Source organism: Olsenella profusa DSM 13989 (genome assembly GCF_030811115.1).
Lineage (GTDB): Bacteria > Actinomycetota > Coriobacteriia > Coriobacteriales > Atopobiaceae > Olsenella_F > Olsenella_F profusa.
Map to the genome: position 1 here is coordinate 2,348,727 of NZ_JAUSQK010000001.1, position 115,343 is coordinate 2,464,069.

Consider the following 115,343-nt stretch of genomic DNA (forward strand, 5'->3'; position numbering starts at 1 on the left):
ACATCCTCCATGAGGGCGTCCTGCCAGCCGCAGTCGTCGCAGTAGAACACGGGGATGCGGTGGCCCCACCACAGCTGGCGACTGATACACCAGTCCTTGAGGTTGTCCATCCAGGTGAGGTAGGTGTCCGTCCAGCGCGTGGGGTGGAACGTGACCTCCCCCGAGCGCACGACCTCGGTGGCGCGGCCCTTGAGCCTGTCCACGGCAACGAACCACTGCTCGGAGAGCCAGGGCTCCAGCGCCGTGCCGCAGCGGTAGCAGTGCATGACGGAGTGGTCGAGCTCCTCGACCCTCTCCAGGAGGCCATGCTCGTCGAACCAGACGACGATGGCGTCACGCGCCTCGTCGCGATCCATGCCGCTGAACGCGCCATAGCCTTCGACTACGTGGGCGGTTGCATCGAAGACGTTGATCTGCGGCAGGTCATGCGCCTGGCCCATGGCATAGTCGTTGGGGTCGTGCGCGGGCGTGACCTTCACGAAACCGGTGCCAAAGCCCACGTCCACATGCCAGTCGGAGAAGATTGGAATCTCCCTGTTCACGATGGGAAGCATCACGGTCTTGCCCACGAGCTTGGCCTTCTCCGGATCCTCCGGCGAGACGGCGATGCCCGTGTCGCCGAGCATGGTCTCGGGTCGCGTGGTGGCCACCGTGATGTGATCGATGCCGTCAACGGGCTCGGTCAAGGGGTAGCGCAGGTACCAGAGGTGACCCTTCTCGCCCCGGTACTCGGCCTCGTCGTCGCTGATGGCCGTCTTGCAGCTGGGACACCAGTTGACGATGCGCCTGCCGCGGTAGATGAGGCCATCATGGTACCAGTCGCAGAACACCTTGCGCACGGCCCGGGCGTACTCGGGACTCATCGTGAACTTCTCGTCGTCGAAGTCGATGGAGCAGCCCATGCGCCTGATCTGGTTGACGATGGTGCCTCCGTATTCGCGGCGCCAGTCCCAACAGGCCTCGAGGAACCTCTCGCGCCCCATCTGAAGACGAGAGATACCCTCCTCCTTGAGCTTCTTGTCCACCTTGGTCTGCGTGGCGATGCCGGCGTGGTCGGTACCCAGGATCCAACGGGTGGAGCGGCCGCGCATGCGGCTGTAGCGCACGTAGGTGTCCTGGATGGTGTCATCCATGGCGTGGCCCATGTGGAGGATGCCGGTGACGTTGGGGGGCGGTATGGTGACAGTACAGTCGCCTGTGCCCTTGGAGCGCTGATAGCACCCGGCGTTCATCCATGCTTCGATGAGCTCGGGCTCGACGGCACCCGGGTCGTAGGTCTTTGGCATCTCTTCCACGATGGCCCCTTCATAGCTGTGAGCCGTACGGCCTTGGGTCGTACGGCTCATGTATCGACAGGTGGATTAACAGGATAGCACGTCCACCGCTGCTGGCCGCAGCACCCCTGCCAAGGACGCGAGCCAGACAGGTGCGATCCATGCACGGACGCTACTGCTCCTTGACGGCGATGACCTCGACCTCTGCAAGGGCGCCTTTGGGAATCTGCCTCACTGCCACACAGGAACGCGCGGGAAGGCTGACAAAGTAGCCGGCGTAGACCTCGTTGAACTTTGCGAAGTCATTCATGTCGGAGAGGAAGCAGGTGGCTTTCACCACATCTTGGAAGCCAAAGCCGGCCTCCCGCAGCACTGAGCCGATGTTCTTCATAATCTGCTCGGCCTGCGCCTCTATGGTGGTGCCGGCGAACGCTCCCGTCTCCGGGTCGATCGGCATCATCCCCGAGACGTAGAGGGTCTTGCCGACCTTGATCGCCTGCGAATAGGGTCCGATAGCCGCCGGGGCGCCGTCCGTTGCGATTCTCTTGGCCATGATGTGAGATCCTCCTCGTAGAAGTGACGTGACGGGCCCGCGCGCGGACCCCCTGGATGAAGCATGTCGATTGCTCCGGTCCCTCATCTCCCTTCTTGCAACCTGGGTCCCGGGCCCTGCCGTGGGCAGGCCCCAGCCCTGCTTACTGTACGGTCGACCTTCTCGTTGCAAGTGCGTGACGCACGTCGTGTACGATCATGAAGGCAATGAGGATGAACCCCAGGTAGCCGTTCAGGCCGTACAGGACATTGACCAGGTCCTTGTAAGGAAGGAACGATGACACCAGACAGCCGATCGCGCCTCCAATGACCGTGAGCAGCTTGTAGCGTGGCGTGCCCTCCTTGGAGATGGCACTGATGCCCGTCCACAGCAGCGGGACCGCAGTGGTGTAGATGCCGCAGAAGATGATGATGGCCAATGCCTGGGCGAGCAGGGGGTTGATCCTGTCCGCAAGCATCAGCGTGGGAATGTCCGCGGTCGCCGTGATGTCGATGTGCGCGACGAGCGCGATGCAGCAGATGGCAGCAGTCGCAAAGATGAAGAGGGTCGAAAGCAACACGCCCCTGTTGACCTCCTTCACGTTATTCTTGGCGCCTACCTCGGATAGGAAGGTGGAGAACCAGATGATGACGAACCCTCCATACGACGCGCCGGATGCGAAGGGGTTGTTGCCGCCCACCTGCTTCAGGTCGAAGACACCGCTGTCGACCTTCTGCAGGTTCGCGGCATAGTCCGGCATGCCCGTGACTACCGAGATGATAGCAACGACCAGCAAGCAGACGATGATGACGGGGCCTATCTTGCCCAAGGCATTCAGGATGCCATCGAGCCCGAAGACGGCAGTCGCGACGACGGCCACGGTGAGAATCACCGCACCCACCCCGTTGGGAAGGCCCCACTGCTGCATGGCGGTGGAGTTTGCGCCACCGCACATGACGATGAAGCACATGTAGCAGAAGATGGTGGCGAACCACTTGTAGAATGCACCGATGTATCTGCCGCAGTACAGCGTGAAGACGTCGGAACCGGTGGTCAGCCGATGCTTGCTGCCGTTTGTCGTGAAGGACAGGTTGGTGTACACGTAGATTGCGGCTGCCACCGCGATGACCACCATGAAGAGGGAACCATACGATGCCTCGTACTGCATGACCTCCTGCATCGTGGCAAACCCAGCGCCGATGTAGAAGGCTATGCAGGATCCACAGAACGCGATGATCCTTAGGAAGCTCGAGTCTTTCATGTCATTCCCATCACGAATCAGAATCGTTGAACATATGGCCAGGGGCTGACCACCCGTACCAGGATCACGCCCATGACGAGCATCCCCGGGCAACCAGGACTGTCAGAGCGGCCAGCCGCCATGGCCTCCCAGGAGCGTTTGGCCGCGATCTCAGACCGCGACGTCACTCGAACTGCGTCGGCCCGTCGACAGCCGTCGTCAGGGCCCTCAGGGCCTGCTCCACCAACGCGCGACGGACGGAATGCTCGTCCTGTGGCGTCAGCGTGGGGTTGCCCACGGGATAGGGAATCGCGACGGTCGGAACGATCCGGTTTGCCCCCACGGATTCGGAGATCGTGGTGATAGTGGCCATGTGGACGATAGGGATGCCGTAGCGCTCGATCTCTTTTACCATCGTTGCACCGCAACGAGTGCAGGTGCCTCAAGTGCTGGTAAGGAGCACGCCGTCCACACCGGCCTCCTTGAGCTCCCTGCCTATCTCCCGCCCGAACCTAAGGCCGTTGGCCACCGACGTACCGGTGCCGGTCGTCGTGTAGAAGTACTGATAGATGTCACCGATGACCCCCTGATCCTTCAGTTCGCTCAGGACGTTCAGTGGGATGACGCGGTTCGCGTCGTCGTTGGCATAGACTGGGTCGAAGCCTCCATGTATCGTGCAGTAGCCGCCCTTGAGCGTCTTCTGACCCGTGATGTCGTACTTGTTCCACTGTTGTGCCGACGCCGACTGGAGGTGGTCGGGGTTACCGTTCGGAACGATGCCACCGGAGGTGACCAGGGCGATGGTCGCATGGGACAGGTCGGCTATGGGCGCAGCGGGATCCACGCTGTCGAACGTAGGCATGGGGAGCTCGGTCTTGTAGGGCTCGTCGTGAAGTCGTGCCAACAGCATCTCCACGGCCCTGACGGACCCGCGCTTGTCCGAGAACACCGTATCACGAATTCCCTGCGCAAAGTAGCCGTCCTCATCGGGACGGATGGCCTCTCCCCTGCAGATCTTCCGCACGACCTGCGCCATCTTCGGCAGGGCCCTGCGCATGTCCGCGGCAGAGCCACCGGTCTTGACGATGATGGCATCCCCCCTGCCCAGGTCGACGCCGGGGTTCTCCTCGTGCATGCCCGTAACGACGGGAACCCCCAGCTCGCCCTTGGCTGCCTTGCACACGCCGATGCACGCCATGCCATAGCGACCGGCCAGAAACGCCGGCCCCGCCACCACGACGTCGGGCTTCTGCTCCCGCAGGACGTTCAGGATGAAGGCCAGGGCATCGTCGTTCTTCTCGTTGAAGTAGTTGTCGCCGCAGATGATGGTGCCAACCACATCCGCCTCGTCCTTGAGCAGCCCCTGGAAGCCTGCCGCGGGCCCGACGGCCTCCTCCCGGTACTCGGGGCCGAGATCGGCCTTCTCCTCGCCACCGAGCTGGCCAAAGAACTGGTTTACGTAATAGACTATCCGCTTATTGCTCATGGCACGTCCTCCTAAAGCAGCTCGACGGTGCAGTTGTGATACCCGATCTCGGAGGTGGAGCCGATAACGGCGTTCAGTTCGGCCTTGATGTTGCCCGCCTCGTCGATGCAGCCCTGCCAGCCACCCGCGAGGGTTTGAACCGCCTCCGCGTTGCCCAGCACCTTGTCAGCCACGCCCAGTTCCACGACCTTGCTGACGTTACCGGTGGATACGACCGCGACAGCCTCCCGTGCGGTGTCGGCCAAGGGCTGGCTCTTGCCGTCCCAACCGGAGCACTCGTCAGTGACGAGCGTCGTCTTGATGCCCCTCCTCTCGAGCCGTTGGCTGATCATGACCAGGTCGGAGTCAGGGTTGCCATAGCCCTCCTCAGAGACGATGACGCCATCCGCACCAAGCAGCTCGCAAAGCTTGGCCGTGTAGTCACAGGTCCTGAACTTTCCATCCAGCGTCGTCAACTCGGGCGAGACGATGTTGCCGACGTAGTTGATGGTCTTGCCATGCTGGGCATACAGATCCTCGATCAGTGAGTTGTTCTGATGCTGGTAGGTCGTGATCTTGTCACAGGCAGCCACACAGTTGCCCGAGACCACCGCGCCATCCAGCTCCTCGTTGGGATGCAGCCACGTCGGTATGAGTTGCTTCGCATCACAGCCGTACAGGTACACGTCGTGCAGCAGCCCCTGCGAGATGGTCATCTCGACATAGGCGACCTTGGGAAGGTCGGGATACCTGGCCGCCTCCTCGTCGAGGGAACCTAGCTCGAAGACCTTGGTCTCGTCGGGGGTGACGTTCCTTGCCGCCGCACCGACGTACTCCGCCGCCGTCAGGCCTGCGGTCCGCATGACGGTCTCGCGCTCGTGTGGCTCCAGGCCATCGACCGCGGAGACATCCACGACGATGTTGAGGGTCTTCGAAAACGGCGTCCACTTGGCGCCCTCGCCCCACATGTCAATGACGCCCTCCTGGAAGCCGACGATGTCACCGATGGTGACGATGGCGGCACCCTTGAGGACGTTCACCTTCCCGTTGCCGCACTGCACGTACTTCGACGTCGCTCCAGGGAAGCCGTTGCCATCACGATCCACCTGGTAGCGTGGCTCGATGACGTCCTTGACGGGTATGATGCGAACCCTCTCGCCTGGCCGGGCGAAGTCAACGGAGACGCTCGCCACCTTCGAGTCCCGCATGACCAACTGCCTCAGCTCGTCGACATTGACCGTCAGTATGCCATCCCTCACTTCCGTCCTGTCACCGGCACCCACGTCTTTGATGTGAATCAAACCCTCTTCTAGTCTCATAGGTCAGCATCTCCTTCTGTGACCTCGTGTCATCCGGTGCGCATGGCTCCCGGACACTGTAAGGCGAGGCGCGTGCCTCGCCATACCCGCAAGGCTATCGCCCAAGCCCCTCGCATACCTCACGTCCCCGAAGCGCCGTCCCGCACTCCTCACAGGCAGATCTGTAGAGCTCAAGGTCCATCCGTGCGTAGTCCTCGTCATTGCGCCCGACGTGCTGACGTTCCTGCGTCGCATGGTCATAGGAGATAATCGAGTCCTCTACGACACGTGCGTGCTCGGCAGAGGGCGTATCTTTGCGCTCGCTCAGGATGACTGTGCGATAGGGAGAGAACATCATGCCCAAGGACGCGAACAGCGGGTGGCTGACAAGCTCGTGTCCGACATAGACCAAATCCCTGACCTTGATGAGGACATCCCTGAAGCTACCGTCCACGAACTGCACGTTTGCCGCTCCCCGCAGATGGGGGTTGTTGGTTATGACCGTCATTTCCACCTCCTCCTCAGCGTCATGAGACTGGCATGGGCAAAAGCAGAGGCACCAACGAAATTAGATAATCAAATTGCGATTATGTCTTTCTATCTCATGTAAGAATCTAGGCCAAGAAGGCAACCGCACAATTGCGACAATTTCAAGATGATGTGAGACAGGCTCATAACAGGTCGCAATGCCACAGCATAAGGGCCCCATCTTGGGGCTTTGGCTTAGCTGGCGTTTCGGTCAAAGGTAAGGTTCTTACTTTGAACGGGTCCGACGTGATTCGACATGCGACAGGAGATGCAAAAATCAAGGCAGCTCGGGCACGATCTTGCTCGCATGTTCCACGAAGCGGCGCACGGCAGGCGTGCGCTCACTCTCCTCTGGGATGGCAACACCCAGATCAATTGACCGCGGTGGGTCAAAGGGCAACAGCTTGATGCGTGTGGCCAGCCCCTCGGTGATCAATCGGTTCGTGATCACGATGCCCAGGCCCTCCTCCACCATGCTGAAGGCCGAGTAATTGTAAAGCGTCGAGATCTGGTAGTCAGCCTTGATGTCGGTGCCCTCGATCAGGTGGAGCACGTCTACGTCCGATCCGTAGGCCGGAAAGATGAGACGCTCGTCGACCAGCTCCTCAAGACGCACGAAGGATCGTTCAGCAAGACGATGGTTGGGAGGAACGGCGACCACCATGGGGTCTTTCTTCAAAAAGACCCACCGATATGGAATGGTGGGAAAGTAACTGTAAAAGCCGATGTCCGCCTTCTGGTTGGACAGGTAGCTCGCAACCTCTTGCCACACCCCCTCGAACAGATCGATTCTGATCTGCGGGTAGTCCCTATGGAACGAGGCGATGACCTTGGGAAGCCATCTGCTTGCCATGCTGGCATAGGCGGCGATTCTCAACGTTCCCGTGGCAAGGCCCCTTACCTCGGAGATCGCTTGGGAGAGCTGCTCATCCTTGTTGCAGGCATCCCGCATGAGGGGAATGAGCCTCTCTGCGTTCGGCGTGGGTGCCACGCCCTTCCTCGTACGAACCAGAAGGGAGAAGCCCACCTCGCTCTCCAGCGCATCCATCATATGGCTGACGCCGGAGGGCGTGTATCCGTAATGCCTGGCAGCCTGGGAGAGGCTTCCAGAGCTGATTGCCTCCAGGAATATGCGTGCCCTCAACATGTCCATGATGTCTCACCCTCCCAAACGTGAGCGCAAGGAACAGGCCACCGAGCGGGGCGACCCACCCATTCCCGTAGTCCCACGCATCAACGCGGCATGCTCAGGTCGAACCCACACGCTGCTCAACAACGTGTGTCGCGGACGCACGTTCGGGTTCGATTGTAGCGCCATGATGAGGCCGCTCGTGGCCGGCAAGTCGATGGAAGTGATCGTGACGTGTCCGGCGAGGCCTGCGCCGCATGGCCGCCGCGGCTCTTGGCTGCCGTACAGCCGGACGATCTTCGTTGAAGGCGATGCCAAGGACGCAGGTCAGGCGCTGGCACCAGACCAGTGCGGATGCCTTCCGCCTTTCGCGGCGAGGTGATTGCAAGTGAATTAGATGCTTCTATGGCCTTGCAAGCAGAGGGAAGAGGCTGGGCATCGCTGCTTAGCCTGTCCGAGAAATCGTCCGGGCCCTCGAGACGACGGAAACGCGCACTTTTAGGCGACCATCCGAGTAGCGGTGGCTCCGCGGGGCTGTCCGCATGCTGACTTGCCGATACTAAAAGGGTGACATCTTCGAAGCGACCGAACTGGTTCTATTGGATGTGGATAAAACACCATATACAGCCATTCATCACTATGGCAAGAGATTGCACGACAACGATGGGGCATATCAAGAGGAGTGCTCCTGCGGAGTCGTCTGTCATCGTTCGGTCATCGTTTTACCCCTAAGCGTTCTGGAGGACCAGACAAGGCGTATGCAGCATTTGGTCGATGACCTGATTGGGGAAATGAATGTGGCCCAATCATCACAGATACCATCCATAACCTAATGAACGAAAAGGCACAAATGGCTATTTGGCGGCGTAGACTGCCTGCTGGCATCACTGTATTTGACGCAACTCATGTAAGGCAATAATATATAGACGTCTTACATTGGAGGTACTTATGGCGTCAGTGACAGTGCGTGTGGACGATGAGACAAAGGCAGAGGCAACAGCGATTGTGGAGGATTTCGGCTTTGACCTCTCGTCGGTCACGAGGGCTTTCTACCGGCAGATCGTTCGGGAGAACAGAATCCCCCTGAACCTCTCGTACGGCGAGCCCAACGAGGAGAGCCTGCAAAGCGCAAAGGATGCCGAGGAGATCCTGGCAAAGGGCGGGCATGGGTACCACAGCGCCCGCGAGATGCTCGACGCGGCACTGAAAGACTAGTGGTATGGGCAAGCTTGAGCCGGATTACACGCCGGCGTTCTCCCGCGACGTGAAAAGGCTCGCCAAGCGGCACGTGGACCTCGACCCGCTGGAGACCATCGTCGAGCTTGTGTGCCAGAACGACTCCGAGGCGCTTGACGAGCTCAAGCGCAGGCACAACATGCACACGCTCAAGGGCGGCTGGGCGGGCAGCCACGAGTGCCACGTAGCTAACGCAGACGACTGGCTGCTCATCTGGCGCTCGAGTGACAAGGTGGCAGCCTTCCAGAGAACCGGCACCCACGACGAGCTGTTCCGCTAGTCAGGCGGCTCCACCTTCGAGATGTCGATCTCGCCGGACATTTCTCCAAGTCATCCCATCGCCAGACATGCCCCACTACCTGACGCAGCTCAGGGTCGTTGCGCAGATACCACGCCGTTACGCGTTCCCATAGGTCGCCCTTGTCATGCGTGATACGTTCATGGGAAGCGAGATAGCTAAGCACGTCATCGAACGTGACGATACGAATCTGGTCAGTGGGCATGGATCCCCCAATTCAGTGTAGGAACAGCCATGCCATTATCTTCCCATGAGAGACGGATGGCAAAGCCCTTGAATGCGCTTCACGACGAGTCGTTCGCACTTTTGCCCGGAGGTCATGCGAGTCGTATGCATTCCTGTGTCGTGAGGGAATGACGGGCACTTGCAGCTCACCTCATATACCTGCGGTTCCTCTCGCCATGGTGTCTCGTGATGGAGAATGTCTCCGACAAACAGCCGTCAGAATTGCATACGACTCGGAACGACACGCGAGCGGATTGCATACGACTCCGAAAGACAGGCTGCGAAAGGCGGGTGCGGGTCGTACGGGAGGCGCAACCGCGCGTACCCTCCCTACTCCCCTCTTTGATACACCCTGCTCCCGCTCACGTAGGTCTCCTCTACCGTGAGGTCGCGGTCGAGCACCACGAAGTCCGCGTCCAGGCCGGGACGCAGGGAGCCGCACACGTCGGCAAGGCCGCTCGACCGTGCGGGAACCTCGCTCGCCATGCGCAGGGCCTGCTCCGCCGTCGCGACGTTCCAGTCCACCACGTTGCGCACGGCCTGGTCGAGCGTGAGGGTGGAGCCCGCCAGGTTGCCACCGTCCCTGAGGTGCGCCACGCCATCCCGCACCACGATGGGAAACTCGCCCAGGTAGTAGTCGCCGTCGGGCATGCCGCCGCAGCGCAGGCAGTCCGTCACCAGCACCGTGTGGTCGGTGCCATTGGCCCGCACGAGCGCTTCCGCGGCCGTCGGGCTCACGTGCAGGCCGTCACAGATGACCTCGGCATAGGTGCCACGGGAGGTCATGGCCGCGCCCACCATGCCCGGCTCGCGGTGATGGAGCGGGCTCATGCCGTTGTAGGTGTGCACGAAGACGTCCGCGCCCGCGTCCACGGCCGCCATGGCCTGCTCGTAGCTGGCGTCGCTGTGTGCCAGTGCCACGTGCACGCCCTGTGCGGTGAGAGCCTCGGTAAACGCCATGGACCCTGCGCGCTCGGGTGCGATGGCGATCTTCCTCACGAGCCCCCGGGCACGCCTTTGCCAGCCGTCGAACACTTCCACCGAGGGATCCTGAAAGTACCTGGGGTTCTGTGCGCCCTTGTGCCGCTCCGTGAAGAAGGGCCCCTCCAGGAAGATGCCCCGCACGTGGGCACCACCCACATCATCGGCTGCGGCCACCGAGGCACAGGCATCGCCCATCTGCCCCACGCTTGCCGTGAGGACCGTGGGAAGCCAGGACGTCACGCCGTGCGCAGTGAGACCGCGCGCGACCCTGCCCACGCCCTCGGGGTCAGCGTCCAGCACGTCATAGCCCAGAAAGCCGTGGATGTGGGTGTCCACCAGACCGGGCGCGACCCACCTGCCCGTGTGGTCAACGACCCTGCAGTCCGGTCGCTGCCGCGTGAAGCGACCACACCTGCCATTCTCCACCGTGAGATAGCCCGCCCCACTCACCCTGCCCGGCAGGAAGAACCGATCCGCCTTGACCGCATATGCCTCCATGGATGCCTCCTCATGGCTTCGTCCACGGGCTCGTGCCCGCACCGGAGCGCTCGCCTCTAGACCCTGCTGTGCACCACGTGATACTTGAACTTGTCCGCCCGTGCGACGCTCTGTGTGTACTCGATGACATCCCCGGCGACGTTGCGGGTGACGCGCGCGATCTCCAGCATGGGGGCGCCGGCGGGGATGCCCAGCTGCTCCGCGTCGGAGGGACGGGTGCATCCCGCGCGAATCTCCTCCTCCGCCGTCGCAATCTGCTGGTGGTACTCGTGCTCCAGGATGTCGTATAGGGGACGCTCCGAGGCGATCTTCTGGCTGAGGCCGGGGAACGGCCGCATGGGCAGGTAGGTGTGACCCGCCAGCATGGGCACGCCATCGGCCAGGCGCAGACGGTACAGGTCGTAGACGTGCGTACCCAGGTGCAGGCCAAGCGCGGAGCTCACGGCCTTGTTGGCCTCCTTTTCGGCGAAGCCCAGGATGCGCGTGGACGGCACCCTTCCCAGCGCGCGCATCTCATCGGTGAAGCTGTAGCACAGGGAGAGGTCCGCTGCGGAGTGCCTTGCGTCGGCCACGAAGGTTCCCTTGCCATGCCGGCGGTGGATGAGCCCCCGACTCTCCAGTCTCTCGAGGGCGAGCCGTACGGTCGTACGTGAGAGGCCATACCGCTCGGAGAGCTGCCGCTCCGAGGGCAGGAGGTCACCGGGCGACATGTCACTTTGGATCCCGTCCCGCAGGACATCGAATAGCTGGCTGTACAGGGGCTGCTTCCCTGATAGCTTGGTCATGGCCCACCCCTTGGATAGTCTCTGACTTTACTGGTTACTACCACATACCAACTGTAGCCCTTCTTCGGGCCGACTGGGAACGGCACGGGAAACGCTCACGCCCGGTGTACCGCTCGCCGAACGCAGGGGAACGGTCAGGGTGTATGTGCAGCTAAGACTATATCGAATCGGACGAAAAGCGAAGATGTGACATAGGGACGATAGGCTCCCCTCACCTCCTACCCTTCGTTCCACATACCAGGCGCACAGATGTTCCACACCAACTGGTATCAAGATAATATGCATGTTTTCGGTATCGCAATGGAGTACCGTCATCAGGGAGCATAGATGCGAGAGCACCGGGAGGACGCCATGAGGATCATCCGCACCACCGACTACGACGACATGAGCCGCAAGGCCGCCAACGTCATCTCCGCCCAGGTGATCCTCAAGCCCACGAGCGTGCTGGGCCTGGCCACCGGCACCACACCCCTGGGGGCCTATAGGCAGCTGGCCCGGTGGTGCGAGCGCGGCGACGTGGACTTCTCACAGGTATCCACCTACAACCTGGACGAGTATCGCGGCCTCTCCCATGAGGATGTCCAGAGCTATCACCATTTCATGCGCGTCAACTTCTTCGACCACGTCAACATCGACCTGGCCAACACCCACGTGCCCGATGGCTCCAACCCCAACGTCAGGGCCGCCTGTGAGGCGTACGACCACATGGTGGCCGCAGCAGGCTACCCCGACCTCCAGCTTTTGGGCATCGGCCGCAATGGGCACATCGGCTTCAACGAGCCCGACTCCGTCTTTTCCAAGGGCACCCACCTGGTGAACCTCACCGAGAGCACCATCAAGGCCAACAGCCGCCTGTTCGACAGTCCCGACAACGTGCCGCGCCAAGCCTACACCATGGGCGTGCAGGCCATCATGTACGCCCGCGGCGTGCTGGTGATTGCCAGCGGGAGGGACAAGGCCAAGGCCGTGCGCGGCATGTGCCTGGGCCCTGTTGACCCGCAGTGCCCCGCCTCCATACTGCAGCTGCACACCAACTGCGTGGTCATCGCCGACGAGGCGGCGCTCTCGCTGTGCCCCCAGTAGCGCCCTACCGAGCGTGCAATCCACGTACAGATTGCACGCACCATGCTTGCCAACTGGGCAGACGTAGCCCAAGCTCACAAACGGACGAAGGATTGTGGGCTCGCGTCACATGCCTTCGACGTATGCCTCCCCTACAATGAGGATATGCACCGTATGCGAGTGGAGGCACATGGATACCGAGGAGACCGCGCTCGACCGGCTGCGGCTGGTAATGGGCAGCGAGGCGCTTGCGCGTGTGCAGGCCGCGCGCGTGATGGTCATCGGCTTGGGTGGCGTGGGATCAAACTGTGCCGAGGCGCTGGCACGTGGTGGCGTGGGGTCGCTCGTCCTCCTCGACCGCGACGTGGTGGCACCAAGCAACGTCAACCGCCAGGCAGTGGCCTACCAGAGCACCATCGGCCAGGAGAAGGCCGAGGTCATGGCCCGCATCGTGGCAGACGTCAATCCCACATGCGACGTCATCGCCCAGCGGGTCTTCCTCTCGAGGGAGGGGCTCCCCACCACGCTTGCCACACTCCCCCGTCCAGACTACGTGGTGGACGCCATCGACACCGTCAGCCAGAAGCTCGTGCTTGCCCAGTGGTGCCAGGATCGGGACATCCCCCTCATCAGCTCCATGGGTGGGGGCAACAAGCTCGACCCCACGCGACTGCGCTTCGCACGCATCGAGCGCACCTCGGGAGACCCCCTGGCGCGTACCGTCCGCAAGGAGTGCCGCAGGCGCGGCGTCAGGGGACTCGAGGTGCTCTACTCCGACGAACGACCCCGTGAGCCTGAGGGGAAGGTACAGGCCATCGACGAGGCAGGCCTCGTGCGCGAGGGTGCCTCCATCCTCGGTACCATGAGCTACATGCCACCCATCATGGGCCAGATGATCGCGGGACGCGTCATCTGCCGCCTTGCCGATCTCACCTGGGAGAACGCCTAGCCATGAGACTCGTTGACGCCCACGTGCACCTGGACTTCATGTCCAATGCCGCAGAGGTGGCCGCAGATGCCGCCCGAGACGGGCTCGGCCTCTATGCCGCCACGGTGACGCCCGCGGGCTATGACGCGGCCCATCCGGAGCTGGACGACGTCCCCAACGTGTGCCTTGCCCTCGGTCTCCATCCCTGGTGGGTCGCGGACGGGCGCTGCAAAGAGCGGGATGTCCGCCACTTCGAGGAGCTCGCTGGCCACACGCGCTGGTTGGGCGAGGTGGGCCTCGACTTCTCCGACACCCACACGGCACCCGACTCCCACGGACGCCAGGCAGCGGCCTTCGCGCGCGTCTGTGCAGCCGCTGCCCGGACGTCCTCCTCGGTGCTCTCCATCCATTCCGTGCGCGCGGCGGACACATGCCTCGACATCCTTGCCGACACGGGCTGCCTCGAGCGCTGCCACTGCGTGTTCCACTGGTTCAGCGATAGCTCGGACGAGCTGCATCGCGCCGTGACCTCAGGATGCTGGTTCTCCGTCAACGAGATGATGCTCGCCACCCGGCGTGGCCGCGAGTACGCCCGCCAGGTGCCGTTGGGGCGTCTGCTCACCGAGACGGACCTCCCTCCCCATGGGAGAGCACCCTTCTCCGCGCGGAAGATAGAGGCCTCGCTCGAGCGCAGCATCGCCACCATGGCACAGCTGCGCCACCTCGACCTCGATGACCTCCGGGACAAGGTGGCACGGAATGCGGAACGGCTCGTGCGGCAAGGCTCGTGGAGCTAGCTGGCACGCCCCTCGACGACGCCCCTCTCGCTGCGCTCCAACAGCGGTGAAGCACCGCCGCCCACGCTCTCGGGCGTGACCGTGACCCTATAGATGTCCAGGTCGCTCGGTAGGTCGAACATCGTTTGCTCCAGGGTGGACTCGCAGATGGCCCTGAGGCCGCGCGCGCCGGTACCGCGCGCGATGGCCTGGCGCGCCATCTCGCGCAGCGCCTCGTCGGTGAACTCAAGCTCCACGCCCTCGATCTGGAACATGCGCCTGTACTGCTTGACGATGGCGTTCTTGGGCGTGGTGAGAATCTCCACGAGATCGTCCTCAGTGAGCTCCCTGGTGGAGGTGATCACGGGAATGCGGCCGACGAACTCGGGAATCATGCCAAAGCTGTGCAGGTCCTGCGGCATGACCTGGCTCATGAGCTCGTCTTGGTTGTCCTCCACCTTGCGGGCAAGCGCGCCACTGAAGCCGATGCCCTTCCTGCCGATGCGATCGGCGACGATCTTGTCCAGGCCCACGAAGGCACCACCGCAGATGAACAGGATGTTCTTGGTGTTGATGTGAATGAGCTCCTGCTGGGGATGCTTGCGGCCGCCCTGGGGTGGGATGCTGGCGTCGGTACCCTCGAGGATCTTGAGCAGCGCCTGCTGCACGCCCTCGCCCGAGACGTCGCGCGTGATGGAGAGGTTCTCCGCCTTGCGAGCGATCTTGTCGATCTCGTCGATGTAGACGATGCCCACCTGGGCGCGCGCGATGTCGCCATCTGCGGCCGTGATGAGCTTGAGCAGGATGTTCTCCACGTCCTCACCCACGTAGCCGGCCTCGGTGAGGGTGGTGGCATCCGCAATGCAGAACGGCACCTCCAGAAAGCGCGCGAGCGTCTGCGCGAGCAGCGTCTTGCCCGTGCCCGTGGGCCCCAGAAGCAGGATGTTGCTCTTGGCAAGCTCCACGCGCTCGGTCGCGCCCTTGGCCTCCTCCTCAAGCGTCTCATCGTCACCCGTGAGGACGCGCCGGTAGTGGTTGTACACGGCCACGCTCATGGCGCGCTTGGCATCCTCCTGGCCCATCACGTACTGGGACAGTTCGTCATAGATCTCGTGCGGGGTGGGCAGGCTCCCGATGGGAGGGCGCCTCTCGACCTCGAAGCCCTCGACAGACAGATCACCATCCTCTGCCAGCATCTGCGAGCATTCGGACACGCACTCGTCGCAGATGAAGACCCCGTTGGGACTCTGAATGAGCCTGCGCACCTGACTGCGCGGCTTCCCGCAGAAGGAGCAGTGTATCTCTGGCGGCATGCCCCTGTTGTCATCCTGTGCCATCAGCATCCTCTCGATAGCAGCGGCTGTGTCTCGATCCTACCACTGGTATCCCACCGCAGGCCGCCCGAGGCTGCCACGCGGCCCCGGGCGGCAGACCCGCATGCGAGGGAAGCCTATTCGCCCTGCTCCATGCGCGAGGTGATCACGCGATCGACCAGGCCGTAGTCGGCGGCAGCCTGGGCACGCAGATAGTTGTCGCGTTCGGTGTCGGCGTGAACCTTCTCCACCGTCTGGCCCGTGTACTGCGCGAGCAGCTCGTCCATGTGGGTGCGGAGCCACTTGGTCTCCTTGGCGGCAATCTCTATCTCGGTCTGTTGACCCTGGGCGCCACTGGAGGGCTGGTGGATGAGGACCATGGCGTTGGGCAGCGCCAGGCGCTTGCCCCTGGTGCCCGCAGCCAACAGCACGGAGGCCATGGAGGCGGCCATGCCCACGCAGATGGTGGAGACGTCGGGCTTGATGAAGTTCATGGTGTCCAGAATGCCGAGGCCGGCGTATACCTCCCCACCAGGAGAGTCGATGTAGAGCGAGATGTCCTTGTCGGGGTCCTGGCTCTCGAGGTGCAGGAGCTGGGCGATCACGAGGTTCGCCGTGTCGCGGGTAATCTCCTCGCCCAGAAAGACGATGCGGTCGTTGAGCAGACGCGAGTAGATGTCGTAGCTGCGCTCGCCGCGTGGGGTCTGCTCGATGACATACGGGATGAGGGGCGTTGCTGTGGGACTGACCATGTGTTCTCCTTCTTTGGTAAGAGACGCTCCGGGGTACTGTACCCCCGGGGCGTCCGATTGATTCATGCGGCGACGGGGACGGGTTACTCCGCGTCCTGCCTCTCCTCGGCCTCGGCACGGCGCTCGGCGATCTCATCGACCACGGTGACGGTGGCGTTCTCGACGAGCCACCTGACGGCCTTCGTGCGGCGGATGGACTCGCGGATGGCGGGCATCTGGCCACCCTCGGTGAACTCCTTCATGGACTTGCTCACGTCCTTCACACCGGCATTCTCGAACTCGCCCTTGATGTCGTCCTCGGTGGCCTCGATGTCGAGATGGCGTGCAAGGGCATCCAGGGCGAGGGACTGACGGGCACGCTCGTCAGCCTGCTTGCGAAGGTCGTCGATGAACTCGTCGCTCTTGATCTGGCGCGCGGCGAGGTACATGTCGAGCGACATGCCCTGGCGCTGCAGCCGGGAGAGCACCTCGTTGGCAAGCTCGTTGAAGACCTGGTTGCCGTAGGCCTCGGGGACCTCCTCGAGCTGCAGGTGCTCACCGATGGCCTCGACGACACGGTCCTCCTTGAGGTGGGGCAGGGTGTTGACCTTGTCCTCGCCAATCTCCTCCTTGACGGCATCCTTGAAGGCGTCCACGGTGTCGAAGCCGAAGTTCTTCTTGGCGAAGTCATCCGTGAGCTCGGGCTCGACGGCCTTCTTCAGGCCCTTGAGGGTGACGGCGACGGCGATCCTGTGCTCGTGGTCGCCATGGCTGCGCGTCCACTCGATGTCCTTGGTCTCGCCTGGCCTCATGCCCACGATGCCCTCGACGTACTCCTTGGGGAGATAGTTGGTGTCGAGGGTAAGCTGACGATCGGTGCCCGCAAGGCTGTCCGCGCCCTCCTTGTCCACGGCGTCGACCACGACGGTGTCACCCTCGGCGCAGGCGCGGTCGGTGTCATCGTCCTCATAGGTCACGTGGTAGCTCAGGAGCTGCTCCACCTGCTGCTCCACCTCGGCATCGGTGGGCTCGTCAGGCGGCATGTTGATGGCGGGAGCGTCATAGGAGTCAAGCTCGCAGGTAGGCGGCACAGAGATCGTGGCAGTGACGCTGAAGTCCTCATGCTCCACGACGGCCACGGAATCCTCACCGTAGTCGGGACGACCGATGGGGACGATGTCAAGCTCGTTGAACATCTCGGGTTGGACGTCGTTCATGAGGTCCTCGGTAGCCTGCGCCAGCACGGCCGCACGGCCGACAATGCCATCGATGACGGGGCGCGGGGCGCGGCCACGGCGGAAGCCCTGGAAGGCATACTTGCGGGCGATGTCCCGGTACGCCTTGGCGACGGCCTTGTCCACCTCGGCGGCGGGGACGGTGAGCTTGGCGACCACCTGGTCGTTCTCAGGCCTCTCGGCAGTGACGGTGATGTTCAACGTTCCTCCAGTTAGTTTCTCGTGCGGGACGATGGGGCCGTCCCGCGAAGTTCCTCGTAGGTGCCGGTGGTGCGGGCGAAAGGACTCGAACCTTCACGGAGTCTCCCCCACTGGAACCTAAATCCAGCGCGTCTACCAGTTCCGCCACGCCCGCATCGTGACGCATAGCTTTCACATGATAGCAAAATCGAAATGACGCGCTTATAGCATGCGTGCATTTCACATCACGAGCCGAGGCGCCGGGCCTAGGGTGTCGGGCGCCCCTCCATGAAATCGATGACAACCTTGGAGGCCGAAGGGTGCCTGAGACACTCTTCGAGAGCTGTGACATCTTGAGCGTCGACAATCCTCAGGGGAAACGCCCTTGAGAGCTCACCAAAGCACCGTTCCATCTGCTGAACCGCCTCAGAGAAATCGCTGCGAAGAAACGACCTGACGCCATAGATCCTATATTCATGCTCAAAGAGTGGACGTAGCCGCAAGGGTGTTTCATAGGTCTCTGGATATACCCCAAGAAACAGGAGCGTTGCTCCTGGGCGAGCGCATCTCAGACTTGCCTGAAGAGTCTTTGCCTGAGAAAAACCGACGCACTCAAAGAGCAAGTCATATTGCCCCACAGCCACCGAGGCAAGATCCTCGTACGACCCCATCGCCCGAGCCTGCAGGAGGTCAAGATAGGGCCACTCGCCACTACGTGTAAGAACGTCCGGCACCAAGCCCTGCCTATTCAGCTCGAATACCAACAAACGAGCGATGTTTCCATCACCCATCACAAGCGGTTGCAGGTCTTCCTCAGAGTCACAGGCAAGCTCATAGGACATGTGCCTGGCCACCAGCGAGAGGCAAGTAAGCATGTACTCGGATGTTGATTGCCTTCGCGGGCAAAGGATGTCAGAACTGAATCCAAGCGCCGTTATGAAGTGTGAATATCTCTCCGCAAGCTCCTGCGTCTTTGACCAAGTGATATTCCTGCCCGTGTAGGCATCTATGTCACCCAAGACCAACTGAACCCGATACCCCGCCTCCTGAAGCATCTTGGCTTTGGCTATCTGCGAGACGGTTCCCATGTGAGGGCATCCGGACATGCCGACTCCCGTCGAGAAGAGAGTCTGGCCATCTGGGTCCAAAACAGCTTCCACATTGTAAGAGCAGCACCAAAGAGCTTGCTCATCAGCTCGATTCGCCAAGGCTGGCATCATCGGTACGGATGAAAACCCAACGGGATCATAGCCATACTCTCGAATGATGCTCGCATAGTATTTTGAGTCAAAGCTCAGCACATCTCCCATGGCGTACTATCCCTCCCCTCGACGCCCACAGCCAGCACAAGGGCAAGTAGGCTCGATGCACAGATACCCCCAAAGGCCGCATACCAAAAGGCCTCAGGCGCGACGATGAGCCTGTTGAAGACCAGGGTCCCCAGTGGCATGAGAAGCGTGGCTATCACGAAAACGCAGCTGAACGTCCTTCCCAAGTACGCTTCATCGACACTGGCCTGCAGGACGCTGAAGAACTGGATGTTGTAGAAGGTGAGCAGGACAGCAAACACAAGTATGCAGGCAAGCACGGCAGCAAATGCCTGCCACAGGTGAAGGAACGCGGGCAACAGGGCAAGGCTGAGGCCGCATCCGAATAGCGCAGCGAAGAGCGTGACCCTGGGGCCACCAAGCCGGTCGCCAAGAAGGCGGGTGAGGATGGCGCCAAGCACTCCACCCACCGATGACGATGTCAAGGGCTCGGCGTAAGCTGCGTCGCCTGCACCAAAGCTCATCTGCACGAATGGGGTCATGAGGTTGTATCCCGCGAGGAAGAAGTTGACCAGCGAGCTCATGAGCAGGAGATAGCGAACTGCCGAGGACCCACCAATGAACCTCAGACCCTCAACGAAGTCGCTGACGAACTGGCGAGGTGACGTGCGGCCCGCAGCTGGTACCTCAGCATGGGGTGCTGTCCTGAGCATGGAGTTCAGCAGTTCAGATGCGCCAAACGACATCGCATTGACGAGCAGGGCACCTTGCTCATGGCACAGGGTCAGTAACGCGGCGCTCAGCATGGGTGCCACCACACTCAGTACTTGTGTGCGGCAAGCTCAAGATGAGAGTTAGCGTTCGATATCTGTGACTTCCGAACGAGAAGGGGAAGTACCGAGTGATACGCGGGCAGGTAAAACCCACTGGCAGCACTGAGGAGCACATTTGCTGAGATGAGCGCGTAGACAAAGACAGGTGTGACAAAAAAATGCAGCGGCCACCAGGCAAACGAAGGCCGAGAGCATATCTGCGACCACCAAGATGCGCTTGCGATCGAAGCGATCGGCAACAACTCCACCCACGGGATCAATGACGAGCGAGCAGACAGACTGACCAATCTGATAGATCCCCAGAAGGAACTGGCCAACGGCACCCTGGCTGGCGAACCAGAGGCTGTTCGCATAGTCGAAGAATATGTCGCCAAAGCCACCGAGACCCTCCCGCAGATGAGAAAGGCCTGGTTGGCCATCTCGCGTCTAGGGCGAGCATCACCCCCTGAACGCTTCGTCATACAACCACAACCAAATCACTGCTGCTCAACAAGGGCGGAGGATTGACCCGTAAAATCAAGGGTAATATAAGGTGTCGATGGACGATTTAACTCTGAGAGAAATAGTTTTAAAAAGCATCATTGCTTTTTCAACAGACAATCAATTCCTGCGACAAAAAAGGCACATAGCTTCTCAATATAAAAACGTGCCTCCCTGCGGTTCATGTCGTGGCGGAGAGGTTCAAACATAGACGCATAAAAGGAATTGGTCAGCATATGCAGCACTTTCATCATCAATTCTTCTTCGTTCCCTGCACCCCCTGCTGATTCTGTCCATTTGGAGATGTAGGAAATGTTCTTGTCAGTCAAATCCTCAATCAGCGCCGTGTGGCATTTGCCATCTAAGGACGTTTGAATCAACAGGAACTCATCTTTATGGTCATAAATATAGTCAATCATGTCAACATAGATTGCAGTATCATCAAAAGAGATGGCGTCTGTTCCATCCACCCCTATGTCCTTCGACCAAAACTGATCCGCATAATTCTGATATAGCTCGATAAGCCCGTCTGAAACGGGCGAAACAATTGCGTCGAAAAGTCCCTCTTTATTGGGAAAGCGCGTATAGATAGCGCGGGCACTGGTTTCTGCTTTTTTGGCAATCTCCCGTATGGAGGCAGCCTGAAACCCCTTATCTAAAAATTCGCTTCTGGCACACGCTAATAAGCGTTCTGATACACCGGCAATTCGTTTCATGTGAATCCTCTCTTTCCGAAAGATTGAAACTCTGTTTTCATCTCATGGGACAGAATGTAGCATGTCAAGAAAGAAACAGCTTGACATGGATCAGTATAAGCTGTATTTTTACATCTGAAACGATGTTTCAAATGTCTCAGGAAAGAAGAATTTTGGCTCTGTAGTTAGCTTTATCTAACTATTATACAAAGTCGAGGGGTTGACGGTATGAAAGAAAAAGGAGTGCTGGGGCGTCTGTTCCGACATATGGGCATGTTTAGGATCACAATGGCCATCTCCATTGTATTATCTGCTGTCTCGTCGGTCATCAACCTATATGCCTTTGTGTGCGTGTATAACGTGGCAAAGGAGATCGTTCAGTCTCTTGGTAATATCCATTCGCTGGATCAGACCTATATGGTCGATATGGGCTGGCGCGCTGTATCCTTGATCATTATGTCATTTGGAATATACGGGATGGCATTGCTGTTTTCCCACATCACCGCTTTCAATACGGTCGCAAAACTGCGGATTCAGATTGTCCGACACATTGGGAATCTGCCTTTGGGGTATCACACGACAAATCCCAGCGGGAAACAACGAAAAATCATTGAAAAGAACTCGGACAATCTGGAAACGCTGATCGCACACCAGATTCCAGACTTTGCAGGAGCTGTTGCGTTGCCGATTGCTTTTCTTGTATTCATGTTTATGTATGACTGGCGTCTGTCTTTAATCTGCCTGATCCCGATCCTGGTCGGCTTTGTTATTCTTTATCATATGCTGAAGGATGAGAGCGAAGGCTTTGCTAAGCAATATCAAAAGTCTGCCGAGGACATCAGCAATTCCGTCACGGAATATGTCAGGGGCATTGCTGTTGTAAAGGTGTTTGGGCAAACCGCCAATTCTTTCCAACGCTATAAGGCTGCGGTAAAAGAGTACGGTGATTATTTGCTGAAATACGCGCTCTCCATGCAAAATGCAGACAGTGCCTACCATGCCGCAATTAACGGCATCTTCTTTTTCCTGATTCCCGGCGGTATAATCCTGTTCAACACAGGCAGCAATCCTGAAAAAATGGTGTTGAGTTTTCTGTTCTTTTCGGTTCTTATTCCTACCGTCGTGACATTCTTAGCGCGTATTATGAACAGCTCATCCAATCTGATGCTCTCCAAGGCGTCGTTGGACGCAATCGATCAGATGTTGAAGGAAAAGCCACTTCCAGAAACGAAAAGACCGCAATCTCCGATGGGCTATGACATATCCCTTGACCATGTTTCATTTTCTTATGGGGAGACTGCCGGAAAAGCTCTGGACGATGTTTCTTTAGATGTGCCGGAGGGGACGATCACCGCACTGGTCGGGGAATCTGGTGGTGGGAAAAGCACTATTGCGAATCTGATTGCGAGATTTTGGGACGTCGATGAGGGAGCTATCCGGGTCGGCGGAGTGGATGTACGGGAAATGGACTACAAGCATTGGATGGAGCAGGTCAGTATTGTATTTCAGGACACGAATTTATTTAAGATGTCTATCAAAGAAAATGTCGCTGTTTTCAATCCGGACGCTTCACGCGAGGATGTTTTCCAAGCACTCCATCTGGCACAGTGCGACGATATTTTGGAAAAGCTGCCACAGGGCGCAGACACGGCGATCGGGACAAATGGAATCTATCTTTCCGGTGGTGAAATGCAACGGATCGCCCTTGCCCGCGCAATCCTGAAAAACGCCCCTGTGGTACTGCTGGATGAAGCAACCGCATTTGCTGATGCGGAAAATGAATACCTGATACAGAAGGCTCTGGACGAACTGCTGCGAGGGAAGACCGTCATTATGATTGCCCACCGACTTTCCACCATTATACACGCTGATCAAATCTGTGTTTTGGAGCGGGGGAATATTGTCGAGAAGGGAACCCACCGTGAACTAATGGATATGCACGGTGTATATGCCAGAATGCATGAAGAATACCAGAGCAGTATTTCATGGAGGATTGGAGAGTAACAAATATGCTTAAAAGAGTATATCGCATTAGCGACGAGGGAAGTTGGAACATCCTGAAGTCCGGTTTGTATATGTGTCTGTTCAATCTTGCTACGCTGTTGCCTGTCCTCCTGCTTGCAATGGTTGCAAATGAAATGATGAGTCGATACTTTGGCATAACGCACGGAAGTATACCTCTGTGGGGATATTGGGGAACTGCCCTTTTGCTGCTATTCGCAATCTATTTTGCATACCGCATGACATACCGAAAGAAGTACCTGACTTCCACACAAGAAGATATGCGGCTTCGCATGGAGATCGCAGACAAAATCCGGAGGCTTCCACTCTCTTATATCGGGAGGCGCGACTTGAGCGATTTAGCCTCTACGGTCATGGATGATGTCGCGACTGTGGAGTTGGCACTTTCCACGAGCGTAGCAGAGTTTATAGGAGGATTTCTGTCGGGCTTGACGACCATTGTCATCCTTGCATTTTACAACTGGAAACTGGCTGGCAGTCTGGCGATTTGCCTCCCATTAGTCGTGATCGCAATGTCCCTGTGCCGGATCATCTCTGAGGGGACGAATAAAAGAAATAGGCAGAAGAAGCTGGACATCAGCGACGGTGTACAGGAGTATCTGGAAAACATAAAGGTGCTGCGCTCCTCAGAAACGATGAAAGGCTACCAGAACCGTCTGTCAGCCACGATCAAGCGCATTTTGAGGGGACTTGTACTGTACGAATTTCTGTCCGGCTTTATGATTGCCCTGTCTCATAACATTATGCGGATCGGTTTAGGGCTTGTCATCGTAACCGGTTCCACACTCCTGATTTCGGGAGAAATTAGTTTGTTTACATTCCTCTTGTTTCTCCTCGTTGCAGTCAGGATTTATGAGCCTCTGACCAAGGCGTGTGAATCGCTGGGCGTAATGATTTCTTCTTTGGTCAGCGCAGGACGGATTCGGAACCTGATGGATTATCCGGAACAGCAGGGAGACGCGGCTCTACAACCAGAGTCTTTTGATATTTCCTTTGATCATATATCGTTTGCTTACAACAAAGAGGATGTGCTGCACGATGTCTCTTTTACAGCGAAGCAGGGGCAAATCACTGCGTTGGTGGGTCCATCAGGCTGCGGCAAAAGTACGCTTTGCCGGCTTGCCGCCCGTTTCTGGGACGTAAACAGAGGGGGCGTGTATCTGGGGGGCATCAACATTAATAAAATCGCTCCAGACACGCTGTTGAGGAATTACTCCTTTGTTTTTCAGGACGTGGTGCTGTTCAATGATACGATCTATAACAACATCAAGATCGGGAAAGAGAATGCAACCCATGAGGAAGTCTTGACCGCAGCAAAGCTTGCCTGCTGCGACGAGTTTATAGATCGGCTCCCGCAGGGTTACGACACCGTAATCGGAGAAAACGGAATGACCCTCTCCGGCGGCGAAAGGCAGCGGCTTTCAATTGCCCGCGCATTCCTGAAGGATGCGCCTGTGATCCTGCTGGATGAAAGCACAGCTTCCATTGACCCTGAGAACGAAACAAGAATTCAGAAGGCCATCGGCAGGCTTATTGAGAACAAGACGGTACTGATCATTGCCCATAGACTGCGATCCATAGTGGCGTGCGATAGGATTGTAGTTCTAAACGAAGGGAAACTGATGGAATCCGGCACACACGAAGAACTGATGCAGAGGGGCGGCTTGTACCATCGCCTCTATTCACTGCAAAACGAGAGTCTGGCATGGAAGGTCAAATGAATGAATCATTATTTATAGAAAGGAACACCTAACATGACAAAAGAAACGAACAAGAACCGGTTGAACGGAAAAGACCTGATGAATGTGGGTATCTTTACCGCAATCAATGTCATATGCGGTGTGTTGATTGCTGTGGCGATCGGTTTGACGCCCATTGGCTTTATGCTGATCCCAAGCGTTACGGCAATCATACTTGGCATTCCAATGATGCTCTACTTTACCAAAATCAAAAAATTTGGAATGGTCTTGATTTTTGAGATTATAAATGGAGTTGTCCTTTTACTGACGGGTATGGGACCCGACGCGCTCGTTTGTGGAATTGTTATCAGCCTGATCGTAGAACTTATTATGAAGTCTGGAAACTACCAGAGCGCCAAGCGCGCTGTTCTGGGGTACGCCATTCTGATGGTCACGTCCTGTGCCAATTACATCCATTGGCTGAACGCCAGCGCAGAGTGGCTTGATAAAAACGCGGCAACATATGGACAGGATTTTATGTACACGATTTCCGGCTGGTTCGGCTATTGGTGGATGCTGCCTTTGGTCATCCTTTCCGCCTTTGTTGGAGGCCTGATTGGTGGCCTGCTGGGTAGGGCTGTGCTGAAGAAGCACTTTGTCAGAAGTGGGCTGGTCTGATGGAAACGGTGCTGCGAAACACAAGGCCGACAGCAAAACAGATGTTCCTTGACCCGCGGACAAAGATTCTACTTTGCCTGACGGTTTCCTGCGTTATGATTTCAAGCGACAGCTTCGGAATTATGAACGTTGTACTGCCATGCCTTGCCGTGATTCCATTACTATTCCTCGTTTTGCTCAAGAAACCGCAGATTGCTGCATACTATGCAGTGATGTATGCGGTCACGGCGACGGTTCCCCGCCTGCTGATGCCGCATGCAACACCCCTGTTCAACCTCCTGTTTACCGGCATGATCGCCATGTTCACAAAGCTGATTCCGGGGATGTCCATGTTTTGCCTTCTGGTGTTGACAACCACGGTAAGCGAGTTTGTTGCAGCTATGGACAGGCTGCATATTTCCAAGAAGTTTTCGATCCCTGTATCCGTGATGTTTCGCTTTCTTCCCACGATACGGGAGGAATACAGAGCGATTCGGGATGCCATGCGGCTTCGGGAAGTCGGATCATGGCGCAATCCCATGGAGATGCTGGAGTATCGGATGGTGCCGCTGCTGACCGGTCTTGTCACAATCGGGGATGAACTGTCCACATCCGCCCTTACGAGAGGGCTAGATGCCCCTGTACGACGCACCAATATCTGCCCGATTGGATTTCATTGGCAGGACGGCGCTGCGCTGCTGCTCTGTATCGCGGTCATCATTTGCTTTATCCTCTCAACTTTCTATGGTTGGTAGCAAAAACTGCTTCAAGAAGGAGATTTCCCTTTGATAAGCATCGAGAGCGTGTCTTTTACTTATGAAAATGCCGACAATGGTGCGGCAATCCTCGATAATTCCATACAAATTTCCAAAGGGGAAATCGTCCTGTTGTGCGGGGAATCAGGCAGTGGGAAAACCACGTTCAGTCGATTGGTAAATGGGCTGATCCCAAACTACTATGAAGGTACGCTTACCGGTAAAGTTCAGGTCGAAGACAAGAACCCGGAGGATGTCGAGCTGCACGAGCTGGCACCATATGTTGGCTCCGTGTTCCAGAATCCCAAGGCGCAATTCTATACGTTGATAACAGATACGGAGATTGTATTTGCCTGCGAGAATATGGGTATGGATCGCGGCGAAATCCTACGTCGTTTTGATAGCACCGTGACTGCAATGCACCTGGAGCCGTTGATTGGCAGAAATCTTTTTACGCTGTCCGGTGGTGAAAAACAGAAAATAGCCTGCGCCTCTGTCCATGCCCTACAGCCCGACACATTGGTTTTAGACGAGCCAACTTCAAATCTGGACATAGGAACAATCTATGAATTGGAGAACATTCTGCGCTTGTGGGAGGCGCAGCGAAAAACCGTCATTGTAGCGGAGCATCGGTTGGATTGGCTTCGCCTCCTTGCAGACCGTGTACTGTATTTCAAAGATGGGAAAATTGAACAGGAATTTACCAGAGCTGCCTTCTTTGAAAAACCGTTGGGCGATCTGCATGAAATGGGGCTTAGGGGAACGAGCCACTTTGTTCCGCAATGCGTGAAGAAGGGCAGAGCAAAGGAGGGACTGGAGCTTAGGGATTTTTGCTTTACTGACGAAAAGAAGGATCTTCTCCATGTTGAAAACCTGACGATCCCCAAAGGAGCCGTTGTTGCCGTGCTGGGGAATAATGGTGCGGGCAAAACAACATTGGCCCGGTGTTTATGCGGCCTGGAGAAGAAGATGCGCGGTGCTTTCGCTTTTCTGGGCAAAGAATATAAGCAAAAGCAGCGACTGAAACTCTGCTATATGGTTATGCAGGACGTAAACCATCAGCTCTTTGCCGAAAGCGTGCTTGATGAAGTGACGCTGGGCATCAAGGATATAGCGGAGGAAGAAAAGACAGAGTATGCCCAGAACATCCTGTCCATGTTGGACTTGCTGGCACACAAAGATAAGCACCCCATGTCTCTTTCCGGTGGACAGAAGCAGCGCGTAGCCATAGCAGGGGCAATTGCTTCCCATAAAGAAATCATCGTGTACGACGAGCCTACCAGCGGCCTGGACTATCGACATATGAAGGAGGTCTCTGTGTGTATCCAGAAACTTTCTAAAATGGGCAAAACGCAACTGATAATCACCCACGACCCTGAACTTGTAGCTCATTGCTGCGATTATATCGTGTTTATGGACAACGGAGCTGTGTCCCGTTTTGGAGAATGGACAGATGAGAATGTTGAGTTTGTGTCTTGCTACTTTGAAAACACGAGATAGTCTCTTGCGATTTGCAGGGACGGGTGTTACGGAATGAAACTTCATACTTCCACTGAAGATTATTTGAAAGCAATTTATATACTTCAAAAGACAAAGGTATGGCGCACTCCATAGATGTACCGACACCGTCGAAGCCAAAGCCTGCAAAATGGAGCACACGATCAGTGATGATTCCTTTCGAAAGCTCAAGGGACAGGAACAAAAAAACGTGCCCGTTTGCAGATACCTGTAATCTCAAACCGGGCAAGGAGCGAGGCCCCTGATTTGAAATGGCCAGGCAAAAGAAATGGATGACCTATCCCGTTTGCGGAGGCAAAACCCGAATAAAAATCCGCACGGATACGGTATTGATAAACTTCCTACTTTTCTGTCCTAAGTGCCGGAAAGTATCGACAGTCCGCTTTTACAGGAAAATCTAGCTCTGACTTATATCTGCAAATCGGTATATACGAGCTTAACTACGCCAGCCCCCACGTTCGAGCTCAGATATGAACCGTTGGGAGCAACCGCCTTTCTCCGCCGGGACACGCTGGGAAAGGCGGTTGCTCCTTGTGAGCCAGCCTTGTCGTCCTACCGATGAGCTCGGGACCGATATGGCTTTTCGAATCATGCGAACCCATTCTTGAGTACCGTACGTGATTCACCTCTTACTCTATATCACGTACGGCACTCATCCGCAGCAACCACGAGAATCTATGGAGCTTTCGAAGCGCTACTGGCCCAGGTCCTGCAGGGCGTACACATCGATCGAGGACTTTCTCATGGCGGCGATGGCCTGCACCAGCGCCGTCGCGCCCGAGAGCGCCGTCACGCAGCTGATGCCACGGTTGACGGCCTCGCCGCGCAGGACGGAGCCATCCCCGCGCGAGGTGTGGCCGTGCGGCGTGTTGATGATGAAGGCGATGCTGCCCTGCGCCATCTCGTCCACCACGTTGGGATGACCCTCGCTCACGCGCTTGATGACCTCGCAGTCGATGCCGGCGGCACGCAGTGTCTTGGCCGTCCCGCTCGTGGCGATAAGGTCATAGCCCATGTTCGTCAGTGAGAGGGCCACCGGTGCGATGGCGCGCTTGTCGCGGTCGCACACGCTCACGAACACCTTGCCCGTCGAGGGCTGCTCGTAGTCGATGGCCTCGCGCGTCTTGGCATAGGCGAGGGGAAAGTTGATGTCGATGCCCATGACCTCGCCCGTGGACTTCATCTCGGGCCCCAGCGTGGTGTCGGCCCCCGGGAAGCGCGCCCATGGCATCACGGCCTCCTTGACGGCAAAGCGACCCGTCACGTGCCCCTCGCCCACGAGCGCCCCCTTCACAAGGAGCTGGGCGATGGTCTCCCCCGCCATGATGCGCGCCGCGGCTTTGGCGAGTGCCTGGCCCGTGGCCTTCGAGGAGAAGGGCACCGTGCGGCTGGCACGGGGGTTCATCTCGATGACGAGCACCTGCTCGTCCTTGACGGCGTACTGGATGTTGAGGAGCCCCCGCACGCCCACGGCCAGGGCCAGGGCGCGAGTCGTCTCGCGGATGCGCCCCACGAGGGTGTCGGAGAGCGAGAAGGGCGGGTAGCAGCAGGCGGAGTCACCGGAGTGGATGCCGCACTCTTCGATGTGCTCGAGGATGGAGCCCACGTAACACTGCTCGCCGTCCGCCAGGGCATCGACGTCGAGCTCGACGGCGTCCTCCAGGAAGGCGTCGAGGTAGACGGGGTGGTCGGGTGAGACCTGCGTCGCCTCGGCCATGTAGGTGGCGAGGTCGTCGTCGTTGTAGACGATGGCCATGCCGCGGCCACCCAGCACGTAGCTGGGCCGCACGAGCAGCGGGTAGCCGATGGTGCGGGCGACCCTGCGGGCCTCCTCGAGCGTCTCAGCCGTGGAGCTGGGCGGATAGGCGATCTCCAGGCGGTCGAGCAGGTCGCTGAAACGGTCGCGGTCCTCCGCGAGGTCGATGGCGTCGGGCTGGGTGCCCATGATGGGCACGCCCGCGGCCTTGAGGCGGCTTGCCAGGTTGATGGGGGTCTGGCCGCCCAGCGTCACGATGACGCCCTGGGGCCGCTCTGCCTCGATGACGTCCATGACGTCCTCGAAGGTGAGCGGCTCGAAGTAGAGACGGTCCGAGGTGTCGTAGTCGGTGGAGACGGTCTCGGGGTTGCAGTTGACCATGACCGTCTCGAAGCCCCTTTCGGAGAGCGCCATGGCCGCGTGCACGCAGCAGTAGTCGAACTCGATGCCCTGACCGATGCGGTTGGGGCCGGCGGAGAGGATCACCACGCGGGGGCGCTCGGCACCATGGTGCTCGCTGATGCCGCCCGCCTCATAGGTGAGGTAGTGGTAGTTCGTGCGCGAGGCGAACTCGCCCGCGCAGGTGTCCACCGTCTTGACGACGGGGTGCACGCCCAGCACCGTGCGCAGCGCACGGATGGTATCCTCGCGCTCGCCCGTGAGCTGGGCGATCTGCACGTCGGAGAAGCCCATCTCCTTGGCAGCGAGCAGGCGCTCGGCCGTGAGACCGGCCACGCCGCCCTCGGCGAGGGAGCACTCCGCCACCACTATGTCTTTGATGCGGCACAGGAACCACGGATCGATGTGCGTGAGCTCGTGCACGCGCTCCACCGTCCAGCGGCGGCGTAGCGCCTCGGCCACGTAGAAGACGCGTTCGGGCGTGGGGCGGCTCACGCGGTCCTGGAAGGCGTCCTCGTCCATGGAGGCAAAGTCCTCGCTGCCATCGGCCACAAGGCCCATGTTCCCCTGCTCGAGCGAGCGGCAGGCCTTCTGCAGGGCCTCCTCGAAGGTGGAGCCGATGGCCATGACCTCGCCCACGGCCTTCATGCGCGTGGTGAGCGTCTCGCTCGCGCCCTTGAACTTCTCGAAGGCGAAGCGTGGGATCTTGACCACGCAGTAGTCGATGGAGGGCTCGAAGCAGGCTGGCGTGGCCCCCGTGATGTCATTGGGGATCTCGTCGAGGGTGTAGCCCACCGAGAGCAGGGCCGCCATCTTGGCGATGGGAAAGCCGGTGGCCTTGGAGGCCAGGGCCGAGGAGCGGCTCACGCGAGGGTTCATCTCGATGACGAGTACGCGGCCGTCCTGGGGGTTGACGGCGAACTGCACGTTGGAGCCGCCGCAGGCGACACCCACGCGCTCGAGCACGGCCAGCGAGTAATCCCTCAGGCGCTGCAGCTCGAAGTCGTTGAGCGTCTGGCAGGGCGCCACGGTGATGGAGTCGCCGGTGTGGACGCCCATGGGGTCGAGGTTCTCGATGGAGCACACGACGATGCCGTTGCCGGCGGCGTCGCGCATGACCTCCATCTCGATCTCCTTCCAGCCCTCCACGGACTGCTCCACCAGCACCTCATTGTTGGCGGAGAGCTCCAGACCCTCACGGGCGATGCGCATGAGCTCCGCCTCGTCGTGTGCCATGCCGCCACCGGCACCGCCCAGGGTGAAGGCGGGTCGCACGACCACGGGGTAGCCCAGCTCGTCGGCCACATGGCGGCACTCGTCAAGCGAGCGGGCGATGCCCGAGTGGGCCACCTCGAGACCGATGTCAGCCATGGCCTGGGCAAAGAGCTCGCGGTCCTCGCCCACCTCGATGGAGTCGATGTCGCAACCGATGACCTCCACCCCATAGCGCTCGAGCACACCGGCCTTGGCCAACGCAACGGCACAGTTGAGGGCCGTCTGGCCGCCCATGTTGGGCAGGAGGGCGTCGGGCCGCTCGCGCTCGATGACCTTGGCCACGGCCCTCACCGTGATGGGCTCTATGTAGGTGCGGTCGGCCGTCTCAGGGTCGGTCATGATGGTGGCGGGGTTGGAGTTGACGAGCACCACCTCGAATCCCTCGTTGCGCAGGGCCTTGCAGGCCTGGGTGCCGGAGTAGTCGAACTCGCAGGCCTGGCCGATGACGATGGGACCCGAGCCGATGATCAGGATCTTGTGGATGTCCGTCCTCTTGGGCATTACTGAGCCCTCCCCTCGCGCACGTCGATGGCAAGATAGTCGTCGCGTCCCTCCATGAGGCGACAGAACGCCTCGAAGGCGTAGCTCGCGTCATTGGGGCCGGGCTTGGCCTCGGGGTGGTACTGCATGGAGAAGGCCGGGACGTCCAGGAACTGCAGGCCCTCGGGCGTGCCGTCGTTGAGGTTGACGTGCGTGAGGCGGATGCGTCCGTAGCGCTCGTTCATGACGACGGGGGCGATGTGACGTCGGCTCCAGAGGCGCAGGTCACCAACGTGCTCGGAGATGCCGCCGGAGAGTTCGGGCACGAGCGGGCCCAGCGTGGGGAACACCGGGCCATAGTTGTGGTTCTGCGCCGTGATCTCCACCAGGCCGGTCAGCAGGTTCATCACGGGCTCGTTGCCACCATGGTGGCCATAGGACAGCTTCTCGATGGCGCCACCCGCCGCGATGGTGAGGAGCTGGTTGCCCAGGCAGATGCCAAACACGGGGAGCGTACCCAAGACCTGGCGCACCGCCTCGGCCGTCGTGCCCACCGTCTGCGGGTCGCCCGGGCCGTTGGAGAAGAAGATGCCATCCGGCTTGAGGGCGAGCGCCTCGTCTGCCGGCGTGTCCCAGGGGACGACGGTCACCGCACAGCCCGCGACGGCCAGGCGCTTCGTGATACCGCGCTTCTCGCCACAGTCGAAGGCCACGACGTGACTGCGCTCGCGTCCCGTAGCCGGCAGCCGGTAGCGCTTCGTGGTGGAGACGTCTGCCACGTAGTTGTGGTCGGCGATGGAGGGACTCTCGCGCACACGTGCGACAAGGTGCCCGGGATCGAGGTCTCGCGTGGAGATGGCCGCCCGCATGGCACCACCCTCGCGGATGCGCAGCGTGAGGGCGCGTGTGTCGACGCCCTCGATGGCAACGACACCGTACGCGCTCAGATAGTCCGGGAAGCTCTGGACGCACTGCCAGTTGCTGGGCGCAAAGCACATGTCGTGCACCACGATGCCCCTGAGCGCCAGGGTGTCGGCCTGCATGTCCACCGCATTGACGCCGTAGTTGCCCACCTGCGGATAGGTGAAGGTCACGATCTGCCCCGCATAGCTGGGGTCAGTCGCTATCTCCTGGTAGCCCACCATGGAGGTGTTGAAGACGATCTCACCAAAGGTCTCGCCCTCGGCACCGCAGGACCTTCCCGCAAAGACCGTGCCGTCATCGAGCGCCAACAGCGCCTTCGGAAGACGATCCGCACCGGCCAACAGGTTCATGCGCGCTCCTATCTTCTAGTTGTTCCCTTCCCGTATCAGCAGCCTTCAAAAAAGAGGCCCTCTCCCCTGGAGTGGACGCCTCTTCTCTCGACAGCAAGCTGCCTATGGATTCCCCTTTGGTATCCTGTACCGAAAGGTCATCCCGATTCTATCTGACGCGATGGCCCTGCCCCTGAGGCCGCACGTCCTTTTATGAAATGGACACACCTTCGCAGGGGGATGGGCACGTTATGCTGTCGCATGGTCAGGCTACACTGGACGCAAACGACCAACGACCGAGGAGCGGCCATGCCAACCATCGAGTGCCCGCACTGCCACAAGACCTTCGAGCTGGAAAGCTCCGACTACCAGGACATCCTCGCACAGGTGCGCACCAGCGAGTTCGAGCGCGAGATCCATGAGCGCGGCAGGCTCATGGAGCAGGAGAAGCGCTCGGCGCTGGCCGAGGCCCAGGCAACGGCAGAGGCCAGGCTCTCCCAGGCCCTCTCGGAGCGCGACCTCGAGCTTGAGCGGCTCAAGGCGGAGATCGAGCGTCAGAGGCAGCAGCTCGAGAGCGAGCACGCCCAGGCACAGAGTCGCCAGGACGCAGCCGTCGCCCAAGCCCGTGGCGAGCTGGGCGAGCGCATCGCGCAGCTCGCGGGGGCGGTGGAGGCAGGCAAGAGCGAGCGGGAGCTGGCCGTGGCCCAGGCAACCGATGAGCTCAAGGAGCGGATCGCCCAGCTCACCAGCCAGGTGGACCGCGAGAGGAGCGAGCGCAAGGCGCTTGAAGCCCAATGGAGCGAGCGGCTTGCGGACGCCCGGCATGCCAGCGAGGAGCTCGTGCGCCACAAGGACGAGGAGATCGAGAGTCTCAAGGACTATCGCATCCGCCTCACCACCAAGATGACAGGCGAGTCCCTGGAGCAGCACTGTGCCCAGGAGTTCGACCGGTGGCGCTCGCTCAACCCCCAGGAGCTCCGCAACGTGAGCTTCGAGAAGGACAACGAGGCCGTGGGCGGCACCAAGGGCGACTTCATCTACCGCGAGACCGCAGACGATGGCACGGAGCTGGTCTCCATCATGTTCGAGATGAAGAACGAGGAGCTCTCCTCCACCAACCGCAGGACCAACGAGTCACACCTCGCCAAGCTCGACCAGGACCGCACGAAGAAGCGCTGCGAGTACGCCGTCCTCGTCTCCATGCTGGAGCTGGACAGCGAGACGTACAACCAGGGCATCGTGGACGTGTCGTGGCGCTACCCCAAGATGTACGTCATCCGCCCGCAGTTCTTCCTCGTCATCATCACGCTGCTGCGCAACGCTGCCTACAAGTCGCTAGGCTACAGGCGCCAGATCGAGGAGATGCGCCAGGAGCAGATCGACATCACCAACTTCGAGGAGGCGTTGGGGGACTTCAAGGGCAAGTTCGGCCGCAACGTGGAGCTTGCCAACAGAAGGTTCGTGACTGCCATCGACGAGATCGACAAGGCCATCTCGCATCTGCAGAAGGTCAAGGAGAACCTGCTGAGCTCCCAGAACAACCTGCGCCTGGCCGATGACAAGGCCCAGAAGCTCTCCATCAGGCGCCTCACCAGGAAGAGCCCCCTGCTCGCCGAGCGCTTCAAGGAGCTTGGGGACACGAGCGACACGTAGGCACCGCGCCAGACGGGAAGAAAGCCCCGCCCCCGCGCAAGGCGTCATGCGGGGGCGGGGCTCGTAAGGTATGAGGTCTCGCAGGGGCTGGGGCGGGCTTGGGACGTCAGGCCCAGATCCCGTGAGTGCCCCTGCTAGCAGACGCCCTGGGCCATCATGGCGTCGGCGACCTTGAGGAAGCCGGCGATGTTGGCACCGAAGACGAGGTCACCCTCGTGGCCGTACTCCTTGGCCGCACCGGCAGCCGCGGCATAGATGGCGTCCATGATGCCCTTGAGCTTGTCGTCCACGTCCTCGAAGGTCCAGGAGAGGTGCTCGTGGTTCTGGCTCATCTCGAGGCCCGAGACCGCGACGCCACCGGCGTTGGCAGCCTTGCCCGGCGCGAAGTAGACGCCATTGTCCTTGAGGTACTGCGTGGCATCGAGCGTGGTGGGCATGTTAGCGCCCTCGACCACGTAGCGGCAGCCGCCTGCGACGAGCGCCTTGGCCTCCTCGAGGGGCAGCTCGTTCTGGGTGGCGCAGGGCAGCGCGATGTCGCACGCCTCGCCCCAGGGACGCGCGCCCTCGTGGTAGACGGCGCCCGGGCGCGCCTCCACGTACTCCTTGATGCGGCCGCGCCTCACCTGCTTGATGTCGATGAGGGTGTCGAAGTCGATGCCGTCGGGATCATAGACGTAGCCGTTGGAGTCGGACACGGTGACGACCTTGGCGCCGAGCTGTTCGGCCTTCTGCACGGCGTACTGAGCGACGTTGCCGGAGCCTGAGACCACAACGGTCTTGCCCTCGATGGACTCGCCCTTGTCCTCGAGCATGTCGAGCAGGAAGTAGACCGCACCGTAGCCCGTGGCCTCGGTACGTGCAAGCGAGCCGCCATAGGCGAGTCCCTTGCCGGTGAGCACGGAGGCCCAGGTGTCGGTGAGACGCTTGTACTGGCCAAACAGGTAGCCGATCTCACGGGCACCGGTACCGATGTCACCGGCGGGGACGTCGGTGTCAGGGCCGATGTGGCGCGCAAGCTCGGTCATGAACGACTGGCAGAAGCGCATGACCTCACCGTCCGACTTGCCCTTAGGATCGAAGTCGGAGCCACCCTTGCCGCCGCCCATGGGGAGGGTGGTGAGGGAATTCTTGAAGATCTGCTCGAAGCCTAGGAACTTGAGGATGCCCAGGTTGACAGAGGGATGCAGGCGCAGGCCGCCCTTGTAGGGTCCGATGGCCGAGTTGAACTGCACGCGATAGCCACGGTTGACCTGCACCTTGCCGGCATCATCCACCCAGGGCACACGGAAGATGACGATGCGCTCGGGCTCCACGAGGCGCTCGAGGAGGCCGGCCCTCTCGAACTCGGGGTGGGCGTCCAAGGCGGGCTGCAGGGTGGTGAGCACCTCCTCGGCCGCCTGGATGAACTCGGGCTGATCGGCGTAGCGGTCCTTGAGCCCCGCGATGACCCTCTCGGAATAGTTCATTGGATCTCCTCTCACAATGCCTTTTCCGCGTGACGGCGCACGTCCATCGTGCTGCCCCGTCTACCCTGTAGAGAATAGTGAACCGCCCCCGTTGCCATCCGACTTCCTCGTGCGGGAAACAAACTGTATACGCGCTCGCAAGCCACGCGGAACATGGCCGTGCGCTAGAGCGCGTATTCGTACACCCTCAGCTTCGTGCCGCCGATGTCGTCGTACGGGACGTGGCACGTGCCGGCACAGCGAAAGCCAAAGCTCTCGTACAGCCAGCTTGCAGCCAGGTTATGCGGCATGACGTCAAGATGGATCGCACGCTTGCCCCACCTTTGGGCGATGCGCACCGCCTCGTCGAGCATGCGCCGGGCGATGCCCTGCCGCTGCAGGGAGGGGTCGACCGCCAGCAGGTGCAGGACGCCCACCTCATCGGCAGGGACGTCCCTCTCCCACGTGACGGGCGCGTAGGCCTCGTCATCATGGCGCTCGAGCAGCATGGACGACACGACGCGCCCGTCCAGCGTCCCCACGAAGAGGGTGCCCTCCGAGAGGGCCGCAGCGAAGTCAGCCTCGCTCGGATAGACGCCCATGTGCCACTCGGCGCTGTAGGTACTGGTCCTTTGCGCGTCACAGACTGCGGCATAGAGCTGCCAGATGGCGGCAAGGTCATGGGTGGTTGCCGGACGGACCTCGTCAATCATGGGTGCCTCCTCGGTAGCGCGACGTGGGCGACACATGGGGGCCATGGCCTCGTCAGGCCATGGCCCCCGCAAGCGTCATGGAGCGGCGAACGGGACTCGAACCCGCAACAACCAGCTTGGAAGGCTGGGGCTCTACCAATTGAACTATCGCCGCACGTGGTCGGGGTGACTGGATTCGAACCAGCGACCCTCTGCTCCCAAAGCAGATGCGCTACCAAGCTGCGCTACACCCCGGAGCCGCTCCCAAAGTATAGGGGAGCTCACTGGTGAGGGCAATAACCCTTCGAAAAACGCTCACCGACCGTGTCACTAGAGCCTCTCGCAAGAGGATCGCGTGGAGGGGCGCCCCCGAGGACGTCTGACCTTGGCTTCTGGCATGGACACACGTAATCGGGTCGCGAGCAGATCCCATCGCAAGGCGGTAACCATCGTCGCTCGCAAGCTCTGCCACGCCATATTCGTTGTAATGCGCGACCAAAGGCCATACGACTCAGATCGCGCACGATCGCGGCTTTTCGTCCCCAAGTAATTATGTTGCCTAATTATGTCTCCGTTATAAAGTAATGGCGTTTAGCTCGTTGTAGTGTCCTGGAGCATCATTCAGCTCGCATAGCGTAGTCGAGCGCTGGATGAGTCCCTCTCATCGACCTTGTGCTCCCGGCAGCATCCGAAGCCGCGGGGGCGGTATGCTCGTGCTTAAGTCCAAATTGTGCGCTCATTCCGCCTGTGATATCTCTACAACCATCTATAGAGGCTTGCTCTATCCATGAGGGCTTGTAGTTTGAGGAGGTCACGGAATGGAGAAGGAAAAATACGGCTTGCTCACGAACGAGGAGATTGACGAGATTTCTCTTGGCGGCATAGAGGAGGAGCCCGTCAGCGAGGCCTCCGCCGCGCAGTTTGCTGCGGGCGCCGCTGCAGGGGCCGCCGCGCTTGCGGCATGCGAGCCAGCATATTAGTCATGCATCCGAGCATCCACAGAAATAGGGGGGCCGTCCTCCGCGTCAAAGCGGGGGGCGGCACTATCTGAGATAGCGAGCAAAATGAGCGAAGCAGGCGTGTCCAACAGCTGCGTGTATTACGCCAATGAGGGCGGGGGCTACACTGTATTTGTAAAGAAGACTAAAAAATCGTACATTATTGATAACACGCAGTTTGAGTTCTTGTTGAGGTTTTTCCAACAAGAAGAGGACGTAGGACCTTATTCATCGGAGGAACTTGCATTGCTCAACCAAGCCACTGCTCCTGGAATATTACCTAACTCTAGTCCAGAGGAAATGCCAACAGGTTATAGATTATATGAATGTGATCGCTTCCTAGAGAATAAATTGGCAACAAAAATTATTCGCTTCGCCGTAACATTCCTTAGGATACCATTTCTTGCATTATCATTAGCAAGGGCATGGATATTAGCGCTGATTTCAGATAGAGTATATGTATTAGGCGATACATGGAATTCATTGTCTGCATTTGTACTTTGCTTTCTGATTGGTATATCGATATTCAGTTCTATCCATGAACTATGCCATGCATTAATTGCCCGTTATCATGGAGCACATATTCCGGAAATAAGTGTGCAGGCGTCTAACGGCAGAGCACCCTTTCGCACATATGTTATTGGAATGGCCAGAAAAAGTTTAGGTGCAAAAATAGAATACTACGCTGGTGGTATTAATGCGCATTGCTTGTTGGCAGGAATTAGTCTGCTGCTGTGGTTAATTTCCTTGCAAACCGCTTTTTTATCTTTCTTCTGTGTCAATATATTTCTTGGCTCAGTCAACACAATGGCTGTTTCTCCCCTTACGGATGGATACAAAATAGCAAACTGTATATCCGTGAAAACAAAATCTAAAGTATCAAGTACTCGAAGATGTTTGCATATGCGAATTGCTGTTTCCTGTTGCTCTATTGTCCTATTTGTATTAGGAGTGGGATATGTTTTCAGCTCGGTACGATTCTAGATGCGTCATTATCTTGCAAACATCAGTCGTTCGCTTTCAAACAGGCGTTCGAGGACGAAGATGCCAGCGACAGCATAAACGAAATTACTGATGATACAGGTAATCAGGGTTGCGATGTTGAACTCAAAGGACAGAATACAGATCATCGCCTCGACGCCGTTGTACAGGGGGATAAGATAGTATCCTAGCGCCTGCTGCGGCTCTCCTCCGGCCATGCCGAGTAAGCCGATGCCCATAACCAGAACCATCGCCGGTGCCAGGTACGTCTGCGCCTCTTTGGTGGTTTTCGCAAACGCCGATATGATCATAATCATGACTACGATGAGCACGGTGAGCGACAGCACTACGAGGGCGGTCAGCCCATACTCAGCAGAGCCATACACGCCAAAGTTAGCGCTTCTTTGCATAATAGTAGGGAAGCTGGCGAATATCCCTATCGCACTCGAAATCGCTATGGTCAAACCTATCAAGGAACAGGCGAGCGACTTCCCCCAAGCAATGTGTCTACGTTTGATCGGGGTGGCGAGAAGCGTGGCCAGAGTGCCCCTTTCCTTCTCGCCGGAGATTGCCTCTGTCGTCACGGACATGCATGAGCTGAACACCAGAATGAGAAGCATGAACGGTATGAGAGACACCGACATGAACCCCGTCTTGTCGCGCGGTGTTGCAAGGTCATAGCTGTCCTCGCCAGCGTTCACGTCGAAGCAGTTCACCATAGATGACTCGAACGCATCAAGGAATGTCTTCGTCGCCTCGAATGCCTTGAGGGATTTTGAATCGTCCGAGTTGTAGAACACATTGACCTGCGGAACGCCTCCAGTGGTTTCGTACAGGCGGAAGGAGGATATCTGGTCATCGAAATCATTGGGAAAGACAACCAGCGCGTCGTAATCTCCCTCTTGTATCCGCTTATGCATATCATCACGACTGGGCAGCGAATCCAAAGTTATCAGCGCTATCTGTCTCGGGTTTGCCGCCAACCTGACACTTTCCGGCAGGTTCATAACCGCAAGTTTCACCGGCTCACCGTCATCCTTGGGTTTGTTTATGATGTTACCCATGATCGTCCACATGCTGAAGATCAGGACTCCGGGCAGAACTACAGCGAGGACGGCCGACACTTTGCCGTTGATGAACCGGGCGATCTCCTTCTTGAAAATCAGAAACGTACTTCTCATTGTTGAGCCACCTGCCGCCCATCTCGATGATCGTAGAGCCCGAAAAAGACCGATTCCAGGGACTCCGAGGCCGTCATTTCGGCAAGAGGGCCACATTGCGCCATCTTACCGTCGATGATGATTCCGATTCTGTCACAAACGCGCTCGGCCAGTTCGAATATGTGGGTTGACAGCAATATTGTTTTCCCTCTCTCTTTGAGTTCGAGGAGGAAATCGGTAACCACTCTGGCGGCAATCAAATCAAGCCCATTTGTTGGCTCGTCAAAGATGATGACTTCAGGGTCACTCGCAATCGAGATGACAAGTGACGCTTTCTGCTTCATGCCCGTCGACAAGTCGGCTATCTTCGTCTGCGCGAAGCTCCCAATCCCGAACCTGGAGAACAGCTCCTCCTTGCGCCTGTTCCGGATTACGGAGTCTATGTCATGCAAATCGGAGAAGAAGTCGAAGAGGTAATCAGGGGTAAAGACCTCCTCGAGCCTAAGCTCGCTTGTCAGGAACCCTATCCTCTTTCGCACCTCAACTGGGCTGGCTACCACCGATCTACCACAGACCCGCACATCGCCCGAATCCGGCTTAATGAGGGTCGCCAGTATCCTCAGCGTCGTGGTTTTGCCGGCGCCATTTGGGCCGAGCAGGCCGAATATCTCCCCCCTGTCAACCGAGAAGGAGAGATCCTCGACAGCGATCTTCCTTCTCGACTGCACACCCAGCTCTCTGCGCTGCTTCCTGGAAAGTGGGTAGCTCTTCTTCAGCTCTGACACCTGTATCGGGTCTTGCATACCTCATACCCCTCTCTTGCTCTTCCCATCGGCACAACGGCTGCAGCAAAGTTCAGCAAGTCTCCTCACATGAAACACCTCTTGTACATGTTCTCCGCTTTCACGTCTCTCGGGTTAAAATCAGCCACAATTACTCCTTCGTCGAGGAAGATGACCCTATCGGCAACCTCGTCAATGAAATCGAGGATGTGACTCGAGATCAGGACAGTACATCCCCGCTGCTTCGCGCGCAAAACGTGCTCCTTGAGGGAGATGGTGGTCATTATATCTATGGCGTTGAGAGGCTCGTCAAGGAGGATGAGCCTGGGATTGCCCGCGAAGGCGCATGCTATGGATACGCGTTTGGCCATACCTTGGGAAAGTCTACTAATCTTGGTATCGGCAAAATGGCCACAGCCGAAGCTCTTCAGATGCCCATCTATCTCGCCTGCCGAAAGCCCGAGATCGCGCATCCCGGAGTCAAACGCGCAGAACTCACGCGGGGTAAAGGACGGGAAGCAGAAGGGCTCCTCGGGAAGATATCCGATGGTGCCCCTCTCGATATCCTGGAGGTTCGCGCCGTCCAGTACCCACGACCCTGCATAGTGCTCGACGGTTCCGGCGATGATACCGAACAGAGTAGACTTGCCCGCACCGTTCGGGCCAACAATGCCACAGACCTCACCGTCGGCTGCCCCGAAATCGACAGGCCCTACGCCCATCCCACCTGCATAGTGTTTGACGACCTGTTCCAACTGTATCATCTGTATCTCCAGATGCGTATAGTGACGATAGTTCCGTAGACAAGGGGGATCACTGAGATAGCGGGTAGGAGCCCAAAGAGGAACGTCCACAGCGATGTCACGCGGTGCTGTACGAAAAACTCGCCCATCACAAAGGACCAGACAAAACCGTAAGCAAATGCTCCAAGGCATGCGGCGAGCATGGGAAGAATTTGGGAGGAAGAGGAGAGGGCGCATGACGTTATCGCCACAATGAGCAACAGGACACCGGCCATCAGCGCTTTCACACGAGCTGCCTCCCACGTAGCGACCCTGTAGAATCTCCTTGCCATTCTAAAAGCCCCATCATTTTCTGCCACAGAGAAGTCTGCGAGGAAGAAAGCGCAGATGACCTTGCATGCGGTATAGGTTGCAAAAGGGCTGGCAGAAACGAGCAACATGACAGTTAGAATAGGAACGCAAACAACAAGGGTACCCACGAGATCCGCTTTGCTCGTTTTTTTCAGAATGCCATAGGAAAGTGCCATGGACCTGCCCCTCAACGCAATAGCACGAAAGGGGCCCGACCGCTTCCGACAAGATGCCGATGCGCCTTTCGGGAAAAACAGTATCGACAGGCCCCCTAGGACAATCGCGATAAGGGCCAGCAGGGCGCAAGCGGAAAGCGCCGGATAACGGAGGACATAATTAGGCAACATAATTACTTGGGGACGAAAAGCCGCGATCGTGCGCGATCTGAGTCGTATGGCCTTTGGTCGCGCATTACAACGAATATGGCGTGGCAGAGCTTGCGAGCGACGATGGTTACCGCCTTGCGATGGGATCTGCTCGCGACCCGATTACGTGTGTCCATGCCAGAAGCCAAGGTCAGACGTCCTCGGGGGCGCCCCTCCACGCGATCCTCTTGCGAGAGGCTCTAGTGACACGGTCGGTGAGCGTTTTTCGAAGGGTTATTGCCCCCACCAGCGACCCTCTGCTCCCAAAGCAGATGCGCTACCAAGCTGCGCTACACCCCGGAGCCGCTCCCAGAGTATAAGATATCGAGACTCCGAGCACAACAACGCTCGCCGAGACGCATCAGCCGCCGCATCCCACAGAAGGGTGCACGGCAACCATACCCCCGTACCCCCACCACGTCCTTTCAGCGCATCCGTGTGTGGATGTTGAGTAGGAGCGCCGCAAGGAAGCACGCGAACGCGACCACATGGTCGGCCAGAAGCAGCGGATGACTGCCGAGCACCAGCAAAGTCGCCAGCGCCAGTACCGTGCTGACGCTGGCAAACACCAGGCACAGCACCGTCAGCAGGTGCAGCCTGCGCTCCCTATCCATCTCACTTTGCGGCAGCCTGCAGCGCAGCCTTCACTCCAGCGGCGGTCTTGAGGGCCATGACCTTCTCGGTGAGGGCGTCCGCCTCCTCCTTGGTCCACTGGCTGATGATGCGGCGCGTGCGCAGGATGGACGGCGCGCTCACGGAGAACTCGCCTAGGCCGAAGGACAGCAGCACGGGGATGAGCAGCGGGTCGGCCGCAGCCTCGCCGCACATGCCAACCATGATGCCGGCCTCGTTGCCCTCGGCGATGATGCGCTTGAGCGAGCGCAGGACGGCAGGCTGGTAGACCTCATACAGGTAGGCGACGCGCTCGTTGCCGCGGTCGGCGCACATGGTGTAGCCGATGAGGTCGTTGGTGCCGATGGAGAAGAAGTCGCACTCGGCTGCGAGGTCATCGGCGATGAGGGAGGCGGCGGGCGTCTCGACCATGGTGCCCACCTCTACGTCCTTGTTGTAGGCAACGCCGCGCGCATCGAGGTCGGCTTTGCACTCCTCGACGAGCGCCCGTGCCTGGCGAACCTCGTCGATGGAGGTCACGAGCGGCAGCATGATCTTGATGTCACCGAATGCGGAGGCGCGGAGCAGGGCCGTGAGCTGCACCTTGTACTGTTCGGGATTGTTGAGGCAGTAGCGCACCGCACGGAAGCCCATTAAGGGGTTATCCTCCTTCTGGAGGTTCATGTACGGAATCTCCTTGTCGCCACCCACGTCGAGCGTGCGGATGATGACCGGCTTGCCCTTCATGCGCAGAGCGACCTTCTGGTAGGCAGCAAACTGCTCGTCCTCGCTCGGGAGCTCGGTGGCATCCATGAAGAGGAACTCGGAGCGGAAGAGGCCCACGCCCTCGGCGTCATGCTCGGCGGCGCTGTTGGCATCGTCGGGGTTGCCGATGTTGGCAACCAGGAGCTTGGACTCACCATCGGCCGTCACCGTGGGCTTGCCGCGGTAGGACTCGAGGGCCGCCTTGTCGTCCGCGTAGGCCTTGGCTTTCGCACGATAGGACTCCAGCTCGTCCTTGGTGGGCTTGGCGATGACGTCGCCCGCGCCACCATCCACGATGACCATGTCGCCGGTCTTGATGTTCTTGGTGGCCTCCTCCACGGAGAGCACCGCGGGAATCTCGAGCGCGCGGGCGATGATGGCGGAGTGAGACGTGCGGCCACCGGTCTCGGTGACGATGCCGGCGACGTTCTTCTTGTCGATGTCAGCCGTCATGGAGGGGGTGAGCTCATGCACGACCACGATGGAGTTCTCTGGGAGCGTGGAGAGGTCCACCACCTGCTTGCCGAGGAGGTCGGCCAGAAGGCCGGTCTTGACGTCTGCCACGTCGGCGGCACGCTCGCGGAAGAGGGGGTCATCCATCTGGGAGAACATGGTACAGTACTGGTCGTAGGCCTCGCTCACGGCCTGCTCGGCGCACATGCCGGCGTCGATGGAGCCACTGACCATGTCCTTGATGCCCTCGTCCTCCGCAAACTCTATGTGAGCGCCCATGATGGCGGCGGCCTCCTCGCCGACGCTCTGCGTCATGCGCTCGATCTGGTTGTTGGTCTGGCTCACGAAGAGCTTGAGGGCGGCCTCGTAGCGGGCCTTCTCCTGCTCGGTATCCTCAGGGACGCTGGGGGTAAAGGAGAGGTCGGGAGCAACCGCCACCTGCGCCACACCGATACCGAAGCCGTCAGAAGCATTGACACCCTTGAACATAGAGCCCTCCTCAGAGACGCGCTGCCATTAACAAACCCAAGACGGCCACTCGGCCGCCACAAACACCCCGTCAGCTAGCCCTCGATGATCTTGCAGAGGTCCGCATAGACCTTGTCGATCATGGGACGCTTTGCGATGCCGTCGCTTGCCGCGGTGGCAGTGCCACAGGCGGAGGCAAAGCGCAGGGACGTCTCGTAGTCCGCACCCGCCTGGGTCTTGGCGACGAAGCCGGCAACCATGGAGTCACCGGCACCTGTGGCGTTGACCAGCTGAATCTTTGCCGTGGGAACGACGTGCACCTCTTCGTTCTCGTCATAGAGGAGCGAGCCGTGGCCGCCACAGGAGACGATGACGTTCTGTGCGCCGCGCTCGTGCAGCTCCTTGGCAAAGGGGATGCACTCCTCTGGAGTCTCAGGATGGACATCAAAGATGCGACCCACCTCGTGGTTGTTGGGCTTGATGAGGAAGGGATGGGCAGGCAGTGACTCCAGCAGGAGATTGCCTGGTGCGTCGACCACGAAGCGGGTGCCCCGACCGGCGAGGCGCTTCATGATGACGTCGTACATGTTCTCGGGCAGCGTCTTGGGGATGGAGCCCGTGAGCACGAGCGTATCTCCCTCACCCACGTAGTCGATGCGCTCCAGGAGCTCGTCGACCTTCTCCTGCGGGATATCGGGTCCCATGCCGTTGACCATGGTCATGACAATGCCGTTGAGCTTGATGTTGATGCGCGTGAAGCCCTCGTCCAGCTGGACGAAGTTGGCGGAGACGCCGTTCTGCTGGAGGGTCTTGATGAGATAGTCCCCCGTGAAGCCCGCAACGATGCCGTAGGCGGTGTTTGCGACCTTGAGCTCGTTGAGCAGCGTGGAGACATTGATGCCGTTGCCGCCACAGAAGAGCTGTTCACCCGAAGAGCGGTTGGTGAAGCCCATGTCCAGCGTCAGGGGACGCATGACGTAGTCGATGGCGGGATTCAGGGTGACGGTGTAGATCAACGTAGGCTCCTTTCAAAGCAACACGTAACCTACATTATGCCTTACGCAAGCCACTCAGGGCACCAAAAGCTTCCCGAATGGTGACGATGCTCCGACCACCGCGCCTTTGGACGGGAACAAAAAAGGCCTCCGTGCATGCGGAGGCCCTTTCGGCAGCTGGTGCTCCCTAGGCGACTCGAACGCCTGACCTGCGGTTTAGAAGACCGATGCTCTATCCACTGAGCTAAGGGAGCAGAACGGACATGATAGCACAGCGCACACCCATGCCCTAGGGGACCTCAGGCACCGTGGAGACGATGAGCTCCATCGAACCCGTGAGCGCAAGGTCACCAAAGCCGTGGGGCACCACCAGGTGGTCGCCCTTGCACACGGCCTCCCCTGCCGCCGCACCCTGCCCCTCGACGACGCTTGCGCAGTAGAAGGTCCGAGGGGAGGGCAGGGTGATGGCCTCGTCGCCCACCAGCACATGCCAGACGCGGTAACGGGCGCACTCCTCGAGCAGGGTGACGCCCGGCCCATCGGCCGCATGGGACACGCCGCCAGATGGGGGCACCTGGGAAAAGTCTATGACGTCGAGGCTCTGGGCGCGGTGCAGCGCGCGCTGCGTGCCATCTGCCTGCACGCGATCGTAGTCGTACACCCGATAGGTGACGTCCGATGACTGCTGGGTCTCGAGCACCATCGTGCCCGCCTTGATGGCGTGCACCGTACCCGGCATGATCTGGAAGAAGTCGCCCGTGCGCACGGGCACCTCGTTGAGCAGCCGATCCCAGGCATCCTCCCTCGCCAGGCGGGCGAACTCCTCACGTCCATGCGCGCGCTGTCCCACCACGATAGTCGCATCGGGTTCCGCATGGAGCACATACCAGCATTCCATCTTGCCCAATGACCCGCGCTCGTGTGCCATTGCATAGGCATCGTCGGGATGCACCTGGATGGAGAGATCACCCTCCGCGTCGAGAATCTTGACGAGCAGGGGAAAGCGGTCGAAACCCGTCCTGCCAAAGAGCTCCGGATGCATGTCCCACAGACGTGAGAGCGTCATGCCCCGATACGCGCCACGCGCGATGGGACAGTCACCTGACGGATGGGCCGAGATGGCCCAGCACTCCCCTATGGGGCCCGCGGGGATGTCGTAGCCATACTCGGCCTGCAACCTGCGACCACCCCAGATCTTCTCATGAAAGAGGGGTTGGGTAAAGATGAGCTCATGGGACATGGCAGGCTCCCGGGTCGGTGTCATCGAGGTGCCGGACAGCATAGAGGATAGCAATGATGGTCTTCGAGTCTATGATGAGACCCGCACTGATGGCGCACTCGGCATCGGTGAGCGGCACCCATGCCACGTCAACACGCTCCCCCGCATCGGGATGGGCGACTCCCTGGGAGAGGCCCAGCGCATGGAAGACGTGCGTCGCCTCGTTGGAGAAGCCGGGCGATCCCACCGCCGTCGCGACGGGGACGAGCCGCTCGGCCACAAGGCCCGTCTCCTCCTCCAGCTCGCGGGCGGCACATGCCTCCGGCTCCTCGCCCGCGTCGAGCTTGCCCGCGGGGATCTCCAGCGTCATCCCCTCGAGCGCCACCCGCCACTGCCGCACCAGGCAGATATGGCCCTCCCGCACGGCACAGACACCAGCGCCGCCGTGGTGGGACACCGTCTCCCGGGTGGCGCGCGAACCGTCGGAAAGGCGCACGTCCAACGTCTGGGTCGAGAAGATCCGCCCCTCCCACTGGATATGGGTGGCCATGACCTCCTCGCGCAGGCGATCGTCGGGCGCAAGGTACGTCCGGATCCTGTCGAGGTCATCCTCGCTGTGGTGAGTGTCCATGGCATCACCCTTTCACGCTTCGGCAAGCAGGTCAAGGCGCCTGCGGGCCCCTGGGATGGCAGCCATCCGAGGGGGATACTCGAAACCATCCACCCAAAGTGCACACGCAACGCGTTTTCAGAAACCACATCCTGGGCAGACGCGCACGAAGATGCGTTGCGTGTGCACTTTGGGTGCAGGACGCAAGGTAGCGGCCCCCGAAGGCGCGCAGGGACGTGCTACATCGCGGCAAGCGCCTGGTCGAGGTCGGCCACGATGTCCTCGGCACCCTCCAGGCCGCAGGAGAGGCGCACCATCGCGGGCCCGATGCCTGCCGCGCCAAGCTCTTCGTCCGTCATCTGGCGGTGCGTCGAACTTGCGGGGTGCAGGCAGCAGGTGTGCGAATCGGCCACATGCGTCTCGATGGTGCAGAGCCTGAGCGCGGCCATGAACCTCTCCGCCGCCGCGCGGCCACCCATCACGTCAAAGCTCACGACGCCGCAGGAGCCGCGGGGCAGGTACTTCTGGGCGAGGGCATGGTAGCTGTCGCCGGGAAGCCCAGGATAGACGACGTGCGCCACCTTGGGATGGGTCGCGAGGAACTCGGCCGCGGCCATGCCATTGGCGCAGTGGCGCGGCATGCGCACGTCCATGCTCTCAAGGCCCAGGTTGAGCAGGTAGGCGTTCTGGGGGCTCTGGATGGAGCCGAAGTCGCGCATGAGCTGCGAGGTCGCCTTGGTGATGAAGGCCCCCTCCCGCCCAAACCTCTCGGCATAGACGATGCCGTGATAGGACTCGTCCGGCGTGGTGAGACCCCGGAACCTGTCGGCGTGCGCCATCCAGTCGAACTTCCCCGAGTCCACGATGGCGCCGCCCACGGCCGCACCGTGGCCGTCCATGTACTTGGTGGTGGAATGCGTCACGATGTCGGTACCCCACTCGATGGGGCGGCAGTTGATGGGCGTGGGGAACGTGTTGTCCACGATGAGGGGCACGCCATGGGCATGGGCGGCCTGGGCGAACCGCTCGATGTCGAGCACCGTGAGCGCGGGGTTGGCGATGGTCTCGCCAAAGACGCATGTGGTGGTGGGACGGAAGGCCGCGTCAAGCTCCCCGTCCGTGCAGTCCGGCGAGACGAACGTGGTCTCGATGCCCATCTTGCGCAGCGTGTGGGCCAACAGGTTGAACGTGCCGCCGTAGATGGTCGAGCTTGCCACCACGTGGCCACCGCACTCGGTGATGTTGAAAACCGCAAAGAAGTTGGCCGCCTGGCCCGAACTGGTGAGCATGGCCGCCGTGCCGCCCTCGAGCGCGGCAATCTTTGCCGCGACGGCATCGTTGGTGGGATTCTGCAGGCGCGTATAGAAGTAGCCCGGTGCCTCGAGGTCAAAGAGCCGGCCCATCTGCTCCGAGGTGTCGTACTTGAAGGTGGTCGACTGCACGATGGGCACCTGGCGGGGCTCCCCGTTATCAGGCGTGTAGCCAGCCTGAATGCAGCGTGTTGCAATGCTCGACATGATGCCTCCTCTACGTGGGCAATCACGAGCCCAGGGATACGGCGACGTGGACAGGATCCCATGGTACGCGTTCGGGAACGCGCGGGAACGCCAAGGGAGACATTTTCGTGTTGATTGTCAACGGGATGACGGGTCACCTGGCCCGCCTGGGTATGGCTGTGAGACTTGTCACTCCCACAGTCCCCTACGGACTCCTATCAGACGAGGAACCCATGAACCACCGCTCCCAGACCACCGCTCCCAGCTTTGAGACACTGGGACTCTCTCAGGCCACGCATGTCGCCGTCATTGGCCTGGGCCACGAGACGCCCTCCCCCGTGCAGGCCGCCGCCATCCCCCAGCTGCCCTTTGATGATGCCCTCGCCCACACGAGTCCTCCCGTGCGCGGCCCCGCACGCGTCAGGATCGCAACCCAAGGGTACGATCGCCGAGACCGTGGAGCAGCACGTGCCACCCGTCTCCGCACAGGCAAAGAACAGGCTGATGCCCGCCTCGCTCGAACAGGAGGGCACCAAGCGCGTCATCGTGCTCTGCCGCGGCAGGCACCGCGCCGACAGCCTCTGCCAGCGCCTGCACAAGGAGGGGTTTCCGCGCCCCCATCCATGGCAATCGCAGCGGCGCCGCCTATGGCCCCAACGCCAAGCCACGGGCATCCAAGCGCCGAAGAGCCGCCGTCACCCCGGCGACCGCGGCAGCAGGAGGCGATAGGTCACGGTCGCACGGCGCCTTTCGGCCCGCACTGTGGAGATGTGAAGATAATTGGGAAGGTACTTTGCGATTATTTGCTAGGTACCTTGACATCCATCGTTCCGCGCTCGTATCCTGCCAACGGTTCATCAGGTACGAGTAGGGAGGATGGGCCCCTTGACCAAGGAATCCCTCTCCAGGGAGTGGGGGCTGCTGGAGGGCACGCCCGAGAAGCGCGTGATGCGCAGCTTTGGCTTCTTCGGCCACTATCTGCACGTGCACGCAGGAGGCCGCAGCGGCAAGCAGCACATCCTCACGCAGCTGCTGCACTGTGGCGGGCACCTCACGCAGCGGGAGCTGCAGGACAGCTACTCCATCAGCTCGGCCGCCCTCTCGGAGGTGCTGGCAAAGCTGGAGGCGGAGGGGCTGGTGACGCGCACGCGCTCGGAGCAGGACCGCCGCCAGCTGGAGATCGCCCTCACCCCCACCGGATCCACGGTCGCACGCGAGGAGACCGAGAGGCGCCTCGCCTTCGTGCGGGATTCCCTCGGCGCCCTCACCCCACCAGAACGCGAACAGCTCGCCAGCCTCCTCGAGAGGGTCGAGCAGAGCTGGCAGAAGAAGGAATACGACAGAAGGGAGACACCCTGTGAGCACTAGGAATGCAGACACCACCGCAGCGGCACGGGGCTCACAGACGGAGAGTGACCCCTCCGCCGAGCAGCTCAGCTACGGAAGCATTCTCTCCACGCTCGCCAAGAGCATCCGCGAGTTCCGCAGGGACTCTATCATCACACCCATCCTCGTGATCGGCGAGGTCGCCATCGAGTGCATCATCCCGTTCATCACGGCGCAGCTCATCGATGCGCTGCAGCAGGGAGCGGACATGGCAACCATTGGCCACTACAGCCTCATCCTGGTTGCCCTGGCCGTCATCTCGCTCGCCTGCGGCGCAAGCGCGGGCGTCACCTGCTCCATTGCGGCCACGGGATTCGCGCGCAACCTCCGCCACGACCTCTTCGCGACCATCCAGCGCTTCTCGTTCTCCAACATCGACCGCTTCTCCACGAGCTCGCTCGTGACGCGTCTCACCACCGACACCACGAACGTGCAGCTCGCATACATGATGATCATCCGCACCGCCATCCGCGCCCCGCTCATGATCGTCTTCGCCATCGTGATGGCCTTCATCACGGGCGGCAGCATGGCCGTGGTGTACGTGATCATCTCCGTGCTGCTGAGCGCCGCCATCTTTGGCATCGCCATCAAGGTCATGCCCATGTTCCGCCGCATCTTCCACAAGTACGACGTCCTCAACGACTCCGTCGAGGAGAACGTCAGCGGCATCCGCGTGGTCAAGTCCTTCGTGCGCAGCGGCTATGAGAAGCAGAAGTTCAACGCGGCCTCCGAGGGCCTCTACCATGACTTCGTGCATGTCGAGCGCATCCTCGCCCTCGGCATGCCCCTCATGACGCTCGCCATCGACGTCGTGTACACCTTCGTGCTGTTCTTTGGCTCGCGCGCCACCATCCAGAGCTATGGCACCACCATGAACGTCGGTCAGATGTCCGCCCTCATCACCTATGGCTTCTCGATGCTCATGAGCCTCATGATGTTCTCGATGATCTTCGTCATCGTGACCATGTCCGAGGAGAGCGCACGCCGCCTCTGCGCCGTGCTCATCGAGAAGCCCGACCTCACGAGCCCCGCGAACCCCCGCCACACCGTGGTGGACGGCTCCATCGACTTCGACCACGTGAGCTTCGAGTACTCCCGTCACGCCGAGCGCATGGCACTGCGTGACATCGACCTGCACATCAAGAGCGGCGAGGTCATCGGCATCATTGGCGGCACCGGCTCCTCCAAGTCGACGCTCATCCAGCTCATCAGCCGCCTCTACGACGTCACCACGGGCTCCGTCAAGGTGAGTGGGGTGGACGTGCGCGAATACGACCTCGACACCCTGCGCAACCAGGTGGCCGTCGTCCTGCAGCGCAACGTCCTCTTCTCGGGCACCATCAAGGACAACCTGCGCTGGGGCGACGAGAACGCCACGGACGAGGAGATCGTCGAGGCCTGCAAGCTCGCCCAGGCGGACGAGTTCATCCAGCTCATGCCCCAGAAGTACGACACCTACATCGAGCAGGGCGGCACGAACGTCTCCGGCGGCCAGAAGCAGCGCCTGTGCATCGCACGCGCCCTGCTCAAGAAGCCCAAGGTCCTGATTCTGGATGACTCCACGAGTGCCGTGGACACCAAGACCGACAAGCTCATCCGCCAGGGCTTCAGGAACTTCATTCCCGAGACCACCAAGATAATCATCGCGCAGCGCACGAGTTCCGTCGAGGACGCCGACCGCATCGTGGTCATGGACAATGGCCAGATCAGCGCCATCGGAACGCACGACGAGCTGCTGCGCACGAGCGACATCTACCGCGAGACCTACACCTCCCAGAACAAGCAGTCCCACGATCAGAAGATGGGCTCCATGGAGGACGCCGATGTCGCAGGCGATGCAACCGGCACGAGGAAGGAGGTCGGGGCACATGAGTAGCGAGACCAAAAGGGACCAGCAGGCAACAGGATCCCAGGACGTCCGACACGAGGGTGCGTCCGGTGGCCGTGGCCGCGCCGCACGCAATCCCGGCATCGTGTTCAAGCGCACCATCGGTCTCATCTTCACGTACTACCCCGTGCGCACCACCATCATGATCGTCTGCATCCTTGCGGCAGCCATCCTCACCTCGCTGCCCTCCGTGTTCATGCAGCAGGTGCTGGACGTCGTTGGGGAGCACTTCTCCACTGGCAACTGGGACGCCGCCGCCCAGCAGATCGTCCCCATCATCCTCACGCTCATCGGCACGTACGTCATCGCCATCGCGGCACAGGCCACCCAGACGCAGCTTGCCGCCATCGTGACGCAGGGCACCCTCATGAAGGTTCGCAACCAGATGTTCGACCACATGGAAGACCTGCCCATCCGCTACTTCGACAGCACGAAGCACGGCGACATCATGTCGCACTACACCAATGACGTGGACACACTGCGCCAGCTCATCGGGCAGGCGCTGCCCAACCTGCTCACCATGATGTTGCAGATGGCCTCCACGCTCTTCATCATGCTGTGGTATTCCGTCCCCCTGTCCATCGTGGTGCTGCTGGTCGTCGCCCTCATGACCTGGCTCGTGCGCTTCATGGGCGGCCGCTCGGCACGCTTCTTCCTCAAGCAGCAGGTGGAGCTCGCCAACACCGAGGGCTTTGCAGAGGAGTCCATGAACGGCCAGAAGGTCGTCAAGGTCTTCACGCACGAACGCGAGATGCAGGAGGACTTCGACAGGGTCAACGAGAAGCTCTTCCAGGCGGCCAAGAACGCCAACATCTATGGCAACACCCTCGGTCCCGTCCTCATGAACCTGGGCAACCTCGCCTATGTGCTGGTGGCGCTTTCCGGTGGCCTGTTCCTCACGACGGGCTTCCCCAACCCCTCCATCAGCGGTGGCGCGCTCACGATCGCCATCGTGGTGCCGTTCCTCAACCTCACGAAGCGCTTCGCCGGCTCCATCGGCCAGGTCTCCCAGCAAATCAACTTCGTGGTCATGGGCCTCGCGGGTGCCGAACGCATCTTCGACCTCCTGGACGAGGAGCCTGAGACCGACGATGGCTACGTGACCCTGGTCCGCACCAAGCGCGATGCCACATCGGGCAGGCTCATCGAGACGTCCGGGCACACGGGCACCTGGGCATGGCGGCACCCTCATCAGGAGAGGGGCTTCACCAACTACGTGCCGCTCCAAGGTGAGGTCGTCCTCGACCACGTGGACTTCGGCTACAGCCCCGACCATATCGTGCTGCACAACATCTCGCTGTATGCCCTCCCCGGGCAGAAGGTGGCCTTCGTGGGCGCGACGGGTGCCGGCAAGACGACGATCACCAACCTCATCAACCGCTTCTATGACATCGACGACGGCAAGATCCGCTACGACGGCATCAACATCAACAAGATCAGGAAGGATGACCTGCGTCACTCCCTCGGTATCGTGCTGCAGGACGTGAACCTCTTCACAGGCACCGTCATGGACAACATCCGCTACGGGCGTCTCGAGGCCACGGATGACGAATGCATTGCGGCTGCCAAGCTCGCCGGTGCCGACTCGTTCATCGAGCGCCTTCCCGAGGGTTACGAGACGATGCTCACGGACAATGCGGCGCAGCTCTCGCAGGGCCAGCGCCAGCTGCTCTCCATCGCCCGCGCAGCCGTGGCCGACCCGCCCGTCATGATCATGGACGAGGCGACGTCCTCCATCGACACCCGCACCGAGCAGATTGTCCAGCGCGGTATGGATGCGCTGATGAAGGGGCGCACGACGTTCGTGATCGCGCACCGCCTCTCCACCGTGCGCAACTCAGACGTCATCATCGTGCTGGACCATGGTCGCATCATCGAGCGTGGGGCGCACGATGACCTCATCGCCCAGAGGGGCACGTACTACCAGCTCTACACCGGAGCGTTCGAACTGGAGTAGGAGCTGCTCGCACATCCGCCAGCACAGGGGGGTCATGAGCCGCACGTGACTCACGACCCCCTACTATTCCTTTTTTCTGCATACAAGGGGGAGCTCAGCCAGAACGGCGTCGTCAACGTCATCTCCCATGTGCGTGGCACCATCGGCAGGCCCGCTCGAGCGATGCGGGTTCCGGCAGCTCGCAGTTCTTCATCATGCAGGCGGACAACATGTCGCTCGATGGTCACTATGCGGCGCTTGGCAGGGTCAGCAAAGGGTATGGACGCGGTGGATGCCGTCGCCCGGGACACGCCCGTCCAGGATGGCAGTGGCACGGCAGCGCCCGGCGACCAGTCTCGGATCACATCCGTCACGACGGTGGACCGAGCGTCCGAGGTCGGCCCACGCTAGCGCCTCCGATGACGCTGCTCGTTCATGATCTGGCTGATGATCCAGAGTCCCAGCACCAACGCCACGATGTAGCCGATGATGCCGATGACGGGAATGCCGAACACGATGGGCTGCACGCGCGCGTAGTACAGGATCGACGAACCGATGAACAAGCCCGCGATCACGATGCCCATCGTGAGGCGATCGGCAGCATGCGCAATGTCGCTCATGGGATCCTCGGTACCGGGCAGGTCGAGGTTCATGCGCAGCTGGCCCCTCGTAAGCATGTGCATGGCGAGCGAGGCATCGCCGGCGGCACCTATCAGGCTCTTGCTCGCCCGCATCGAGCTGCGTGCGAGCTCCCCCATCTCGTCCCTGAGGGAATCTAGGGGGTCGAAGTGATTCCTGATGTGCCGGCGGATGATGTCGACCATTGACACGTTGGGCAAGAACAGGTCGGCCACACCCTCGAGCGTCACGAGTGAGCGGGCCAACATGGTCACGGTCCCCGGCAGCTCCACACCATCATGGCGCGCCATCTGGATGAGCGCATTGAGGAAGGCACCCAGATCCAGCTCGGAGAGGTCCGCCATGCCATAGGAGCCGATGATCTGGTCGAGATCCTGGAGCAGCTGCGGATGGTCCACGCCGCTCACGTCACTGACGGCGAAGCGCAGGAGGCCATCCTTCAGGGCTGCGGAGTCATGCTCCGCAACGGCGAGCACCATGTCCCTGATGGCCCCCCTGTCGTGGGCGGAGAGCCTGCCCATAAGCCCGAGGTCGAGATAGACGATCTTCCCCTCCTGCACCACGAGGTTGCCTGGATGCGGGTCGGCATGGAAGAAGCCGTCATCAAGCAGCTGCTGCGTGTAGTTGTCAACCAGCTTCGTGCCGATCTCCTCGAGGTCGTAGCCAGCCTCCCTGAGCTCGTCCAGCTGACCGATGGGGATGCCATCCACATAGTCCATGACCACCACGTGCTCGGTGCAGAGCCGCGGATAGGGCTTGGGGCAGTCCACGAAACGGCAGGATGCGTTGTTGCGCTTGAACTCCTCGAGGCTGCGCGCCTCCACCAGGAAGTCAGTCTCCTCGCAGAACGACTGCCAGAGCTCATCCACCACGCTCTTGAGGTCAAGGAACTGGTCGCTGCCCATCATGCCCGAGGCATGCTTGGCCAGCGAGCGCATGATGGATATGTCCTGCGCCATGATCTCCTGCACGTGCGGTCGTTGCACCTTGATGGCCACGAGCTCACCCGTGACAAGGCGCGCCTTATGCACCTGCGCCACCGACGCCGATCCCAATGGCACGTCGTCGATGGCGTCGAAGATGTCCTCGATCGGCGTCTCGTACTCCGCGCGCAGCGTGGCCAAAAGCAGGTCGCGATCCATGGGCTCAACGTTGGTGCGCAGCTTGGCCAGCTCGTTGCAGAAGCTCTCGGGCAGAATCTCGGAGCGCATGGAGAGGATCTGTCCAGCCTTCACGAAGGTGGGGCCAAGCTCCTCGAGCAGCCGACGGAGCATGATGGGGGTGATGCCATGCAGGATGTCGTAATGGCGCGCGATGGAGAGTATCTCCCTCAGGCGGGCCACCTTCGTGGCACGCGTGATGCCATAGCGCTCCTGAGCCGATCGACCCCCCAACAGGCCAATCGTCTCGTAGAGGTCGCCCCCTGTGGCTGGCTCTTCCTCGGCGGGCGTGGCCACGGGATCCTAGTCCTGCGTCTCGGTGCTGGCAGACCCATCCTCGACGGGGACTTTGGTGGGGGCGGCGTCGATGCCGTCCGCGATGCTCTGCGCGTGGGCGAGCCAGGCGGCGCGCTCTTCGGCCGTCATGCTCCTGAGCTTGGCCCTCAGGAGGGCGTCGGACGCATCGGAGCTGGCCTTGCTGGCATGATGCCTGAGCTCCTCGTTGAGCGCCTTGCCCTCCTCAACGGTGAGCTCGCCCTTCTTGACGAGGTCATTCACAAGCTGCTGGGACTTCTCTGCGCTCAGGGCGACGGCGCCGACACCGGCCAGGAAGATCTTGCGCACACCCTCGCCCAGATCGTCAAAGGCACTCATGAAAACTCCTCTCGTAGACGCAGGCACCACATGCCCGCGGTATGGCAACAGTGTACCCCTGGGATGGCCCTCGTTGCGTTGCGGGGCGCATCACGCCAGGAACGCTACGCACCAAGCAGGACGTCCCCCAGCTCACGCACGGATCCCACCACGCGGACGGCTCCGGCATCCGCGAGCTCGCCGGGCTCTGCCGTATGGCCATACTCCACCCCGATGCATGCCACGTCGTTGTCGCGGGCGGCCTCGACGTCAAAGTGGCGGTCGCCCACCATGACGGCGTCCTCGGCAGGCACCTCCAGGCGCCCCAGCACCTCCGCAAGCGTCTCGGCCTTGGTGCCCCTATCGTCATGCTGCTTGCCCCACACCAGGTCAAAGAGGTCGAACACCCCGTCATCCCTGATGCAGCGCTCCAGGAGCGCCTGGCGTTTCGAGCTCGCCGTGGCCAGAAGACGACCCGAGGCACGGATGGCCCTGAGTAGCTCCCCCACACCGTCGAAGAGGGGCCAAGCCCGGGCGCCCGCCCTCCAGTAGAGGGCACGGTACTCGTTGGTGATGACCCGGGCCTCCTCTGCGGAGTAGCCGAAGACCATGGTGAAGGCCTGGGGGAAGGGCGGCCCTACGAGCTTGCCGACGTCCTTGAGACGCTCCTCGGGAAGCCCATGCTCCATGAGCACCTCCCGGGCGATGGCCACGATGGCGGGCCTCGTGTCGGCGAGGGTACCGTCGAAGTCGAAGACCACGAGGCGCTTGCTGCGAAGTCTCTCTGTCAGGGCTGACTGCACGGTGGGCCTCCAGGGGTCTCGATGGTTCGCCTGTGATGGTAACCAAACGGGAAAATGCCACACGAACGACACGTGTGCATAGTAAGGTAACGTCTATGTCCCTACAACTAGGCAGGAGATGTCGATCCCATGACACGAGTGCATAACTTCTCAGCAGGACCCGCTGCACTACCCGTGCCCGTCCTCGAGCAATGCGCACGCGAGATGCTCGACTACCAGGGCAGTGGCATGTCGGTCATGGAGATGAGCCATCGCTCTGCACTCTATCAGTCCATCTTCGACGACGCGGAGGCGACGCTCAGGCGCGTGATGGGCATCCCCGACGGCTACCGGGTGCTCTTCCTACAGGGGGGTGCCTGGCTGCAGTTTGCCGGCATCCCCCTGAACCTCATGCGCCACCGGAGGGCGGGCTATGTGGTCTCGGGCAACTGGTCGAGGAGCGCCTACGGGGAGGCCTGCCGCTACGGAGAGGCCGAGCTTCTGGCCTCGAGCGAGGACACGGGCTTCGACCGGGTGCCCGCGTTTCCGACCAGCGTGCACCAGGATCTCGACTACGTCTATGTCTGCCAGAACGAGACCGTGTTCGGCACCATGATGCGCACCCTGCCCCAGACGGGCGACGTCCCCCTCGTGGCGGACGTCTCGAGCTGCTTCCTGAGCCAGCCTCTGGACGTGGGCCGCTTTGGGCTCGTCTATGCGGGCGCACAGAAGAACGCGGGCCCCGCCGGCACCACCATCGTCATCGTGCGCGACGACCTCATCCAAAAGGGCCCCGCGATCGATGCCTGCCCCACCTACCTGAACTACCGGGTGCAGGCGGCCAGGGGCTCCATGCTCAACACGCCCAACTGCTGGGGCATCTACGTCAGCGGCAAGGTGTTCCATTGGGTCGAGGACGAGGGCGGGCTCGCCGCCATGGAGCGTCGCAACTGGGAGAAGGTCAACCTCCTGTACGACTATCTGGATCAGAGCGCGCTCTTCCGGGGAACGGTGCGCAGGGAGGACCGCTCGATCTCCAACGTCTGCTTCGGGACCGGCTCCCAGGAACTGGACAATGCCTTCGTGGAGGGCGCCGCAGAGCGTGGCATCGTCAACGTCAAGGGGCATCGCCTGGTGGGAGGCATGCGTGCGAGCTGCTACAATGCCGTCTCACGCGAGTCGGTGGAAGCGCTGCTCGCCTACATGGGGGACTTCGAGGCCGCGCACGCGGCATGAGGGCTGGGCGGCACGGCCACAGGGGGGAACGCGGATGCGTTACGTAATGGTACTGGACAACATCGCCAAGGACATCACGCGCGATGGCGTGGCCGACCTGGGCGAGGGATACGAGAAGACGGACGACATCTCAACGGCCGATGCCGTCCTTGTGCGCGCAAGCGACATCCACGGCCTCGACCTGGGTGCCTCCGTCCGTTGCGTGGCGCGCTCCGGCGCGGGTGTCAACAACATCCCCCTCGAGGAGTGCGCCGAGCGCGGCATCGTGGTCTTCAACTCACCGGGCGGCAACTCGAATGCCGTCAAGGAGTTGGTCGTGGGAATGATGCTTGCCAACTCGAGGAACGTCCTTGGCAGCATCGACTGGGTGCGCGCCAACGCACGGAATCCCGACATCGTACGCGCGGCCGAGCGCACCAAGAAGGCCTTCGTGGGACATGAGGTCGCAGGCCGCAAGGTGGGCGTCGTGGGGCTCGGGGCCGTTGGCTCCAAGGTGGCCAATGCCCTCATCCACCTGGATATGGACGTCTACGGCTATGATCCCTACCTGTCCGTGGAGCACGCCTGGCAGCTCTCGCGCAACGTGAAGCGCGTGGACAGCCTCGAGGAGCTCTGCCACGGCGCGGACTACGTCACGCTGCACGTCCCCTCCAAGGAGGACACCGTCTACATGATGGACGCCCCCCAGCTCAAGCTCATGAACCCGGGTGGCATGCTCATCAACTATGCCCGCGCCGATGTCATCGACGAGGATGATGTCGCCGACGCGCTCGAGAGTGGTCAGCTGGGCACGTTCGTCTGCGACTTTGCCACGCCCAAGACCGTCAGGATGCCACACGCCATCATCACGCCCCACATGGGCGCCTGCACGAACGAGGCGGAGGAGAACTGCGCCCGCATGGCGGTGAGCGAGATGAGGGACTACCTCGAGCTGGGCACCATCAGGAACTCCGTCAACTACCCCGACTGCGACATGGGCCCCATCCGCGGCGGCGGTCGCTTTGCGGCCCTCCACGCCAACGTGCCCAACATGATTGGCCAGATCTCCGCCGTCATCGCCGCATCGAGCGTCAACATCGAGCGCATGAGGAACGAGGCGCAGGGCAAGAACGCCTACACCCTGGTGGAGACCGACGCCCCGCTCGATCGCGAGACCTATGACAGGCTTCGTGCCATCGAGGGCATCTACCGCGTGCGCGTCATCACTCCCGCGATCACGAGCCACAGGGAGTAGGTGCGGCCATGCGCGTGGATCCCATTGACTGCTGGAGGCCCACGCCGACGCGTGCCGCCTCCTTTGCGAGCCTCCCCTACGACGTCTTCGACCGGGCGCAGGCGCGCGCCTACGTGGAGCGCCACCCCGACAGCTTCTTGGCCATAGACCGCCCCGAGACGGCCTTCCCGCCCGACCATGACATGTACGCAGCGGACGTCTACGCAAAGGCCGCGGAGCTCCTGCGCGCTCGCGCCTCCGATGGCACGCTGCTCCACGACACCGCCGCCTGCTACTACCTCTACCGCTTGGAGCAGGACGGACACGCGCAGGTGGGCGTGGTGGGCGCCTGTTCCATCGACGAGTACGAGGACGGCACCATCCTGCGCCACGAGAACACCACCGCGGCAAAGGAGCGGGATCGCATCAGGCACATCGAGGCGACCGGCGCACAGACCGGCCCCATCCTCCTCACGTACCACGACGACGTCGCCGTGGACACCCTCTGCGACCTTGCCGCCACGGGAGAGCCCCTCTATGACTTCACGGATGAGGAGGGCGTCCGCCAGACGGTCTGGCGCATTGCCCGCCCCGCCGCCGTCGAGGCGCTCAGGGCCACCTTTGCGACCATACCCCATGCCTACATCGCCGATGGGCACCACCGTGCCGCCAGCGCCGTGCGCGTGGGGAAGCGCCAGCGCGCGGAGGCGCGCGCCCGTGGCGAGGGGGGGCCGCTTCCGAGCGACCTCTTCCTGGCCGTGCTCGTTCCCGCCAGCCAGCTCAGGGTGCTCCCCTACAACCGCGTGGTCGCAGACGCCTGCGGCCTCTCCACAGACGAGCTGACCGCACGCATCGCGGCGCAGGGCTTCGTGGTGGATGGCCCCACCGAGAGCTTCCGGGAGCCTGCACGCACGGGCCAGATCGCCCTCTATGCGGGCGGACGCTGGCACATGCTGCATGCGCCCAGGGGCACGGACGATCCCTGCGACCCGGTCGCATCCCTCGACACGCAGGTGCTTCAGGAGCGCGTGCTCGGCCCCATTCTGCAGGTCAGGGACCCGCGCACCAGCAGCCGCATCCGCTTCGTGGGCGGCATCGAGGGACCTGGACGCCTCGAGGGGCTGGCGGGCACGGACGGCGTTGCCTTCTGGCTCCACCCCACCTCCGTCGAGCAGCTCATGGCAGTCTCCGACGCGGGGATGCTCATGCCTCCCAAGTCGACCTGGTTCGAGCCCAAGCTCAGGAGCGGTTTCTTCATCAGGGGGATTCGCGAGGGGCGGCAGCCCCCTGCCTCATCGTTGTTGCGTGTGCCCCATTGGACGCGCTGCCGCTGACATGCTAGTATGAGCAGGTCAACATACACTCATGTGCTTCGTCCTCTCACAAGAATGCAAGGGATGGTTCGTTCATGGCAGCCAAAGGGAATCACGACGTGCCCGTGGAAGAGACCCCCTCTCCGGACGACCGGGAGGGGGCATCCGGAGAGGAGGAGCTGGGCGCCGTGCCAGCCGTGGACGACATCGATGCGGACGAGGGCGAGCCAGACGACATCGATGACGAGCCGGATGCCATAGACGACGAGTTCGCGGACATCTCGACCGTTGCGCATGATGCCGTGCAGCCGGTCTATGTTCCCAAGCGGCGCGCGCACGCAAGGGACAGGCGCTCGTGGCCCGCCAAGGACACGGATCCCGTGGGCTATATCCCCAGCAGGCGGCACTACGGCTCCCACGCCTCTCCCGAGACCATCGCCAAGGCCGAGCGCGAGAGCTCCCGCAAGTCCAACCGCATGCCCATCATCGTCGTGTTCATCGTCCTCGCGCTCATGGCCGGCGGTGGTGCGTTCCTCTGGCTCACCCGCCCCGTGAGCGTGACCGTCAATGGTGACGTCTACCAGGAGTCCCCTAGCTCGACCATCGCCGATCTCGTGCGGAGGCATCAGATCAAGGTGACGGCCGGCAACTACCTCGACGTCACGGGGGAGGTCATGCGCGAGGGCGCCGGTACCCCCTACACCGCCACCGTCAATGGCACCGAGCTGAGCCAGGACCAGGATTCCTCCTACCAGGTGCATGCAGGTGACAACGTGGAGATCTCTGACGGGGCGGACGTCACCGAGCCATACGCCTCCACCACGCAGACCATCCAGCCCAAGCTCAACATGAAGGGTGGCGCCGGATCGGTCGCCTACGTCTCGCAGTGGGGGCAGGTGGGCACCGTCGAGACGCGCACGGGCTCCGAGTCGGGCAAGACGTCAGACGTCACCACGCAGGACGTGAAGGACTGCATCGTCACGCTGCACAACTGCTCACCCACAGACGGCCAGAAGCTCGTGGCCCTCACCTTCGATGACGGTCCCAGCGAATACACCCAGCGCTACATCGACATCCTCAACCGGTACGGCATCAAGGCAACCTTCTTCAACCTGGGTCAGAACATCCGTGAGCACCCCGAGCTCGCAAAGGCGATCGTGGACAGCGGCAACCAGCTGGCCTGCCACTCCGACACCCATCCCCAGCTCTCCAAGCTCGATGCGGCGTCGCTCCAGCAGGAGCTCACCAAGTCCTTTGGCGCCATCAAGGACGCCACGGGCGTGGAGACCACAATGCTGCGTCCGCCGTATGGCGACTTCCTCGAGAGCACCTGGCTCAAGACGAACGGCCTCATCTCCTACTCCATCACGTGGACCCAGGACTCCAAGGACTGGGAGCATCCGGGCGTCAACGCCATCGTCAGCAATGCGCTGGCGGGTGTGACCTCTGGCTCCATCATCCTCATGCACGACGGTGGCGGCAACCGCGACCAGGACCTGGAGGCGCTCCCCAAGATCATCGAGCAGCTCCAACAACAGGGTTACAAGCTGGTCACCATCGACGAGCTGCTGGCCTCCGACAGCTCCATCCCCACCGAGGTCGCGTCGGGCGACGCCAAGATGCCCGACGATGCCGTATGGCCCACGGAGATCGGCGACAACACGTAGCCTTGGATCGGGGGTCCGGGCAAACGTCCCACCCGGCGCATCGAGGCTCCTCGTTCGGGTATAAATGCTGGGTAAGCATCCCTGTCCCAGGAGTCCCATGCCGTACCACACCACAGCTCAGCAGGGCCATGAGCGCGCCCCCCTCATCGCACGGGGCGTGCTCATGGCCCTTGCCGCGCTCTTCGTCTTCCTCGCAGGCATGACGGCCGATGTCGCCTGGCTCGTCTCCGCCGTGATCTGCGTCCTTCTCGCCCTGCACGTTCGGCCGTATGATCCGCGGTCGGCCGAGGGCGATCGTACGGACGCCCTCACGTCACATCCCGATGCCACTGAGGTCGCACGGGCATGCGAGGGGGCTCCCCCATCCGACGACACCTCGACGGAGGAGACCGTCGGGACTGACGTCCCCGGAAGCTCCCTCCCCCGTGACGAGTCTCCGACGCCTGAGGGCCCCGAGGGAGCGGCGCCCTCCCCCTCGACACGTCGGACGCCCGCCTGCTCGCAGTTCGACCTCGCCGACCTCGAGAACCGCCTAGAAGGAAGCTCCGATCCCATCGCCGAGCTCAAGCTCCTGGTTGGGGACATACGCACGCGCCAGGCATCGAGGGGTGAGGGGGGCATCCTGCTTCCCTCTGGGCTCGAGGACTTTGCGGCCCGCATGCTCGAGGAGGCTGGGCTCTTCTCCACCGATGTGGACCTGCCGGCGTTCCAGGTGGTCGTTCCCCGCCGCAGCGGCATGTTCTACCTCAGATGGAATGGCAGCATAGCCTACCTCGCACGCCTCAGGCTCATCAGGATCGAGGCGGCGCTCAATGCGGCGCGGTCATGCGCCCTGTACTTTGCCGACGAGGAGCCCCCCGACGAGGATGACTGCTTCCAGCTGTGCCAGAGCTTCCTCTCCTCCATCTGCGCCCAGGTGCCCTCCATCCACGTCCTGGACGAGCCGCCGGAGGGAGACCTCCCTGACACCGAGTGGACCGTGCGACACCTCTTCTCACGCGCCGTCGAGTCGCTCAAGCTCCCCTATCGCCTGGAGGTCGACTACCGCGTGAACGTGGCGGACGGCAACATGGCCATCCAGATTGGGCTGCCTGGCGAACAGGTGTTTCCTTCCTCCATGTACGTGCAGGACCTGGGTGTGGTCACCAGCTCGCGCGAGATGCGTCGCAAGGCCGCCTCCTCCTATGCGCTCAGGCTGGCCCTGCTGCTCGCCACCTGTGCCTTCAGGACCTCGCGGAAGATCAGGCACGTGTGGGTTGCCGGCATCATGGACACGCCCAAGCGCCACTGGTGTTGCTACTCCATCGACTTCGACCGGTGGCGCTTCCAGGCGCTCGACCTCAAGCGCATGGGTGGGGGGGAGCTGGAACGGGCGCTCCATCGCTTCGTACCGCAGATGCGCTACGAGAATGGCATGCTCAAGCCCGTCGGGCAGGCGTTCCAGCCCAGCGAGCCGCGCTTCTGCCCGCCGTGGCGCCACGAGCCCGTCTCGCTCTCCGCCCGCAGAATCGCCCCGGAGCAGTCCCGTGCCTTGGGATGCGACCACGTGTATGACCTCGCCATCGAGGAAGCCGACAAGCGCGCCCTGGTGGCCACCACCATCATGCGCCGGCTCGTGAGCTCGGACGTCAGGGACTCAACCGAGCAGAACGTGCGCATGATCCTCGACGTCGCCGGCGATGATCCCGACCCCACCGTGCGCGACGCCGCGGAGCGCACTGTCCGCGGGCTCATCGATGGCAGCCTCAAGGAGGATGTCTTCGCCGTGGGCGAGGAGTTCGTGCGGGGGGACGTCCTCTCCAGGGCGGCGGGTTCCGCGCAGCGGCTCCTGCAGGAGCACAGGGCCGCGCAGGCGCGACTGACGCTCATGCGCGCCCTCGCTACCGTGGACGAGCGGGGCGTCTACCGCGACAGCGCAGGCGTGCAGTGGCGCTACTTTGGCAACTACGTCGATCGCGCGCTCTACAACCGCCTCTACGCCCAGCCAGGCACATCGGTCATGCTCGTGCCCGACAGCTACTTCGAATGCGTCTTCATGCTCTCGGTCGCCTGCCTCTCCGAGGGGGACGCCGCAGGTGCCCTCGTGGCGGCCCGCAGATGCCTCGAGCTTGCCCCGCTTGACCGGCGGGTACGTCTACACCTGGTGCGCTGCCTGGAGTCCTCGGGTGACAACGATGCCGCACGGCAGGAGCTGGGCGAGCTGCTCAAGATGGCCCATGACCCCGAGGGCGTGGGGATAGGATACTACCGCATGGCCTACTTCCAGTGGCGGAGTGGCAACATCCTGGCCGCCGAGGCCTGCTACATGTGCGCCATCTCAGTCCTGAAGGGCACCTTCCCCATGGCGGCCATGGAGCTTTCGATGCTCGCCTCGCACCATCCCGACACCTATCACGAGAACATGTCGCTTGACGAGGTGGCACAGGTGCTCAGGGATGCCAATATTCCCGTCGCGCCCACCGAGCAGATGTCCAGCACCTTCATGGAGTGCACGAAGGCGTCCCTCGATGCGGAGGTCTTTCCCGTCGCACGCAACTTCATCAGCATCCTCAGCGCCCTCTATCCCGATGACGTCATCTTCTCCATCCTACGCTCGCTCGAGGACGAGCCCGATGCCTAGGCGTGAGGCGATGACTCAGACGCCATCGCTCTGGCCGCCCAGCTTCAAGGCTACCATCTTCGACTTCGATGGCACCATCTCGAACACCGCCCATCTCTGGCATGAGGTGGACGTCGCCTTCCTGGGAGCGCATGGCATCGACTTCGACGAAAGCTATGGACGTGCGCTCAACGTCTTGGGCTTTGCCGCAGGGGCACGCTATACCATCGAGCGCTACGGCCTTTCGGAGAGCGTGGAGGAGGTCTGCGAGGCGTGGACCCGCATGGGCCGTGCGCTGTACGAGACAAGGGCGACGCTCCGCCCGGGCGTCGAGGCCTACCTGCATGCGCTCAGAGCCCAGGGCATCCCCATTGGCCTTGCCACCACCAACGCGCCCTCCGTGCTCGATGCCATCCGGCACGTGGACGTGGACGGCCTCTTCGATGCGCGCGTCCACGGCGCAGAGGTCACGTGGGGAAAGGATCATCCCGACATCTATCTGGAGTGCGCCCGCCGCCTGGACGCCGCACCGAAGGACTGCATCGTCTTCGAGGACATCATCCAGGGCGTGCTCTCCGCCCACGCGGTGGGCATGCTCACCTGTGGCGTGCGCAGCAGCGACCCCATCCAACAGGTCGGGGAGCTGCAGTCCGTCTCTGACCTGTGGATCGACAGCTGGGAGGACATCACGCCCCACCCGTTTGCCTCCCCGCCCGCGCACTAGAAAGGTGCCTCTCGCATGAGGGGCACCTACGGTTTCCTGGTGGAGATGAAGGGATTCGAACCCTCGGCCTCAGCGTTGCGAACGCTGCGCTCTCCCAACTGAGCTACATCCCCGCGCGATTTCACACGAAGGACAGTATGCCAAGTTCGGCCCCGTGCGTCAACCTCCGTGGCGAGTCTACATGACCTCAGGGGCCGAGACGCCGATGAGGCGGAGCGCCACGGCGAGGTTGATGCGGACGGCGTCGCAGGCGGCAAGGCGCGCCTTGGAAAGCGCCTCGTCCACGGGATGCCCCGCGCTGGGCAGCACCTGGCAGGTGCCATAGAACGCGTGGTAGGCCCCCGCGAGCTCCTCGCAGAAGTGCGTGATGCGGAACGGCGCGCGATCGCGGGCACAGCCAGCGATGAGCTCGGGGAACTCGGACACCTTGCGGGCAAGGGCCGCCTCGGACGCATGGGTCAGCAGCGAGAGGTCGTACGCATCGCCGACGGCACGGCGCGCCACCTCGTCCATGCCCAGGTCGTGTGCCTCCTGTGGGGTGACACCTGCGGCCCTGCGCAGGATCGAGCAGATGCGAGCGTGAGCGTACTGCACGTAGTAGACGGGGTTCGCATTGCTCCTCTGCTTGACGGCCTCTATGTCGAAGTCGATGGTCTGGTTGGATGAGCGGCTGATGAGGGTATAGCGCGTGGCATCGGCACCCACCTCGTCGAGCAGCTCCTCGAAGCCGATCATGGTGCCGCGGCGCTTGGACATGCGCACGGGCTCGCCGTTGCGCAGGAGGTTCACGAGCTGGCCCAGGAGGATCTCGTACCTTCCCTTGTGGCCGAAGGCCTCGGCCACCGACTGCACGCGCTTGACGTAGCCATGGTGGTCGGCACCCCAGATGTTGATCTCATAGTCCACCCGCTGGAACTTATCCCAGGTGTAGGCCACATCCGAGGCGAAGTAGGTGTACTCGCCGTTCGTCTTGACGAGCACGCGATCCTTGTCGTCGCCGAATTCGGTGGATTCGAACCAGACGGCACCGCTCTTGTCCGTGTAGACATAGCCCATGGCATCGAGTCGCCCCAGGGCTTGCTCGATGGGCGAGGTGCCCGACGCGTCTCGCTCGTAGAAGCTGCGCTCGCTCTTCCACTCGTCAAAGTCACAGCGCGCCTTGTGGCAGGTGTCCTTGATATGCTGCAGCATCCTCTGGTAGGAGCGCTCGCGAAACTCCGGCATGCGCCTTGCGTCGGGGACGTCCACCCAGCGGTCGCCGTCGGATGCATAGAGCTCCTGGGCAAGGTCAATGATGTAATCGCCGCCATAGGAGTTGCCACCCAATGCCTCCGTGAAGGCATCCATGTAAGGATGCAGCTCGGGATGGGCGTCATCCTCGTCCTCGACATAGGCCTCGCGGTCGGCAAGCAGGCGTCCCTGCGCCGCAGCGAGCGTGGCACCGTCGCGCACGAGCCCGGCAAGCTGCAGGTAGCGCATCACGACGGAACGGCCGAAGACATCCATCTGGCTGCCGTGATCGTTGATGTAGTACTCGCGCTGCACCCGGTAGTTGGCATGCTCGAGCACGTTGCATAGCGAGTCGCCGATGGCGGCCCACCGGCCATGGCCCAGGTGCAGGGGGCCGGTGGGGTTGGCGGAGATGTACTCCACCTGAGTCGAGAGGCCATGGCCCTCGTCGCAGCGACCCCACTGGTCGCCCGCCTCGCGCACCCGGCGGAAGACCTCGTTGTGTGCGCTGGTGCTGAGATAGAAGTTGATGAAGCCCGGACCAGCCACCTCACACGTGGCGATGGCGGGACTCAAGGGGAGGTGCGCCACGATGGCGGAGGCGATCTTGGAGGGCGCCATATGGGCGAGGCGAGCGGAGCGCATGGCCACCGTGGAGGACCAGTCTCCGTGCGAGGTGTCCGCGGGACGCTCGAGGCCGCAGTCGTCAACCGCGAACTCCGGCAGCTCACCGGTTGCTTGGGCGGCCGTGATGGCCTGTCTCACAAGGTCCTCAAGTGTCTCGGGCATGCATACTCCTTTTGGGACGACGCGTCGTGCGCGCCGATGCGCGCCACAGCTGCGTAAGTCTAGCAGACGGGACGGGATGCCACGCCGTCCCGCCCCGAATGCGGCAAGCGAACAGAGAGGACGGGAGCTACGCCCGGCCGGACCCGGCATGCTCGCGCGTGGCAAGGCGACGCCTGAGCTCGGCCAGGCCCTCCTCGAGTCCCACCGGATACATCTGGGGGTTGAGGAAGCGGCGCACGCTCGGGTCGAGCATGCGCAGGGACTCGCGCACCCGGGCGCGGGCGTCCTCGATGCCCTCGGGCGCGGCCACACGCCGTCCCTCCTTGACAAGCTGCACGAGCAGCTCGCGGGACTCCATGCCGGAGAGGTCGTAGCTCACGAGGTCATCCACCACATCCACCATGGTGGGCCTGCCCTTGTCATAGCCCTCGTCCACGATCATGTCGCCCACGGGGCAGCCAGCGGCGTCGTAGTAGCGCCTCACGTGCTGGATGCCGGGAATGGTGCGCTTGTAGGCCATCTCGGAGAGCTTGATGACAGGCTCCCACGCCACGTCCGCCGAGTGACGCACGGCCGAGAGCTTGTAGACGCCCCCGAGCGACGGCTGGGGGTCGCAGGTCGCGAGCTTGGTACCCACGCCGAAGGAGTCGATGGGCGCGCCCTGGGCAAGGAGCGACTGGATGGTGTACTCGTCGAGGTCATTGGAGGCGGAGATCTTCACGTAGGGCAGGCCGGCCTCGTCAAAGGCCCGACGCGTCTCCTTGGAGAGCTTGGCGAGGTCGCCGGAGTCGATGCGTACCGCCGCGAGCCGCTCGCCGGCGCGCTCCATCTCCTTGGCGACGATGATGGCATTCCTGATGCCCTGATGCACGTCATAGGTGTCGATCAGGAGCACGCAGTTCTTGGGACTCGACTTGGCAAAGGCACGAAAGGCCTCCAGCTCGTTGGGAAAGGACATCACCCAGGAGTGGGCATGCGTGCCAAACACGGGGATGCTGTAGATCTTGCCCGCAAGCATATTGGAGGTGGACGCGGCGCCGCCGATATAGGAGGCGCGGGCGACCGAGAGCCCACCATCGGGGCCCTGGGCGCGCCTGAGGCCAAAGTCGCTCATGGGATGGCCCTCGGCGGCATGCACGACGCGCGCCGTCTTGGTCGCCACGAGCGTCTGGAAGTTGACGAGGTTGAGCAGAGCCGTCTCGAGCAGCTGACAGTCGATGATGGGCCCCTCGACGCGCACCATGGGCTCGCGCGGGAAGGCGAGGTCACCCTCGGCGATCGCCCAAACCGACACCCGCATGCGGAAGTCGCGCAGGAAGTCCAGGAAGGTGGGCTTGAACATGGAACCGCCGCCCGGTGCCTCGAGCGTGGAGAGGTAGTCGATGGAATCCGGCGCGAACGTGAAGCTCTCCACGAGGTCGGCGATCTGCCCCATGCCGCAGGCGACGCTGTAACCGCCCCCAAAGGGGTTCTCGCGGAAGAAGACGGTGAAGCAGGCCTGGGCATCCACCATCCCTGACTCCCAGAGGCCCTGGGCCATCGTGAGCTCGTAGAGGTCCGTGTTGAGCGCGACGTCGCTCGGATGGGTGCCATCGGTGAGTGCCATGTGCGTGTCCCCTCTGCAGGTGGCGTACTGCCTCGGCGCAGGTGCCGCAGGCGTGCTCCCCCAAGGGTAGCACTTGGGTCAAGGCTTCGCCTTGAAGGCGCAGCGGCATGCCCCGCATGCGCCGGCGGGCCCTGGGCGCGTTGGATGAGGCGCGACGTGCCATCCCTGGCAGCCCCTTCCGTCTCCGACAGGGGACGGACGCGGAGAGGTCTGCCCTAGTGGCCCAGCCACAGGGTCGTGAGAACCACGAGAACGATGATGGCCAGCACGATGAGGACGACCTTCTGGCCCACGGGCATCCTCAGATCGTCATCCGGTTCCATGAGCCGGGCATTCTTGGCGCGCAGGCGCGCCGCCCGCTCGTCCGCGGCCTGCTCGCGCTCCATGGCGGCGCGCTCGGACTTGAGGCGCTCGAGCTCCCTGCGCTCGTGGGCCGCCTGGGCAGCCTCGGCTCGCTGGGCCCTCTCCCTGCGAAGCTCCTCCAGCTCCGCACGCTCCTCATCGCTCAGTGGCGCGATGTCACGCATGCTGTCCCCCCTCACTTGACGGGCCTGCCATCATGGGTGCGAGCTCCGGCCCCTCGACGCCCGTGGCGTCGAAGGCGGGAACGAAGCTCTCGGAAACGGTGCCTCCCTGCTGCCACCAGAGCCGCTCGAAGCCCAGGTCGTCAGCATGGTCGAGCACGCGCTCGTACTCGTCGTCCGTGAGGGCTCGCGCGAGGTCCCCACCCATCCTCAGGCAGCGCCCGGTGGGTGTGTACTGGTTCATGACGGAGAGGTCCGCCTCGTTGCCACAGGCCTCCCATACACGGTCGAGCACGGCGAGCGAGTCGTCCACGTGGCCTGGCATCACGAGATGGCGTACGATGATCCCCTGCTCCATGCACCCATCCGCGCCCTCGCGGCGGCCACCCCGCTCGCGCAGCGAGGCGAGCATGTGCGCAAGGGCCTCAAAGGCCACCGCGGGGTAGTCCCCCGCGCAAGAGAGCTCGCGCGCCAGCGCGGGCGAGGCGTACTTGAAGTCCGTGAGCCACACGTCCACCACGTCGGCCATGGCGTCCACCGTGGTGGGCAGCTCGTAGCCCGAGGTGTTGCACACCACGGGAAGGCCCATCCCAGCCTCGCGTGCCAACAGTACGGCATCGCGCACCTGCGGCGCGGCGTGCAGGGGCGTCACGAGGTTGATGTTGAGCGCCCCCTGCCCCGCCAGCTCGAGCATCATCTGGGCCAGGCGCCCCACGCTCACGTCCAGGCCAAAGCCTCCCTGCGAGATGTCCTGGTTCTGACAGAACACGCAGCGCAGGGGACAGCCCGTAAAGAATATCGCACCGGAACCCGTCTCGCCCGAGATGGGCGGCTCCTCCCAGTGGTGCAGGGCCGCGCGGGCGACCCTCAACGCCGACGAGGCACCACAGAGGCCCCTCCGCCCCGCGTTGCGCAGGGCGTGGCAGCGACGCGGACAGAGCTCGCAGCGGTCGTATGCCGCATAGGTCGACACGATGCGACCCTAGTACTCGATCCGCATGAGGCGGGCGATGGAGACGATGTAGATCTCGAGCGCCCGCCGCAGGCTCTCCTCGCTCACGGCCTCATCGGGGCCGTGCTCCGGCCCAACCCACGCCGGCACGTCCTCCGCAGGCTCATGCGGACCGAAGGCGCAGGCGCGGGGGAACATGCGCGCATAGGTGCCGCCACCGATGACGAAGGCCTCGGACCTCCCGCCCGTGAGCTCGTCGTACGTCGTGAGCAGGCATGTGACCTCCGGCGAGGATGGGTCGGTGTAGAAGGGCTCCTTCACCTGGATGGGCTCGAACGTGGCCCCATGCTCCCGCGCCGCCTGGCAGAGCGCCTGCGCGATGGCCTCGTGCGTGGTGGCGTCGGGATAGCGTGCGTCACAGGACTGCACGAGCCGCGCACCCTCGGTGTGGATGGTGCCACCCACGAGCGTGAGCGCGCCAAAGCGGTCGTTGGAGCTTGCGATGCCCAGGGCCGCACCGTCGTGGCCCGAGGCGCACAGCAGTCGCTCGAGCTCGAGAAAGGCGCGCTCTGCCGCAGAGCAGACGTCACTTCCCAGCAGGTAGCTGGCAAGCATGCCGATGGCATTGACGGTGCCCTCGGGCAGCGACGCATGGCCGCCCCTGCCATGGGCCGTGAGCGTGGCCAGGCCATTGCCGGCGGGCTCGGCGTCGATGCCCTCGGCGACGGGCAGCGTGCCCGCGTCCGCGCGCACCGTTGCCGTTGCAAGTCCGCAGATGGCGTTGGACACGGTGCCGCCGTCCATCGTCACGATGCGACTGTCGGGTGTGCCCAGGATGTCCCCGGACGTGAAGCGCCCCTCGAAGACGCCCTTCTCGCCACAGATGAGCGGAAAGTCGGCGTCGGGCGTGAAGGCAAAGAGGGGGGCGGGATAGTGGGCGAGGTAGTGGGCGAGGTCGCCCATGGAGGTCTCCTCCTCGGCGCCGATGAGGCAGCGCAGGGTATAGGGCAGACGCTCGCCCGTACGGGCAACCTGGCGCACGAAGAAGTGCGCCGCATAGAGCGAGAGCACGAGCGGACCCTTGTCGTCCAGGACGCCGCGACCCATGAGGAAGCCATCCCTGCGCGTCACGTCAAAGGGGCTGACCGTCCATCCCAGCCCCTCGGGCACGACGTCGCTGTGGGCAATGGTGGCAAGGTAGCGCTCGTCCGCACCGGGAAGGTCACCAAAGCCGATATAGCCATCGACATCCGTGGTGGCAAGGCCCAGGCGCCCGGCGATCGCGAGTGCGCGCGAGAGTGACGCGCGTGGGCCGGGACCCCACGGGGCGCCCTCGGAGGCTTGGGAGAGATCCTCCACGGAGCGCACCTTCACAAGCATGCGAATGTCCGCGACGACATCCTCCCACACCTCGTCCACGTATGCCTCGACCTCGTGCCAGAGGGCGTCATCAGCCATATGCCCCTCCTTCCGTGAGACGGCATCCGCGCCACGGTAGGCAGTCTACCCCTCCGTAGGGCGAGGGCCGCCGAGGCATCGGGAAACCATATGAGAGGAGGCCGCACGCGTGCGGCCTCCCATCATGCGCTATGGGCCTTTGGACTAGATCCTCCTCACGTTGGAGGCCTGATCCTTGCCCTTCTCCTCGTTGCGGGTGACGTCAAACTCGACCGCCTGGCCCTCCTCGAGGGTCTTGAAGCCATCCATCTTGATCTCGGAGAAGTGAACGAACAGGTCATCGCCATCCTCACGAGAGATGAAGCCATAGCCCTTGTCTGGGTTGAACCACTTAACAGTACCCTTTGCCATGTCGTGCCTTTCTTCCTACCCCTAGGGGTATAAACGCTGCGCCGAGGCGCTCTAACCGTGGCGTGAGCCACGACCGCTATTCTACCGTACGGGACGGGCCAGGGCGTTGAGTATTTTCAAACGACAGAACAAATTGGGGCAGAGGGCCTTCAGGCATGTGGCGCCACAGGTTGCCCACCCCTTCCTACAGCTGCTTGTCCAACCCTCTGAGCTCGGGGGGGACACTGTGCTCCTCGAGCCCGAACGACCCGTAGACAGCCTGGGCCTGGGCATGGCGCACCTCCGCCAGCTCACCCCTTCCCGCGGTGGCGTAGGCATCGCCCACCTTGTCGAGCGCATACCCCACATATTCCGCAACCGAGTCGCCCACACCGGAGAGCACCATCATGGTGACGAGCGAGTCGGGCGAGAGCTGCAAGGCGATCACGGGGTCGATGTCCAGCAGGCCGGCGATGGCCTCCTCGACCTCACCGGCCGCCGAGAGATCCCCCGAACCGAGCGCACGTCTGAGCGCAGAGCTGACCACCTCCACAAACTGGGCGATGAGCTCGAGCAGATAGTCGTGCTGCAACATGTGGTCTCCCTTTGATGGTCATGACGCTGCCCTGGGGCACTCAGGCCCCGCCGCCTTCCGCGGGCGGCACGATGCCGAGATGCTCGTAAGCGAGGGCCGTGGCCTGCCTGCCCTGCGGCGTGCGGACGATGAGGCCACGCTGGATTAGGTAGGGCTCATAGACGTCCTCGAGCGTGGAGGAGTCCTCCCCCACCGCCGAGGCGATGGTGGCGAGCCCCACGGGTCGGCCACGGAACGTGCGCGTGAGCGCATCGAGGATCCTGGCATCCATCCAGTCGAGTCCCATCTCGTCTATCTCGAAGAACGAGAGGGCCTCCGCCGCGACCTCCCACGTGACGCTGCCGTCGGCGCGCACCTGGGCATAGTCACGCACGCGCTTGAGCAGGCGGTTGGCCAGGCGCGGCGTGCCGCGCGCGCGGCTGGCGATCTCCTGGGCACCTTGGTGGTCCACCTCGACGCCAAGGATGGAGGCAGAGCGCTCCACGATGCGGGCGAGCTCGTCCGTGCCGTAGTAGTCGAGCCGATACGAGATGCCAAAGCGGTCCCGCAGGGGGCCCGTGAGGAGGCCCGTGCGCGTGGTGGCCCCCACAAGGGTGAAGCATGGGATGTCCAGCCTGATGGAGCGGGCAGCCGGGCCCTTGCCGATGACGATGTCGAGGGCGAAGTCCTCCATCGCCGGATAGAGGACCTCCTCGACCTGATGGTTGAGACGGTGGATCTCGTCCACGAAGAGGACGTCCCCCTCTTCGAGATTGGTGAGGATGGCCGCGAGGTCCCCCGTGCGCGCGATGGCTGGGCCCGAGGTGGTCTTGAGGCGCGCGCCCATCTCGGTGGCGACGACGCCGGCGAGCGTGGTCTTGCCCAGGCCCGGAGGACCCGAGAAGAGCACGTGATCCAACGTCTCATTGCGCTCCCTGGCGGCAGCGATGAGCACGCGCAGGTTGGATCGGACGCGCTCCTGGCCGATGTAGCCATCGAGCGTGGTGGGCCTCAGGCTGTGCTCGACGTCGATGTCGTCCGCCGTGAGCTCGCCGGTGACCATGCGCTCGCGCTCGTGGGACGGGGTCCCCACGGCATCCGCAAAGAGGTCGTCATCGGGGGCCTCCCACATCAGGCACCACCTCCCAGACGCCTGAGCGCGTAGGCGATGGTCTGCTCGAGCGTGGTCGCGCCCGCCTCGTCATGCCCCTTGAGGGCAAGGTCGCACTCCTGTGGGGTAAAGCCCATGGAGAGGAGCGCCGAGGTGGCCTCCTCGGCAGTCGATTCGGACGCATCGGGCTGGGATGGCGCACCGGATGGCACGTCCTGGCCGCCAGTCAACCCCCGCAACGTGGCGTCCTTGGCAAACACGTCAGAGAGCTCCATGAGCAGGCGCTGTGCCTTCTTCTTGCCCACACCGGGCACCTGGGCCATGCGACTGACGTCCTGCATCGTGACGATGGTGGCCAGCGCCGCCGGGGCGAAGGAGGAGAGGACGGCAAGGGCAAGCTTGGGTCCCACGCCAGAGATGGTGATGAGCCTGTCGAAGACGGCGCGTTCGTCGTCGGAGGCAAAGCCATAGAGCTCCATGGCATTCTCCTTCACGACCATGCGTGTGAGGAGGGTGATGCCGGCGCTGCCCGCCTGTGGCAGCGCGGCCACAGTGGTGGCCGAGACGCCTAGGACAAAGCCGATGCCGCCGACATCGAGCACGACAGACGTTGGAGACACGTCCACGAGCGATCCAGTGAGCTGGGAAATCATTGCGTGCTCCTCCTGCTCTGCCGCGCCCGGGACACAGCCGGACGCGCCTGGGGGCCTGCCGAGCGCAGCGCCACCGCCGCTGCCGTGGCGGCGGCGGTCTCCTCGCTGGCCCGTTTGCGTGCCTGGTCGCGTTGCGCCTGCTCGGCCTCGAAGACCGCGACGGAGGCAACGTTGCGGGCGACGCGCTGGGTGGTGGTGAGGTTGGCATGGCACACCGCCGCCGCGAGCGCGTCGGCACAGTGGTCGGGGCGTGGGTCGTGGTCGAGGGAGAGGATGGTGCGCACCATGAAGATGACCTGGCGCTTGTCGGCAGAGCCCGTACCCACCACGGCCTGCTTGATCTGCATGGGGGTGTACTCCCCCATCTGCAGCCCCGCCTCGGCGCACGCGACGATGGCGGCACCGCGCGCGTGTGCCGTCGCGATGGCGGAGCGCGTGTTCTCGCCAAAGAAGACCTTCTCTATGGCGAGCTCTGAAGGTGCGTAGGCGACGATGACCCGCGAGACCTCGTCGTAGATCCTCCCCAGACGGCGTGCGAGGTCGAGAGACGTGTCACTTGCGATGCACCCATAGGCGCGCGTCCGGCAGGTCGCACCACGCGTCTCGATGATCCCCCAGCCCGTATGGGCGAGGCCTGGGTCTATGCCGAGGATAACCATGCGTCTCCCTCTGCGGACACGAACGTCCGTTCTATGGTAGCACAGCCGGCACTCAGTTCTCGGAGAAGGGATAGCGCCAGCCGGGATGGTCGTCGGTGCGACCGTCGTGCTCCGTCTCCCCCAGCTCCCGCTGGGTCACGCTGATGTCAAGGCCCTGCGCCTGCGCGAAGTCGCGCAGCAGCGAAAGGGCCTCGGACATCTGGCGCGCGACGTCCTCCCGCGCCCCCTGCCCCAGGGGGGTGGCCCCATCAGATGGCGTCTGGGCATCGGTCGCATCCTCCTGCTGCCGCGATCGGTCAAGGTGCCGCTCGACCAGGTCCGAGAGTGTTGCCTGCAGCTCCCCCGGATGCGCGTGGGCGCCGTCACGCCAGGTCATGCCCGTGGGAAGCGCCGCCTCCCTGAGGGTGAGCGCGCCCGTGGCGAGCGTATGCGGCATCACGAGACACAGGCCATTGGCGTCATCCAGGGCATCGAGCACATCAAGTACGAACTCGCGCGAGAACCCCGTGACGTCGATGACGTCCGCTATGGGTCGAGCGTTCTCGAGGTACTCGGCCAGCACGCGGTCAATGGCGCTCAGGCGCTCCTCGCGTTCCTGCGCACCGCGAACCGCATGTCCCCACGGATCGGGAAGATCCGCGGGCATGAGCGCCACATGCGGAATGACCGGGGAGATGGTGTTTCTGAAGTGCGCCAACGTCAGGAGATCGGAGCGATACACGTCATACAGCGGAACCACGAAGGCCGCCGTCGCCTGGCGAGCATCGAGCCCCAGGGCGAGCGCCGTCTTGTCCTGAGATGAGAGCACGACGCCATCCAGCTCCGCTGCCCACGCGGCAAGCTGCGCCTCCACCTGGGAGGACTCGAGGACGTCCTCCGCGGACGCCCCCTGCGTGCGGGCATGCTCGGAGCGGCGGCTATCCACACGCAGGCGGGTCACCAGGTTGTCGGATGCCCGCTGTCCCGCCGCATCCGCCGCACAGAGCAGCGCGTGCACGTGCGTGGGACCGAGGGCATCCGAGGCAAGTATGGCCAGCACCTGCGAGGACAGGGTCCCATCGAGCGCCAGCACCACCTCGGGGGCGGCGCCCGCGCGAGCGGTGAGCCCCTTGATACCCAAGGTGAGCAGCTGCCAGAGAAAGAGCCGCTCGTCAAGGACGGGGCGCTCCGGACGCGTGTCAGGGACGGCCGCACCCTCCTCGAGGGGCGCAACGAGCAGATGCTCCTCGAAGGCGGGCGCCACGGCCACGAGCCCGTCCGTCGGCGACAGCACAAAACTCCCGCCGCATGAGACCGACTCGCCGCTCACGCCCAGTGACGCCACGCCCACGACCCAGCTCCCGAGGTTGGCCGCGTCGTCCGCATAGCTGTTCTCCTCCAGGGCGGCACCCAGCAGGCTCATGGGATCGTCCATGCTCGCCCCCTCGGAGTCGAGCAGCACCACGACGTCCGCCGATGTACCCGCATAGACGATGGCATCATACTCGTCGAGGGTGCAGGCAAACTGGAACGTTCTCCCCCCATAGGACAGCACGCGCGAGCCTGGCGCGACAGGCCGCTCGGGGGTCTCCCCCATCTGGAAGCCATCGACTTCCATGTTGAGCAGGCGGACCCTGCCGTCCGCCACCAGGGCGACATCGGCAAAGAGCGAATCCTCAAGCCCCAGGTAGACCGGTATGACACAGGGACAGGAAACGCGTTCGGAGAGGCCGCAGAGACAGCGGAAGACATCGACGTCAAAGTCCTGCTGGTCGCTCGGCCGCACGCCCTGGAAACCCGTCAGGGCGCCTGCCGAGAACAGGAGCAGGTCGACACCCTGCACCGCCGCAGCGCTCGCATAGGAGCAGATGCGCTCCCCTGTGGTCGTGAGGTCACCGGGGCGAGTCTCGATCTGTGCGATGCCGATTCTCATGACGAACCCTTCCTGCTCGTATCGCTTCCCTCAGGATACGCCATACGACCCGGATCGTTGGGGCCAAGGGCCGTACGGCCCCGTCGCCGCATCGGTCCCCGCCCATCCGCAGGCCCACCGCACACCTGCGTGAGATGGGGCCGCCGGTGTCAGGGGCCAAGGGCACCTGCCGGAGCGAGGGGCACGCCTATGAAAAGGCGGGCACCGGTCGAACCGGTGCCCGCGCACAGACGCTCGCCAAACGCCGTGGCCCTAGGCCCCTGCCTTCCACAGCCCGTGAAGGTTGCAGTGCTCAAAGGCCACAACCTTGGCGTCCGCGGGCACACCCGCAAACGTTGCGACGGGCTCCTCGCCAGGCTCGAGATGGTGGAACGACACGGCCTCGCCGTATGCCAGCGCGATCCACTGGATGAAGTGGGCCTCAAGCATGGGATGCGCGATCTCGCCGACCTTGACGGTCACGGTCTCGCCGGAACGTTCGATGACAGGCACGTGCTTCTCGGTTGCGGCATCGGTGGAGTCAGCGACCAGCTCCTCCATCGGCTCGCCACAACATTCGGGCGTGCAGGTTCCCTCGTTGACCACATAGACCAGATTGCCGCACGTATTGCAGCGATAGAAGGTAGGCTCGGACATGTTGGTTCCTCTCACTCGTCTGTGGCGCGATGGTCCCCACCATCGCATGCCCTCATTATTGCCATCATGTCAATAACATATACGGTCGTCCGGAAACTTATCTAGACCAGCTGTACGTGACCATCATGCCCCATCAGATCCCTGACCTCAGCGATGAGCACCATGTTGCGCGCGTCCACCTTCACGGGCAGGGCCATGCGCATGGTGCCGCCACTCGCCCCCTCGACAAGCAACTCGACATGGTCAAACCCGTTATAGCGGGAAAGGATGGACTGCAGCGTCTCGATGCGATCCTGCGAGAGCTGACGTGGCGTCATGCACACCTCCAGGACCTTGGGACGGTTGGATCTCTCGTTGAGCTCCATGCCCTCGACCGTCGAGGCGATGACCTGTATGCCCCTGTCGCCTCGCTCCAGCTTGCCCGTGACCTTGATGAACACATCCCCCACGCGCTCGCCCGTCTCGAGGTCGACCTCACCCTCCAGGGCGGCGGCGCACTCCTTGTAGGTCTTGGGAAAGACGACGACGGGCACCTCGCCCTCCATGTCCTCGAGCGTGACGATGGCCATCTGGTCACCACGCTTGGTGACCTTCTTGGCGACGCCACCCGTGGGGACCATGCCCGCGAGGCGAATGACCTTGCCATCGGGCACCTGGGGATGCGTGCCCGCCTCACCCGACACGGGATCGACAAAGGGGACGGTCGTATCGAGGTCGGCAATGGTGCAGTCACGCGCCTTGGAGAGGGCGTACTCGAACGGGCGCAGCGGATGGTCGGAGACATAGATGCCGAGCACCTCATGCTCCTGCGCGAGCTTGGTGTGGCGATCCCATTCGTCGTCGTTTGGTTCGGGAACATCATCCTCGAAGCCGGAGCCCGCCACGTCGCCGAACATGTCGAAGAGGGAGCTCTGGCCAGCGGCACGATCCCTCTGGCGCTTTGCCGCCGCATCGATGATGTTGGAGGGATCGAGCTTGTCCACGAAGGACATGCACTGCCTGCGTGGGTAGCCGGTGGCATCGAAGGCACCGGCCTTGATGAGCGCCTCCACGACGCGACGGTTTGCCTGGCCACCGTCCACGCGATCGACGAAGTCATGCAGGTTCTTGAAGGGCCCACCCTCGGCGCGCTCGGTCATGATGGCCTCCGCCGGGCCCTCGCCCACGCCGCGGATGCCGGCAAAGCCAAAGCGTATGCCATCGGCCGTCGCCGTGAAGTCCCTGCCGGACTCGTTGATGTCGGGGGGGAGCACCTGGATGCCCTCGTGACGGCATGCGCTCACGTAGTGGACGATCTTGTCCGTCTTGCCCATGTAGGACGTGAGGACCGAGGCCATGTACTCGCGCGGGAAGTAGGCCTTGAGCCAGGCCGTCTGCATGACGAGGATGGCGTAGCCCGCCGAGTGGCTCTTGTTGAAGGCGTAGGAGGCGAACTCAAGGACGTTGTCCCAAAGCTCCTGGGCGACTTCGCGCCGGTAGCCATTGGTGACGGCACCGTTCATCCAGTGGTCGTAGATGGTCTCGTCCGCACCGTTGCCCTCCCAGTGGAAGACCTCACCTGTCAGCATCTTGATCTTCTTCTTGGCCACGGGCTTGCGCATGCGGGAGTCTGACTCGCCCGGCGTGAAGCCACTCATCTTGACCGAGATCTGCATGACCTGCTCCTGGTAGACCATGGTGCCGTAGGTCTCCTCCAGGATGGGGCGCAGTCGCTCGTCGTAGTACGAGATCCTCTCTTGGCCATGCATGCGCTTGATGTAGCTGTCCACCATGCCGGCGCCCAAGGGGCCCGGGCGATAGAGGGCGATGAGGGCCACGATCTGCTTGTACTCCGTGGGCTGCATGTTCTTGATGGTGGCCGTCATGCCGTCGGACTCCACTTGGAACACGCCCGCCGTGTGGCCGCAGCCCAGCAGCTCGTAGATCTTGGGGTCTGCGAAGTCGATCTTGTCCACGTCGATGTCCACGCAGGTGGCATCGGGTTTGAGACAGGCCCTGACGGCCCTTGGCATGGCCTCGATGTCGGCTGCGGCGGGATGGCTGTGGCGGATGTTGGCCAGCGCCTTGTCGATGACGGTGAGGGTGCGCAGACCCAGGAAGTCCATCTTGAGCAGGCCCATGTCGGCCACCGAGTGACCCTCGTACTGCGTGATGGTGACGTTGCCCTTGGTGTCGAGCTTGGTGGGCACGTGGTCGGTGACGGGCGTGGGGGCGATGAGCGTGGCGCAGGCGTGCACGCCCTCGCCGCGCGTCAGCCCCTCGATGGAGAGGGCCGCATCGATGATGTGGTGCGCGTCGGGGTCCTTGTCGTAGGCGTCCTCAAAGTCGGGCGAATACTGGTCGGGCCTCTTCTCGTTCTTGTGCAGGGCATTCCCGAGCGCCAGCTTGGGGTCGTTCGAGAGCATCTTGGAGAGGCGCTGCCCCACGTAGACGGGCTGGCCCAGCACGCGGGCGGCATCGTTGATGGCCTGCTTGGCCTTGATGGTGGAGTAGGTGATGACCTTGCAGACGTGGTCCTCGCCGTAGACGTCGCGCACGTGTTGCAGGACGTCCTGCAGGTGCTCGTCATCGAAGTCCATGTCGATGTCGGGCATCTCGGAGCGCTGCGGCGAGAGGAAGCGTTCGAACATGAGGTTGTTCTCGAGCGGGTCGAAGCTCGTGATGTTCATGGCATAGGCCACGATGGCCCCTGCCGCCGAGCCGCGGCCCGGCCCCACGCCGATGCCGTTGTCCTTGGCCCACTGGACGTAGTCCTGCACGATGAGGAAGTAGTTGGCAAAGCCCTTGTCGCAGATGACCTTGTACTCGTACTCGAAGCGCTCCTGCACGTTGATGCCGTTGATGACCACGTTGCGCCAGTCGTTGCCATAGCGCCTTGCCAGGCCTCTCTCGCACTCCGTCCGGAAGCGTTCCTCTGCCGTCTCACCGGACTTGAGCCCTGGGAAGTTCGGCAGGTACATGCTGGACCAGTCAAGCTCGAAGTCGCACTTGTCTGCGATCTCGAGCGTGGTGTCACACGCCTCGGGAATCCAGGAGAAGAGCTCGCGCATCTCCTGTTCGCTCTTCATGTAGAACTCGCTGCCCTCCATGCGCATGCGGTTGGGGTCATCGAGCGTGGTGGCCTTGCCGATGCAGGAGAGGATGTCCTGCGTGGGGGCGTCCTCGCGCGTGAGGTAGTGAAAGTCATTGGTGACGACGACCTTGATGTCCAGCTCGCGGGCGATCCTGACGAGGTACTCGTCGAGCTTGCGATCGTCCCAGCCGTTGCGGAAGCTGAGACCGTGGTCCTGTATCTCGATGTAGAAGTCATCGCCGTAGATGCCCCTGAAGGCACGCGCCCACTCGCGAGCCTCGTCCACGTTGCCCTCGAGGATGCGCTGGGGGATGATGCCCTGCACGCAGGCGCTCTGGCAGATGACGCCCTCGCTGTAACGCCTGAGCATGTCGAGCGTGACGCGCGGCTTGTAGTAGTACATCTCGTGGCCCGCGGCGATGGACATGCACCTGAGCAGGTTGGCATAGCCCGTCTCGTTCTTGGCGAGCAGGATGAGGTGGTAGCGACGCTGCTTGGTGCCGCGCTCGATGCAGTCGTCCGTGATGAAGTAGGACTCGCAGCCGAAGATGGGCTTGATGCGCAGCGGGGCACGATGGGCCTGAACGGCGGAGAGGTCGTGGTCGGACCCCTCCCACGCCCGGACGTCCCCCTCCCATTGGGCATGCGCGCACTGCCAGGGCTCCGCATCGGGACGGTCGGGCTCAGGTTCGTCCAGGTCCCAGCCCTTCTTGAAGCACTCCACATCGTGGCGCCACTGCACCATGGCGGGGGCGTCGTCGTTGTAGTGGCGGCACTCGAGGTCGAGGTTGGGGATGCCAAACATGTAGCCGTGATCCGTGAGGGCGACGGCGGGCATCTTGAGGTCCACCGCACGCTTGACCATGTCGGGAATGCGCGTGGCGCCATCGAGGATCGAGAAGTCCGAGTGATTGTGGAGATGGACGAATGCCATGCGCGCTGCCTCCGGGAAAGCCGAACACCGTCAGGACAGATGATAGCCGAACGCCCCGACCGAATCCGCCGGCATCGCCCCACGCATAGCTGCGGATTCACAGATATCCCCAGCTAAACCGCATTTCGAGGAACGCACGTTCCCATACGACGTCCATCTCGTGCCGTGCCGACCGCCGCGGATGCGAGCGCACGGGTCAGGAGGCCCCACTCCGTGGCTAGCCGCCGGTCTGCCCGATCCTCGGCTGGTGCTTTCCATCGAACGCATAGCGCACGACCACCGGCTCGCCGGGAGTGCCCCCCAGCTCGCCCGCATCGAGCTCGACGCAGCAGAAGGCGCACGTCACGCGCTCCATGCCGCACTGCATGAGCACGTAGGCATAGAAGTTGGCCTGCATGCGATGGCGCGCCTCGATCTCTGCGAGCGTGAGAGCGCGATCGCCCGTCTTGTAGTCCACCACGAGCGCATCGGGGGCGTCGGGGTCGGTGGCCAGAAGGTCGATGGCCCCCTCCACATAATCGCCGAACGAGGAGCCAACGGCCAGGAAGAACGGCACCTCGGCACGCACGAGGCCGTGGCGGCACACCTCGCGTCGCAGCGAGGAGGCACACCAACGGGCAAGGGCCGCATCCAGGCGCGCCCCCGCACGCTCGGAGAGGTGCCAGAGGCGCTTGCTCGCGGCGACACGCTCCGCGCAGGGGACGTCCGCCCCACACTCCACAAGCGACTGCGCGAGTTCGTGGAAGGCGGAGCCCAGGTTGGTGGCCTTGTCCGCATCGTCCGGCGCGGCCGCGGCCTCGTCCTGGGCCGCGCGCCCCACCCGCACGGAGGGGGCGGGCGCACCGTCGTCCATGAGCGCATGGGCCGAGGAGTAGCTGAACACCCCCTCACGCGGCGTCCACAGGGTCGTTGCGGGCAGGGCGGCATCGGACTCGACCCCAAAGAACGTGAAGGCGCGCGCCTCGGGCACATCGTTCGCGGAGCATGCCGTGCCCGACATCCCCCCCTCCGGCAGGGACAGCGTACCGGCGGAATCGACCACGGGACCACCGGTCGCCTTCGTGACCTCGACGCGGCGCACGGACGCCGCGGCCTTTCCCCCAAAGTCGAGGGAGGACCGTCCCACCCCAGGCAGCGTGCCTCCATAGAGGGCGTCCAGGAGGCCCCCCGCCAGCGTGGGTGCCAGTCCCCTCTTGGTGACGTTGCAGTAGACGCCCACGATCAGAGCCTCACGAGCCCTCGTGAGCGCGACGTACAGCAGGCGTGTCCTCTCCGCCTCCTCCTCGGCCCTCGAGCGCCCCCGCAGGCAGGAGAACCACTCCCCCAGCGTGCGGGGGTCATCGCAGGCAGACGCCGCGGACTGCCGAGGCACGCCCTTGGGCATGAGCACCACGGGACACGTGCCCGCATCGCCTGGGCCGTCCATCATGACGCGCGAGCGCATCCTAGGATTGTCCCAGCACTCCGCCACGGCCACGATGGGGAACTCGAGGCCCTTGGAGGCATGGATGGTCATGACGCGCACGGCCGTGGTCTCCCCGCCCGAAAGCGACGCCGGGGGAACCTTTGCCAGCGCGAGCCAGCGGTCAAACTCCAGAGCCGCCCGTGCCGGCCCCAGGCCAAGGTCTTCCGTGAGCTCGCGCACGTAGCGGACGGCCGCGAGCACGTTCGCCTCGCGCGACCTCCCCGCCGCACCCTCCCGCTCCAGGCGGGAGAGCCATCCCGACCCGCGGATGACCCGCAGGCACACGTCCGCGACCGGCAGCGCGGAGAGGAGCCGGCACGCCTCGCAGAGCACCTCGTGGGCGCGGGAGAGGCGCCTGGAGGGCCTGTCCCCATGGAAGAAGACCATGTCACGCAGGCCGACGTCGATAGGTCGCTTGGTCGGTGCGTCAAGAACGGCCTGCGGGCGCGTGCCCAGCTGCACGAAGTCGTTGGCGTCGAGCTCGAACATCTCCGAGGACAGCAGCGGGAACAGACCCGTCTGGGTATCCCGCGGGTTCGCCAGGGCATGCAGGAGCGCCGCGACCACCCTGACCTCAGGGGCATCCGTGAACGTCGAGCCCCCCGTGACGATGCACTCGAGGCCACACGCCCGAATGGCGTCTATGTAGAGCTCGGCATGCGATGTGGTACCCAGGAGGAGCGCCATGTCCCCCGGCCGCTCGCCTGCCTGCCGGTAGCGCGCGAGACGATCGGCGATGCCCAGGGCAAGCACACGACGCCGGTCGGCCAGCGCGGCGGTACCACTCGCAATCTCGATGCTCACGCGCGGAATGTCCGGGCAGTGATACCCATCCGGACGCCCGGGATCGGCATCGAGGTGCATGAAGCCCCCCAGCAGGCCTCGGGCTCCCCCACAGACCCTGTCGACAAACGAGAGCACATCCGCATGGCTGCGATAGTTGGTCGAAAGGCGTATGTGCTCACGGGAAGGCAGCGCCTCCCCACGACCCCTGAACACACTCACGTCCGCCCCACGGAAGCGGTAGATGGACTGCTGGGCATCGCCCACGGTGGCGAGGTGCCGGGCGCCCTTCCCCGCAAGCATGGTTATGAGCTCAAGCTGCTGGGCGTCGGTGTCCTGGAACTCGTCCACCATCACGAGGTGGAAGCGGCCCTCATAGTCTCGCGCCACCTCGGGAGACGACGTTACCGCGCGCAGGGCCAGGGTGACGAGGTCATCGTCATCAAGCAGCGAGGCCTCGCGCTTGGCCTGCGCATAGCGCTCGTCCGCCGCACGGGCAAGCCCGATGAGCTCCTTGGCGACAGGACGCATGTCCATCAGCGCGAGCTCGAGCCTGGCGCGGGCGAGGTCGGCCCTGGCGGCGGACAGGGCCTCCTTGATGCAGGTGGGCCGACCCTTGGGAATGCTCACCCGCTCGAGAACGCGGCGTGCCTCCTCTGCCGTACGCCTGCCGGGCGGCAGCCGGGCGAAGGCGTCCAAGGCCTCAAGGGAGGGCCCTATGACCGCGCGGGCCTTGTCCGTGAGCCCGTCGGCCACCAGGGTCCCATAGCTCGCACGGAGGGAGCCCATGAGCTCGTCGACATCGGCGGCGGGCGGCACCGTCAGCGCATCGTAGCCACACCTCCGAGCCGCCTGCATGATGTCGTCCACCATGCCGAGGACGCCGGAGTCGCCGCGTGGCCCCTGTACGCCGAAGTCGAACTGGTCGAAGGCGGCTGCCAGCGCCGCGCTCTCGTTGGTGCCGCGATGGGCCTCGCCCACCACGTCCCAGAGCGCCCGACGGCGCAGCTCGTCCGCTGCGTTCGTGGACGCCATGGAGAAGCCGGGGTCAAGCCCCAGGTCGAGCGCATGGCGCTTGAGGATGCGCGAGCACATGCCATGAATGGTGCTGATCCAGGCGGAGTCCACCGAGAGGGCCGCCTCCCGCAGGCCCAACGCACGCAGGCTGGAGCGTACGCGCTCCCTGATCTCACGCGCAGCGGCACGCGTGAACGTGATGACGAGCACCTGCGAGAGATCGTCCAGGAAGGGCCTGCCGTCTGGCCCGGACCCCTCCGAGAGTGCCCACGCTATGCGCTGCGTGAGCGTGAACGTCTTGCCCGAACCGGCACCCGCCTCGACGAAGAGAGGCTCGTCCAGCGTGGTGACGATGGACCGTTGGCCATCGTTGAGGCCCGAGAGGTCAAGGCCACTCATGAGCTCAGCCTCCTCTCGCAGTTCATCACCGGACAGTACTCGCAGGCATACCGGTCCCTGGGCCGCGCCTCGATCCTTCCCTCGAGCAGCTCCTGCACCTTTGCCCCGATGAGCTCCTCGGTGGCATCAAGCAGGCCATCCATGCCCCGGGCCTCCCCCGCCCGGAAGGTCGCCCCCTCCGGCACCGCCATGCGCGCAAGCGCCTTGGCTCCGGGCAGGTGGGGGCCAAAGACCCTCTCGCACGCATCCTCGCGCACGGCCCCCGCGATCGCATGGTCCCCCCTGGTGGCCAGATAGACGGTACCCACCACCTTGAGATCGGGGTGACGGCGGCGCACGACCTGGCCATAGATGAGCGACTGCACCCTGCGGGGAAGCTCGAGCGTGCCATCCTTTGCGGGGCCCTCCTTGGGAAAGGCGGCGTACTCGTCCCCGAACGTGGCAGGGCTCTTGTGCTTGTAGTCGATCACCACCGCCTGGCCATGGGCATCCACGTCCACGCGGTCGATGGTGCCGCTGAGGTAGGCTCCCGCATATTCCACAAGGTCGTCTCCTCGGCCGAAGTCCCACTCGAAGTGGCGCGGCTCGTACCCCACGAAGATCGTGGACTCGTAGTCGAGCAGCGAGAGGAGGTCCTTGTGCAGCGTGGCGAGCATGCCCTCCTCAGGCGCCGTATGCGGCACAAACGACTGCGGGCGCTTGCGCTTTCCCTCACGGATGCCCTGATGGCGCAGGTGCGCCGCAAACTCCTCGTCCAGCACCTCGCGGGCACGTCCGAGCATAAGGGCATCGTGGTCGCTCACCCGCGATCCCGGCACCCTGAGCTCCGGATGGGCGGCGACATCGGGCAGGGGCTCGCCCGCCGCGGCAAGAGCCTCGAGGGCGTCGTCGAGCAGCGCACGATGCGTGACCTCCAGCACGCGATGTGCAAAGACGCCCATCTCCAGGGCGCCAAGGCCCGCATCGACCGTCCCCAGCCTCAGGCGACGGAGGCTGAACCACTTGTAGGGGCACTCGAGGTACGACTCGAGCTGCGAGGCGGAGAGCTGCGGCTTGCCATCGACCAGCCCCACGAGACTCCCCTCCTGGGGCACGACGATGAACGGCCGCTTGGAGGGATCGATCCGCCCGGCGGGGGCGACCTGCTCCACCCCCTGCGGCGCAGGCGCACCGCAGGGTGAGACGTTCTCCGCGGCGCCCAGCTCGTCACGGGTCTCCACAGGCAGTGCCCCTCGGGCGTCCTGCCCATAGCAGGCGAGCAGCTCGGTGAGCATCACGGAGGGGTATGCCTGCCTGGCGTCCGCGTCATTTGTGACGAACTCGAGCGCGAACTGCCGCGTGGGTGCGGCGAGCGTGGCGGTAAAGCGGGCGCGCGACAGGTCCATGGGGCTCAGGGGCGGCTCGACGCCCAGCGTCTCGAGGAGCGCCGTCAGGACGTCGTCCCCGGTGCCGACGGGAGCCTCCTCGGATGTCTGGCCACAGCAGACGAGCGCGTCGACGGAGCCGGGGTCAAGGCGCGCCGCCGCGGGGGCATCCATCACATCCACGACGCACGATGCGCCGGGCACGACGACCTGCGGCCTGACCCGAAGGGGCCGGGCCTCGAGCGCACGGCAGCAGACGTCCACGAGCGTCTCGAGGCCGACGTCCCCCTCGGCCGCCGGACCGGCCATGATGCCCAGCTCCCTGAGGGTACCGGCCACATCCAGCACGGCCGTCAGGACGCCCGTCGCCTCGGCCTCCGCAAGGGCACCCGGGCCGTCGGGCACCGTCGCCGCCGCATCGGACGTGGCCCTGTCGCCAGCGCCACAGGGTGCGAGCAGCTTGGAGGCCATGGAACCCACACGGCCCCGTAGCAGCTCGCGTGTGGCATGGGCGACGGTGGCGGAGGTCAGCTTCCCGTTCTGCAGCTGGCCAAGGACATCGGCGGGCGTGAGCAGGCGATCCCTGCGCCACGAGGCGTCGAGCCGGTACGCCCTGCCCACGGGGACGCGGGAGACGCCCGAGAGCAGAAAGTCGATGAGGTTCGAGGGGGGCCACCACTCCATGCTGCCCAAGCGGACGAGCGTGCCCTCCTCCACGCGCTCGGGCGCCGGCCATGTGGCGTCAAGCGCGGCGAGACGGGCGACGCCTCGCATGAATCCGGTCAGCGCGCGTCCCGCCTCCGTCTGGCCACAGGGCCGCACAAGCCGAGCGCGCGCCGAGATGCCCCGCGCCTGGAGCTTGGGAGCCAGCTCCCGCCAGGCGCGCGCCGTGTCGGGCGCGCTCACGGCGATCCGCGCGGCACCCGCGCGGGCGAGCGCGGCACAGTGACGCGCGACGAGCTCGGCCTCCGCCGTTGGGCCCGCCGCCTCGAGCAGCGTGACCGCACCGGTGGGCCCCACACCGCCCTCCCCGCCAGAGAACAGCGACCGCAGCACGCCTGTCAGCTCGTCCGCACGACGAGGATGCCACCCGGCGGCACACCTGCGCTCGGACACCTCCACGCCCCGCGAGCGCGCCGACGCCACGAGGTCGGCCAGGACCGCGTCGCCAGCGGCATCCACCTGGGAACCGTAGGCTCTCACCTGCAGGTGCACGGCCGTCAGCCGAGCAAGGCCGGCCAAGAGCTCGCGCTCTGCGCGCGGCAGCATGGCCATGCCCACCGCCACGATGGGGGGGACCGCAACGCCCTGCCGTACAAGCGTGTCGGGAAGGCTGGCCATGACCTCACCTTCCTCGACGAGGCCCTGCTCGCGCGCGCGGGTGGCATAGGTGCCCACCAGACGAATGACGCTCCGCTCCGCCTCGGTGCAGCGCTCGAGGGCGTCCGCGTGGGTGGCGGCGCGCGCGCCCATGGGAAGCCAGGGGAGCGCCCGCCGCGCAAGGTCCTGCATCAGATGCCCGGTGCCGGGGTTTGCCTCCACGCCACCCCGCTCCTCAGGGGTTGCCTGCGCAAGCACCTGGCCCACAAGAATGGCACGGGCGGTACCCTCGATGACCCTGGAACCGTCCCCCCACACCTCCCAGCGCTCACGGGCCCACGCGGAGGGCGTGGCTATGGTGACTCCCAGCGACAGCCCCGCATGCCGGGAGAGCTCGCGCGCGGCGACGAGCTGCGTCGTGAGGTCCGGCACCAGCAGGGTGGCGCGCCCCTGTGTCGCAAGCGCCTCCTTGAGCGTCGCCACCACGGCATCGCTCACCAGACGCTCGTCGGTCGTCCTCACTATGCACAGCGACATGACTCCCCCACCACGGCCTCCCTCGTGAATCCTATGGGCATGGTAGCGCGACCGGGCGACACCGGTCAGCCGGCGCGTTCGCCGGATCGCTCCCCCAGGCGTTCCAGCACCAGGCGATAGCCGCCCGAACCGCCGTGGAGGCACTTGTTCACCCGGCTTACCGTCGTGGACGAGGCGCCCGTCTCGCCCGAGACGCTCGCGTAGGAGGCGCCCCGCGCCAGCAGCATCGCGACCTCGAGGCGCTGCGCGAGGTCATCGACCTCACGCGTGGTGCACAGGTCGCTCAGCAGGCTGCGCGCCGCGCCCTCGCTGTCCAGCGAGCACAGTGCGCGGCACAGGCGGACGAGGTTCCTCTCCCTGTTGCTTTGATGATGCTTTGGCAAGCCCGCTCCTTGCGCCCGGAATGGTCAGCCACACTCTAGCGTAATGGAGCGCGCGATCGATGGGGCGCATCGGGCGACCATCCGACAGCCGGTAGGTATATCGTTGTGACAACACACACGAAGGGAGCTTCCATGTCCTCGATGAGCTTTTTTGGCCGCTGGATCGTGACGACCATCGCCGTCGCCGTGGCTGCCGTACTCGTCCCTGGCTTTGAGACCGTGGGGGGCAGCTTCATCGGCCCCCTCGCCTTCGCCCTGGTGCTCGCCCTCGTCAACGTGACGATCAAGCCGCTGGCGCAGGCACTTTCGATTCCCCTTACGATCGTCACGCTGGGCATCTTCTATGTGGTGGTCAATGCCCTCCTGCTCGAGCTGGCGAGCTTCCTCTCGCGCGGCCTCTTCCATGCGGGCATCTACATCGCATCGTTCGGCTCGGCGTTCGCGGCGGCCATCGTGATTTCGCTCGTCTCCCTCCTGCTTGGCGGCTTGGGGGACTGAGCCGTCTCCGGAGTGGCGTCGGCCGTGCGCGCCAGGCGCTCGCCTGCCACCTCGCGCACGGCGCCCATCGCCTTGCCCAGCACGCGGGCCGGCATGTCGTGTGCCACCGTCATGGCGATCGACGCGGCAGTGCCCGCGGCCTCGCGGACGGTGTCGGTCGTGGCAGAGAGCGCCTGTCTCGCAAGGTCGTTGATGACGCGCCTGGTGAGGGGGTCGATCTCCCCCATGGCGGCAAGCACCTTCTGCGCACCGCGCGGCGAGGACATGATCTCGTCGAAGGTGGTGGCCCCGCCCGCTCCCAGGGCGTCGAAGAGCTGGTCGGTGAGGGCGATGCGCCGCTCCATGGGCATGTCGCCAATCCAGTTCGCGAAGACCCTGTCGACCAGCACGCACTCGGGCAGCAACCCCTCGGCGACGCACAGCCCATCGGGCGTCACCTGCCAGCTCATGGGATCGTGCTGCAGGGCGCCCCGGGCGTCACTGCGCACATAGAGCCGGGGCTCCTCCGGCCGGTCAAAGAGCTGCCCCACGACGCTGTAGGCTGGCTGTATGCGGCGAAGGCGGTTGCCCAGCAGGGCGAAGGGGCCATGGGGCATGATGGCCGGGTCCATGCCCGGGCCATCGTTGCTCCACACGACAAGGAGCCGATCGGAGAGCTCAGGCGGCACCGATGCTGCCGCGAACGAGGCGAGGTTGCCTCCCTTGGAGTGCCCGCCCACGTACAGGTGGGAGTCGCGTGCCACGGCGGCCTGCGCGGCAGCCGCAAGGTAGCGGGTGGCCTGACGCTGCGCCTCCGTCACCCGAAAGGACAGCATGAAGTCCTCCCGCCACCCCACGAGCGTGCCATCGGTGCCGCGGAACGAGACGAACGACAGCCCTGGCGCCACGTCCATGGTGAGCGCACCAAACTGGAGTGAACGGTCGGGATCGATGACGTCCACGTAGTCGTGGAGACCTGCGCCACCAAAGCGTGCCGATGAGCCCAGCGCCCTGAGGTAGGCGCTGCCCACCTTGGCAAACGAGTGCACGTAGGGCGTAAGGTCATCCCCTGCCCTGTCGAGCAGGATGCGACATGCCTCGGCCACCGTGATGGTGCCCGCGCCAGGCCGAGGAACGATGCCCATGAAGTCAACATAGGACAGGACGGAGCAGACGAGGTTGTCCACGTCGTTGAAGGGACGCTCCGCGAGGGTGAGGTCCCCACGCCATGTGAGGTAGTCATTGATGTTTGCCATGCCGACCTCCCGTCCGTGCACACCCCGACCCGCATGCGCCCGACCTCCAAGGGACGCGTCCGTCCGAGGAGGGAGCGACAGGGGGTGCCTGCGGCGCCGGTACTGCGTATGGTAGCCTTGAAGGGTACGTGATCGGCTGGCATGCAGTCGGCATTTCGCCGTATGGTCGTCCACTGGGAGCACCCCATGACTGATGATGGAAGCCCATCGACAAAGCGCCTCTTCGCGGCCCTGCGCTTCTCGGGCGAGGCGAGCGGTGAGCTCATGGCCTGCCAGGAGTGGATCCTCGCACAGCTGACCAAGGGCAGGCCCACCAGTCGCGATAATCTTCACCTCACCCTCTGCTACATCGGTCCCTGCGACGCCTGCCAGGAGCGGACGGCGCGCGAGGCCCTCGACCAGGCCGTGGCGACCTGGAACCGCCAGGTGGAGGATGCCCGGCAGGGCATCGAGCTCACGCTTGGCCGCATCGACACCTTCGAGAGGCGCCGCGACTCCATCGTCTGGTGTGGCCCTGTGGGCGACGCTCCCCAGGAGCTTGCCCTCCTTCGTGCCGACATCGCTCGCGAACTCGACGCACGCGGGCTGCCTTTTGGCAGCGAGACCTTCACGCCCCACGTGACGCTCGTACGTGGGGCGCGTGCCACCACAGACCAGCAGAGGCTCTCGGCCCAACGTGCGACCTTCACGACGCACCATGACGAGGTGATCCTCATGTGGAGCCACCATCCCGAAGGCGGCTCGCTTACCTACACGCCCATCCACACGGTTGCCCTGGGAGCACGACCCTAGGACAGCAGCGCCTCTGACCACGGGGCCTCTCGGAAACCCACGAGCACGAACGGGGTCCCGTCAGCCCTCGTGCCCACCACCAGCGGGCGCCTGACCATCATGCCATCCGTTGCGAGCAGCGCCAAGGCATCCTCATCGCTCATGCCGGCGTCCAGCTGGGCCTTCACGTTCTGCTCGCGGTAGAGCCTCCCGCTCGTGTTGAAGAGGCGGCGCACCGGCAGGTCGGACGCCGCCTGCCAGGTGGCAAGCTCGTCTGCCGTGGGGTTGTCCCGGGAGATGTCGCGACAGGCGTAGGCGATGCCGTGGGCGTCCAGCCAGACGAGGGCCCTCTTGCAAGTGGAGCATCGGGGATGGCACAGCACGAGGAGCTTGTCGTGGGGCATGGGGAGTCCTTCCTTCGGGGATGCCTGCACGTGACTCGAGGGGGTCGAGGCGCCCCTCTAGCCCTCCAGCCTGGCGGTCAGCAGCTCGTTGAAGAGCTTGGGGTTGCCCTTGACGCCAGTGGCCTTGGAGGCCTTCATGCACTGGCCCACGAGGTAGCCCACGACCTTCCTGTTGCCGTCGCGATACTGCCTCACCTGCTCGGTGCAGCGGGCGAGCACCGCATCCACCACGGGCTCGAGCGTCCCGGTGTCCGTGGACTGCCGCAGGCCCCGCTCGTCCACGACCCGCTCGGGATCCTCGTCCGTGCCGTCCACGGCATCGAGCACATCGCGCGCCTGGGCAAAGGTGATGGCATCGGCCGCCAGCAGTCGAGCGATGCCTGCCGTCTGCGCGGCCGTGATGGCACCACATGCCGGCAGGAGGTTGACGACCACGTTGGCCACCGTCGGCGCCACCCCTTCGCCGGCCATCTCGGCCGCCTCCTCGAAGAGCGTCGCGACCGCAGGATCGCCCGCAATCTGGGCCGCATCGGCGCGCTTGAGGCCAAAGCTGGCCACATAGCGATTGCGCTTGGCGTCGGGCAGCTCGGGGATGCGGGCGGCAGCGTCATTGATGAACTCGTCCGTGAGGTCGAACGGTGCCAGGTCGGGGTCGGGGAACAGCCGGTAGTCATCCGCCGTCTCCTTCACGCGCATGACCACGGTGCGCCTGTTGCTGGGCTCCCAGTGGCGCGTCTCCTGATAGATGGTGCCACCCTCCTCGAGCACCTCGGCCTGGCGGCAGATCTCGTACGCGAGGGCGTCGTGCAGGCCCTTGAAGGAGTTGATGTTCTTCATCTCGGTCTTGGTGCCCAACGCGCTCGTGCCCCGGCGACGCAGGGAGATGTTGCCGTCGCAGCGCATGGACCCCGACTCCAGGGAGCAGTCGGAGATGCCCAGCGTACGGAAGGTCTGTTGCAGCCTCTCCATGAAGAGGCGGGCCTCCTCGGGCGTGCGCAGGTCGGGCTCGGTGACGAGCTCGATGAGGGGCGTGCCGCAGCGGTTGTAGTCGATGAACGACTCGGAGGCGCCGGTGATGCGCCCCTCCTCGCCACCGGAGTGGACCATCTTGGCGGCGTCCTCCTCCATGTGGATGCGCAGGATGCGGATGGGCACGGTGTAGGAGCCGTCCGCCGCCTTGTCCACGGTCAGGGGGGCGGCGGCGTCGTGGGCGGCCACGACATCGGTGCCCGTCATCACGTGGTCGGGACGCTCCCGGGCGCCCTCGCCCGTCACGTCCAGGTCCAGGTGTCCATACATGCAGAATGCGACCGGCCCCTGCGTGGTCTGGAAGTTCTTGGCCATGTCGGGATAGAAGTAGTGCTTGCGGTAGAACAGGGAGTGGCGCTGGATCTGGCAGTTGGTGGCCAGCCCCGCCATCACGATGGACTGGACGGCCCTGCGGTTGGGCACGGGGAGCGCCCCCGGCATGCCCAGGCAGACGGGGCACACGTTGGTGTTGGGCTCGTCATCGTGGGAGAGACGGCAGTCGCAGAACATCTTGGTGTCGAGCGTGGTGAGTTCGGTGTGCACCTCGAGGCCGATGACGGCCTCCCAGTCCTCAAGGACGTCCTGGAGCTTCCTCATCGGAGCTCACCCCCCTTCCCGGCGCATCCCGGTGCGACGGGGGCGCCCTGACCCAGCCCAAGGCCCGCGTCCACGCCCCGCTCGATGGCGCGCGCAAACGTGAGGAGCGAGCGGTCCTTGAAGGCCGGCCCCTGCAGCTGCGCGGAGACGGGCAGGCCCGAGGCGGACCCCAGGCCCAGGGGAACCGAGATGCCGCCGTTGCCCGCGATGTTGCTGGAGATCGTGAACATGTCCGACGCGTACATCTGCGTTGGGTCGCTGATCTCGCCGAACCTGAAGGCCGTGCGCGGGGACGTGGGCATGAGGATGACGTCACACTGCTCCCAGGCGCGCACGTAGTCCTGCGTGATGAGCGTGCGCACCTGCTGGGCCGGGTAGTAGTACTGGTCATAGACGCCGCTGGAGAGCAGGTAGGCGCCCAGCATCTGACGGCGCTTGGCCTCCTCGCCAAAGCCATGGGCGCGCGAGAGCGCCGTCTGCTCGGCCAGCGTAGAACAGCCCGGCTCCTGGTAGCCATAGCGCACGCCATCAAAGCGCGCGAGGTTGCTGAACGCCTCGCAGGGGGCGATCACGTAGTAGGCGGCAATGGAGGAGGCGATGTTGGGGAGCTCCACCTCGACGATGCGGGCGCCCTGATCCTCCAGGATGGCGCGGGCCTGCGCGACCGCCTCCCTGGCCTCGTCCGTGAGGCCGGCAACGTCCAGGAGCTCGGGCACCACGCCTATCCTACGGCCCCCGATGGGGTCATCGAGATGCTCCAGGAAGTCCACGGGGCAGTCCTGGCTCGTGGAGTCGAACGGGTCCCGACCGGGTCCGGTGAGCGCATTCATGGTCAGGGCCACATCCTCCACACGACGGCCGAGGGGTCCCACCTGGTCGAGCGAGGAGCCAAAGGCCACCACGCCGTAGCGGCTCACGGCACCGTAGGTGGGCTTCATGCCCACCACGCCGCACAGGCTCGCCGGCTGGCGGATGGAGCCGCCCGTGTCGGAGCCGAGGGAGACCGTGACCTCGCCGGCGGCCACGGCAGCGGCGGAGCCACCCGAGGAACCACCAGGGACGCGCGCGGTGTCCCAGGGGTTGCGCGTGGGATGGAAGGCGCTCGACTCGGTGGAGGAGCCAAAGGCGAACTCGTCCATGTTGGCCTTGCCCATGGGCGTCGCGCCCGCATCGAGCATGCGCTGGACGCAGGTGGCCGTGAAGGTGGACTCGTAGTGCTCGAGCATCCTGGAGGCGCAGGTCGTGCGCGTGCCCACAAGGTGCATGTTGTCCTTGAAGGCGACGGGGACGCCGGCAAGCGGACCGAGCGGCCTGCCCCCCGCGCGAGCGGCGTCGGTCGTGGCGGCAACGGAAAGGGCCAGGTCGGCAGACACCTGCAGGAATGCCTGCACCTCCCCATCGCGCGCCTCGATGGCATCGAGGGAGGCCTGGGCGACCTCGGTCGCCGAGAAGGCGCCCCCTGCGACGCCGGCCGCGATCTGCGCGGCGGAAAGGGCATCGAGGTTGGCCATCAGCGATCGCCTCCCCCATCACCCAGGATGGAGGGCACGCGGAAGTAGCGGCCGCTCGTGGAGCCGGCGTTGTCGAGTGCCACGTCGAGGGGCAGCGCGCGAACGGCATCGTCCACCACGTCCTCCCCCATCACGTTGGAGAGGTCGCCGATGGGATGGTAGGTGGGCTCCACGCCGTCCAGGTCGTACGTGCGGATGGGCCCGAGCATCCCGACCGCCTCGTTCAGGTAGGCGGTCATCTCCTCGAGCTCCTGGTCATCGAGGGCAATGCGGGCGTAGTCGGCGATGCCGGCCACCGTCTCCTTGGAAAGTGCCATGTCTCCTCCGATACGGGCGGGACGACGCAGGCCCCTGGCCCGATCGCCGTCCCCTCCCCTGAAAGGCGTCTTTCGGGACCCCGGGAATGGGAGTCCCTGATCATTCTAGACAAGGACGCCCAGAAGCGCGACGTCTCGTTCCAGCCGAGACGGCACCGCAACATAAGGCGAGGCGCATCGCCTCGTTCCGTGGGCGCGATGTGTCCCACGACCGCGCCTCCCGGCCGTCCCACCACCCGCTCGGCGCGGGCCACGTGCCGCCCACGAGGGACGGGGACGCCCCATCCCACGCCCGAAACCTTCGAGCAGGAGCGTTTGGGGCCCAAGTGCGTGCTGGGCGGCGCCACATCGCGTCCTTCCAGCACGTATGGCGGCAAGGTTCGGGCCTCCATGGAGGGAAATCGCCCCGCATACGTCCAAAATCCGGACGGTTCTCGCGCCCCGCAGGCCACAGGGCCACGCACTTGGGCCCCAAACGCGCACTGCCGTGCGCCACGCCCATCGGGAGGCCCACCCCGCGCAGCAAGGCGACCCCGCGCGACGGCGCCTAGCCCTCCCTGCGCGTGTGCGTCAGCAGGAGGCCCCCCAGCATGCCCAGCAACGAGACGAACATGCCCAGCAGCAGGTACCAGTACAGCGGCAGGGTGGCCACCTCGATGTCAACGCCGTGGTAGAGCGCCAGCGTGAACAGGACCAGCACCATCTCGAGCAGGCCGGCCAAGGGGACCACGAGCCAGCGCCGCGGGCCCCACACATGCTGGGACCCCATGGCGGCCGATGCGGAAAAGCCAGCGACGGTCATCAGCCCATACAGGTACGTGAGCGCCCAGCGCAGGACCCCACCCGCAGGCGTGAGCTGCCAGAACCGTACGAGTGCGAGCACCCACACCACGGCATAGAGCACGATGGTCAGCAGGAGCACGGGATGCTCCCCAAGACGGAGGGAGTCACGCCCCCGAGGATCCGCATAGGCGTCATACGCATCAGAGTCGTAGCCGCCGTCGCCATACGCATCGTAGCCTTCGTAGCCCTGGTGGGTGGCGCGGTCATGGGAGCGCTCGTCGCGCTCCCGATCCGTCGACCCGTGTCCTGCGGAGCGCCGGGGGTGCGCCGTCTCCTGTCGAGGCCGCCGCGCACGGGCGGCGATGGTGCGCCTCTTGGCCGGGCCAGCCTGCCGGCGGGCGGTGCCAGCCTTCGATGGCGTCGGCCTTGGCTTTTGACGGGACGTCCCCTGTACAGAGCCAGATGGCCGTCGCGCCGTTGGCCGGGGGGCCGGCTTGCGCGATGCGGTGCGTGGGTGCGTGCTCCGCCTCCGAGGGGTTCCCTGTGCCATGACGCTATCGCTCGTCCCTGCTGGTAGTGAGGGGCGACGTGCTATGCATCCGAACCGCAAACAGAGAAGAGGCCATGGGAATTCGCTCCAGTCATCCGCACGCGAGGGCGCCCTCGCCCAAACGCGGCTATCATACCAAACGCACGTCGAAGGTGGCACGGTACGATGCGCCTCAGGCACGGGGGCCAGGAGGGCGACGGTGGCGAAGCTGTACTTCATCTATGGGGCCATGAACTGCGGAAAGTCCACGAGTCTCCTGCAGGTTGCGCACAACTACGAGGAGCGCGGAATGCACGTGACCATCATGAAGCTCGTCACGGACACCAGGGGCAACACCAACGTGGTGAGCCGCCTGGGCGTCGTGCGCAAGGCGGACGTGCTCATGGGGCCGCACGGCGACACGTATGGGCTGATGCGCCGCGCCCTGCCCGAGTCGAGCTGCGTCCTTATGGACGAGGCACAGTTCATGTCGCCTCGTCAGGCGGAGCGCTTGCACCAGGCCGTCCACGAGCTGCACATCCCCTGCATGTGCTACGGCCTCAAGATCGACTTCGCCGGACGGGGCTTCCCGGGCGCCTCGCGCCTGCTGGAGCTTGCCGACGAGATCCGCGAGATGCGCACCATCTGCCGTTGCGGGCGCAAGGCCACGATGAACCTGCGCCTTGTGAGGGGGCGCGCCACCTTCGACGACAGGCAGGTGGAGGTCGATGACCAGAGCGACATCAGGTACGTCTCCGTCTGCGCGGACTGCTTCTATCAGATCCGCGCGGGAAGGATGGCCTACGGCGGGAAGGATGGCCTACGGCGCATAGCGCTGCGAGTCGTCACAAGTCACCCTTAACCAATACGCACAGGAGTCGATCGTCAGTCGACAACGAAGCCAACTACTTTCCGTATGGGTGCTTTTGTAACAATAAACTCATAGCTCCCCGCATCGAGTTCCGGTATGTACGTATCATCGATGGAGGATGGGAAGGGAGCATTCGTTCTGCCCGCGGCAAAGGGCACGTGCAGAAGGTAAGTCGTCTGTGGTTTGATGGATAGTCTGAATTCACCCTGAATCTGTGGAACAGAGCACTGGAGGAGGCCGTTCTCAACGCGAATCCATTGTTCGGGATGACGGGCACTCGCGATGGACCACCCCAGAGAGTCCAGATATCCCCTCTCGTCATCCTGGGACTTGTTGTTGATGATTTCAACGTCAAGCACCAGCAACGTCTTGGCCTGGGAATCAGTCACATCATTGGGAATGGCATACGATGCCTCTTCTGTTGGGGAACTCACGGCGTAAGTGTCGAGGTACTCTTGGATCGACATGCGATGGGCAGCGTTGATGCGCAGGCTATATCCATCCGTGTTCTCCGTCTTGTACTCCGAGAAGGCCCCATCAAGAGAGACAGTCTCCCCCATACTGTACGCTTCCTTGGGAATCGTGATTGCCGTCGCATTGACGACCCATATACGCGCCACCAGGGCGATGACACATACAGACACTACAATGAGAATGGCAGCTATGCGCCTAGTGTTCCGCGCCATCGTGCTCCTCCCCTCTCACAAAGCTCTCGTGACCGTCCACGTGTCCCTCGGCCATAGCGTAGATTTCATCGGAAAGCTCATGCAGAATGGCAGAGGCGTGGCAGGCGAGCAGGATGGTCGCGCCACGCCCCTGTTCGCGTCGCACCAGCCGTGTCACCATCTCCACGCCAGATGCATCCAGCGCGTTCGTGGGCTCGTCGAGAATGATGAGGCTGGGTCGCTCCAAGAGTGCACCTGCGATGCCCAGACGCTGCTTCATCCCCAACGAGTACTTCCTGAAGGGACGCCTGTCTCTGGGGTCAAGACCAACGTCACGCAACACGGCAAGGCAATCCTCCTCAGTCGCAACATCGCGCACCGAGGCAAGCAGTCGAAGGTTCTCAAGTCCGCTCCGCGATGCAAGGAAAGCTGGCCCTTCCAGAAGCACGCCAACACTTGGCGGAAAGGAGATGTCTTTCCCCACAACCTTTCCGTCCACGCGCACCTCGCCGGAGTTTGGGCGGATGAGACCAAGCACCGCGCGCATGAGCATGGTCTTTCCCGAACCATTGGCACCGGAGAGGCCAACGGTGGAGCCCGGCGGCACCTCAAGGGAGATGTCCGAGAGCACCTCGACTCCACGGATACGCTTTGTGAGATGGGATACCACAACATGGACACCCCGGCCCGTACCCTCATGGGTACCTGCAGTGGAGAAATGTGTGCCACTCATATCGCATACTCCTTGTTGATGCAGTCCATACGAGAGAAGTACATGCCCCCTACCACGATGCTGATGAGGGCAATGCACGCGGCAAGGGCCATGCCACAAAACGGGCTCATTCCCTCCAAGACAGTCCCGTGCGTCCGGGCAGCCATGAGATAGTTGCCAGGAAGCAGAGGGTTGAACGCGTAGGCAGATGCCAGAAGAAGTGCCATGGTCGCGCCAAAGCTCAGTACGGGGCCAATCATGAGGGCAAGCGCCATCTGCATGAGGGAGAGCGCCACCAGCAGACAAGGCACAGACAGCACGAAACCCACGATGCCTACGGGTGGGTCAGCATCCATGGGCACGAGCAGCAGGTGCTCGAAGACGTCTTGATCGATGCCAAGAGAGAGTCTGCCCCGCAGAACAAGTGCGGAGAGCAGACAGACGATGCCCACGAGCAAGAAGCAGACAAGGGTAGAGACAGCTGTCCAGATGCACTTGGAGACCCACCACGTGCGTCGACCCCCGGACGCGATGAGCACACCTCTCCCAAAGCCCATGAGGTCACGATAGGGATATGAGAACGTCACGTAGAGTATCGAGCCGAGCATGAACAGCCAGGTGGTGGGAAATGGAAGGAAACGGTCGCGCGCCGGATCGAACACCCTGATGCCACCGAAGCATGCCACCAGTCCGTCTCCCCATGAGAGCGCTGGGATATCCAGCCCGAAGGACGCGATCCGCACGATCGAGACAACGATGATGCATAGGGCAACGAGCATGACAAGGATCATCCGCTTGTACGATTCGCGGAACCCCTCACTCAAATCCATGCGCATGCATGCGAGCAGCCTCATAGGACATCACTGTCCCTCTGGGCGCGAAGGATAGCTACAGCTGTGGCAAGAAGGAACACAAGCACTATGCAAACCACAACCATACTTTTGGTGTATGTCAGGGACCAACTGCGCAGCATGTCAATGAGGTTGAAGCGGAACCCATTGATCCCCAACGCTCCGAACACATTTTCGTTAGCGTACTTGATCATCAACAGTGAGAGATAGGCACCAACCAACAGGAGCGCGCGATTGTCCACCAGGCATGAGACGCCCAGCACAAACACGGCCCACAAGCCACAGAGGCAGCCGTCTATGAGGGTGTTCACGAGCACATAGGCCCATGGGGCCCCAAAGAACAGAGAGACAAGCGCCTCACCCTCCGAGAGCCCAAAGTAGAGGTCGTCAATCACTTCAGGCGTATAGCCAGGCAGGGCACACGCCAAAACAACCAGATTCAACATGAGGGGCACAGCCGCAACGAGAAACCCTGCTACAAAGGCAGCGAGGCACTTGGCACAGAGATAGCGCCCCCGACTGCTCCGAACGTACATCTGATTGAGCACCCCATCAATCGTCTCCGTGCGCAACGACATGGCATAGGGGACGAGAGCGAGCAGCGGCAGCACCTGAAAGAATATCTCACAGGACATGTTCGCGGACACAAAGACCCATTGCCCATACGCACCCATGGCAGACAGGCCATTCCACTCCCTGCTCAGGGGGTTGAGCGAGCTGCTGACCATAACCGTACTGATCGCCTCTATGGCAGAGGCGACGGCAAGGAGCGAGGCAACGACTAAGGCAATGACAAACCACCTGTTGCTGAGAGCCTTGCCCAGCTCAAGTCGAACGAGCCTAATCATGCTGCACCCTCCTGACGCTTGTCCGTGAACGTGCAGTTGACGCGGTATCCCCATCCCTCACCGTTTGAGAACGTGAATGAGTCCGCATCTGGCTGTACGACCACCCCAACCACAAATTCCCGCTCCTCTCCAGCGTCAAGGGAAAAGTAGCCGCTCTCGTCCCCATCCCTGTCGGGATCAAGGTAGACAATCTCGTTACTCGGACTGAGGTGCACGATTGAATCAAGAAAGAAAAGAACCTGGCCCGTTTCCGTAGAACTGAGGGGTCTGGCATCGATGTTCTTGATGGTGACTCGAAAGACCAGTAGATTCGAGCTGTCACCTGATTCCGCATCGTCGGCAAAAAAGCTTGTCTCCCGATATGAGCTGTCCTTCCACCATGTGCCATCGCCCGCCGCCTGGGCTGGCCCCTGATAGAGCACGGCGTCAGTGATGCAGAGCTGAAGGCTGCCCTCAAAGGAACTCGAGCCCTCCCCGCCCTCATCAGAGGCCTCCGCATACGTAAACGTCTCGCCCATGCTATAGACGGGGGCCTCATCTCTCCGCTGTTCCATTTCCTGCTCATAGCTCATGGCCTGATATCGCTGAAAGCCCCAATAGCCCAGCCCACCGACAATGCACGCCACCGCCAGAATGAGAATGGCCACGACCTCTTTCCTTCTCACGAATCCCCCCATCAGAAGGGCTGAATGGCATGCTGCCATTCAGCCCGCGCTCGTTGGTGGCTAGTTCAAGTCAGCATAGTTTCCGGCACAGTCAGGACTCCAGGCTCCCGAAATGGAACCCCATCCGCTGTCTGCCCAGCCCGTCAGGCGTGCAAAGCGATACCCGCTCTCGCGTACGCTATTGTGAATCTCGTACTTACCAAGACCGGGGACCCGCACATAGCCGCCATTCGTGCAGTTGTGCTCACCGTACCCCGAGCTGTAGCTTGACCCATCCACATACATGCGCGGAGCATTGCCCCTCATGTAAGTGACATTGATGTACGTAGAGCTGTAGGTATCTTTGCTTCGCCAATTAGTGCCTTGGGTGGTACCAGCTCCACTAAAATAGAAGGAGAAAACAGAGTCCTGCGTAGTCTCTACTTTTGCCTGTGCGGGCGTCGCAGGTTGTGCCAGGAGTGCCACAGCAAAGGCCACTGCCATGACAAGCACACCGAACCTTTTCCTGCCATACATCTTGTCCTCCATCTCTCTAACCATCGAAATGATTGGGCGCCCATGCCTCACAGTGACGGCCTATGGGCATCCCGTCTGTAGTCACGCGATATGAGAATGGGAAATGGGCCTGTTTACAAGCCGCTCAACTGGTGCAACGTGGCAATCAACTCGGAGCGGCTATGGACGTCAAGCCTCTTGTAGGCGGCAGCCCGTGCCGTGTTTATCGCCCCACGCGAATAGTGGAGAGCCAACCCAATCTGAGCAGATGTCTGCCCACGGAGGATGCCGAGCACCACATCCTCTTGGATATGGGTGAGGCCTCGACCACGGAGCGTATAGCGGAGTCTTTCCTCGGAGGATGGCTGCTCGCCTAACAGCTCTAGCACCTGAGCATTGCGCTGGGTGCGCAGGCAGGCAGCGATACAGAGCAGGCCATACAGGCTCGAAAGCACATAACCAAGACTGGAGACGATGGCCCCAAAGGCAGCCCTCCCGCCGAAGGGGGCAGTAAGGACGTCATTTCCTACCAGATAGAAGCCCAGGAGGTCCACCAGGAAGTCCCCACCAAGAATCCCCAGGGCACCGAAGGCAATGACGGCAGTCACGATCCTCGTGTCAAGGACACGGGCACGAAGCCCTTCGCACAGCAGCCATATCAGCGCACAGAGGGCCCCAACAAAGAGCGCGACCCGTAGGTGAGCCGCCAGCACCAGAAGAATCATGATAGCCAGCAGGATAGCATGACAGCGATGCCGGCTAGACACCATGAGAATCAGGCCACCGACACAAAGGAGCTCAAACACCACAAGCTCGGTGGCAATCGAATACCAGGCGGTGCCGCGCCACAGCTCTTCCCACGAAAGCCCCACGACAAGGGAGAGCAATGGCAGCATGGTGCACAGTGGCACATCGATGTAACGAGAACGCACCCTATCGACCCGTGGCAGTATGTCCACAAGATATGGGACGCCTACAAGCAGGGTACCAACAAAGGCCAGCATCAGAACAACTGGCCCGTTCATGAGCCCAGCCCTCACGCCAGGCCAGGCAGCAAGAAAAAGGGTTATGAACCCCAATCCAAGACACACGCAACGGACAGCATCAAGCGTATCCCTCTCCTGTTGGCATCGTCCTCGAAACCACATCGGCAGGGGTGCCAGCAGGAAGAGCGCAAGGGCACAACCATACACGAATGGGCGCCAGGAGCCCCAGGGCAACCGGGAAACCTCGACTGGCAAAAGCAGTATGGAGCCGCACAGCGCGGCAAGCATCAGCAATAGGCCGCTCCAGAGGCTACCATGCGCGAACCGGTCATTCTCATGCCCTCCTCCCAAATCATCCCTCCCATGTATAGTCGAGGCAGCACATTGGGGGACAGTTGGCCTGACCAGCTGCCGGAGTGCGGCAAGATTGGCCACGTGGGCCTTTCGGTACACACGCCGCATGGTAGCGCGTACCGTGGAAGGCCGTATGCCAAGACGCCGTGCCACATCCGATGAGGACAGATCCGCCAGGGAAAGGGAGGCGACCTCAAGTTCGCGCGGTGCCAGCCCATAGACGGATAGTATATCCCCTACCGACTGTCTCGCGTTTGGAGTGTGCGCAGAGCATGTTGGGTCACTCTCGCTCGACCTAACCAGGAAAGGCCATCCGATAGCAACATGCGCACGGATAAGGCGTACGAGCGTCCAACATGCCGCTACGATCGCACAGGTCACGTAGAGCCACGAGTGCAGATTGCCCAGGGGAACGACACGAAGGAGAGCGGCCCATATCACAAGGCCAAGCGAAAGCCCCCACAAGGATGGAGTAACGGCAGCGTCCTGCACGACGATGGCATCCCCTGCGTCTCCAGCGAGGGGAGCGTTCCATGCGAGGAGGCATACAAGCAGGGGCAAAGCCTCTGCCCCCAACAAGAGACGGACGTCATATGGCTGCTGCGAGACAATGGCAAAGAGGACGTAAGACACGAAGTTGACGAGATATCCCGTTGCTACGCCATCCAAAAATCGCAGCAATGAAGCTGACGGGATGGGTGATAAAACACTCTCGTTACCATCATCACCTTGGATGCCCCTGCGCATCGTAAGCGCGCAACAAGCCGATGCAACAAGCATCAACAGGGGTTGTACATAAATCCCAACATTACGGAAGACATAATACCATTCCAAAGCAAAGATGCCCTGCGAGCGCTCCCCTATCACATCGCAAGGCACAAGCAGCCACTCTGGAAGGGCCCCGAGGACGAGAGACGCTACGCATGCCAGACCTACGGCTCTCCTCCCGAGGCTACTGTTCCTTCTCAGGGGAATGAGGCAACCAATCGCTAGGCCCATGGCAAGAAACGGCCTCACGCCTGCCAAGGCAGGATTTCTGCCCGAAACCAGACAGAACGGGGTAGACACCAACAAGCAAGGGAGCCCCTGGCAGAGCAGGGCTCTCCCCATCCCACATGTCCCTCTAGCACGATGTGTCACGGATATTCGTCCCAACCACAGATCCCCATCAGGAGGCTCACGAGCATCCTACTCCATATGAAGAAAAGGATGGGTTACCCCCGCCCCTTCGCCCGCTCGGCCGTGAGCATCTGCGCGAAGGTCGTCTGGTCGAAGTCGGACGGCAGCACGATGGTCGAGGCGCCGTTGTGGCTGACGTCCGTCATCATCTCGGTCCACTGCGAGAACATGAAGAGGCTGTTGGCCTCCTGGCTCGAGACGCCGCTGTCGCGGATGGTGTCGAGCGACTGCTTGATGCCCTCGGCGATGGCCGTGCGCTGGTTGGCGATGCCCTCGCCACGGGCGCGCATGGCCTCCGCCTCGGCTTGGGCGGCGATGACCGTCTTCTGGCGGGCGGCGTTGGCGTCGTTGGTGGCGCTCTCGAGGTTGTTCTTGGAGGCGACGATGCGGTTCATCGACTCTTGGACCTCCTGGGGCAGGCGGATGGCCGTGATGAGCGTGGCCACCACGGTGTAGCCGTAGGCCAGCATCTTGTCGGCCACGGAGTGGTCGATGGAGCTCGCGATGGCCTCCTTCTCGATGAAGACCTCCTCGAGCGTGCGTGCGGGGATCTCGGAGCGCAGCGCGTCAGCGAAGTAGTCCTTCATCTGTCCCACCGGGTCGGTGAGGGTGTAGATGCTGCGGTACACGCCGGACTGCATGATGTCCTGCACGGGCGTGCCATCCACGCGGAACTGGATGGAGACGTCCAGCTCGATGGTGACGTTGTCCTTGGTCTTGGCGTCGAAGGTCATGCGCTCGTCCTGCGTCATCATGCTGATGAGGCGCGCATGGTCGACGAAGGGGATCTTGAAGTTGAGGCCGGCGCTGCGGATGGAGCTGAACCTGCCCAGGCGCTCGATGGCGGCGCAGTGCTGCTGGGGCACCACGAAGAGCCCGTTGGCGAGCACGAACAGGACGATGATGACGAGAACGATGGTGGCGATCATCTCATCTACCTCCAAGGGTACGGGAACAGGGTCACTACAGCAGGTACTCGGCGATCTGCACGGCATTGGTGGCCGCGCCCTTGCGAATCTGGTCGCCCGCACAGAAGAGCGCGAGCGCGCTCGCCCCGTCGGGGGCGGAGAGGTCGCGACGAATGCGGCCCACGTACACGAGGTCCTGGTCGGACGTGTCGATTGGCATGGGATAGCTCAGGCTGGCGGGGTCATCCACGACCTTCACGCCCGGTGTCCCGACGAGGATCTCGCGCGCCTCGTCGGGAGAGAGCGGCCGCTCGAACTCCACGGTGATGGACTCCGAGTGGCTGCGCGAGACGGGCACGCGCACGCAGGTGCAGTTGACGCGCAGCTCGGGCAGGTGCATGATCTTGCGCCCCTCGTTCTGCAGCTTCCACTCCTCGGAGGTGTAGGCCTCGTCCTTGAAGGAGCCGATCTGCGGGAAGAGGTTGTGCTCGAGCTGTGCCGGGAAGGGACCAAAGCCACCGGTCACGGGCTCGCCCGCGGCCACGAGCCTGGTCTCGCGCTCGAGCTCGTCGAGGCCCGACTTGCCGGAGCCCGACGCCGCCTGATACGTGGACACGATGAGACGAGTGACGTGCGCCGCCTGGTGCAGGGGCCACACAGGCACGAGACCGATGATGGTGGCACAGTTGGGGTTGGCAATGATGCCGGCGGGGTGGTCGGCAATGTCCGCGGCGTTGATCTCGGGCACGACCAGGGGCACGTCGTCGCGCAGGCGGAAGGCATGCGAGTTGTCCACGCATACCGCCCCACGCCTGACGGCCTCGGGGAGCAGCTCCCTGGCCTGGGCGTCACCGACGGCACCCAGCACGATGTCAACGCCCTCGAACGCCTCGGGTGTGGCCTCGCGCACCTCGACCTCACCGCCCCTGAAGGGCAGCCTCCTGCCTGCGGAGCGTGCGCTCGCCAGCGGCACGAGCTTCCCCACGGGGAAGTCACGCTCCTCGAGGCACTCCCGCATCTGGGTGCCCACGACGCCCGTGGCACCCAGTATGGCGACTACCCTGTCTGACATGTGGCCTCCTTGTCCTGGCGCGCGGGCGCGCCGTCGCTACCTGTTGAGCTCCTCGGGCTTGAGCAGCACCTCGTTCTTGACGAACTGGTCATAGATCACGTTGATGGCGCGGTCGAAGTCCGAGTTGTTGACGCCCAGGATGATGGAGATCTCCTGCGAGCTCTGCGTGATCATGCGGATGTTGATGCCCGCCTCGCCGAGCGCGCCAAAGATGCGCCCAGAGGTGCCGGCGCGGCGGCTCATGTTGCGGCCGACGACCGAGATGAGCGCCAGCTGGTCGACGACGTTGACGCTATCGGGCTTGAGCTCGTGCTGCAGGTCGTTGACGATGGAGTAGATGGAGTCCTGCACGTCATCGCCGTTGATGACGATGCCGAAGGAGTCAACGCCCGTGGGGATGTGCTCGACGGAGACGTCGTACTTCTCGAAGATGGAGAGCGCGCGACGTACGAAGCCCACCTTGTTGGACATGTGGGCACGCATCACGTGCACGGCCATGAAGTCCCTCTTGCCGGCGATGCCGGTGATGAGGTGCTCGCTTCGCCCCTCCTCGGCGGTCTCGCGGATGATGGTGCCCCGCTTGTCGGGCCGGTTGGTGTTCTTGATCTGGATGGGAATGCCCACCTCGCGCACGGGGAAGATGGAGTCCTCCTGCAGGACCGAGGCGCCCATGTAGGAGAGCTCGCGCATCTCGTCAAAGGTGATGCGGTGGATGGTGCGCGGGTTCTCCACGATGCGTGGGTCGGCGGACAAGAAGCCCGAAACGTCCGTCCAGTTCTCGTAGAGGTTGGCGTCGATGCAGCGGGCGAGGATGGCACCCGTGATGTCGCCGCCGCCACGCTCGAAGAGCTTGATGGTGCCATCCACCGTGGAACCGTAGAAGCCCGGCAGCACGAAGCTGCCCAGACGCTGGACGGCCTCGCGCAGGCGCGCCTGCGTGCGGTCCATGTCCACCTTGCCGTCGTGGTGGAACACGATGACGTCGGCGGCGTCCACGAAGGGGCGACCCAGGTACTCGGCCATGAACTGGGCCGTGAAGAACTCCCCGCGGCTCACGATGTACTCGGCGGAGTGCCTGTGGATGCCTGCGATGAGCTCCTCGAACCTCTCGCGCACGGGATAGGAGAGCCCCAGCTCGCTGGCGATGTCCACAAAGCGCTGCTCGATGTCGCGCAGAAGGTCGGTGCCATCCACGTGGTACTGGATGTGGGCGTTCACAAGCAGCAGCAGGTCCGTGACCTTGTTGTCACTTGAGAACCGCTTGCCCGACGCAGACACGACCACGAACGCGCGGTCTGGGTCGGACAGGACCACATCGCGCACCTTCTTGAACTGGCCGGCATCGGCAACGCTTGACCCACCAAACTTGGCTACCTTGATCATCTAGAGCCCCTCCTTGGCAAGCGCGGCCATGAACGTGCTGGGGTCGCTCTCGCATGCCCTCTCGAACAGCGAGCGCGCCTCGACCGCAGTGACGCCGCGCACGATCTTGGATCCCTCGTCACCCTCCCAGGCGCCCGCATGGGGCACGGATGCCATGGTGCGGAAGACGTAGTCCCCCGTCAGGAGGCTGGGATCCCAGGCGAGGCCTCGGCTGAGGTCATAGGTGGGCCGCATGCCCGCGGTGGCGTCCAGCACGTCCTGCACCATGGCGTTGCCCGTGGGCAGCATGCCCGCACCCTGGCCGTAGAACTTGAGCGGGCCCACCGTGGTGGCATCGAGTGACATCAGGTTGAAGTTGGCGGGGACGTTCGCCTCGAGCGTATGACGCGAGAGCGCGACTGGTTCGACGACGGCGGCATAGCGACCATCCCCCTGCACGCCGCGGCCCAGCAGCTTGACGGTGCGGCCATGCGCACGGAAGCGCTCGAGGTCGACGCGGGTGAGGTTGCGAATGCCCGTGACGGGCAGCTCTGCGGTGCAGGCCGCGTCGAAGGCGACGCCCACGGCGATGATGGTCTTGTTCTTGACGTCGATGCCGTCGATGTCGGCGGATGGGTCGCGTTCGGCATAGCCCAGCTCCTGGGCGCGCAGGAGCGTCTCGTCGAAGTCGGCCCCGTTCTTGGACATGGCATCCACGATGTAGTTGGTGGTGCCGTTCATGATGCCCGAGAACGAGCGCACGTCATCGATGCGGCGCACCTTCCTGATGCTTGCGATCCAAGGGATGCCGCCCCCACAGGTGGCCTCGATGAAGAGGCCGGCGCCACCGGCAGCGGCCGCAGCGGCGAACTCCCGGAAGTATGCGGCCACCACCGCCTTGTTGGAGGTCACCACGCTCTTGCCTGCCGCAAGGGCACGCAGGATGAAGCCGTGCGCCGGCTCGAGGCCGCCCATGCACTCCACGACGAGCGCAATCTCGGGGTCGTTCGCAATGTCCTCGAAGCTCGAGGTCATGCGTGGGTCCGTCAGGCGGTCGGGAAGCTCGAGGATGCGGGTTACCTCAACGCCACCGACCCGCTCCGAGATGATCCGGTCCACGCCCTGTCCAACGGTTCCGTGGCCGAGCAAGGCAATCTTCATGCGCTGATCCAATCTTTCCACTCTGTGACGCACCGTCCACCCGCCTGTGCGGCGAGGTTATCATGGGCATGCACGCCCTTCAAGACAACAAGGAGCGCACACGTGAACCCTTTCTACCACAGCACGCGCGACAACAGCCGATTGGTAACAAGCAAGCAAGCTATCCTCACCGGCATCGCACCCGATGGGGGCCTCTTCGTCAGCGATGCCGTGGGTGAGACCAAGCTCGACGTGGCCGCGCTCCCCAGCCAGACCTATCATCAGACGGCACGCCAGATCCTTGGGATGCTGCTGGGCGACTATGCGGATGAGGAGCTCGCCTCCTGCGTGGGGAGCGCCTACGCCGCCAACTTCGACACGCCCGCCGTCACGCCGCTCTCCCCCTTGGGAGACGATTGGCTCCTTGAGCTCTACCATGGCCCCACCTGCGCCTTCAAGGACGTGGCACTCCAGATGCTGCCCCGTCTGATGTCCGTGGCGCGCGCGGAGGGCGGCAGGGACATCATGATCGTCACCGCCACCTCCGGCGACACCGGCAAGGCGGCGCTCGCAGGCTTTGCGGGCGTGGAGGGCACGGGCGTCACGGTGTTCTATCCCGAGGGCAAGGTGTCCGAGATCCAGCATCTCCAGATGGCCACGCAGACCGGCGCCAACGTCGCCGTGTGCGGCGTCAACGGCACCTTTGACGACTGCCAGACCGAGGTCAAGCGCATCTTTGCCAATCGTAAGGTCGCCGGGCGCCTGGCAGGGCGCGGCGTGACGCTCTCCAGTGCCAACTCCATCAACGTGGGTCGCCTGGTGCCCCAGGTGGTCTACTATGCGGACGCCTATGCCCAGCTCGCGCGCCGTAGCGCCATCGCCGTGGGAGACGTGGTGGACTTCTGCGTCCCCACCGGCAACTTTGGCGACGTGCTCGCCGGCTACTATGCCAAGCGCATGGGCCTGCCCGTGGGCACGCTCACCGTGGCCTCGAACTCCAACAGGGTGCTCACGGACTTTTTCGAGACGGGCGTGTACGACCGCCGGCGCGACTTCATCCAGACCATCTCGCCTTCCATGGACATCCTGGTCTCCTCCAATCTGGAGCGCATGCTCTACTACCTCACCGAGGGTGACTGCGAGCGCGTGGCCGCATGGATGAGGGAGCTCGCCGACACGGGAGCCTACAGCATCGGCGACGACCTGCTCGCCAAGCTGCGGGAGACGTTCCGCTGTGGCTGTGCGACGGATGACGAGACGCGTGCGACCATACGGGCGACCTGGGAGGGGAACCATGTGCTCGTCGACACGCATACCGCCGTCGCCACGTGCGTGATGGGACGAGAGGCCCACAGGGGGCACCAGCGGGTGTGCCTCTCCACGGCCAACCCCTACAAGTTCTCCCCGGACGTGCTGGCGGCCCTGGGCGAGGACACCGCCGCCCTGGACGACTTCGCCTGCATGGATCGCCTGCAGGAGCTGACGGGCACCTGTGCGCCGCCCCAGCTCTCGGGCCTGCGCGACGCCCCCATCACGCATGACTCCCTCTGCGAGCGGGACGAGATGACGTCGTTCGTGGAGCGTGCCTGCGCGAGGGTCTTCTCATGACGCAGCAGGCCCCCTTTGCGGTAGAGGTGCCTGCCACCACGGCGAACGTGGGCGTGGGCTTTGACTGTCTGGGCCTGGCGCTCGATCTGTGGGCTCGCTTCACGTTCGAGACGGCAAGCGAGACTGCGATCGATGGGTGCCCCGAGCGATTCCGGGGGCGGGACAACCTCGTGTGGACGAGCTACGTGGACACCTGCCACCACCTCCATGAGGAGCCCCTCGCGCTGCACGTCACCATCGAGTCGCCCATCCCCCTCTCGGGAGGCCTGGGATCGAGCTCCGCCTGCGTGGTCGCGGGCATCATCGCGGCACAGGTGCTCCACAGCGGTGCGATGGACGCCGCGTGCGCGCTCGACATCGCCTGCGAGCTGGAGGGACATCCCGACAACGTCGCCCCGGCCCTGCTGGGCGGCCTCGTGAGCTCGTTCGTCGATGGCAAGCGCACCCAGACGCTGCGCCTAGACGTCGCGGACGGCGTACGCATGGTCGCCATCGCACCCCCCTACGAGGTGCGCACGGCGGACGCGCGCAAGGTGATGCCGCACGAGGTGCCGCTTGAGACCGTCGTATGGCAGACGGGACGCGCCATCGCAGCCGTCCACGCCCTCGAGGTAGGAAACCTGGACCTCTTCTCGCGTGCCGCTCAGGACAGGCTGCACGAGCCGTACCGTGCTCCGCTCATCGAGGACTATGCGCCGCTGCGCCGCTGCGCGCTGGCGGCAGGGGCGGCGGCCTACCTCATCAGTGGGTCTGGCTCCACCATGCTCGCCGTCTGCGCCGGCGAGGAGGTGGCGGCGCGCGTCGAGCGCACCGTGCGGTGCATGGCGGAGGGGCACCTCGATGGCCTCTGGACGCGCGTGCTCCCCGTGAGTCCCACAGGGGCCTGGGTCGGCGAGGCGTAGGGATCGGACATCGCGTTCCCCTCTTCGAGTCGTTCGCACTTCCGGCCCGAGTCGTCCGCGAATTATCAGGCTTGATTTCTCCTAAGTGACACAGTAACAAGTTGTTTGCCTGCATCGACGCAACTGGGAAGACACCCTCAATTGCGCATGACTCCCTGTGCCCACGCAGAGAGGTGCGAACGACTCACCCATTGGGAGATTCAGCCGCCGAGGTAGGCCTTGCGCACGTCGTCATCGTGCAACAGCTCGTCGCCCGTACCGGTCTTGGTGATGGTGCCCGTCTCCAGCACGTAGCCACGGTTGGCGATGGAGAGCGCCATGGAGGCGTTCTGCTCCACGAGCAGGATCGTGGTTCCCTGCTGGTTGAGCTCCTGGATGATGCTGAAGATCTCCTCCACGAGGATGGGCGCGAGGCCCATGGAGGGCTCGTCGAGCATGAGCAGCTTGGGCTTGCTCATGAGCGCGCGTCCCATGGCCAGCATCTGCTGCTCGCCACCGGACATGGTGCCCGCCGACTGCCCCTGCCGCTCCCTGAGACGTGGGAAGTGCCTGAAGACCTTCTGGATCGTCTCCGCGTTCTCCGCATCGGAGCGCACATATCCGCCCATGTCGAGGTTCTCGGCAACGGTCAGCTGCGTGAACACGCGCCTGCCCTCGGGACACAGCGCCAGGCCGCTCTGCACGATCCTGTGGGGCCTCATGCCCACGAGGCTCTGGCCATCGAACTCGATGCCACCCTCCGTTGGCCTGAGAAGTCCCGCGATCGTGTTCAGCGTGGTGGACTTGCCGGCGCCGTTGGCGCCGATGAGGGTGACGATCTCGCCCTCGTCGATGGCAAACGAGATGCCACGGACGGCCTTGATGGCACCGTATGACACGTGAAGGTTGTCGATCGAGAGGATGGCCATCTACTTCGCCCCCTGCTTGCCCAGATAGGCCTCGATGACCCTGGGGTCGTTCTGGATCTCCTCCGGCGTGCCCTTGGCGATGATCCTGCCGTAGTCCAGCACGCCCACCCCCTCGCAGACGCCCATGACCAGGCTCATGTCGTGCTCGATGAGCAGGATGGCGATCTGAAACTCGTCGCGGATCTTGAGGATGTTCTCCATGAGCTCCGCGGTCTCGTTGGGGTTCATGCCAGCGGCGGGCTCGTCCAGCAGCAGCACCTTGGGATGGGTCGCCAGCGCACGGAGAATCTCCAGCCTTCGCTGGGCGCCATACGGAAGGTTGCCCGCCCGCTCGTCGGCGAGTGCGCGCATGTCGAAGATGTCCAGGAGACCCAGCGCCTGCGCGCGGAACTCAGCCTCCTGCCGCCAGTGGCTCGGAAGCCTGAGGACGTCGCCCACCAGGTGCGTGGACATGGAGTTGGTGAGGCCCACCAGCACGTTCTCGGCCACCGTCATCTGGGTGAAGAGACGGATATTCTGGAAGGTGCGGGCGATGCCCATCTTGTTGACCTGCACCATGGACTTCCCGGCCGTGTCGTAGCCATCAAGCAGGATGGTGCCACGCGTGGGCCTGTACACGTTGGTGAGCAGGTTGAAGATCGTGGTCTTGCCGGCACCGTTTGGCCCGATGATGCCTGAGATCTCCGTGCGGCCCATGGCAATGTTGAAGTCGTCCACGGCCGTGAGGCCCCCGAAGTCGATGCCCAGGTGCTCCGCCTGCAGCACGGGAATCTCGCCCAGATCCCTCTCGGGAATGAGGTTGGGCGTCTCCACCTGCACGAGGACGGAGCGGTTCCTCTTGGCTGCCACCTTCTCGCTAGGCATGCTCGCTCATCTCCTGATCCCCTGTCGCGCCATTCGCACGCCTCCAGGGAAGCCGACCGTTCATGACCCTCTCGATGATGCGCGAGAGCGAGAAGTCATACGAACCCAGCAAGCCCTGCGGACGGAAGATCATGACCACGACGAGCACGACGGCGTAGGTGATCATGCGGTAGTCGGCGAAGGCGCGCAGCACCTCGGGCAGGATGGTGAGCACCGTCGCGGAGATGACGGAGCCCAACATGGAGCCCATGCCACCGAGCACGACCATGACCAGGATCTCGATTGACTTCATGAAGCCGAACTTCGCCGGTGCCATGACGCCCACGACGCCCGCGTAGAGGCCCCCGCCCACACCCGCGAAGAACGCGGAGACGACGAAGGCCAGCGTCTTGTAGTAGGTGATGTTGACGCCCGAGGCCTCGGCGGCGATCTCGTTGTCGCGCACCGCAAGGATGGCGCGCCCATGGCGCGACTTCATCATGGTGTGGATGAGGAAGAGCGAGATGGCCACCACCACGAAGGTGTTGAGGAAGGTGGTGTAGGCCGGTATGCCCGTGAGGCCCTTGGCTCCTCCCGTGAGGTCGAACCCCAGGGCGCCATCGATGTTGAGTATGACCACTCGGATGATCTCCGCGAAGCCCAGCGTGATGATGGCCAGGTAGTCGCCCTTGAGGCGCAGCGCCGGCACACCGATGACGAGACCCGCGAGCGCGGCCATGAGCCCCCCGAACAGGATCCCCAGCACAAAGAGGAGCGTTGGCGCAGGACCTCCCAGGGTGAAGTCGCGCGCCGCGAGGCCAAGGACGGGAGCCATGCGCATGATGAAGATGGCGCAGGCGTAGCCGCCGATGGACATGAAGCCCGCATGGCCCAGGGGAAGCTGCCCCAGATAGCCCGTGGCGATGTTGAGCGAGACCGCCATGATGATGTAGACGCCCACCTGCTCGACCACGCCCGTCTGATAGCGCGAGAAGACGCCACCCGTGACGAGGGCTTGGCCGATGGCGAGCAGGGCCACCACAAGGGCGGTGTTGATCGCATAGCGCACGGGCATGGAGAGCCTGCGCACACCCGCGGGCGAGGCCGTCCCACCCGCAGCGGGAGCCGTTGCGTTTCGCGTGTCTGCCATGCTGACCCCCTACACCTTCTCGTTCATCGTGCGGCCGAGGATGCCCGTGGGCCGGAAGATCAGCACGACGATGAGGAGCAGGAACACGACGGCGTCCTTCCACACGGACAGGCCGATGGCGGAGACGAACACCTCAGCCATGCCCACGAGCAGGCCGCCGATGACGGCGCCGGGAAGCGAGCCGATGCCTCCGAGCACGGCGGCCACGAAGGCCTTGGTGCCCAGCATGATGCCCATGGTGGGCGTTGCCTGCGTGTAGGCCATGGAGTACAGCACCGAGCCGATGCCTGCGAGCGCCGAGCCCATGGCAAAGGTGAAGGAGATGGTGTTGTTGACATTGATGCCCATGAGACGCGCGGCGCCCATGTCCTCGGAGACGGCGCGCATGGCCTTGCCGAGCTTGGTCTTCTGCACCAGCAGCGTGACCGCGATGGTCGAGAGGGCCGTCACGACGATGGTGAGGATGGCGGTGAACGAGAGCGACATGCCACCGAGGGTGATGGTGGACGCATCGATGAAGGCCGGCACGACCTTGGCGTCGGCGCCGAAGATGAGCTGGGAGCCATTCTCGAGGAAGTACGACACGCCGATGGCGGTGATGAGGATGGACAGGCGCGGCGCGTTGCGCAGGGGCGCATAGGCCACCTTGTCGATGAGCACGCCGAGCAGGGTGCAGCCCGCGACCGCGAG

At 63.0% G+C, this 115,343-nt stretch carries 99 protein-coding genes, 5 tRNA genes and 3 pseudogenes (2 of these 107 cut by a window edge); 31 read left to right on the forward strand and 76 right to left on the reverse strand.

What is annotated here, in order from left to right; genetic code table 11:
• The 7 genes from J2S71_RS10930 to J2S71_RS10960 form a co-directional block, all read right to left on the reverse strand.
• A protein-coding gene (locus J2S71_RS10930) for a valine--tRNA ligase (protein WP_307391812.1) crosses the window boundary here: on the reverse strand, positions 1-1,295 show its beginning. Its footprint begins 1,411 nt before the window's first position; the window shows 1,295 of its 2,706 coding nt (coding positions 1-1,295); it begins with the start codon at positions 1,293-1,295; the stop codon falls past the left edge of the window.
• A gap of 151 nt (positions 1,296-1,446) precedes the next feature.
• On the reverse strand, positions 1,447-1,827 hold the full coding sequence (locus tag J2S71_RS10935; RefSeq protein WP_307391814.1) for a RidA family protein: 381 nt from the start codon (positions 1,825-1,827) through the stop codon (positions 1,447-1,449).
• Between the two features lie 142 nt (positions 1,828-1,969).
• Positions 1,970-3,067, reverse strand: a complete 1,098-nt coding sequence (locus J2S71_RS10940) for a YkvI family membrane protein (protein ID WP_021726192.1) — start codon at positions 3,065-3,067, stop codon at positions 1,970-1,972.
• Positions 3,068-3,230: 163 nt separating this feature from the next.
• The gene (locus J2S71_RS10945) at positions 3,231-4,532 is read right to left on the reverse strand and encodes a glycine/betaine/sarcosine/D-proline family reductase selenoprotein B (protein ID WP_307391818.1); all 1,302 of its coding nucleotides are present in this window, start codon (positions 4,530-4,532) and stop codon (positions 3,231-3,233) included.
• Between the two features lie 11 nt (positions 4,533-4,543).
• On the reverse strand, positions 4,544-5,830 hold the full coding sequence (locus tag J2S71_RS10950; protein ID WP_021726076.1) for a glycine/sarcosine/betaine reductase component B subunit: 1,287 nt from the start codon (positions 5,828-5,830) through the stop codon (positions 4,544-4,546).
• 94 nt (positions 5,831-5,924) lie between these two features.
• Complete coding sequence (locus J2S71_RS10955; protein WP_021726237.1) at positions 5,925-6,317, reverse strand: GrdX family protein; 393 nt, start codon at positions 6,315-6,317, stop codon at positions 5,925-5,927.
• Positions 6,318-6,614: 297 nt separating this feature from the next.
• On the reverse strand, positions 6,615-7,490 hold the full coding sequence (locus J2S71_RS10960) for a LysR family transcriptional regulator (RefSeq protein ID WP_307391822.1): 876 nt from the start codon (positions 7,488-7,490) through the stop codon (positions 6,615-6,617).
• 924 nt (positions 7,491-8,414) lie between these two features.
• Between J2S71_RS10960 and J2S71_RS10965 the strand changes: the two genes are divergently transcribed.
• A complete protein-coding gene (locus J2S71_RS10965) occupies positions 8,415-8,681 on the forward strand; it encodes a type II toxin-antitoxin system RelB/DinJ family antitoxin (protein ID WP_040651651.1) in 267 nt (88 codons plus the stop codon).
• Positions 8,682-8,685: 4 nt separating this feature from the next.
• Positions 8,686-8,982, forward strand: coding sequence for a type II toxin-antitoxin system YafQ family toxin (locus tag J2S71_RS10970; RefSeq protein WP_307391825.1), 297 nt, complete (start codon positions 8,686-8,688; stop codon positions 8,980-8,982).
• Positions 8,983-9,555: 573 nt separating this feature from the next.
• Here J2S71_RS10970 and nagA read toward each other — a convergent pair.
• Both nagA and J2S71_RS10980 read right to left on the reverse strand, forming a co-directional pair.
• On the reverse strand, positions 9,556-10,707 hold the full coding sequence (gene nagA / locus J2S71_RS10975) for an N-acetylglucosamine-6-phosphate deacetylase (RefSeq protein ID WP_307391828.1): 1,152 nt from the start codon (positions 10,705-10,707) through the stop codon (positions 9,556-9,558).
• Between the two features lie 56 nt (positions 10,708-10,763).
• Complete coding sequence (locus J2S71_RS10980; RefSeq protein ID WP_307391831.1) at positions 10,764-11,492, reverse strand: GntR family transcriptional regulator; 729 nt, start codon at positions 11,490-11,492, stop codon at positions 10,764-10,766.
• 351 nt (positions 11,493-11,843) lie between these two features.
• On the opposite strand from J2S71_RS10980, the gene nagB reads away from it, so the two are divergent.
• From nagB to J2S71_RS10995, 3 genes are all read left to right on the forward strand, one after another.
• On the forward strand, positions 11,844-12,575 hold the full coding sequence (gene nagB, locus J2S71_RS10985) for a glucosamine-6-phosphate deaminase (protein WP_307392482.1): 732 nt from the start codon (positions 11,844-11,846) through the stop codon (positions 12,573-12,575).
• Between the two features lie 169 nt (positions 12,576-12,744).
• Positions 12,745-13,503 (forward strand): tRNA threonylcarbamoyladenosine dehydratase, encoded by a 759-nt coding sequence (locus J2S71_RS10990; protein ID WP_307391834.1) that lies wholly within the window; start codon positions 12,745-12,747, stop codon positions 13,501-13,503.
• Positions 13,504-13,505: 2 nt separating this feature from the next.
• Positions 13,506-14,279: a TatD family hydrolase gene (locus J2S71_RS10995; RefSeq protein WP_021726174.1), complete on the forward strand. Its 774-nt coding sequence runs from the start codon at positions 13,506-13,508 to the stop codon at positions 14,277-14,279.
• Here J2S71_RS10995 and clpX read toward each other — a convergent pair.
• The 6 genes from clpX to J2S71_RS11025 all read right to left on the reverse strand — a co-directional run bounded on the left by clpX (position 14,276) and on the right by J2S71_RS11025 (position 19,698).
• Entirely contained in the window at positions 14,276-15,595 is a 1,320-nt protein-coding gene (gene clpX, locus J2S71_RS11000) for an ATP-dependent Clp protease ATP-binding subunit ClpX (protein WP_307391838.1), read from the reverse strand. The two genes, J2S71_RS10995 and clpX, sit on opposite strands and share 4 nt — an antisense overlap.
• Before the next feature lie 113 nt (positions 15,596-15,708).
• A complete protein-coding gene (locus J2S71_RS11005; protein WP_021726234.1) occupies positions 15,709-16,323 on the reverse strand; it encodes an ATP-dependent Clp protease proteolytic subunit in 615 nt (204 codons plus the stop codon).
• 83 nt (positions 16,324-16,406) lie between these two features.
• Positions 16,407-17,738 carry a trigger factor gene (tig, locus tag J2S71_RS11010; RefSeq protein ID WP_021726031.1) on the reverse strand — a complete coding sequence of 444 codons (1,332 nt, stop codon included), beginning with the start codon at positions 17,736-17,738 and terminating at the stop codon, positions 16,407-16,409.
• Positions 17,739-17,805: 67 nt separating this feature from the next.
• A tRNA-Leu gene (locus J2S71_RS11015) sits at positions 17,806-17,892 on the reverse strand.
• Between the two features lie 91 nt (positions 17,893-17,983).
• On the reverse strand, positions 17,984-19,027 hold the full coding sequence (locus J2S71_RS11020; protein WP_307391841.1) for a zinc-binding dehydrogenase: 1,044 nt from the start codon (positions 19,025-19,027) through the stop codon (positions 17,984-17,986).
• Positions 19,012-19,698: an MFS transporter gene (locus J2S71_RS11025; RefSeq protein ID WP_307391844.1), complete on the reverse strand. Its 687-nt coding sequence runs from the start codon at positions 19,696-19,698 to the stop codon at positions 19,012-19,014. Before J2S71_RS11025 ends, J2S71_RS11020 begins: the two co-directional genes overlap by 16 nt.
• A 267-nt stretch (positions 19,699-19,965) precedes the next feature.
• On the opposite strand from J2S71_RS11025, the gene J2S71_RS11030 reads away from it, so the two are divergent.
• Complete coding sequence (locus J2S71_RS11030) at positions 19,966-20,325, forward strand: hypothetical protein (protein WP_307391847.1); 360 nt, start codon at positions 19,966-19,968, stop codon at positions 20,323-20,325.
• A 71-nt stretch (positions 20,326-20,396) separates the two neighbouring features.
• Here the strand turns inward: J2S71_RS11030 and J2S71_RS11035 are convergent, their stop codons facing one another.
• Positions 20,397-21,014 carry a TetR/AcrR family transcriptional regulator gene (locus J2S71_RS11035; protein WP_307391850.1) on the reverse strand — a complete coding sequence of 206 codons (618 nt, stop codon included), beginning with the start codon at positions 21,012-21,014 and terminating at the stop codon, positions 20,397-20,399.
• Between the two features lie 207 nt (positions 21,015-21,221).
• Here J2S71_RS11035 and J2S71_RS11040 point away from each other — a divergent pair, with 207 nt between their 5' ends.
• The 7 genes and pseudogenes from J2S71_RS11040 to J2S71_RS11065 all read left to right on the forward strand — a co-directional run bounded on the left by J2S71_RS11040 (position 21,222) and on the right by J2S71_RS11065 (position 28,025).
• Positions 21,222-22,997 (forward strand): ABC transporter ATP-binding protein, encoded by a 1,776-nt coding sequence (locus J2S71_RS11040; RefSeq protein WP_307391853.1) that lies wholly within the window; start codon positions 21,222-21,224, stop codon positions 22,995-22,997.
• A gap of 137 nt (positions 22,998-23,134) precedes the next feature.
• Positions 23,135-23,839: pseudogene (locus J2S71_RS12400) on the forward strand (ABC transporter transmembrane domain-containing protein); the annotation flags it as partial.
• Between the two features lie 204 nt (positions 23,840-24,043).
• Positions 24,044-24,736: pseudogene (locus tag J2S71_RS12405) on the forward strand (ABC transporter ATP-binding protein); the annotation flags it as partial.
• A gap of 33 nt (positions 24,737-24,769) precedes the next feature.
• Entirely contained in the window at positions 24,770-25,372 is a 603-nt protein-coding gene (locus J2S71_RS11050; protein WP_307391859.1) for an MptD family putative ECF transporter S component, read from the forward strand.
• 41 nt (positions 25,373-25,413) lie between these two features.
• Positions 25,414-26,106: an energy-coupling factor transporter transmembrane component T gene (locus J2S71_RS11055; protein ID WP_307392485.1), complete on the forward strand. Its 693-nt coding sequence runs from the start codon at positions 25,414-25,416 to the stop codon at positions 26,104-26,106.
• 30 nt (positions 26,107-26,136) lie between these two features.
• A complete protein-coding gene (locus tag J2S71_RS11060) occupies positions 26,137-27,606 on the forward strand; it encodes an ABC transporter ATP-binding protein (RefSeq protein WP_307391862.1) in 1,470 nt (489 codons plus the stop codon).
• Positions 27,607-27,896: 290 nt separating this feature from the next.
• Positions 27,897-28,025 (forward strand): cysteine-rich KTR domain-containing protein, encoded by a 129-nt coding sequence (locus tag J2S71_RS11065; RefSeq protein ID WP_232204472.1) that lies wholly within the window; start codon positions 27,897-27,899, stop codon positions 28,023-28,025.
• 293 nt (positions 28,026-28,318) lie between these two features.
• Here J2S71_RS11065 and carB read toward each other — a convergent pair whose 3' ends face one another.
• Both carB and carA read right to left on the reverse strand, forming a co-directional pair.
• Positions 28,319-31,555, reverse strand: coding sequence for a carbamoyl-phosphate synthase large subunit (carB, locus tag J2S71_RS11070; protein WP_307391866.1), 3,237 nt, complete (start codon positions 31,553-31,555; stop codon positions 28,319-28,321).
• Positions 31,555-32,808, reverse strand: a complete 1,254-nt coding sequence (carA, locus tag J2S71_RS11075; RefSeq protein WP_307391869.1) for a glutamine-hydrolyzing carbamoyl-phosphate synthase small subunit — start codon at positions 32,806-32,808, stop codon at positions 31,555-31,557. Before carA ends, carB begins: the two co-directional genes overlap by 1 nt.
• Before the next feature lie 288 nt (positions 32,809-33,096).
• Between carA and J2S71_RS11080 the strand changes: the two genes are divergently transcribed.
• Complete coding sequence (locus J2S71_RS11080) at positions 33,097-34,440, forward strand: DUF2130 domain-containing protein (RefSeq protein ID WP_021726048.1); 1,344 nt, start codon at positions 33,097-33,099, stop codon at positions 34,438-34,440.
• 134 nt (positions 34,441-34,574) lie between these two features.
• On the opposite strand, the gene gdhA is transcribed toward J2S71_RS11080, so the two are convergent.
• From gdhA to J2S71_RS11100, 4 genes are all read right to left on the reverse strand, one after another.
• Positions 34,575-35,906 carry an NADP-specific glutamate dehydrogenase gene (gdhA, locus tag J2S71_RS11085; RefSeq protein WP_021726254.1) on the reverse strand — a complete coding sequence of 444 codons (1,332 nt, stop codon included), beginning with the start codon at positions 35,904-35,906 and terminating at the stop codon, positions 34,575-34,577.
• 164 nt (positions 35,907-36,070) lie between these two features.
• On the reverse strand, positions 36,071-36,598 hold the full coding sequence (locus J2S71_RS11090; RefSeq protein WP_021726186.1) for a GNAT family N-acetyltransferase: 528 nt from the start codon (positions 36,596-36,598) through the stop codon (positions 36,071-36,073).
• Between the two features lie 78 nt (positions 36,599-36,676).
• Positions 36,677-36,752 (reverse strand) — tRNA-Gly (locus tag J2S71_RS11095).
• Positions 36,753-36,755: 3 nt separating this feature from the next.
• Positions 36,756-36,832, reverse strand: a tRNA-Pro gene (locus J2S71_RS11100).
• 563 nt (positions 36,833-37,395) lie between these two features.
• On the opposite strand from J2S71_RS11100, the gene J2S71_RS11105 reads away from it, so the two are divergent.
• Positions 37,396-37,557 (forward strand): hypothetical protein, encoded by a 162-nt coding sequence (locus J2S71_RS11105; protein ID WP_307391875.1) that lies wholly within the window; start codon positions 37,396-37,398, stop codon positions 37,555-37,557.
• A gap of 84 nt (positions 37,558-37,641) precedes the next feature.
• Positions 37,642-38,559, forward strand: coding sequence for a zinc metalloprotease (locus J2S71_RS11110; protein ID WP_307391877.1), 918 nt, complete (start codon positions 37,642-37,644; stop codon positions 38,557-38,559).
• Positions 38,560-38,567: 8 nt separating this feature from the next.
• On the opposite strand, the gene J2S71_RS11115 is transcribed toward J2S71_RS11110, so the two are convergent.
• The 12 genes from J2S71_RS11115 to J2S71_RS11170 form a co-directional block, all read right to left on the reverse strand.
• On the reverse strand, positions 38,568-39,737 hold the full coding sequence (locus tag J2S71_RS11115; protein WP_307391880.1) for an ABC transporter permease: 1,170 nt from the start codon (positions 39,735-39,737) through the stop codon (positions 38,568-38,570).
• Positions 39,734-40,519 carry an ABC transporter ATP-binding protein gene (locus tag J2S71_RS11120; protein WP_307391883.1) on the reverse strand — a complete coding sequence of 262 codons (786 nt, stop codon included), beginning with the start codon at positions 40,517-40,519 and terminating at the stop codon, positions 39,734-39,736. The genes J2S71_RS11115 and J2S71_RS11120 overlap by 4 nt, the downstream gene beginning before the upstream one ends.
• Before the next feature lie 65 nt (positions 40,520-40,584).
• Positions 40,585-41,262, reverse strand: coding sequence for an ABC transporter ATP-binding protein (locus J2S71_RS11125; RefSeq protein WP_307391886.1), 678 nt, complete (start codon positions 41,260-41,262; stop codon positions 40,585-40,587).
• Positions 41,259-41,768 carry a hypothetical protein gene (locus J2S71_RS11130; RefSeq protein ID WP_307391889.1) on the reverse strand — a complete coding sequence of 170 codons (510 nt, stop codon included), beginning with the start codon at positions 41,766-41,768 and terminating at the stop codon, positions 41,259-41,261. The genes J2S71_RS11125 and J2S71_RS11130 overlap by 4 nt, the downstream gene beginning before the upstream one ends.
• Before the next feature lie 614 nt (positions 41,769-42,382).
• The gene (locus J2S71_RS11135) at positions 42,383-42,571 is read right to left on the reverse strand and encodes a hypothetical protein (RefSeq protein WP_307391892.1); all 189 of its coding nucleotides are present in this window, start codon (positions 42,569-42,571) and stop codon (positions 42,383-42,385) included.
• A gap of 1 nt (position 42,572) precedes the next feature.
• Positions 42,573-44,276, reverse strand: a complete 1,704-nt coding sequence (gene ptsP / locus J2S71_RS11140; protein ID WP_307391895.1) for a phosphoenolpyruvate--protein phosphotransferase — start codon at positions 44,274-44,276, stop codon at positions 42,573-42,575.
• Positions 44,277-44,350: 74 nt separating this feature from the next.
• Positions 44,351-45,271, reverse strand: coding sequence for a 1-phosphofructokinase family hexose kinase (locus J2S71_RS11145; RefSeq protein ID WP_307391898.1), 921 nt, complete (start codon positions 45,269-45,271; stop codon positions 44,351-44,353).
• 157 nt (positions 45,272-45,428) lie between these two features.
• Positions 45,429-45,504, reverse strand: a tRNA-Arg gene (locus J2S71_RS11150).
• A 35-nt stretch (positions 45,505-45,539) separates the two neighbouring features.
• On the reverse strand, positions 45,540-46,490 hold the full coding sequence (gene manA, locus J2S71_RS11155) for a mannose-6-phosphate isomerase, class I (RefSeq protein ID WP_021726249.1): 951 nt from the start codon (positions 46,488-46,490) through the stop codon (positions 45,540-45,542).
• Positions 46,480-47,100, reverse strand: a complete 621-nt coding sequence (locus J2S71_RS11160; RefSeq protein ID WP_307391901.1) for an NUDIX hydrolase — start codon at positions 47,098-47,100, stop codon at positions 46,480-46,482. Before J2S71_RS11160 ends, manA begins: the two co-directional genes overlap by 11 nt.
• A gap of 218 nt (positions 47,101-47,318) precedes the next feature.
• The gene (locus J2S71_RS11165; RefSeq protein WP_370873222.1) at positions 47,319-48,596 is read right to left on the reverse strand and encodes an O-acetylhomoserine aminocarboxypropyltransferase/cysteine synthase family protein; all 1,278 of its coding nucleotides are present in this window, start codon (positions 48,594-48,596) and stop codon (positions 47,319-47,321) included.
• A 197-nt stretch (positions 48,597-48,793) separates the two neighbouring features.
• On the reverse strand, positions 48,794-49,120 hold the full coding sequence (locus J2S71_RS11170; protein ID WP_307391904.1) for a hypothetical protein: 327 nt from the start codon (positions 49,118-49,120) through the stop codon (positions 48,794-48,796).
• A 331-nt stretch (positions 49,121-49,451) separates the two neighbouring features.
• Here J2S71_RS11170 and J2S71_RS11175 point away from each other — a divergent pair, with 331 nt between their 5' ends.
• The 4 genes from J2S71_RS11175 to J2S71_RS11190 all read left to right on the forward strand — a co-directional run bounded on the left by J2S71_RS11175 (position 49,452) and on the right by J2S71_RS11190 (position 54,196).
• Complete coding sequence (locus J2S71_RS11175) at positions 49,452-49,943, forward strand: MarR family winged helix-turn-helix transcriptional regulator (protein WP_370873223.1); 492 nt, start codon at positions 49,452-49,454, stop codon at positions 49,941-49,943.
• A gap of 79 nt (positions 49,944-50,022) precedes the next feature.
• A complete protein-coding gene (locus J2S71_RS11180) occupies positions 50,023-51,837 on the forward strand; it encodes an ABC transporter ATP-binding protein (protein ID WP_051332953.1) in 1,815 nt (604 codons plus the stop codon).
• Entirely contained in the window at positions 51,830-53,806 is a 1,977-nt protein-coding gene (locus tag J2S71_RS11185) for an ABC transporter ATP-binding protein (protein ID WP_307391909.1), read from the forward strand. The genes J2S71_RS11180 and J2S71_RS11185 overlap by 8 nt, the downstream gene beginning before the upstream one ends.
• A gap of 237 nt (positions 53,807-54,043) precedes the next feature.
• On the forward strand, positions 54,044-54,196 hold the full coding sequence (locus J2S71_RS11190; RefSeq protein WP_307391912.1) for a hypothetical protein: 153 nt from the start codon (positions 54,044-54,046) through the stop codon (positions 54,194-54,196).
• Here J2S71_RS11190 and J2S71_RS11195 read toward each other — a convergent pair.
• The 3 genes from J2S71_RS11195 to J2S71_RS11205 form a co-directional block, all read right to left on the reverse strand.
• On the reverse strand, positions 54,193-55,881 hold the full coding sequence (locus tag J2S71_RS11195) for an ABC1 kinase family protein (protein WP_307391915.1): 1,689 nt from the start codon (positions 55,879-55,881) through the stop codon (positions 54,193-54,195). The genes J2S71_RS11190 and J2S71_RS11195 overlap by 4 nt on opposite strands.
• A 6-nt stretch (positions 55,882-55,887) precedes the next feature.
• The gene (locus J2S71_RS11200; protein ID WP_021726261.1) at positions 55,888-56,238 is read right to left on the reverse strand and encodes a phasin family protein; all 351 of its coding nucleotides are present in this window, start codon (positions 56,236-56,238) and stop codon (positions 55,888-55,890) included.
• Between the two features lie 104 nt (positions 56,239-56,342).
• Entirely contained in the window at positions 56,343-57,020 is a 678-nt protein-coding gene (locus tag J2S71_RS11205) for an HAD family hydrolase (RefSeq protein ID WP_307391917.1), read from the reverse strand.
• Between the two features lie 129 nt (positions 57,021-57,149).
• Here J2S71_RS11205 and serC point away from each other — a divergent pair, with 129 nt between their 5' ends.
• The 6 genes from serC to J2S71_RS11235 all read left to right on the forward strand — a co-directional run bounded on the left by serC (position 57,150) and on the right by J2S71_RS11235 (position 65,751).
• Positions 57,150-58,235 (forward strand): 3-phosphoserine/phosphohydroxythreonine transaminase, encoded by a 1,086-nt coding sequence (serC, locus tag J2S71_RS11210; protein ID WP_021726124.1) that lies wholly within the window; start codon positions 57,150-57,152, stop codon positions 58,233-58,235.
• A 34-nt stretch (positions 58,236-58,269) separates the two neighbouring features.
• Complete coding sequence (locus J2S71_RS11215; RefSeq protein ID WP_021726131.1) at positions 58,270-59,469, forward strand: 3-phosphoglycerate dehydrogenase family protein; 1,200 nt, start codon at positions 58,270-58,272, stop codon at positions 59,467-59,469.
• Between the two features lie 8 nt (positions 59,470-59,477).
• A complete protein-coding gene (locus J2S71_RS11220) occupies positions 59,478-60,782 on the forward strand; it encodes a DUF1015 domain-containing protein (protein ID WP_307391920.1) in 1,305 nt (434 codons plus the stop codon).
• A gap of 74 nt (positions 60,783-60,856) precedes the next feature.
• Positions 60,857-62,428, forward strand: a complete 1,572-nt coding sequence (locus J2S71_RS11225) for a polysaccharide deacetylase family protein (RefSeq protein ID WP_307391922.1) — start codon at positions 60,857-60,859, stop codon at positions 62,426-62,428.
• A gap of 97 nt (positions 62,429-62,525) precedes the next feature.
• On the forward strand, positions 62,526-65,048 hold the full coding sequence (locus J2S71_RS11230; protein ID WP_307391925.1) for a tetratricopeptide repeat protein: 2,523 nt from the start codon (positions 62,526-62,528) through the stop codon (positions 65,046-65,048).
• Positions 65,041-65,751: an HAD family hydrolase gene (locus J2S71_RS11235; RefSeq protein WP_021726077.1), complete on the forward strand. Its 711-nt coding sequence runs from the start codon at positions 65,041-65,043 to the stop codon at positions 65,749-65,751. Before J2S71_RS11230 ends, J2S71_RS11235 begins: the two co-directional genes overlap by 8 nt.
• A 37-nt stretch (positions 65,752-65,788) precedes the next feature.
• Here the strand turns inward: J2S71_RS11235 and J2S71_RS11240 are convergent.
• From J2S71_RS11240 to J2S71_RS11320, 17 genes are all read right to left on the reverse strand, one after another.
• Positions 65,789-65,864: transfer RNA gene (locus tag J2S71_RS11240), tRNA-Ala, on the reverse strand.
• Between the two features lie 64 nt (positions 65,865-65,928).
• Positions 65,929-67,770, reverse strand: a complete 1,842-nt coding sequence (gene argS / locus J2S71_RS11245; protein ID WP_307391929.1) for an arginine--tRNA ligase — start codon at positions 67,768-67,770, stop codon at positions 65,929-65,931.
• A 127-nt stretch (positions 67,771-67,897) separates the two neighbouring features.
• Positions 67,898-69,376, reverse strand: a complete 1,479-nt coding sequence (locus J2S71_RS11250; RefSeq protein WP_307391931.1) for a nicotinate phosphoribosyltransferase — start codon at positions 69,374-69,376, stop codon at positions 67,898-67,900.
• 215 nt (positions 69,377-69,591) lie between these two features.
• Positions 69,592-69,903, reverse strand: a complete 312-nt coding sequence (locus J2S71_RS11255) for a hypothetical protein (RefSeq protein WP_307391933.1) — start codon at positions 69,901-69,903, stop codon at positions 69,592-69,594.
• The gene (locus J2S71_RS11260) at positions 69,896-70,873 is read right to left on the reverse strand and encodes a radical SAM protein (protein ID WP_307391937.1); all 978 of its coding nucleotides are present in this window, start codon (positions 70,871-70,873) and stop codon (positions 69,896-69,898) included. Before J2S71_RS11260 ends, J2S71_RS11255 begins: the two co-directional genes overlap by 8 nt.
• Positions 70,874-70,882: 9 nt before the next feature.
• Entirely contained in the window at positions 70,883-72,310 is a 1,428-nt protein-coding gene (locus tag J2S71_RS11265; protein ID WP_307391940.1) for a Sapep family Mn(2+)-dependent dipeptidase, read from the reverse strand.
• A 144-nt stretch (positions 72,311-72,454) separates the two neighbouring features.
• Positions 72,455-72,661 (reverse strand): cold-shock protein, encoded by a 207-nt coding sequence (locus J2S71_RS11270; RefSeq protein ID WP_021726039.1) that lies wholly within the window; start codon positions 72,659-72,661, stop codon positions 72,455-72,457.
• A 184-nt stretch (positions 72,662-72,845) separates the two neighbouring features.
• A complete protein-coding gene (locus J2S71_RS11275; RefSeq protein ID WP_021726250.1) occupies positions 72,846-73,235 on the reverse strand; it encodes a hypothetical protein in 390 nt (129 codons plus the stop codon).
• Positions 73,236-73,275: 40 nt separating this feature from the next.
• Complete coding sequence (gene ruvB, locus J2S71_RS11280) at positions 73,276-74,346, reverse strand: Holliday junction branch migration DNA helicase RuvB (RefSeq protein WP_307391944.1); 1,071 nt, start codon at positions 74,344-74,346, stop codon at positions 73,276-73,278.
• A complete protein-coding gene (gene ruvA / locus J2S71_RS11285) occupies positions 74,346-74,978 on the reverse strand; it encodes a Holliday junction branch migration protein RuvA (RefSeq protein ID WP_021726089.1) in 633 nt (210 codons plus the stop codon). The genes ruvB and ruvA overlap by 1 nt, the downstream gene beginning before the upstream one ends.
• A complete protein-coding gene (ruvC, locus tag J2S71_RS11290) occupies positions 74,975-75,637 on the reverse strand; it encodes a crossover junction endodeoxyribonuclease RuvC (RefSeq protein ID WP_307391947.1) in 663 nt (220 codons plus the stop codon). Before ruvC ends, ruvA begins: the two co-directional genes overlap by 4 nt.
• Positions 75,638-75,689: 52 nt before the next feature.
• Positions 75,690-77,549 carry a hypothetical protein gene (locus J2S71_RS11295; RefSeq protein WP_307391949.1) on the reverse strand — a complete coding sequence of 620 codons (1,860 nt, stop codon included), beginning with the start codon at positions 77,547-77,549 and terminating at the stop codon, positions 75,690-75,692.
• 252 nt (positions 77,550-77,801) lie between these two features.
• A complete protein-coding gene (locus J2S71_RS11300; protein WP_021726238.1) occupies positions 77,802-78,185 on the reverse strand; it encodes a desulfoferrodoxin family protein in 384 nt (127 codons plus the stop codon).
• A 101-nt stretch (positions 78,186-78,286) separates the two neighbouring features.
• Positions 78,287-82,192: a DNA polymerase III subunit alpha gene (dnaE, locus tag J2S71_RS11305; RefSeq protein WP_307391953.1), complete on the reverse strand. Its 3,906-nt coding sequence runs from the start codon at positions 82,190-82,192 to the stop codon at positions 78,287-78,289.
• Positions 82,193-82,409: 217 nt separating this feature from the next.
• Positions 82,410-85,856: a UvrD-helicase domain-containing protein gene (locus J2S71_RS11310; protein WP_307391955.1), complete on the reverse strand. Its 3,447-nt coding sequence runs from the start codon at positions 85,854-85,856 to the stop codon at positions 82,410-82,412.
• A complete protein-coding gene (locus J2S71_RS11315) occupies positions 85,853-89,077 on the reverse strand; it encodes a PD-(D/E)XK nuclease family protein (RefSeq protein ID WP_307391956.1) in 3,225 nt (1,074 codons plus the stop codon). The genes J2S71_RS11310 and J2S71_RS11315 overlap by 4 nt, the downstream gene beginning before the upstream one ends.
• Positions 89,078-89,142: 65 nt before the next feature.
• Entirely contained in the window at positions 89,143-89,460 is a 318-nt protein-coding gene (locus J2S71_RS11320) for a YerC/YecD family TrpR-related protein (protein ID WP_307391959.1), read from the reverse strand.
• 132 nt (positions 89,461-89,592) lie between these two features.
• Here J2S71_RS11320 and J2S71_RS11325 point away from each other — a divergent pair, with 132 nt between their 5' ends.
• Positions 89,593-89,958, forward strand: coding sequence for a phage holin family protein (locus J2S71_RS11325; protein WP_307391962.1), 366 nt, complete (start codon positions 89,593-89,595; stop codon positions 89,956-89,958).
• Here J2S71_RS11325 and J2S71_RS11330 read toward each other — a convergent pair.
• Positions 89,874-91,193: an Mbeg1-like protein gene (locus tag J2S71_RS11330; RefSeq protein ID WP_307391965.1), complete on the reverse strand. Its 1,320-nt coding sequence runs from the start codon at positions 91,191-91,193 to the stop codon at positions 89,874-89,876. The two genes, J2S71_RS11325 and J2S71_RS11330, sit on opposite strands and share 85 nt — an antisense overlap.
• Positions 91,194-91,379: 186 nt before the next feature.
• Between J2S71_RS11330 and thpR the strand changes: the two genes are divergently transcribed.
• Positions 91,380-91,985, forward strand: coding sequence for an RNA 2',3'-cyclic phosphodiesterase (thpR, locus tag J2S71_RS11335; RefSeq protein WP_307391968.1), 606 nt, complete (start codon positions 91,380-91,382; stop codon positions 91,983-91,985).
• Here thpR and J2S71_RS11340 read toward each other — a convergent pair.
• The 5 genes from J2S71_RS11340 to J2S71_RS11360 form a co-directional block, all read right to left on the reverse strand.
• The gene (locus tag J2S71_RS11340) at positions 91,982-92,368 is read right to left on the reverse strand and encodes an arsenate reductase family protein (protein ID WP_307391971.1); all 387 of its coding nucleotides are present in this window, start codon (positions 92,366-92,368) and stop codon (positions 91,982-91,984) included. The genes thpR and J2S71_RS11340 overlap by 4 nt on opposite strands.
• 57 nt (positions 92,369-92,425) lie before the next feature.
• Positions 92,426-93,994 (reverse strand): Asp-tRNA(Asn)/Glu-tRNA(Gln) amidotransferase subunit GatB, encoded by a 1,569-nt coding sequence (gene gatB / locus J2S71_RS11345; protein WP_307391973.1) that lies wholly within the window; start codon positions 93,992-93,994, stop codon positions 92,426-92,428.
• The gene (gene gatA / locus J2S71_RS11350) at positions 93,991-95,505 is read right to left on the reverse strand and encodes an Asp-tRNA(Asn)/Glu-tRNA(Gln) amidotransferase subunit GatA (protein ID WP_307391975.1); all 1,515 of its coding nucleotides are present in this window, start codon (positions 95,503-95,505) and stop codon (positions 93,991-93,993) included. The genes gatB and gatA overlap by 4 nt, the downstream gene beginning before the upstream one ends.
• Positions 95,505-95,822, reverse strand: a complete 318-nt coding sequence (gene gatC / locus J2S71_RS11355) for an Asp-tRNA(Asn)/Glu-tRNA(Gln) amidotransferase subunit GatC (protein ID WP_021726262.1) — start codon at positions 95,820-95,822, stop codon at positions 95,505-95,507. The genes gatA and gatC overlap by 1 nt, the downstream gene beginning before the upstream one ends.
• A 547-nt stretch (positions 95,823-96,369) precedes the next feature.
• Positions 96,370-97,155, reverse strand: coding sequence for a hypothetical protein (locus J2S71_RS11360; protein ID WP_307391977.1), 786 nt, complete (start codon positions 97,153-97,155; stop codon positions 96,370-96,372).
• A gap of 199 nt (positions 97,156-97,354) precedes the next feature.
• Between J2S71_RS11360 and J2S71_RS11365 the strand changes: the two genes are divergently transcribed.
• Positions 97,355-97,996: a thymidine kinase gene (locus tag J2S71_RS11365; RefSeq protein WP_307391980.1), complete on the forward strand. Its 642-nt coding sequence runs from the start codon at positions 97,355-97,357 to the stop codon at positions 97,994-97,996.
• A gap of 23 nt (positions 97,997-98,019) precedes the next feature.
• On the opposite strand, the gene J2S71_RS11370 is transcribed toward J2S71_RS11365, so the two are convergent.
• The 12 genes and pseudogenes from J2S71_RS11370 to J2S71_RS11415 form a co-directional block, all read right to left on the reverse strand.
• Positions 98,020-98,691, reverse strand: a complete 672-nt coding sequence (locus J2S71_RS11370; RefSeq protein ID WP_307391983.1) for a DUF5028 domain-containing protein — start codon at positions 98,689-98,691, stop codon at positions 98,020-98,022.
• The gene (locus J2S71_RS11375; protein WP_307391985.1) at positions 98,675-99,403 is read right to left on the reverse strand and encodes an ATP-binding cassette domain-containing protein; all 729 of its coding nucleotides are present in this window, start codon (positions 99,401-99,403) and stop codon (positions 98,675-98,677) included. Before J2S71_RS11375 ends, J2S71_RS11370 begins: the two co-directional genes overlap by 17 nt.
• Complete coding sequence (locus J2S71_RS11380) at positions 99,400-100,236, reverse strand: hypothetical protein (protein ID WP_307391988.1); 837 nt, start codon at positions 100,234-100,236, stop codon at positions 99,400-99,402. Before J2S71_RS11380 ends, J2S71_RS11375 begins: the two co-directional genes overlap by 4 nt.
• Positions 100,233-101,081 carry a hypothetical protein gene (locus J2S71_RS11385; RefSeq protein ID WP_307391992.1) on the reverse strand — a complete coding sequence of 283 codons (849 nt, stop codon included), beginning with the start codon at positions 101,079-101,081 and terminating at the stop codon, positions 100,233-100,235. The genes J2S71_RS11380 and J2S71_RS11385 overlap by 4 nt, the downstream gene beginning before the upstream one ends.
• Positions 101,078-101,746, reverse strand: coding sequence for a flagellar basal body-associated FliL family protein (locus J2S71_RS11390; protein WP_307391994.1), 669 nt, complete (start codon positions 101,744-101,746; stop codon positions 101,078-101,080). The genes J2S71_RS11385 and J2S71_RS11390 overlap by 4 nt, the downstream gene beginning before the upstream one ends.
• Before the next feature lie 60 nt (positions 101,747-101,806).
• The gene (locus tag J2S71_RS12425; protein WP_503122927.1) at positions 101,807-102,286 is read right to left on the reverse strand and encodes a DUF2712 domain-containing protein; all 480 of its coding nucleotides are present in this window, start codon (positions 102,284-102,286) and stop codon (positions 101,807-101,809) included.
• Positions 102,287-102,375: 89 nt separating this feature from the next.
• Complete coding sequence (locus J2S71_RS11395) at positions 102,376-102,966, reverse strand: helix-turn-helix transcriptional regulator (protein WP_307391997.1); 591 nt, start codon at positions 102,964-102,966, stop codon at positions 102,376-102,378.
• A 687-nt stretch (positions 102,967-103,653) separates the two neighbouring features.
• A pseudogene (locus J2S71_RS12375) lies at positions 103,654-104,691 on the reverse strand (helix-turn-helix transcriptional regulator); the annotation flags it as partial.
• A 104-nt stretch (positions 104,692-104,795) separates the two neighbouring features.
• Positions 104,796-105,689: an SPFH domain-containing protein gene (locus J2S71_RS11400; RefSeq protein ID WP_021726096.1), complete on the reverse strand. Its 894-nt coding sequence runs from the start codon at positions 105,687-105,689 to the stop codon at positions 104,796-104,798.
• Between the two features lie 34 nt (positions 105,690-105,723).
• A complete protein-coding gene (locus J2S71_RS11405; RefSeq protein ID WP_307392002.1) occupies positions 105,724-106,740 on the reverse strand; it encodes an aspartate-semialdehyde dehydrogenase in 1,017 nt (338 codons plus the stop codon).
• 36 nt (positions 106,741-106,776) lie between these two features.
• The gene (locus J2S71_RS11410) at positions 106,777-108,123 is read right to left on the reverse strand and encodes an aspartate kinase (protein ID WP_307392006.1); all 1,347 of its coding nucleotides are present in this window, start codon (positions 108,121-108,123) and stop codon (positions 106,777-106,779) included.
• Positions 108,124-109,263 carry a homoserine dehydrogenase gene (locus J2S71_RS11415; RefSeq protein WP_307392008.1) on the reverse strand — a complete coding sequence of 380 codons (1,140 nt, stop codon included), beginning with the start codon at positions 109,261-109,263 and terminating at the stop codon, positions 108,124-108,126.
• Positions 109,264-109,365: 102 nt separating this feature from the next.
• Here J2S71_RS11415 and thrC point away from each other — a divergent pair, with 102 nt between their 5' ends.
• The gene (gene thrC / locus J2S71_RS11420) at positions 109,366-110,850 is read left to right on the forward strand and encodes a threonine synthase (protein WP_307392010.1); all 1,485 of its coding nucleotides are present in this window, start codon (positions 109,366-109,368) and stop codon (positions 110,848-110,850) included.
• Positions 110,847-111,752 carry a homoserine kinase gene (gene thrB / locus J2S71_RS11425; protein ID WP_307392014.1) on the forward strand — a complete coding sequence of 302 codons (906 nt, stop codon included), beginning with the start codon at positions 110,847-110,849 and terminating at the stop codon, positions 111,750-111,752. Before thrC ends, thrB begins: the two co-directional genes overlap by 4 nt.
• Positions 111,753-111,952: 200 nt before the next feature.
• Here the strand turns inward: thrB and J2S71_RS11430 are convergent, their stop codons facing one another.
• The 4 genes in view from J2S71_RS11430 to J2S71_RS11445 are tightly spaced (at most 9 nt apart) and all read right to left on the reverse strand, a layout consistent with a single transcriptional unit that may run on beyond the window.
• The gene (locus J2S71_RS11430; protein WP_021726145.1) at positions 111,953-112,660 is read right to left on the reverse strand and encodes an ABC transporter ATP-binding protein; all 708 of its coding nucleotides are present in this window, start codon (positions 112,658-112,660) and stop codon (positions 111,953-111,955) included.
• Positions 112,661-113,524 (reverse strand): ABC transporter ATP-binding protein, encoded by an 864-nt coding sequence (locus tag J2S71_RS11435; protein ID WP_307392017.1) that lies wholly within the window; start codon positions 113,522-113,524, stop codon positions 112,661-112,663. It abuts the gene before it with no gap.
• Positions 113,517-114,653 (reverse strand): branched-chain amino acid ABC transporter permease, encoded by a 1,137-nt coding sequence (locus J2S71_RS11440; RefSeq protein WP_307392021.1) that lies wholly within the window; start codon positions 114,651-114,653, stop codon positions 113,517-113,519. Before J2S71_RS11440 ends, J2S71_RS11435 begins: the two co-directional genes overlap by 8 nt.
• Positions 114,654-114,662: 9 nt before the next feature.
• Positions 114,663-115,343: the 3' portion of a branched-chain amino acid ABC transporter permease gene (locus J2S71_RS11445; RefSeq protein WP_021726161.1), read on the reverse strand. The gene runs 195 nt beyond the window's last position; 681 of the gene's 876 nt are visible here — the last part of the coding sequence; its start codon lies off the right edge, out of view — the gene reads right to left on this strand; its stop codon occupies positions 114,663-114,665.

Bases quoted from the DNA above. Each gene is read 5' to 3' on its own strand.
- J2S71_RS10935 (WP_307391814.1), bottom strand. From the start codon at position 1,827: ATGGCCAAGAGAATCGCAACGGACGGCGCCCCGGCGGCTATCGGACCC.
- J2S71_RS10940 (WP_021726192.1), bottom strand. From the start codon at position 3,067: ATGAAAGACTCGAGCTTCCTAAGGATCATCGCGTTCTGTGGATCCTGC.
- J2S71_RS10950 (WP_021726076.1), bottom strand. From the start codon at position 5,830: ATGAGACTAGAAGAGGGTTTGATTCACATCAAAGACGTGGGTGCCGGT.
- J2S71_RS10955 (WP_021726237.1), bottom strand. From the start codon at position 6,317: ATGACGGTCATAACCAACAACCCCCATCTGCGGGGAGCGGCAAACGTG.
- J2S71_RS10960 (WP_307391822.1), bottom strand. From the start codon at position 7,490: ATGGACATGTTGAGGGCACGCATATTCCTGGAGGCAATCAGCTCTGGA.
- J2S71_RS10965 (WP_040651651.1), top strand. From the start codon at position 8,415: ATGGCGTCAGTGACAGTGCGTGTGGACGATGAGACAAAGGCAGAGGCA.
- J2S71_RS10970 (WP_307391825.1), top strand. From the start codon at position 8,686: ATGGGCAAGCTTGAGCCGGATTACACGCCGGCGTTCTCCCGCGACGTG.
- nagA (WP_307391828.1), bottom strand. From the start codon at position 10,707: ATGGAGGCATATGCGGTCAAGGCGGATCGGTTCTTCCTGCCGGGCAGG.
- J2S71_RS10980 (WP_307391831.1), bottom strand. From the start codon at position 11,492: ATGACCAAGCTATCAGGGAAGCAGCCCCTGTACAGCCAGCTATTCGAT.
- nagB (WP_307392482.1), top strand. From the start codon at position 11,844: ATGAGGATCATCCGCACCACCGACTACGACGACATGAGCCGCAAGGCC.
- J2S71_RS10990 (WP_307391834.1), top strand. From the start codon at position 12,745: ATGGATACCGAGGAGACCGCGCTCGACCGGCTGCGGCTGGTAATGGGC.
- J2S71_RS10995 (WP_021726174.1), top strand. From the start codon at position 13,506: ATGAGACTCGTTGACGCCCACGTGCACCTGGACTTCATGTCCAATGCC.
- clpX (WP_307391838.1), bottom strand. From the start codon at position 15,595: ATGGCACAGGATGACAACAGGGGCATGCCGCCAGAGATACACTGCTCC.
- J2S71_RS11005 (WP_021726234.1), bottom strand. From the start codon at position 16,323: ATGGTCAGTCCCACAGCAACGCCCCTCATCCCGTATGTCATCGAGCAG.
- J2S71_RS11020 (WP_307391841.1), bottom strand. From the start codon at position 19,027: ATGGGAGATGTGCTGAGCTTTGACTCAAAATACTATGCGAGCATCATT.
- J2S71_RS11025 (WP_307391844.1), bottom strand. From the start codon at position 19,698: ATGCTCAGGACAGCACCCCATGCTGAGGTACCAGCTGCGGGCCGCACG.
- J2S71_RS11035 (WP_307391850.1), bottom strand. From the start codon at position 21,014: ATGAAACGAATTGCCGGTGTATCAGAACGCTTATTAGCGTGTGCCAGA.
- J2S71_RS11040 (WP_307391853.1), top strand. From the start codon at position 21,222: ATGAAAGAAAAAGGAGTGCTGGGGCGTCTGTTCCGACATATGGGCATG.
- J2S71_RS11050 (WP_307391859.1), top strand. From the start codon at position 24,770: ATGACAAAAGAAACGAACAAGAACCGGTTGAACGGAAAAGACCTGATG.
- J2S71_RS11055 (WP_307392485.1), top strand. From the start codon at position 25,414: ATGTTCCTTGACCCGCGGACAAAGATTCTACTTTGCCTGACGGTTTCC.
- J2S71_RS11065 (WP_232204472.1), top strand. From the start codon at position 27,897: ATGACCTATCCCGTTTGCGGAGGCAAAACCCGAATAAAAATCCGCACG.
- carB (WP_307391866.1), bottom strand. From the start codon at position 31,555: ATGCCCAAGAGGACGGACATCCACAAGATCCTGATCATCGGCTCGGGT.
- carA (WP_307391869.1), bottom strand. From the start codon at position 32,808: ATGAACCTGTTGGCCGGTGCGGATCGTCTTCCGAAGGCGCTGTTGGCG.
- J2S71_RS11080 (WP_021726048.1), top strand. From the start codon at position 33,097: ATGCCAACCATCGAGTGCCCGCACTGCCACAAGACCTTCGAGCTGGAA.
- gdhA (WP_021726254.1), bottom strand. From the start codon at position 35,906: ATGAACTATTCCGAGAGGGTCATCGCGGGGCTCAAGGACCGCTACGCC.
- J2S71_RS11090 (WP_021726186.1), bottom strand. From the start codon at position 36,598: ATGATTGACGAGGTCCGTCCGGCAACCACCCATGACCTTGCCGCCATC.
- J2S71_RS11105 (WP_307391875.1), top strand. From the start codon at position 37,396: ATGGAGAAGGAAAAATACGGCTTGCTCACGAACGAGGAGATTGACGAG.
- J2S71_RS11110 (WP_307391877.1), top strand. From the start codon at position 37,642: ATGAGCGAAGCAGGCGTGTCCAACAGCTGCGTGTATTACGCCAATGAG.
- J2S71_RS11115 (WP_307391880.1), bottom strand. From the start codon at position 39,737: ATGAGAAGTACGTTTCTGATTTTCAAGAAGGAGATCGCCCGGTTCATC.
- J2S71_RS11120 (WP_307391883.1), bottom strand. From the start codon at position 40,519: ATGCAAGACCCGATACAGGTGTCAGAGCTGAAGAAGAGCTACCCACTT.
- J2S71_RS11125 (WP_307391886.1), bottom strand. From the start codon at position 41,262: ATGATACAGTTGGAACAGGTCGTCAAACACTATGCAGGTGGGATGGGC.
- J2S71_RS11130 (WP_307391889.1), bottom strand. From the start codon at position 41,768: ATGGCACTTTCCTATGGCATTCTGAAAAAAACGAGCAAAGCGGATCTC.
- J2S71_RS11135 (WP_307391892.1), bottom strand. From the start codon at position 42,571: ATGGATAGGGAGCGCAGGCTGCACCTGCTGACGGTGCTGTGCCTGGTG.
- ptsP (WP_307391895.1), bottom strand. From the start codon at position 44,276: ATGTTCAAGGGTGTCAATGCTTCTGACGGCTTCGGTATCGGTGTGGCG.
- manA (WP_021726249.1), bottom strand. From the start codon at position 46,490: ATGTCCCATGAGCTCATCTTTACCCAACCCCTCTTTCATGAGAAGATC.
- J2S71_RS11160 (WP_307391901.1), bottom strand. From the start codon at position 47,100: ATGGACACTCACCACAGCGAGGATGACCTCGACAGGATCCGGACGTAC.
- J2S71_RS11165 (WP_370873222.1), bottom strand. From the start codon at position 48,596: ATGTCGAGCATTGCAACACGCTGCATTCAGGCTGGCTACACGCCTGAT.
- J2S71_RS11170 (WP_307391904.1), bottom strand. From the start codon at position 49,120: ATGACGCGCTTGGTGCCCTCCTGTTCGAGCGAGGCGGGCATCAGCCTG.
- J2S71_RS11175 (WP_370873223.1), top strand. From the start codon at position 49,452: ATGGGCCCCTTGACCAAGGAATCCCTCTCCAGGGAGTGGGGGCTGCTG.
- J2S71_RS11185 (WP_307391909.1), top strand. From the start codon at position 51,830: ATGAGTAGCGAGACCAAAAGGGACCAGCAGGCAACAGGATCCCAGGAC.
- J2S71_RS11200 (WP_021726261.1), bottom strand. From the start codon at position 56,238: ATGAGTGCCTTTGACGATCTGGGCGAGGGTGTGCGCAAGATCTTCCTG.
- serC (WP_021726124.1), top strand. From the start codon at position 57,150: ATGACACGAGTGCATAACTTCTCAGCAGGACCCGCTGCACTACCCGTG.
- J2S71_RS11215 (WP_021726131.1), top strand. From the start codon at position 58,270: ATGCGTTACGTAATGGTACTGGACAACATCGCCAAGGACATCACGCGC.
- J2S71_RS11220 (WP_307391920.1), top strand. From the start codon at position 59,478: ATGCGCGTGGATCCCATTGACTGCTGGAGGCCCACGCCGACGCGTGCC.
- J2S71_RS11225 (WP_307391922.1), top strand. From the start codon at position 60,857: ATGGCAGCCAAAGGGAATCACGACGTGCCCGTGGAAGAGACCCCCTCT.
- J2S71_RS11230 (WP_307391925.1), top strand. From the start codon at position 62,526: ATGCCGTACCACACCACAGCTCAGCAGGGCCATGAGCGCGCCCCCCTC.
- J2S71_RS11235 (WP_021726077.1), top strand. From the start codon at position 65,041: ATGCCTAGGCGTGAGGCGATGACTCAGACGCCATCGCTCTGGCCGCCC.
- argS (WP_307391929.1), bottom strand. From the start codon at position 67,770: ATGCCCGAGACACTTGAGGACCTTGTGAGACAGGCCATCACGGCCGCC.
- J2S71_RS11250 (WP_307391931.1), bottom strand. From the start codon at position 69,376: ATGGCACTCACCGATGGCACCCATCCGAGCGACGTCGCGCTCAACACG.
- J2S71_RS11255 (WP_307391933.1), bottom strand. From the start codon at position 69,903: ATGCGTGACATCGCGCCACTGAGCGATGAGGAGCGTGCGGAGCTGGAG.
- J2S71_RS11265 (WP_307391940.1), bottom strand. From the start codon at position 72,310: ATGGCTGATGACGCCCTCTGGCACGAGGTCGAGGCATACGTGGACGAG.
- J2S71_RS11270 (WP_021726039.1), bottom strand. From the start codon at position 72,661: ATGGCAAAGGGTACTGTTAAGTGGTTCAACCCAGACAAGGGCTATGGC.
- J2S71_RS11275 (WP_021726250.1), bottom strand. From the start codon at position 73,235: ATGTTGCAGCACGACTATCTGCTCGAGCTCATCGCCCAGTTTGTGGAG.
- ruvB (WP_307391944.1), bottom strand. From the start codon at position 74,346: ATGTGGGAGGCCCCCGATGACGACCTCTTTGCGGATGCCGTGGGGACC.
- ruvA (WP_021726089.1), bottom strand. From the start codon at position 74,978: ATGATTTCCCAGCTCACTGGATCGCTCGTGGACGTGTCTCCAACGTCT.
- ruvC (WP_307391947.1), bottom strand. From the start codon at position 75,637: ATGGTTATCCTCGGCATAGACCCAGGCCTCGCCCATACGGGCTGGGGG.
- J2S71_RS11295 (WP_307391949.1), bottom strand. From the start codon at position 77,549: ATGAGAATCGGCATCGCACAGATCGAGACTCGCCCCGGTGACCTCACG.
- J2S71_RS11300 (WP_021726238.1), bottom strand. From the start codon at position 78,185: ATGTCCGAGCCTACCTTCTATCGCTGCAATACGTGCGGCAATCTGGTC.
- dnaE (WP_307391953.1), bottom strand. From the start codon at position 82,192: ATGGCATTCGTCCATCTCCACAATCACTCGGACTTCTCGATCCTCGAT.
- J2S71_RS11310 (WP_307391955.1), bottom strand. From the start codon at position 85,856: ATGAGTGGCCTTGACCTCTCGGGCCTCAACGATGGCCAACGGTCCATC.
- J2S71_RS11315 (WP_307391956.1), bottom strand. From the start codon at position 89,077: ATGTCGCTGTGCATAGTGAGGACGACCGACGAGCGTCTGGTGAGCGAT.
- J2S71_RS11325 (WP_307391962.1), top strand. From the start codon at position 89,593: ATGTCCTCGATGAGCTTTTTTGGCCGCTGGATCGTGACGACCATCGCC.
- J2S71_RS11330 (WP_307391965.1), bottom strand. From the start codon at position 91,193: ATGGCAAACATCAATGACTACCTCACATGGCGTGGGGACCTCACCCTC.
- thpR (WP_307391968.1), top strand. From the start codon at position 91,380: ATGACTGATGATGGAAGCCCATCGACAAAGCGCCTCTTCGCGGCCCTG.
- J2S71_RS11340 (WP_307391971.1), bottom strand. From the start codon at position 92,368: ATGCCCCACGACAAGCTCCTCGTGCTGTGCCATCCCCGATGCTCCACT.
- gatB (WP_307391973.1), bottom strand. From the start codon at position 93,994: ATGAGGAAGCTCCAGGACGTCCTTGAGGACTGGGAGGCCGTCATCGGC.
- gatA (WP_307391975.1), bottom strand. From the start codon at position 95,505: ATGGCCAACCTCGATGCCCTTTCCGCCGCGCAGATCGCGGCCGGCGTC.
- gatC (WP_021726262.1), bottom strand. From the start codon at position 95,822: ATGGCACTTTCCAAGGAGACGGTGGCCGGCATCGCCGACTACGCCCGC.
- J2S71_RS11360 (WP_307391977.1), bottom strand. From the start codon at position 97,155: ATGGCACAGGGAACCCCTCGGAGGCGGAGCACGCACCCACGCACCGCA.
- J2S71_RS11370 (WP_307391983.1), bottom strand. From the start codon at position 98,691: ATGGCGCGGAACACTAGGCGCATAGCTGCCATTCTCATTGTAGTGTCT.
- J2S71_RS11375 (WP_307391985.1), bottom strand. From the start codon at position 99,403: ATGAGTGGCACACATTTCTCCACTGCAGGTACCCATGAGGGTACGGGC.
- J2S71_RS11380 (WP_307391988.1), bottom strand. From the start codon at position 100,236: ATGAGGCTGCTCGCATGCATGCGCATGGATTTGAGTGAGGGGTTCCGC.
- J2S71_RS11385 (WP_307391992.1), bottom strand. From the start codon at position 101,081: ATGATTAGGCTCGTTCGACTTGAGCTGGGCAAGGCTCTCAGCAACAGG.
- J2S71_RS12425 (WP_503122927.1), bottom strand. From the start codon at position 102,286: ATGGTTAGAGAGATGGAGGACAAGATGTATGGCAGGAAAAGGTTCGGT.
- J2S71_RS11395 (WP_307391997.1), bottom strand. From the start codon at position 102,966: ATGATTCTTCTGGTGCTGGCGGCTCACCTACGGGTCGCGCTCTTTGTT.
- J2S71_RS11400 (WP_021726096.1), bottom strand. From the start codon at position 105,689: ATGATCGCCACCATCGTTCTCGTCATCATCGTCCTGTTCGTGCTCGCC.
- J2S71_RS11405 (WP_307392002.1), bottom strand. From the start codon at position 106,740: ATGTCAGACAGGGTAGTCGCCATACTGGGTGCCACGGGCGTCGTGGGC.
- J2S71_RS11410 (WP_307392006.1), bottom strand. From the start codon at position 108,123: ATGATCAAGGTAGCCAAGTTTGGTGGGTCAAGCGTTGCCGATGCCGGC.
- J2S71_RS11415 (WP_307392008.1), bottom strand. From the start codon at position 109,263: ATGAAGATTGCCTTGCTCGGCCACGGAACCGTTGGACAGGGCGTGGAC.
- thrB (WP_307392014.1), top strand. From the start codon at position 110,847: ATGACGCAGCAGGCCCCCTTTGCGGTAGAGGTGCCTGCCACCACGGCG.
- J2S71_RS11430 (WP_021726145.1), bottom strand. From the start codon at position 112,660: ATGGCCATCCTCTCGATCGACAACCTTCACGTGTCATACGGTGCCATC.
- J2S71_RS11435 (WP_307392017.1), bottom strand. From the start codon at position 113,524: ATGCCTAGCGAGAAGGTGGCAGCCAAGAGGAACCGCTCCGTCCTCGTG.
- J2S71_RS11440 (WP_307392021.1), bottom strand. From the start codon at position 114,653: ATGGCAGACACGCGAAACGCAACGGCTCCCGCTGCGGGTGGGACGGCC.